107 protein-coding genes and 1 riboswitch (2 of these 108 only partly in view) are annotated in these 113138 nt (G+C 70.9%); of the genes, 64 read left to right on the forward strand and 43 right to left on the reverse strand.

Annotated elements, in window-relative coordinates:
* Both GNT64_RS05060 and GNT64_RS05065 read right to left on the reverse strand, forming a co-directional pair.
* A protein-coding gene (locus GNT64_RS05060) for an O-methyl transferase (RefSeq protein ID WP_231639278.1) crosses the window boundary here: on the reverse strand, nucleotides 1-641 show its 5' portion. Its footprint begins 265 nt before the window's first position; only the first 641 of its 906 coding nucleotides appear in the window; the start codon lies at nucleotides 639-641; its stop codon lies beyond the left edge, outside the window.
* Nucleotides 642-647: 6 nt separating this feature from the next.
* Nucleotides 648-5081 (reverse strand): glycosyltransferase family protein, encoded by a 4434-nt coding sequence (locus GNT64_RS05065; RefSeq protein ID WP_156678519.1) that lies wholly within the window; start codon nucleotides 5079-5081, stop codon nucleotides 648-650.
* A 526-nt stretch (nucleotides 5082-5607) separates the two neighbouring features.
* Between GNT64_RS05065 and GNT64_RS05070 the strand changes: the two genes are divergently transcribed.
* Entirely contained in the window at nucleotides 5608-6267 is a 660-nt protein-coding gene (locus GNT64_RS05070; protein WP_197277286.1) for a methyltransferase domain-containing protein, read from the forward strand.
* A gap of 262 nt (nucleotides 6268-6529) precedes the next feature.
* Here GNT64_RS05070 and GNT64_RS05075 read toward each other — a convergent pair whose 3' ends face one another.
* Both GNT64_RS05075 and sppA read right to left on the reverse strand, forming a co-directional pair.
* On the reverse strand, nucleotides 6530-7069 hold the full coding sequence (locus tag GNT64_RS05075; protein WP_231639280.1) for a GNAT family N-acetyltransferase: 540 nt from the start codon (nucleotides 7067-7069) through the stop codon (nucleotides 6530-6532).
* Nucleotides 7066-8946, reverse strand: a complete 1881-nt coding sequence (gene sppA / locus GNT64_RS05080; RefSeq protein ID WP_156678521.1) for a signal peptide peptidase SppA — start codon at nucleotides 8944-8946, stop codon at nucleotides 7066-7068. The genes GNT64_RS05075 and sppA overlap by 4 nt, the downstream gene beginning before the upstream one ends.
* Before the next feature lie 227 nt (nucleotides 8947-9173).
* On the opposite strand from sppA, the gene GNT64_RS05085 reads away from it, so the two are divergent.
* From GNT64_RS05085 to groL, 3 genes are all read left to right on the forward strand, one after another.
* Nucleotides 9174-9968: an aspartyl/asparaginyl beta-hydroxylase domain-containing protein gene (locus GNT64_RS05085; protein ID WP_156678522.1), complete on the forward strand. Its 795-nt coding sequence runs from the start codon at nucleotides 9174-9176 to the stop codon at nucleotides 9966-9968.
* Nucleotides 9969-10169: 201 nt separating this feature from the next.
* Complete coding sequence (gene groES / locus GNT64_RS05090; RefSeq protein ID WP_156678523.1) at nucleotides 10170-10457, forward strand: co-chaperone GroES; 288 nt, start codon at nucleotides 10170-10172, stop codon at nucleotides 10455-10457.
* A 36-nt stretch (nucleotides 10458-10493) separates the two neighbouring features.
* Complete coding sequence (gene groL, locus GNT64_RS05095) at nucleotides 10494-12149, forward strand: chaperonin GroEL (RefSeq protein ID WP_156678524.1); 1656 nt, start codon at nucleotides 10494-10496, stop codon at nucleotides 12147-12149.
* 162 nt (nucleotides 12150-12311) lie between these two features.
* Here groL and GNT64_RS05100 read toward each other — a convergent pair whose 3' ends face one another.
* From GNT64_RS05100 to GNT64_RS05110, 3 genes are all read right to left on the reverse strand, one after another.
* Complete coding sequence (locus GNT64_RS05100; protein WP_156678525.1) at nucleotides 12312-12536, reverse strand: hypothetical protein; 225 nt, start codon at nucleotides 12534-12536, stop codon at nucleotides 12312-12314.
* 128 nt (nucleotides 12537-12664) lie between these two features.
* Nucleotides 12665-12922: a hypothetical protein gene (locus GNT64_RS05105; RefSeq protein WP_156678526.1), complete on the reverse strand. Its 258-nt coding sequence runs from the start codon at nucleotides 12920-12922 to the stop codon at nucleotides 12665-12667.
* Nucleotides 12923-13060: 138 nt separating this feature from the next.
* Complete coding sequence (locus GNT64_RS05110; RefSeq protein WP_156678527.1) at nucleotides 13061-13984, reverse strand: MlaA family lipoprotein; 924 nt, start codon at nucleotides 13982-13984, stop codon at nucleotides 13061-13063.
* Between the two features lie 108 nt (nucleotides 13985-14092).
* On the opposite strand from GNT64_RS05110, the gene GNT64_RS05115 reads away from it, so the two are divergent.
* The 4 genes from GNT64_RS05115 (at nucleotide 14093) to metH (ending at nucleotide 20116) form a co-directional block, all read left to right on the forward strand.
* Nucleotides 14093-15070, forward strand: coding sequence for an ArsR/SmtB family transcription factor (locus GNT64_RS05115; protein ID WP_156678528.1), 978 nt, complete (start codon nucleotides 14093-14095; stop codon nucleotides 15068-15070).
* Nucleotides 15067-16020, forward strand: a complete 954-nt coding sequence (metF, locus tag GNT64_RS05120; RefSeq protein WP_156678529.1) for a methylenetetrahydrofolate reductase [NAD(P)H] — start codon at nucleotides 15067-15069, stop codon at nucleotides 16018-16020. Before GNT64_RS05115 ends, metF begins: the two co-directional genes overlap by 4 nt.
* A 166-nt stretch (nucleotides 16021-16186) precedes the next feature.
* Nucleotides 16187-17236 (forward strand): homocysteine S-methyltransferase family protein, encoded by a 1050-nt coding sequence (locus tag GNT64_RS05125; protein ID WP_156678530.1) that lies wholly within the window; start codon nucleotides 16187-16189, stop codon nucleotides 17234-17236.
* Between the two features lie 120 nt (nucleotides 17237-17356).
* Complete coding sequence (gene metH, locus GNT64_RS05130) at nucleotides 17357-20116, forward strand: methionine synthase (protein ID WP_156681439.1); 2760 nt, start codon at nucleotides 17357-17359, stop codon at nucleotides 20114-20116.
* Between the two features lie 39 nt (nucleotides 20117-20155).
* On the opposite strand, the gene hemW is transcribed toward metH, so the two are convergent.
* From hemW to rph, 3 genes are all read right to left on the reverse strand, one after another.
* Nucleotides 20156-21280, reverse strand: a complete 1125-nt coding sequence (gene hemW, locus GNT64_RS05135) for a radical SAM family heme chaperone HemW (RefSeq protein ID WP_156678531.1) — start codon at nucleotides 21278-21280, stop codon at nucleotides 20156-20158.
* Between the two features lie 214 nt (nucleotides 21281-21494).
* Complete coding sequence (gene rdgB / locus GNT64_RS05140) at nucleotides 21495-22163, reverse strand: RdgB/HAM1 family non-canonical purine NTP pyrophosphatase (RefSeq protein ID WP_156678532.1); 669 nt, start codon at nucleotides 22161-22163, stop codon at nucleotides 21495-21497.
* Nucleotides 22160-22876, reverse strand: coding sequence for a ribonuclease PH (gene rph / locus GNT64_RS05145; protein ID WP_156678533.1), 717 nt, complete (start codon nucleotides 22874-22876; stop codon nucleotides 22160-22162). The genes rdgB and rph overlap by 4 nt, the downstream gene beginning before the upstream one ends.
* A gap of 166 nt (nucleotides 22877-23042) precedes the next feature.
* Between rph and hrcA the strand changes: the two genes are divergently transcribed.
* Genes hrcA through GNT64_RS05165 form a run of 4 tightly spaced genes read left to right on the forward strand, consistent with a single transcriptional unit; the run spans nucleotide 23043 to nucleotide 26112 of the window.
* Nucleotides 23043-24098, forward strand: a complete 1056-nt coding sequence (hrcA, locus tag GNT64_RS05150; protein ID WP_156681440.1) for a heat-inducible transcriptional repressor HrcA — start codon at nucleotides 23043-23045, stop codon at nucleotides 24096-24098.
* The gene (gene grpE / locus GNT64_RS05155; RefSeq protein WP_156678534.1) at nucleotides 24095-24661 is read left to right on the forward strand and encodes a nucleotide exchange factor GrpE; all 567 of its coding nucleotides are present in this window, start codon (nucleotides 24095-24097) and stop codon (nucleotides 24659-24661) included. The genes hrcA and grpE overlap by 4 nt, the downstream gene beginning before the upstream one ends.
* A gap of 59 nt (nucleotides 24662-24720) precedes the next feature.
* Nucleotides 24721-25821 carry a DUF4258 domain-containing protein gene (locus GNT64_RS05160; RefSeq protein WP_231639282.1) on the forward strand — a complete coding sequence of 367 codons (1101 nt, stop codon included), beginning with the start codon at nucleotides 24721-24723 and terminating at the stop codon, nucleotides 25819-25821.
* Between the two features lie 9 nt (nucleotides 25822-25830).
* Nucleotides 25831-26112, forward strand: a complete 282-nt coding sequence (locus GNT64_RS05165; RefSeq protein WP_156678536.1) for a hypothetical protein — start codon at nucleotides 25831-25833, stop codon at nucleotides 26110-26112.
* A gap of 1 nt (nucleotide 26113) precedes the next feature.
* Here GNT64_RS05165 and GNT64_RS05170 read toward each other — a convergent pair whose 3' ends face one another.
* Nucleotides 26114-26566, reverse strand: a complete 453-nt coding sequence (locus GNT64_RS05170) for a copper chaperone PCu(A)C (RefSeq protein ID WP_156678537.1) — start codon at nucleotides 26564-26566, stop codon at nucleotides 26114-26116.
* Nucleotides 26567-26735: 169 nt separating this feature from the next.
* On the opposite strand from GNT64_RS05170, the gene dnaK reads away from it, so the two are divergent.
* Nucleotides 26736-28643 (forward strand): molecular chaperone DnaK, encoded by a 1908-nt coding sequence (gene dnaK, locus GNT64_RS05175; protein ID WP_156678538.1) that lies wholly within the window; start codon nucleotides 26736-26738, stop codon nucleotides 28641-28643.
* A 128-nt stretch (nucleotides 28644-28771) separates the two neighbouring features.
* Entirely contained in the window at nucleotides 28772-29896 is a 1125-nt protein-coding gene (gene dnaJ, locus GNT64_RS05180) for a molecular chaperone DnaJ (RefSeq protein ID WP_156678539.1), read from the forward strand.
* A 495-nt stretch (nucleotides 29897-30391) separates the two neighbouring features.
* Here dnaJ and purB read toward each other — a convergent pair whose 3' ends face one another.
* Nucleotides 30392-31705 carry an adenylosuccinate lyase gene (gene purB / locus GNT64_RS05185; RefSeq protein ID WP_156678540.1) on the reverse strand — a complete coding sequence of 438 codons (1314 nt, stop codon included), beginning with the start codon at nucleotides 31703-31705 and terminating at the stop codon, nucleotides 30392-30394.
* Nucleotides 31706-31856: 151 nt separating this feature from the next.
* Between purB and GNT64_RS05190 the strand changes: the two genes are divergently transcribed.
* From GNT64_RS05190 to GNT64_RS05200, 3 genes are all read left to right on the forward strand, one after another.
* Complete coding sequence (locus GNT64_RS05190) at nucleotides 31857-32423, forward strand: DUF484 family protein (protein WP_156678541.1); 567 nt, start codon at nucleotides 31857-31859, stop codon at nucleotides 32421-32423.
* Nucleotides 32402-33316: a tyrosine recombinase XerC gene (locus GNT64_RS05195; RefSeq protein ID WP_156678542.1), complete on the forward strand. Its 915-nt coding sequence runs from the start codon at nucleotides 32402-32404 to the stop codon at nucleotides 33314-33316. Before GNT64_RS05190 ends, GNT64_RS05195 begins: the two co-directional genes overlap by 22 nt.
* Nucleotides 33317-33394: 78 nt before the next feature.
* On the forward strand, nucleotides 33395-33814 hold the full coding sequence (locus GNT64_RS05200; protein ID WP_156678543.1) for a DUF2501 domain-containing protein: 420 nt from the start codon (nucleotides 33395-33397) through the stop codon (nucleotides 33812-33814).
* Nucleotides 33815-33907: 93 nt separating this feature from the next.
* On the opposite strand, the gene GNT64_RS05205 is transcribed toward GNT64_RS05200, so the two are convergent.
* From GNT64_RS05205 to rsmI, 6 genes are all read right to left on the reverse strand, one after another.
* Complete coding sequence (locus GNT64_RS05205; RefSeq protein ID WP_197277287.1) at nucleotides 33908-34957, reverse strand: aromatic ring-hydroxylating oxygenase subunit alpha; 1050 nt, start codon at nucleotides 34955-34957, stop codon at nucleotides 33908-33910.
* A 94-nt stretch (nucleotides 34958-35051) separates the two neighbouring features.
* Nucleotides 35052-35654, reverse strand: coding sequence for a DedA family protein (locus GNT64_RS05210; RefSeq protein ID WP_156678545.1), 603 nt, complete (start codon nucleotides 35652-35654; stop codon nucleotides 35052-35054).
* Entirely contained in the window at nucleotides 35647-36597 is a 951-nt protein-coding gene (gshB, locus tag GNT64_RS05215) for a glutathione synthase (protein WP_156678546.1), read from the reverse strand. The genes GNT64_RS05210 and gshB overlap by 8 nt, the downstream gene beginning before the upstream one ends.
* Before the next feature lie 118 nt (nucleotides 36598-36715).
* Nucleotides 36716-37366, reverse strand: a complete 651-nt coding sequence (locus GNT64_RS05220) for a hypothetical protein (protein WP_156678547.1) — start codon at nucleotides 37364-37366, stop codon at nucleotides 36716-36718.
* 84 nt (nucleotides 37367-37450) lie between these two features.
* Entirely contained in the window at nucleotides 37451-37819 is a 369-nt protein-coding gene (locus GNT64_RS05225) for a YraN family protein (protein ID WP_156678548.1), read from the reverse strand.
* Entirely contained in the window at nucleotides 37816-38676 is an 861-nt protein-coding gene (rsmI, locus tag GNT64_RS05230) for a 16S rRNA (cytidine(1402)-2'-O)-methyltransferase (RefSeq protein ID WP_156678549.1), read from the reverse strand. The genes GNT64_RS05225 and rsmI overlap by 4 nt, the downstream gene beginning before the upstream one ends.
* On the opposite strand from rsmI, the gene GNT64_RS05235 reads away from it, so the two are divergent.
* The 4 genes from GNT64_RS05235 to dinB all read left to right on the forward strand — a co-directional run bounded on the left by GNT64_RS05235 (nucleotide 38675) and on the right by dinB (nucleotide 43315).
* Complete coding sequence (locus tag GNT64_RS05235; protein WP_156678550.1) at nucleotides 38675-39850, forward strand: penicillin-binding protein activator; 1176 nt, start codon at nucleotides 38675-38677, stop codon at nucleotides 39848-39850. The genes rsmI and GNT64_RS05235 overlap by 2 nt on opposite strands.
* 16 nt (nucleotides 39851-39866) lie before the next feature.
* Entirely contained in the window at nucleotides 39867-41807 is a 1941-nt protein-coding gene (acs, locus tag GNT64_RS05240; protein ID WP_156678551.1) for an acetate--CoA ligase, read from the forward strand.
* 2 nt (nucleotides 41808-41809) lie between these two features.
* A complete protein-coding gene (locus tag GNT64_RS05245) occupies nucleotides 41810-42085 on the forward strand; it encodes an acylphosphatase (RefSeq protein ID WP_156678552.1) in 276 nt (91 codons plus the stop codon).
* Nucleotides 42086-42223: 138 nt separating this feature from the next.
* Nucleotides 42224-43315 (forward strand): DNA polymerase IV, encoded by a 1092-nt coding sequence (gene dinB / locus GNT64_RS05250; protein ID WP_156678553.1) that lies wholly within the window; start codon nucleotides 42224-42226, stop codon nucleotides 43313-43315.
* A gap of 23 nt (nucleotides 43316-43338) precedes the next feature.
* Here dinB and GNT64_RS05255 read toward each other — a convergent pair whose 3' ends face one another.
* From GNT64_RS05255 to GNT64_RS05265, 3 genes are all read right to left on the reverse strand, one after another.
* The gene (locus GNT64_RS05255) at nucleotides 43339-43638 is read right to left on the reverse strand and encodes a HigA family addiction module antitoxin (RefSeq protein ID WP_156678554.1); all 300 of its coding nucleotides are present in this window, start codon (nucleotides 43636-43638) and stop codon (nucleotides 43339-43341) included.
* Nucleotides 43638-43922, reverse strand: coding sequence for a type II toxin-antitoxin system RelE/ParE family toxin (locus tag GNT64_RS05260; RefSeq protein WP_156678555.1), 285 nt, complete (start codon nucleotides 43920-43922; stop codon nucleotides 43638-43640). Before GNT64_RS05260 ends, GNT64_RS05255 begins: the two co-directional genes overlap by 1 nt.
* An 81-nt stretch (nucleotides 43923-44003) precedes the next feature.
* Nucleotides 44004-45047, reverse strand: coding sequence for an alpha/beta hydrolase (locus GNT64_RS05265; RefSeq protein ID WP_197277288.1), 1044 nt, complete (start codon nucleotides 45045-45047; stop codon nucleotides 44004-44006).
* A gap of 80 nt (nucleotides 45048-45127) precedes the next feature.
* Here GNT64_RS05265 and GNT64_RS05270 point away from each other — a divergent pair, with 80 nt between their 5' ends.
* From GNT64_RS05270 to GNT64_RS05295, 6 genes are all read left to right on the forward strand, one after another.
* On the forward strand, nucleotides 45128-46135 hold the full coding sequence (locus tag GNT64_RS05270) for a LacI family DNA-binding transcriptional regulator (RefSeq protein WP_197277289.1): 1008 nt from the start codon (nucleotides 45128-45130) through the stop codon (nucleotides 46133-46135).
* 100 nt (nucleotides 46136-46235) lie between these two features.
* Nucleotides 46236-48464: a glycoside hydrolase family 65 protein gene (locus tag GNT64_RS05275; protein ID WP_156678557.1), complete on the forward strand. Its 2229-nt coding sequence runs from the start codon at nucleotides 46236-46238 to the stop codon at nucleotides 48462-48464.
* The gene (gene pgmB / locus GNT64_RS05280) at nucleotides 48461-49129 is read left to right on the forward strand and encodes a beta-phosphoglucomutase (RefSeq protein WP_156678558.1); all 669 of its coding nucleotides are present in this window, start codon (nucleotides 48461-48463) and stop codon (nucleotides 49127-49129) included. Before GNT64_RS05275 ends, pgmB begins: the two co-directional genes overlap by 4 nt.
* A complete protein-coding gene (locus tag GNT64_RS05285; RefSeq protein ID WP_156678559.1) occupies nucleotides 49119-50417 on the forward strand; it encodes an MFS transporter in 1299 nt (432 codons plus the stop codon). Before pgmB ends, GNT64_RS05285 begins: the two co-directional genes overlap by 11 nt.
* A 22-nt stretch (nucleotides 50418-50439) precedes the next feature.
* Complete coding sequence (locus GNT64_RS05290; RefSeq protein ID WP_156678560.1) at nucleotides 50440-52854, forward strand: TonB-dependent siderophore receptor; 2415 nt, start codon at nucleotides 50440-50442, stop codon at nucleotides 52852-52854.
* A 64-nt stretch (nucleotides 52855-52918) separates the two neighbouring features.
* Complete coding sequence (locus tag GNT64_RS05295; RefSeq protein ID WP_156678561.1) at nucleotides 52919-54349, forward strand: sulfatase family protein; 1431 nt, start codon at nucleotides 52919-52921, stop codon at nucleotides 54347-54349.
* A 21-nt stretch (nucleotides 54350-54370) separates the two neighbouring features.
* Here GNT64_RS05295 and GNT64_RS05300 read toward each other — a convergent pair whose 3' ends face one another.
* From GNT64_RS05300 to GNT64_RS05330, 7 genes are all read right to left on the reverse strand, one after another.
* Complete coding sequence (locus tag GNT64_RS05300; protein ID WP_156678562.1) at nucleotides 54371-56770, reverse strand: TonB-dependent receptor; 2400 nt, start codon at nucleotides 56768-56770, stop codon at nucleotides 54371-54373.
* Between the two features lie 91 nt (nucleotides 56771-56861).
* Complete coding sequence (locus tag GNT64_RS05305; RefSeq protein WP_156678563.1) at nucleotides 56862-58415, reverse strand: sulfatase family protein; 1554 nt, start codon at nucleotides 58413-58415, stop codon at nucleotides 56862-56864.
* 113 nt (nucleotides 58416-58528) lie between these two features.
* Complete coding sequence (locus tag GNT64_RS05310; RefSeq protein ID WP_156678564.1) at nucleotides 58529-59764, reverse strand: MFS transporter; 1236 nt, start codon at nucleotides 59762-59764, stop codon at nucleotides 58529-58531.
* Nucleotides 59761-60510 (reverse strand): phytanoyl-CoA dioxygenase family protein, encoded by a 750-nt coding sequence (locus GNT64_RS05315; protein WP_156678565.1) that lies wholly within the window; start codon nucleotides 60508-60510, stop codon nucleotides 59761-59763. The genes GNT64_RS05310 and GNT64_RS05315 overlap by 4 nt, the downstream gene beginning before the upstream one ends.
* 59 nt (nucleotides 60511-60569) lie before the next feature.
* Nucleotides 60570-61922, reverse strand: coding sequence for an FAD/NAD(P)-binding protein (locus tag GNT64_RS05320; RefSeq protein WP_156678566.1), 1353 nt, complete (start codon nucleotides 61920-61922; stop codon nucleotides 60570-60572).
* Complete coding sequence (locus GNT64_RS05325; RefSeq protein ID WP_156681442.1) at nucleotides 61919-63007, reverse strand: LLM class flavin-dependent oxidoreductase; 1089 nt, start codon at nucleotides 63005-63007, stop codon at nucleotides 61919-61921. Before GNT64_RS05325 ends, GNT64_RS05320 begins: the two co-directional genes overlap by 4 nt.
* Before the next feature lie 23 nt (nucleotides 63008-63030).
* Entirely contained in the window at nucleotides 63031-63951 is a 921-nt protein-coding gene (locus tag GNT64_RS05330) for an aldo/keto reductase (RefSeq protein WP_156678567.1), read from the reverse strand.
* 29 nt (nucleotides 63952-63980) lie between these two features.
* Here GNT64_RS05330 and GNT64_RS05335 point away from each other — a divergent pair, with 29 nt between their 5' ends.
* Nucleotides 63981-65069 carry a Gfo/Idh/MocA family protein gene (locus GNT64_RS05335; protein WP_197277290.1) on the forward strand — a complete coding sequence of 363 codons (1089 nt, stop codon included), beginning with the start codon at nucleotides 63981-63983 and terminating at the stop codon, nucleotides 65067-65069.
* Nucleotides 65070-65085: 16 nt separating this feature from the next.
* Here GNT64_RS05335 and GNT64_RS05340 read toward each other — a convergent pair whose 3' ends face one another.
* Nucleotides 65086-66009: a LysR family transcriptional regulator gene (locus tag GNT64_RS05340; RefSeq protein ID WP_197277291.1), complete on the reverse strand. Its 924-nt coding sequence runs from the start codon at nucleotides 66007-66009 to the stop codon at nucleotides 65086-65088.
* A 58-nt stretch (nucleotides 66010-66067) separates the two neighbouring features.
* On the opposite strand from GNT64_RS05340, the gene GNT64_RS05345 reads away from it, so the two are divergent.
* From GNT64_RS05345 to GNT64_RS05370, 6 genes are read left to right on the forward strand one after another with little or no spacing between them, the layout of a single operon-like run.
* Entirely contained in the window at nucleotides 66068-67561 is a 1494-nt protein-coding gene (locus GNT64_RS05345) for an FAD-linked oxidase C-terminal domain-containing protein (protein WP_156678568.1), read from the forward strand.
* Nucleotides 67561-68727: a glycolate oxidase subunit GlcE gene (glcE, locus tag GNT64_RS05350; protein ID WP_156678569.1), complete on the forward strand. Its 1167-nt coding sequence runs from the start codon at nucleotides 67561-67563 to the stop codon at nucleotides 68725-68727. The genes GNT64_RS05345 and glcE overlap by 1 nt, the downstream gene beginning before the upstream one ends.
* Nucleotides 68717-70027, forward strand: coding sequence for a glycolate oxidase subunit GlcF (gene glcF / locus GNT64_RS05355; RefSeq protein ID WP_156678570.1), 1311 nt, complete (start codon nucleotides 68717-68719; stop codon nucleotides 70025-70027). The genes glcE and glcF overlap by 11 nt, the downstream gene beginning before the upstream one ends.
* Nucleotides 70024-70449, forward strand: a complete 426-nt coding sequence (locus GNT64_RS05360; RefSeq protein WP_156678571.1) for a GlcG/HbpS family heme-binding protein — start codon at nucleotides 70024-70026, stop codon at nucleotides 70447-70449. Before glcF ends, GNT64_RS05360 begins: the two co-directional genes overlap by 4 nt.
* A gap of 11 nt (nucleotides 70450-70460) precedes the next feature.
* Complete coding sequence (locus GNT64_RS05365; protein ID WP_156678572.1) at nucleotides 70461-72578, forward strand: malate synthase G; 2118 nt, start codon at nucleotides 70461-70463, stop codon at nucleotides 72576-72578.
* On the forward strand, nucleotides 72578-73108 hold the full coding sequence (locus GNT64_RS05370; protein ID WP_156678573.1) for a gamma carbonic anhydrase family protein: 531 nt from the start codon (nucleotides 72578-72580) through the stop codon (nucleotides 73106-73108). The genes GNT64_RS05365 and GNT64_RS05370 overlap by 1 nt, the downstream gene beginning before the upstream one ends.
* 6 nt (nucleotides 73109-73114) lie before the next feature.
* On the opposite strand, the gene GNT64_RS05375 is transcribed toward GNT64_RS05370, so the two are convergent.
* The 4 genes from GNT64_RS05375 to GNT64_RS05390 form a co-directional block, all read right to left on the reverse strand.
* Nucleotides 73115-74500 (reverse strand): PepSY-associated TM helix domain-containing protein, encoded by a 1386-nt coding sequence (locus GNT64_RS05375; RefSeq protein WP_156678574.1) that lies wholly within the window; start codon nucleotides 74498-74500, stop codon nucleotides 73115-73117.
* Nucleotides 74501-74510: 10 nt separating this feature from the next.
* Nucleotides 74511-76862, reverse strand: coding sequence for a TonB-dependent receptor family protein (locus GNT64_RS05380; protein ID WP_156678575.1), 2352 nt, complete (start codon nucleotides 76860-76862; stop codon nucleotides 74511-74513).
* A gap of 130 nt (nucleotides 76863-76992) precedes the next feature.
* The gene (locus tag GNT64_RS05385; RefSeq protein WP_156678576.1) at nucleotides 76993-77406 is read right to left on the reverse strand and encodes a DUF2946 family protein; all 414 of its coding nucleotides are present in this window, start codon (nucleotides 77404-77406) and stop codon (nucleotides 76993-76995) included.
* 123 nt (nucleotides 77407-77529) lie between these two features.
* Complete coding sequence (locus tag GNT64_RS05390) at nucleotides 77530-77817, reverse strand: hypothetical protein (protein WP_156678577.1); 288 nt, start codon at nucleotides 77815-77817, stop codon at nucleotides 77530-77532.
* 139 nt (nucleotides 77818-77956) lie between these two features.
* Between GNT64_RS05390 and GNT64_RS05395 the strand changes: the two genes are divergently transcribed.
* From GNT64_RS05395 to GNT64_RS05465, 16 genes are all read left to right on the forward strand, one after another.
* Entirely contained in the window at nucleotides 77957-78481 is a 525-nt protein-coding gene (locus tag GNT64_RS05395) for an SH3 domain-containing protein (protein ID WP_231639284.1), read from the forward strand.
* Nucleotides 78482-78534: 53 nt separating this feature from the next.
* Nucleotides 78535-79245 carry a prepilin peptidase gene (locus GNT64_RS05400; protein WP_231639286.1) on the forward strand — a complete coding sequence of 237 codons (711 nt, stop codon included), beginning with the start codon at nucleotides 78535-78537 and terminating at the stop codon, nucleotides 79243-79245.
* 85 nt (nucleotides 79246-79330) lie between these two features.
* Nucleotides 79331-80188 carry a type II secretion system protein N gene (locus GNT64_RS05405; RefSeq protein ID WP_156678578.1) on the forward strand — a complete coding sequence of 286 codons (858 nt, stop codon included), beginning with the start codon at nucleotides 79331-79333 and terminating at the stop codon, nucleotides 80186-80188.
* Entirely contained in the window at nucleotides 80185-82431 is a 2247-nt protein-coding gene (gene gspD / locus GNT64_RS05410) for a type II secretion system secretin GspD (protein WP_156678579.1), read from the forward strand. Before GNT64_RS05405 ends, gspD begins: the two co-directional genes overlap by 4 nt.
* 151 nt (nucleotides 82432-82582) lie before the next feature.
* Nucleotides 82583-84148 carry a GspE/PulE family protein gene (locus GNT64_RS05415; RefSeq protein WP_156681447.1) on the forward strand — a complete coding sequence of 522 codons (1566 nt, stop codon included), beginning with the start codon at nucleotides 82583-82585 and terminating at the stop codon, nucleotides 84146-84148.
* Complete coding sequence (gene gspF, locus GNT64_RS05420; RefSeq protein ID WP_156678580.1) at nucleotides 84141-85367, forward strand: type II secretion system inner membrane protein GspF; 1227 nt, start codon at nucleotides 84141-84143, stop codon at nucleotides 85365-85367. Before GNT64_RS05415 ends, gspF begins: the two co-directional genes overlap by 8 nt.
* A gap of 3 nt (nucleotides 85368-85370) precedes the next feature.
* The gene (gene gspG, locus GNT64_RS05425; RefSeq protein ID WP_277873260.1) at nucleotides 85371-85901 is read left to right on the forward strand and encodes a type II secretion system major pseudopilin GspG; all 531 of its coding nucleotides are present in this window, start codon (nucleotides 85371-85373) and stop codon (nucleotides 85899-85901) included.
* Between the two features lie 355 nt (nucleotides 85902-86256).
* A complete protein-coding gene (locus GNT64_RS05430) occupies nucleotides 86257-86703 on the forward strand; it encodes a GspH/FimT family pseudopilin (RefSeq protein ID WP_231639288.1) in 447 nt (148 codons plus the stop codon).
* A 235-nt stretch (nucleotides 86704-86938) separates the two neighbouring features.
* Complete coding sequence (gene gspI / locus GNT64_RS21790; protein WP_338420411.1) at nucleotides 86939-87307, forward strand: type II secretion system minor pseudopilin GspI; 369 nt, start codon at nucleotides 86939-86941, stop codon at nucleotides 87305-87307.
* Between the two features lie 38 nt (nucleotides 87308-87345).
* Complete coding sequence (gene gspJ / locus GNT64_RS21795) at nucleotides 87346-88056, forward strand: type II secretion system minor pseudopilin GspJ (RefSeq protein ID WP_231639292.1); 711 nt, start codon at nucleotides 87346-87348, stop codon at nucleotides 88054-88056.
* A complete protein-coding gene (gene gspK, locus GNT64_RS21800) occupies nucleotides 88053-89036 on the forward strand; it encodes a type II secretion system minor pseudopilin GspK (RefSeq protein WP_231639293.1) in 984 nt (327 codons plus the stop codon). Before gspJ ends, gspK begins: the two co-directional genes overlap by 4 nt.
* 10 nt (nucleotides 89037-89046) lie before the next feature.
* Nucleotides 89047-90171 carry a type II secretion system protein GspL gene (gene gspL, locus GNT64_RS05445; protein WP_156678584.1) on the forward strand — a complete coding sequence of 375 codons (1125 nt, stop codon included), beginning with the start codon at nucleotides 89047-89049 and terminating at the stop codon, nucleotides 90169-90171.
* Nucleotides 90168-90647: a type II secretion system protein GspM gene (gspM, locus tag GNT64_RS05450; protein ID WP_156678585.1), complete on the forward strand. Its 480-nt coding sequence runs from the start codon at nucleotides 90168-90170 to the stop codon at nucleotides 90645-90647. Before gspL ends, gspM begins: the two co-directional genes overlap by 4 nt.
* Complete coding sequence (gspN, locus tag GNT64_RS05455) at nucleotides 90647-91369, forward strand: type II secretion system protein N (protein WP_156678586.1); 723 nt, start codon at nucleotides 90647-90649, stop codon at nucleotides 91367-91369. Before gspM ends, gspN begins: the two co-directional genes overlap by 1 nt.
* 13 nt (nucleotides 91370-91382) lie before the next feature.
* Nucleotides 91383-91853 (forward strand): hypothetical protein, encoded by a 471-nt coding sequence (locus tag GNT64_RS05460; protein ID WP_156678587.1) that lies wholly within the window; start codon nucleotides 91383-91385, stop codon nucleotides 91851-91853.
* Nucleotides 91854-91976: 123 nt separating this feature from the next.
* Nucleotides 91977-92942, forward strand: a complete 966-nt coding sequence (locus tag GNT64_RS05465; RefSeq protein ID WP_156678588.1) for a GlxA family transcriptional regulator — start codon at nucleotides 91977-91979, stop codon at nucleotides 92940-92942.
* A 7-nt stretch (nucleotides 92943-92949) separates the two neighbouring features.
* Here GNT64_RS05465 and GNT64_RS05470 read toward each other — a convergent pair whose 3' ends face one another.
* Nucleotides 92950-93477 carry a VOC family protein gene (locus GNT64_RS05470; protein WP_156678589.1) on the reverse strand — a complete coding sequence of 176 codons (528 nt, stop codon included), beginning with the start codon at nucleotides 93475-93477 and terminating at the stop codon, nucleotides 92950-92952.
* 217 nt (nucleotides 93478-93694) lie between these two features.
* Between GNT64_RS05470 and GNT64_RS05475 the strand changes: the two genes are divergently transcribed.
* From GNT64_RS05475 to GNT64_RS05505, 7 genes are all read left to right on the forward strand, one after another.
* Complete coding sequence (locus GNT64_RS05475) at nucleotides 93695-95098, forward strand: NAD(P)H-dependent flavin oxidoreductase (protein ID WP_156678590.1); 1404 nt, start codon at nucleotides 93695-93697, stop codon at nucleotides 95096-95098.
* Nucleotides 95099-95179: 81 nt separating this feature from the next.
* A complete protein-coding gene (locus GNT64_RS05480; protein ID WP_156678591.1) occupies nucleotides 95180-95881 on the forward strand; it encodes a glutamine amidotransferase in 702 nt (233 codons plus the stop codon).
* A gap of 72 nt (nucleotides 95882-95953) precedes the next feature.
* A complete protein-coding gene (radA, locus tag GNT64_RS05485; protein WP_156678592.1) occupies nucleotides 95954-97324 on the forward strand; it encodes a DNA repair protein RadA in 1371 nt (456 codons plus the stop codon).
* 179 nt (nucleotides 97325-97503) lie between these two features.
* On the forward strand, nucleotides 97504-98040 hold the full coding sequence (locus tag GNT64_RS05490; RefSeq protein WP_156678593.1) for a CvpA family protein: 537 nt from the start codon (nucleotides 97504-97506) through the stop codon (nucleotides 98038-98040).
* Between the two features lie 44 nt (nucleotides 98041-98084).
* Complete coding sequence (locus GNT64_RS05495; RefSeq protein ID WP_197277292.1) at nucleotides 98085-98540, forward strand: iron-sulfur cluster assembly scaffold protein; 456 nt, start codon at nucleotides 98085-98087, stop codon at nucleotides 98538-98540.
* Entirely contained in the window at nucleotides 98537-100312 is a 1776-nt protein-coding gene (locus GNT64_RS05500; protein WP_156678595.1) for a cation:proton antiporter domain-containing protein, read from the forward strand. Before GNT64_RS05495 ends, GNT64_RS05500 begins: the two co-directional genes overlap by 4 nt.
* Nucleotides 100309-100659: a DUF423 domain-containing protein gene (locus tag GNT64_RS05505; RefSeq protein WP_422396620.1), complete on the forward strand. Its 351-nt coding sequence runs from the start codon at nucleotides 100309-100311 to the stop codon at nucleotides 100657-100659. The genes GNT64_RS05500 and GNT64_RS05505 overlap by 4 nt, the downstream gene beginning before the upstream one ends.
* A 71-nt stretch (nucleotides 100660-100730) precedes the next feature.
* Here the strand turns inward: GNT64_RS05505 and GNT64_RS05510 are convergent, their stop codons facing one another.
* The 3 genes from GNT64_RS05510 to GNT64_RS05520 form a co-directional block, all read right to left on the reverse strand.
* Nucleotides 100731-101522, reverse strand: coding sequence for a DUF72 domain-containing protein (locus GNT64_RS05510; RefSeq protein ID WP_156678596.1), 792 nt, complete (start codon nucleotides 101520-101522; stop codon nucleotides 100731-100733).
* Nucleotides 101523-101532: 10 nt separating this feature from the next.
* Nucleotides 101533-101964: a hypothetical protein gene (locus GNT64_RS05515; RefSeq protein ID WP_156678597.1), complete on the reverse strand. Its 432-nt coding sequence runs from the start codon at nucleotides 101962-101964 to the stop codon at nucleotides 101533-101535.
* Between the two features lie 62 nt (nucleotides 101965-102026).
* A complete protein-coding gene (locus GNT64_RS05520; protein WP_156678598.1) occupies nucleotides 102027-102248 on the reverse strand; it encodes a hypothetical protein in 222 nt (73 codons plus the stop codon).
* A gap of 206 nt (nucleotides 102249-102454) precedes the next feature.
* Here GNT64_RS05520 and GNT64_RS05525 point away from each other — a divergent pair, with 206 nt between their 5' ends.
* Nucleotides 102455-102673, forward strand: coding sequence for a hypothetical protein (locus tag GNT64_RS05525; RefSeq protein WP_156678599.1), 219 nt, complete (start codon nucleotides 102455-102457; stop codon nucleotides 102671-102673).
* A gap of 126 nt (nucleotides 102674-102799) precedes the next feature.
* Here GNT64_RS05525 and GNT64_RS05530 read toward each other — a convergent pair whose 3' ends face one another.
* Both GNT64_RS05530 and GNT64_RS05535 read right to left on the reverse strand, forming a co-directional pair.
* Nucleotides 102800-103495, reverse strand: a complete 696-nt coding sequence (locus GNT64_RS05530; RefSeq protein WP_197277293.1) for an NnrU family protein — start codon at nucleotides 103493-103495, stop codon at nucleotides 102800-102802.
* Nucleotides 103495-103755, reverse strand: coding sequence for a hypothetical protein (locus tag GNT64_RS05535; RefSeq protein WP_156678600.1), 261 nt, complete (start codon nucleotides 103753-103755; stop codon nucleotides 103495-103497). Before GNT64_RS05535 ends, GNT64_RS05530 begins: the two co-directional genes overlap by 1 nt.
* Nucleotides 103756-103910: 155 nt before the next feature.
* On the opposite strand from GNT64_RS05535, the gene GNT64_RS05540 reads away from it, so the two are divergent.
* Entirely contained in the window at nucleotides 103911-104387 is a 477-nt protein-coding gene (locus tag GNT64_RS05540; RefSeq protein ID WP_156678601.1) for a PilZ domain-containing protein, read from the forward strand.
* A gap of 14 nt (nucleotides 104388-104401) precedes the next feature.
* Here the strand turns inward: GNT64_RS05540 and GNT64_RS05545 are convergent, their stop codons facing one another.
* Nucleotides 104402-104734 carry a hypothetical protein gene (locus tag GNT64_RS05545; RefSeq protein ID WP_156678602.1) on the reverse strand — a complete coding sequence of 111 codons (333 nt, stop codon included), beginning with the start codon at nucleotides 104732-104734 and terminating at the stop codon, nucleotides 104402-104404.
* A gap of 164 nt (nucleotides 104735-104898) precedes the next feature.
* Here GNT64_RS05545 and eno point away from each other — a divergent pair, with 164 nt between their 5' ends.
* The 4 genes from eno to GNT64_RS05565 all read left to right on the forward strand — a co-directional run bounded on the left by eno (nucleotide 104899) and on the right by GNT64_RS05565 (nucleotide 109127).
* The gene (gene eno / locus GNT64_RS05550) at nucleotides 104899-106176 is read left to right on the forward strand and encodes a phosphopyruvate hydratase (RefSeq protein ID WP_156678603.1); all 1278 of its coding nucleotides are present in this window, start codon (nucleotides 104899-104901) and stop codon (nucleotides 106174-106176) included.
* Nucleotides 106177-106220: 44 nt separating this feature from the next.
* Nucleotides 106221-106526, forward strand: coding sequence for a septum formation initiator (locus GNT64_RS05555; protein ID WP_231639295.1), 306 nt, complete (start codon nucleotides 106221-106223; stop codon nucleotides 106524-106526).
* A 103-nt stretch (nucleotides 106527-106629) separates the two neighbouring features.
* Nucleotides 106630-107691, forward strand: a complete 1062-nt coding sequence (pdhA, locus tag GNT64_RS05560) for a pyruvate dehydrogenase (acetyl-transferring) E1 component subunit alpha (RefSeq protein WP_231639297.1) — start codon at nucleotides 106630-106632, stop codon at nucleotides 107689-107691.
* Entirely contained in the window at nucleotides 107691-109127 is a 1437-nt protein-coding gene (locus GNT64_RS05565; RefSeq protein WP_156678604.1) for a pyruvate dehydrogenase complex E1 component subunit beta, read from the forward strand. Before pdhA ends, GNT64_RS05565 begins: the two co-directional genes overlap by 1 nt.
* Before the next feature lie 55 nt (nucleotides 109128-109182).
* Here the strand turns inward: GNT64_RS05565 and mobA are convergent, their stop codons facing one another.
* Nucleotides 109183-109725 (reverse strand): molybdenum cofactor guanylyltransferase, encoded by a 543-nt coding sequence (mobA, locus tag GNT64_RS05570; protein ID WP_156678605.1) that lies wholly within the window; start codon nucleotides 109723-109725, stop codon nucleotides 109183-109185.
* A gap of 66 nt (nucleotides 109726-109791) precedes the next feature.
* Nucleotides 109792-111690 (reverse strand): TonB-dependent receptor plug domain-containing protein, encoded by a 1899-nt coding sequence (locus GNT64_RS05575; RefSeq protein ID WP_156678606.1) that lies wholly within the window; start codon nucleotides 111688-111690, stop codon nucleotides 109792-109794.
* 93 nt (nucleotides 111691-111783) lie between these two features.
* A riboswitch (cobalamin riboswitch) is annotated at nucleotides 111784-111932 on the reverse strand.
* A 101-nt stretch (nucleotides 111933-112033) separates the two neighbouring features.
* Between GNT64_RS05575 and rpmE the strand changes: the two genes are divergently transcribed.
* A complete protein-coding gene (gene rpmE, locus GNT64_RS05580) occupies nucleotides 112034-112264 on the forward strand; it encodes a 50S ribosomal protein L31 (protein ID WP_156678607.1) in 231 nt (76 codons plus the stop codon).
* Between the two features lie 32 nt (nucleotides 112265-112296).
* Here rpmE and GNT64_RS05585 read toward each other — a convergent pair whose 3' ends face one another.
* Nucleotides 112297-113138, reverse strand: partial view of an XdhC family protein gene (locus GNT64_RS05585; protein WP_156678608.1) — the 3' portion only. Its footprint extends 79 nt past the window's final position; 842 of the gene's 921 nt are visible here — the last part of the coding sequence; its start codon lies off the right edge, out of view — the gene reads right to left on this strand; it ends in the stop codon at nucleotides 112297-112299.

The following is a 113138-nucleotide window of genomic DNA, read 5'->3' on the forward strand; positions in this document are numbered from 1 at the left end:
AGGATGTTGTGGCGGAAGCGGACTTCGTGGATCGCGTTTCGGAACGGCGGCGGCACCTCCCGCCCGGCGGGCAGCTCCGCCTCGTTGGCGTGGTCGAACAGCTCCCGCGCCAGGTTCGCCGTGGTCGGGGCGGTGGTGTCGAGCCCGCCGCCATAGGCGTGGAGATAGCTGGTCTGCGTGTCCTCGATCACGTAGCGGCCGTCTTCGTTCAGATAGGGGAACAGGCCGATCAGGGACGCGCGCACGTCCGCGTTGCGGTGGCTGCCATCGTCGATGATCACGTCGAACGGGCCGTAGGTCTCGCCGATGTGCCGGAGATGGTCCTCGTTCGTCTGGTCGGCGCGGACGAACATGGTGTCGGGCGGGAACTGGAAGGTCTTCGCCTCGATATCCATCAGCGTGATCGCCCAGCCGGGCAGCAGCCATCGCCACACCTGCGCCGATGCCCCGCCCGAACGCGGATCGCCATAGCCGCCGACGCCGATCTCCAGCAGGCGCGGGGCGGATGCCCGCACGCCGCAGAACAGCTCCGCGTAGAAGCCGGCATAATCGTGATCGATCACCTTGTCGCAATCCACCCGCAGCGCCTCGCGGGTGAAATCCTCGACGAAGCGGGCGATCCGATCGGCGCCGTCAGCCAAGGTCGATCATCCCGCCAGCCGGGCCAGCGCTTCCTGCTGCTGGTGCACGATCGTCGGCCGCACCCGCCCGCGCCGGCTGCCGGCCATGCGGTTCTCGTGCGCGGTCGTCAGCAGATCGAAGATGCGGTCGGCGCTGGTCTCGGCATCGAAGCGGCGGGCGACGTTCCGCCGCGCCACCGCGATCGCACGGCCGCGCGCCTCCGGATCGGCGCGGAAGCGGCGGAGCGCGGCCACGGCGCCGGCGGCCGATTTGAAGAACAGCTCCTCGGACACCAGAGCCGCGCCCTCGTCGTTCCAGTCGCTGATGACGAGCCCGCCGGACATCACGACATCGAGCACGCGGTTGGAGAGGATGTTCGCCTCCGCCATGTCCGCCCAGTGATCGTTCAACACCGCGAAGGCCTTGCCGTACAGGTGCGGCAGGGCGGCATTGTCGATATAGTCGCCCAGCACCATGTCCATCGGCACATACTGATCCCAGCCGGCACCGATCACCTTTATCGGCAGCGACTGCGCGATGTCGATGATGAACTTGCGTACCTTGCCGCGGGTGTTGCCGACGAACACGATATCCTCGGCGGAGACCTTCTCCAGCAGCGCGGCCGATGCGGGATCGATCCCGGCGGTCTCCGTCGCCTCGGCATCGAAGATCGAGAATTGCCGCGCCACGGTGGCGGCCGTGGCCGCGCCCCGGTGCCGATCGGCCAAGGCCTGCGAGGCGAAGGCGACACCGTCATAGAGCGACACCTCCTCGCCGGAGACGGCATCGGGGTGGCTGATGACCCAGCCGAGCGTCAGCTCGTCGCCGCGCGGGGTGTAGCGGCTGAGGCCGCGCATCACGAGCGCCGCGTCGAAATGCTCGGGCGGGTTCCACTCCTCGATGCACTGGACCTGCACGTAGAGGCCGCGGCGGCGCAGCGCGCCCGCCAGCGCCTCGGCCAGGTGCGTGTCGCCCCAGGCATGGGCTTCCGCCCGCAGCGGCGCGCCGATCTTGATCGCCACCGAGCGGACGGACTGGCTCGCCTCAAGCAAGGCCGTCGCGACCGTCTCGGCGCGGTGGCGGTACTGGTGGCCATCCTCGACCAGCGAAGCGAGGCGGGCGACCAGCGTGATGCGGTCCTCCTCCCGATCGAGGAAATGGCCGACGAGATCGCGCAAATCCTTCTCCGTCCGCCAGACCGGCAGCAGACCCTGAAAGTCCGTCTCCGAACTCTCGGACGAGTTTGTCAGCGGCAGGCAGCCGGCGGCGATCGCATCGAACACGCGGCTGTTGGTGCCGCCCCAGTGCGCGGCGGATTCGTGCGCCTGATCGATCACGATGCGCGCGTTGGCGTAGAGGTTCCGCATCTCGGCATAGGGGAAGAAGCCGCGCCACATCGGCCTGGCGGCGGGCACCTTGTCCCAGCCGTGGCCGTAGATCGCCACCTTGTCATGCCACGCCGGATCATCGAACGCGGCGAGGAAGGATCGCGCCACCCCGCTGTGGCTGCCGTTGAACATCACGTCCGTCGTCCGCTCGGCGGCCGGGTTGCCGGAGCGCATCTCTTCCAGGTTGGTCGCGATCGGCACGTGCAGCGCCTTGATGCCGTGCGTGCGCTCCAGCTCACGGCAGAAGGCCAGGGACGAGCACCAGACCATGTGATAGCAGGTCAATTCGCCCGTCTGCACCCACGCCTCGAAATTGTTGCGTAGCCAAGCGATCTTCATCAGGTTCGGGCGATCCGACTGCACCTGGCTGATGCGATATTCGTGCAGCATGTTGACGATGTGGGTCAGCCCGCGCGCATCGTGCCAGTTCACGTCCGGCTGGACGAACTCCACCTCCACGCCAAATTGCGCGGCCAGCGCGCCGCCGATCTCGGCCGCGGTGAAATATTCGCCGGTGCGCGCCACCGGGCCGGATTCGACGACAACGAAGCCGATCCGCGCCCGCTCGGACGCCCAGCGCCGATCCGGATCGATCAGGCCGCGGGCGTGCCGCTTGCGCATCTGGTAGCCCAGCCGATCGCGCAGCACCCGGCTGTTCTGGTGGACGCGCTTCATGCCCTCCGCCCCGCGAACCGACAGGCGCAGCCAGCCGCGGTGGTGCAGCGCCGCGACATTGTTCAGGCAGACGACCTTCTTGCCGAGATCGGCCAGCACCGCCTCGCCCAGTTCCACATCCTCGCCGCCGTAGAAATAGCTCTCCTCAAGCCCGCCGATGGCGAGATATTCCGCGCGCCGCATCATCGCGCAGGCGCCGGTGACGCTGTAGGTCGGCAGCTCCGCCACCTGATCGGCGATGTAGCCGGACTGGCTCGTCTCATAGGCATCGACGAAGCCGGCGGCGGAGAGGCCCAGCTGGATGCCGAGATGGTGGACGCTGGCCTTGGTCAGATCGCCGCGATCGCGCGCCTCCAGCAGCTTGCAGCCGACGAGGCCGACATCCTCATGCTCCTCCAGGTAGCGCAGCATCTTGCCGATCACATCCTCGATGAGGATGATGTCGTTGTTGAGCAGCAGGACGTATTCGCTGTCGCTGAAGCGATCGATCGCCCAGTTGTTGGCGAAGGAGAAGGAGTTGTTGCCCTCGACATAGTGGTAGTCGATCGTCAGCTTGGATTTCCAGCGCCGGATCATCGCCTCCGTGCCGTCGGTGGACTGGTGATCGACGATCACGATGTCGATCAGGCCGGCGGGCGTATACTTCCAGATCGAGGCGAGGCACTCGTCCAGCACCTGCCCGCCGTTGCGCGTGAGGATCACCACCGTCACCCGCTTGCGCACGGCGGCGGCGCCCGGCGCCAGGTTGACCCCGCGCGCCACGCTCAGCCGGTCGGCGACGCTGGGTGCGAGCATCGGGCGAACGATGCGGCTCTTGCGCAAGGTGAAGGCGAAGGGCGATTTCGGCACCGGCAAGCCGGTCAACTGATCGCGCAGCACGATCGTATGCTCGCAGCCGTCGCGATACTTCTCCGGCATGACGATGCGGAAGCCGTGGAAGCCCTTGCCGTGCAGGCCGGCAAGGTCGCTCCGCATCAGATCGGCGGAGAAGGTGCCGAGCGCGTCGCCGTCGACCGATACGTCCAGCGAGACGATATTGTCCGTCCGCCCCTGGAAGGCGCACCAGCCGTACACGGCATTGACGTTGGGATCGACGCCGTCGACGCAGCCGACCAGCGGCCCGGTGAGGGTCTCGGCGGCGAGCGGAACCGAGATCTCGGCCAGCAGCGCGGGCAGGGTGGCGGTGAGGGTCGATCCGATATGCGGCAGCAGCGTCGTCGCCGGGATGATGACGCCGCTGACGAGCCGGCGGCCGCCCACGGCCAGGCGGAACTCATATTCGCCGATCACCGCCATGCCGGCGGTGACGATGATCTTGGCCTGATCCGGCCGCAGATCCGCCGCGTGATCGCCGCTCAGGCGGATCATCAGGCCGTCCTGACGCCACTCGGCATCCAGCGCCGGGATGCCGATGGCGAAGCTGCTTTCGGCCGCCCTCAGCACCGCGCCATCGGCCTGGCGGCGCACGACCACGTCGTGGGTGCGGCCATCCTTGAAGCGTTTAGGCAGAGCGAACAGGAAGCGCGGCTCCTGATCGCCCGGGGGCGCCGGCACCCGACCGCTGCCGCTCGGCACGCCGTCGATCAGCACCTCATATTCGTCGCCGCGCGGGCCGGGCGCGAACTTCATCCAGCCGGAGATGAACAGCGGGCCGCAATGATCGACCTGGCCGATGCCGGGCAGGCGATCGAGCCCGCGCGTGGCGCTACCCTTCAGCGGAACCTGCGCGACGAGCAGGTCGCCATCGAGCTGGATGTCCGCCATCACGCGATCCGTCGCGCCGATGTAGCGCACCTCGATCCGGTGGCGACCATCCTCGCCGCTGTGGCTGATCCGCAGGTCGCTGATGCTGCGCTGTCTGCTCCCGTCGGAGAAGGTGGCGCTCACCTGCGGCACATAGTCCACCGGGGCGTTCTCCACCGGCACCACCATGAGCGTGACGGCGCCTTCGCCCAGCAGCACCTCCTCCACCTCCGCCAGCGGGATCGTGGCGATCTGGTGCAGCCGATCGATGAAGGCTTCGGGCAGGTCCACGCCGCAGCCGGCGAGCACCTCCGCCTCGAACACCGGATCGAGGAACACGGTCCTGAACGCGGCCGACCAGGTGCGCGCCGCCGGCAGCCGCTTGGCGCCCCTGGCCGATAGCGGCAGGAAGCCGGCGGCCCACTCCAGCAGCGCCGCCGGGGGGGCGAACTGGAACAACGGCGCGGTGAAGTTCCCCGCCTCCAGCAGGCCGGCCACCACCGAGGCCTCGAACTCCGCCGAGGTCATGAAGCTGGCGACGATCTCCGCCACCGAGCTCGTCGCGCGGGGGCCGGTGATGGCCTCCGCCTCCGCCTCGCGCCCCAGCAGGAACAGGTAGGACTGACGAATGTCATCCGGGCCGGGCTCGAACATCAACCAACACTCCTTGCATGGAGGGCGCGGCGGGGAAGGGGCGGCTGGGGCCTGCGGCTTTCCCTGATGGGGATCGATCCCGCCGCCGCGCCATTCCCGTCGTTCCTCATCGCAGCGCCTTTCCCCCGAACATGCGGCGCCAGACCGCACCAGCAAGCTGACCCGACAGATCTCGTCGCTTTCCGGGGGCGCCAGGCGCGGTTCATACCTACAAGCCGACGTGTCGGATTGTAAAGCGGTGATGAACGATAGGGAGGTAACGAGAGTGGGTAAGGAAAAACTTACCATATTGCCGCTAGGTTTCTGATCGACACCCGAAGTTGTTCTGGAAAACGCGTTCAGTAGACGGCTGTCCACGTAGTATAAGCCGCAAACAACCTGAGGCGCTGTGCATGTAATCGCGGTATCGATTACCCGTCCGTGCGTTAAGCAATATCCTGCCTGTCGCATCCGGCCGGTGCTTGGCGCGCGTGGCGAAGCGCGCCTATACCGATCGTCGCGCAACATGCCGGGGCCGGGGGCGACCATGATCGAGACGATTGAACGATTGCCGCCCGAGCATGCCCAAGGCCTCCGCAAGGTCCAGGTCGGCGTCGGTCCGAAGAATGCCCGGGCCGACTGGTGGAACGTGGACCTTCGCCCGTTCGACGGCGTGGACGAGGCGATGGACGCCGCGCAACCGTGGCGCTGGCACCGCATCCTCGAGTTCGTCTATGCCGAGCATTTCCTGGAGCATCTGCGCGTCGACGAGGCGGTCCATTTCCTCGTCCACGCCGGCAATGCGCTACGCCCCGGCGGCATCCTGCGCCTCTCAACCCCGGCCTTGGAATGGGTGCTGGCCAGCCACTTCACCTTCGCCGAACCGGGCGAGCGCGCCCGCGAGGAGACGTTCGCGATCAACCGCGCCTTCTACGGCTGGGGCCACCGCTTCCTGTTCTCGCGCGACATGCTGCGCTGGCTCATCAAGCAACTCGGCTTCGCGAGCTGCGACTTCCACGATTATGGCGAGAGCGGGACGGCGGAACTGCGCGACCTGGAACTGCACGGTGGCTGGACCCGGCACGGCGGCTTTCCCTCCGTCTGGATCGTCGAGGCGCGGTCCGGCAGCGAGCCCATCGCGATCCCGCCGGGGCTGATGGAGACGATCCAGACGCACTTCCTGCGCCACGTGCTGGGCGGCCATTAGCGGTCCGTCCCGAGATGAGAGACGTGGACGCCCAACTGCGCCGGAATAACGCAAGCGCGTAGGGGCAGCCTCCCGGCCCGCGCGCCGAATTCCAGGCCGGATCGAGATCGAGCGGACGAAGCCGGCATTATGCAGACCGCTGATCCTGAGGAGCCAGTGAGCGTGTCGAAATGGCGGCTCGAAGGGCATGGACGGTCCCTCGCCTCCGCTCAGCCCCTCCTCAGGATGCGCGGACATGCAGAAAGCTGGATGTCGGTCCGGTCTAGGCGGGCTCGCTCCGCAGTGTCGGCGGCGGGATGGTACGGGGGCCGAGCGCCAGTTGCCAGTAGCCCACGTTGCGCCACGCGCCATGCTTGAAGCCGACGCCCTCCATCACGCCGATAGGGGTGAAATCCAGCTTCTCGTGGAAGCGCGTGCTCTCCGGATTGGGCACGGTGATGGAGGCGATGGCGGTGACGAAGCCGCGATCGGTCAGCGCGTCCAGCAGCGCCTCGTAGAGCGGCCGGCCGACGCCGGTGCGGCGCTGGTCGTGCGCCAGGTAGATGGCCGTCTCCACCGTCCAGCGATAGGCGGCGCGGGCGTGATAGGTGCGGCCATAGGTGTAGCCGACGATGCGGCCGCCGCGCTCCGCGACGAGCCACGGATGCGCGGGCAGCACGGCGGCGATGCGGCCGGCCATCTCCGCCGCGTCGGGCGCGACCTCCTCGAAGCTGGCCACGCCGTGATCGACATAGTGCGCGTAGATCGCCGCGATCGCGGGTGCGTCGCCGGGCATGACCGGCCGGATCGTCGTCACGCTCACGGGCGGGCGAGCGCCTGCACCAGCGTGCGCGCCAGCGCGGCATCGCCGGTGCGCGGGGCGGCGGCCGCCGGGCAATCGAGGCAGACGACCTGAATGGCCGGGCCGCGCGCGATGAGGCTCATGTCGCCGAACGCGTGCAGCAGCATATCCGCCGGCCGCGTGGCGAGGCGGGAGAAGGCATCGGTCGCACGCGCCGAGTCACTGTCCTGGTTCTGGCTGGCGAGATCGGCGGCGAGTTGGCTGAGGCGCGAGGGCTGCTTCTCGATATAGCGCGGTCGCACCTTCGCCGGATCGAGCTTCGCCCGCCGCGCCGCCTCGGCGATCGCCGCGTCCAGCCCGCCATAGGCGTCGACGAGGCCGAGGCCGCGCGCCGCGTCGCCGGACCAGACGCGGCCCTGGCCGATCTGGTCGACGCGGGCGAGCGGCAGGTGGCGCGACTGGCCGACCAGCCCGGTGAAGCGGCGATAGATGTCGACGATGCCTGCCTGCATCAGCCGATCGAACTCGGGCGAGGTGCCGCGCAGCACGTCCGGCTCGCCGGAGAGCGGGGTGGTCTTCACCCCGTCCGCCGAGAGGCCGAGCTTGGCGAGCGCGCCCTTGAAGTTCGGCAGCAGGCCGAAGACGCCGATCGATCCGGTGATGGTCGAGGGTTCGGCGAAGATGCGGTCGGCCGGCGTGGAGACCCAGTAGCCTCCGGACGCGGCGACCGCGCCCATCGACACCACGATCGGCAGCCCGCGCGCCTTGGCCTGCAGGATGGCGGCGCGGATCCGTTCCGACGCCATCACCGATCCGCCCGGCGAATCGACGCGGACCACCAGCGCGCGGATGCGGTTCTTCGCCAGCTCGTCCAGCAGCAGGCTGGCGATCGTGTCGCCGCCGGCGGTGCCGGGTGGGGCGTTGCCGTCCACGATCATGCCGGCGATCGTCAGCACGCCGATCTGCGCGCCGGCGTCGCTCTCGCCATGCGCCGTCAGCCAGCGATCGAGCGGGATCGCGGCATAGCCGCCCGGATGCCGATCGATGCCGCGCCCGGCGAGTGCCGCCACCCGATCGCCGAAGGCGATACGATCGCCGATGCGATCGACGAGGCCGGCCGACGCCGCCGCCTGCGCCATGCGTCCGCCGGCCGCCGCGACGATCGGCTCCGGATCGGCGAGATAGGCGGCGAGCCGGGCTTTCGGCCGCGCCGCGCCGACGCCGCCCTGCCAGTCGCGCCACAGCGCATCGGCCAGCGCCTGATTGGCGGCGCGCGCCTCCGGCGACTGATCGGTGCGGGTGAAGGGTTCGACTGCCGACTTGAACTGGCCGACGCGATAGACCTTGGTCTCCACGCCGACCTTGTCGAGCAGGCCCTTATAGTAGAGGTGCGTGCCGCCCGGCCCCGTCAGCAGCACCGCGCCGAGCGGATCGAGCCACACCTCGCTCGCATGGGCGGCCAGCTGGTAGCTGTCGTCGGTATAGCCGGTGGCGAAGGCCAGCACCGGCTTGCCGCTGGCGCGCACCCGATCGACGGCGCGGGTGGCGGCGGCGATCGTCGCCTGGCCGCCGCCGGTGAAGCGATCGAGATCGAGCACCACCGCCTTGACGCTGCCGTCCGTGGCGGCGGCGTCGATCGCGCGGATCACGTCTCGCAGGCGATACTCCTTCACCACCGGCGTCTGCCCGGCGAGCGCGGTGAACGGCTCCACCTGCGAGGGCTGTTCGACGAGGCTGCCCTCCAGCGCCACCACCAGCGCGCCGCTGGCCGGCAGGCGCGGGTTGGGCGACAGCGAGAGGAGGGCGAACAGCACTCCGAAGAAGAGCAGCATGGCGAGCAGGACGAGCGCGTCCTTGATCCCCACCAGCAGCCGCCACACGCCCCGCACGATCCGCATCACGCAACCTTCATGTCCGCCGCCGGCCGGGGCGGGACCGCACCGCCGCCGCCGGAAGCCTTGTCCGCCAGAGCGTTGGATAGAGGCGGCGACGCCCCGCAGCAATCACGAACGCGGCTGGCACGAACGCGGTTGGCACGAACGCGGCTGGCCGTGCGCCGCGACGATGGCTATCGAGGCGGCGGACCGGAGTCGCCGCCGGTCGCGTTCACAAGGAGGGCTCGCCGATGGCGGAACAGATCGTCGAGCGGTTCACGCCGCCGCCGCGCCAGGCGGACGATCCGCCGCCGCCGAGTTCCGCGCTCATCCCGAAGCGGCCGCTGATCCTGCGCGTCGGGCGCAAGCTGCAGCCGTGGGTCAACGACTTCATCGTCCGCCAGTCCAAGATCGGCAACGATCCGTTCCCGGACCAGCGCCACTTCCCGTGGATCAAGATGCTGGAGGCGAATGCCGACGTGATCCGCGCCGAGGCGAAGGCGGTGCTGGAGGATCTGAACGCGGTGCCATCGCTGGCCGAGGTCTCGCCCGATCACCGGCGGATCGCGCCGGCGGGCAAGTGGCGCTCCTACTTCCTCGTCGGCTACGGCTATCGCCACGAGGCCAATTGCGCCGCCTGTCCGCGCACGGCGGCGCTGGTGTCGAAGGTGCCGGGGCTGAATTCGGCCTTCTTCTCCATCCTGGTGCCGGGCACGCACCTGCCGCCGCACACCGGCGTCACCAAGGCGTTCCTCACCTCGCACCTGGGCATCCAGGTGCCGCGCGAGCGCGAGAAGTGCCGGATGCGGGTGGTGAACCGGGTGGTGAGCTGGGAGGAGAACCGCATCCTGCTATTCGACGACTGCTTCGACCATGAGGTGCTGAACGAAACGGACGAGACGCGGATCGTGCTGCTGGTGCAGGTGAAGCGGCCGGTGCGGCTGCTGGGCCGCATCATCGGCGGGCTGTTCCTGTGGGGCGTCAAGCATTCGCGCTTCGTGCAGGATGCCCGCAAGGGCGTGCAGAACTGGACGCCTGATCCCTGACGACTGGTCCCGCCCACGCCACCGTTTGCGCGATATCGCGCGGCCTTCGCCTTGACAGTCGCCTCTTGCGAAAACATATCCGGCGCGTCGCTGGCACTCTCGATCGGAGAGTGCTAAGCGGCTGATGGTTCATCGCGGCCGGCGGCATGATCGTCCCATCAGGGGCGGCGGCGCCGGGCGCACCCAGCAGGAGGCACCTGAATGAGTTTCCGTCCGTTGCACGATCGCGTGCTCGTTCGTCGCGTCGAAGCCGAAGAGAAGACGGCTGGCGGCATCATCATCCCCGATACGGCCAAGGAAAAGCCGCAGGAGGGCGAGGTCGTCGCCGCCGGCACCGGGCTGAAGTCCGACGATGGCAAGATCACCCCGCTGGACGTGAAGGCCGGCGACAAGATCCTGTTCGGCAAGTGGTCCGGCACCGAAGTGAAGATCAACGGTGAAGATCTGCTCATCATGAAGGAAAGCGACATCCTCGGGATCGTCGGCTGAACCTCTCCCCTCAATATCAGGTAAGGAAAACACATCATGGCAGCGAAAGACGTACGCTTTTCGCGTGACGCCCGTGAGCGCATCCTGCGCGGCGTCGACATCCTCGCCGACGCGGTGAAGGTCACGCTCGGGCCGAAGGGCCGCAACGTGGTCATCGACAAGTCGTTCGGCGCCCCGCGCATCACCAAGGACGGCGTCACCGTCGCCAAGGAGATCGAGCTGAAGGACAAGTTCGAGAACATGGGCGCGCAGATGCTGCGCGAAGTGGCCTCGAAGACCAACGACGTCGCCGGTGACGGCACCACCACCGCGACCGTGCTCGCCCAGGCGATCGTGCGCGAGGGCATGAAGTCGGTGGCCGCCGGCGTGAACCCGATGGATCTGAAGCGCGGCATCGACCTGGCGGTCGAGAAGGTCGTGGCAGACCTGAAGGCGCGTTCCAAGCCGGTCGCCGGCTCCAACGAGGTGGCGCAGGTCGGCATCATCTCGGCCAATGGCGACACCGTGGTCGGCGAGAAGATCGCCGAGGCGATGGACAAGGTCGGCAAGGAAGGCGTCATCACCGTCGAGGAGGCCAAGGGCCTCGACTTCGAGCTGGACGTCGTCGAGGGCATGCAGTTCGATCGCGGCTACCTCTCGCCCTACTTCATCACCAACCCGGAGAAGATGACGGTCGAGCTCAACGATCCGTACATCCTGATCCACGAGAAGAAGCTCTCGAACCTGCAGGCGATGCTGCCGATCCTGGAAGCCGTGGTGCAGAGCGGTCGCCCGCTCCTTATCATCGCCGAGGACATCGAGGGCGAGGCGCTGGCCACGCTCGTCGTGAACAAGCTGCGCGGTGGCCTGAAGGTCGCGGCCGTCAAGGCGCCGGGCTTCGGCGATCGCCGCAAGGCGATGCTGGAGGACATCGCGATCCTGACCAAGGGCGAGATGATCTCCGAGGATCTCGGCATCAAGCTCGAGAGCGTCACGGTGGCCATGCTCGGCACCGCCAAGCGCGTGCAGATCGACAAGGACAACACCACCATCGTCGATGGCGCGGGTGACGGCGAGGCGATCAAGGGCCGCGTCGAGGCGATCCGTCGCCAGATCGAGAACACCACCAGCGACTATGACAAGGAGAAGCTCCAGGAGCGTCTCGCCAAGCTGGCCGGCGGCGTCGCGGTCATCAAGGTCGGCGGTTCGACCGAGGTCGAGGTCAAGGAGCGCAAGGATCGCGTCGACGACGCTCTCCACGCGACCCGCGCGGCCGTGGAAGAGGGCATCGTGCCCGGCGGCGGCACCGCGCTGCTCTACGCCACCAAGGCCCTGGAAGGCCTGAAGGGCGCCAATGACGACCAGACCCGCGGCATCGACATCGTCCGCAAGGCGCTTTACGCGCCGGTCCGCCAGATCGCGCAGAATGCGGGGCATGACGGTGCGGTGATCTCGGGCAAGCTGCTCGAGGGCAACGATCCGACGCAGGGCTTCAACGCCCAGACCGAGGTGTACGAGAACCTGGTCGCGGCCGGCGTGATCGATCCGACCAAGGTCGTGCGCACGGCGCTGCAGGATGCGGCCTCGGTCGCCGGTCTCCTCATCACGACCGAAGCGGCCGTGTCCGAGGCGCCGGAGGACAAGGCTCCGGCCGGCGGCGGCATGCCCGGCGGCATGGGTGGCATGGGCGGCATGGGCGGCATGGACTTCTGATCCGCTGCGGGATCCCGGGTGCGGCGCCGCCGCATCCGGAGACCCGCCGGAATGCAGTCCGGCCTTCGGCCAAAAGAAAAGGGCCGGGGAGCGATCCCCGGCCCTTTTCTCGTTCAGGTTCGCCGCGCGCAGAGCGTGCCCTCGCGGCGCGTGGCCGGCATATCACATCGCATTGCCGCCGCTGGCGCTGCCGACGCCGTTGCTCTCGCTGTCCAGCGGCATGTCGCTGGGTGCGGCCAGGCTGTCGGACGGCACGTCCTCGATCGACAGATTGTCGGCCATCGCCGCCTCGTTGTGCGCGCCGCCGCCCGCCGCCTCGTCGCGGGCGCCACATCCGGCCACGAGGATCAGGGCCGCCGCTGCGGCGAGGATGGTCGGTCGGGTCATCGGGCTCTCCTGCGATCGCGTGGCCGCAGAGTAACCGAACCTGTTCAAACGAAAAGGGGCCGCGTCTCGCGACGCGACCCCTGCCGATCGACGATCCGTCCGGCGCGGGCTGGCCCGCGCCGAGGCGATCACATCGCGTTGTTGCCCGCGGCAGCCATCTCGCCACCGGCAACGCCGTTGTCGGCCATCGCGGCGTTGTCCAGCGCGGCGCCGGCGACGTCAGCGGCGTTCTCGGCCGTGGCGTTGATGTCGGCGACGGCGGCGTCGGCGGTCATGTTCGTGTCCGTCGCGTTCATCTCGGTGGACTCGGCGGCCGGCTTCTCGCTGCAGGCGGCGAGGTTGAGCGAGGCGGCGGCGATCAGCGACAGAGCGAAAATCTTCTTCATGGGTGATACCTTCCTAGCAGGGAAAACGATGGAGTACGTGGTACGCCGTTCATGCGCGATCGGGCGTGTTCCCCCCGAAACCAGCGGGCCGCCCTTAGCCAACATCCGAGTCGAGCGCAATGTCTCTTGTTTGAGTAGTCATTGCGGCGGGACGGCGTTCTGCGGCGCCGTCGCGGGGGTCGAAGGGGCGGGCGCGGCCTCCGCCGGCGTGCCCTGCCGGGCCTGCTCGGCCTTGATCTCCGCCACCGCGGCATCCAGCGACGCATCGCCGCCAGTGCTGCCGGCAGTGTCGCCTGTCGCGCCGCCGCCCGCATCGCCGCCAGCGGCATCGCCCGGGCCGGCCGGCGGGATCGCCGCCGCGTCGCCGTCCTGGTCCAGGATCGCCGCGCGCCGCCGCTGGAGGAAGGCCGACTTCGCCGTGGCGTAGGAATCGAGGCTGCTGTCGAGCAGCCCGTCCGCGCCGGACTCCGTCAGGTCGGCGCGGATGCTGATGATCTCGGTCGCCTGCGCGGCGATCTGCTGCGTGTTCGTGAGGCCGCACTTGCGCAGGCAGAGGCGATAGGGATCGCCGAACTGCGCCACGGCCGAGCCGATCCCGTCGCGCAGGGTGGACGGGCCGAGGATCGGCAGCACCAGATAGGGGCCGCCGTTCACGCCCCACCGCGCCAGCGTCTGGCCGAAATCCTCCGGCGCCGGCTTCAGCCCCATGCCGGTCGCGTGATCGGCGAGGCCGCCGACGCCGATCGTGGTGTTCACGACGAAGCGGCCAAGATTGGTGAAGGCGCGGTCGGGCTTGCCCTGCAGCATGTTGTTGATGAACGACCACGGCTCCGACAGGTTGTCCAGCAGGCGGGAGAGGCCGCGCCGCGCCGGCCGCGGCGTGACGGTGCGGTAGACGGTGGAGGCCGGCTTCAGTACCACCTTGTCGACGCCCTGGTTGAAGCCCCACACGGCGCGGTTGAGGCCCTGCAGCGGATCCCGCTCGGCCAGCCGGTCGGTGCCCGGCGTCGTGGCGCAGCCGGCGAGCAGAGCGAGGGTCGCGAGGGGCACGAAAACGCGCATGTGCGGTCCTGTGGATCGGGCTGATGGAGAATCCGGCGCGTGCCATAGCGCCTGCGGACTCACAAGCCGCTTGACGGATATAAAGATATCTTTATGTCTCTATCGGGCATGGAACGCACCCTCGACATCTTCCGCGCGCTGGCGGATCCCACCCGGGTGCGGATCGTCGCGCTGCTGCGGGCGATGGACCTGTCGGTTGGCGAACTCGCACAGGTGCTCGGGCAGAGCCAGCCGCGCGTATCCCGCCACGTGAAGATCCTCGCCGATGCCGGGCTGGCCGATCGCCGCAAGGAAGGCAGCTGGGTGTTCCTGGGCCTCGGCGATCCGCGCCGGGTGGGGCCGCTGCTGGCGGCGGTGGACGCGTGGGCGGCGGAGGATGGCGCCGATCGCGTGACCGAGGCGGACATCGCCCGGCTCGCCGCCGTGCGGGCGGACCGGGCGCGCGCGGCGGAGGAGTATTTCGAGGCGCATGCCGGCCAGTGGGACGCGATCCGGTCGCTGCACGTGGCGGAGAGCGAGGTGGAGGCGGCGATCGCCCGGCGGCTGGCGGGCGAGCCGCTGGGCCGCCTGGTGGACGTGGGTACCGGCACCGGCCGCATGATCGAGCTGTTCGGGGCGGAGGCGGCGAGCGCGATCGGCATCGATCGCAGCCCGGCCATGCTGCGCATCGCGCGATCGAAGCTGGACGCGGCGGGCCAGGCGGATCCCCGCATCGCCCGCGCCGAGCTGCGCCAGGGCGACATGTACGCGCTGCCGCTGGGGCCGCGATCGGCCGATCTGGTGATCCTGCACCAGGTGCTGCACTATGCCCAGCAGCCGGGCGCCGCGATCGGCGAGAGTGCGCGGCTGCTGGCGGCGGGCGGGCGGCTGCTGATCGTCGATTTCGCGGCCCACGATCACGAGCTGCTGCGCAGCCGCGACGCCCACGCCCGGCTGGGCTTCGACGACGAGCAGATCGCCGGCTGGTTCGCGGCGGCGGGCCTCGATTGCGCGCCGGCGGAGCAGCTCGCGGGGGACGGCCTGACGGTGAAACTGTGGCTCGGGCGGCGATCGCCCGAGGCGGCTATCAAGGGACTCGCGGCATGACGCTCTCGCTCACCCAGCTGGAAGAGGCGCGGCGCGCGCTGGACGCGCCGCTGTTCGCCGACCTTGCCGGCGACGCCGAAATATCCTTCGAGTTCTTCCCGCCCAAGACGGCGAAGATGGAGGAGACGCTGTGGAACGCGATCGCCACGCTGGCGCCGCTGGCGCCGCGCTTCGTCTCCGTCACCTACGGCGCCGGCGGCTCGACGCGGGAGCGGACCCACGCCACCGTCGCCCGCATCGCGCGCGAGACGGACATTCCGGCCGCCGCCCACCTGACCTGCGTCGGCGCGGGCAAGGACGAGATATTGGAGGTGGCGCGCGCCTATTGGGAGGCGGGCGTGCGCCACATCGTGGCGCTGCGCGGCGATCCGGCGGAGGCGGGCACGCCGTTCGAGGCCCATCCGGAGGGCTTCGCCAACGCCGCTGCGCTGGTGGCCGGGCTGAAGGCGGTGGCGCCGTTCGAGATCTCCGTGGCGGCCTATCCCGAAGGCCATCCGGATTCGGCGGACGACCAGGCCGACATCGATAATCTGAAAGCCAAGATCGATGCCGGCGCGCACCGCGCGATCAGCCAGTTCTTCTTCTCGCCCGAGGCGTTCTTCCGCTTCCGCGACCGGGCGGCGGCGGCCGGCATCGCGGCGGAGATCGTGCCGGGCATCCTGCCCGTCTCCAACGTGGCGCAGACGCGCAAGTTCGCCGGGCTGTGCGGCGCCGCCATCCCGCCGTGGATGGACCGGCTGTTCGAGGGGCTGGACGATCACCCCGCCGCCCGCCAGCTGGTGGCGGCAACGGTGGCGGGCGAGATGTGCCGCCGGCTCTACGCGGGCGGCGTGCGCCACTTCCACTTTTACACCCTGAACCGGGCGGAACTGGCCTATGCGATCTGCCACCTGCTGGGCCGGCGGCCGGCAGCGGCCGTGACTGCGGCGCGCGAAGTGGTGGCGGCGTGACCATGCAGACCGTCCCCGTTCATCCTGAGGAGGGACTGAGCCCCGGCGAAGGCCCGTCTCGAAGGACCCAGGCCGTGGCTGTCCTTCGAGACGCCGCTTCGACAGGCTCAGCGGCTCCTCAGGATGAGCGGTTGTCGCACAGAGTTCGCGTTTCGGAGATTTCGCTATGACCTCAGTCGCCGATCGCTTCCGCGCGGAGGCCGCCAAGCGCATCCTGGTGACGGACGGGGCGTTCGGCACCATGATCCAGACCTACCGGCTGGGCGAGGCCGAGTATCGCGGGCACATCGACACCGGGTTCGACCAGAAGGGCAATAACGACCTGCTCGTCATCACCCGGCCGCATGTGATCGCCGAGATCACCGAGGCCTACCTGGCGGCGGGATCTGACATCGTTTCCACCAACACGTTCAACGCCAACCGGGTGAGCCAGGCCGATTACGGCGCGGAGCACCTGGTGCGCGACCTGAATTTGGCCGCCGCCCAGATCGCCCGCGACGCCGCCGACACGGCCGAGGCGGCGGACGGCCGCCCGCGCTTCGTGGCCGGCGCGATCGGGCCGACCAACAAGACGCTCTCGCTCTCCCCCGACGTCAACGATCCCGGCTATCGCGCGATCGACTTCGACGAGCTGAAGGACGTCTATCGCGAGCAGATCGACGCGCTGCTGGACGGCGGCGTGGACTTCATCCTGATCGAGACGATCTTCGACACGCTGAACGCCAAGGCCGGCATCATGGCGGTGCTGGAGGCCGGCGAGGCGCGCGGGGCGGAGGTGCCGATGATGATCTCGATGACCGTCACCGACATGTCCGGCCGCAACCTCTCCGGCCATTCGGTCGAGGCGTTCTGGGCGGCGGTGCGCCATGCCCGGCCGATCACGGTGGGGCTGAACTGCTCGTTCGGGGCGCCGCAGCTGCGGCCGCACGTCGTGTCGCTGGCGGCGCTCGCCGACACGCTCGTCATGGTCTATCCGAACGCCGGCCTGCCGAACGATCTGGGCGCCTATGACGAGGAGCCGGCGACGACGGCGGCCTTCATCCGCGAGTGGGTGGACACCGGCCTCATCAACGTGATCGGCGGCTGCTGCGGCACCACCCCCGCGCACATCGCCGCGATGGCGCGGACGGTGCGCGGCCACGCGCCGCGCGTGCCGGCCGCCGCCCCGACGCGGACGATGCTGGCGGGGCTGGAGCCGATGATCCTGGCGGCGTGAACCGCGCCGTGCCGATGCCGTCATGCTGAACTTGTTTCAGCATCCATCTCTCCACCCGTGCCGCCGCTCTCGTGACGCGGTGGATCCTGAAACGAGTTCAGGATGACGAAGAAGGTACTCATGGCCACCGCACCGATCCTTCCGACCGACGACGGCACATCCGCCGCCTCGCGCGCCTCCTTCGTCAATATCGGCGAGCGGACGAACGTGACCGGATCGGCCATGTTCAAGAAGCTCATCATGGCGGGGGACTACACCAAAGCGGTGGAGGTGGCGCGCCAGCAGGTGGAGAACGGCGCCCAGATCGTCGACGTGAACATGGACGAGGGGCTGCTCGACGCCGAGTTCGCCATGACCACCTTCCTGAAGCTGATCGCCGCCGAGCCGGATATCGCGCGGGTGCCGATCATGGTCGATTCGTCCAAATGGTCGGTGATCGAGGCGGGGCTGAAATGCGTCTCCGGCAAGCCGATCGTCAATTCGATCAGCATGAAGGAGGGTGAGGACGCCTTCCTCGCCGTCGCCCGCAAGGTGCGCGCCTATGGCGCCGCCGTGGTGGTGATGGCGTTCGACGAGGTGGGGCAGGCGGACACCCGCGCCCGCAAGGTGGAGATCTGCGCCCGCGCCTACGACCTGCTCGTCGCCGACGGGTTCGAGCCGCAGGACATCATCTTCGATCCGAACATCTTCGCCGTGGCCACCGGCATCGACGAGCATCGCCGCTACGCGATCGACTTCATCGAGGCGTGCCGCGACATCCGCGTCCGGTGCCCGCGGGCGCATATCTCCGGCGGCGTATCGAACCTGTCGTTCAGCTTCCGCGGCAACGAGCCGGTGCGCCGCGCCATGCACAGCGTGTTCCTGTACCACGCGATCCAGGCCGGGCTGGACATGGGCATCGTCAACGCCGGCCAGCTCGACGTGTACGACGCGATCGATCCGGAGCTGCGCGAGGCGTGCGAGGACGTGATCTGGGACCGGCGGGAGGACGCGACCGACCGCCTGATCGCGCTGGCCGAGCGGTTTCGCGGCACCGATGCGGTGGCCGAGAAGCAGGCCGAGGAATGGCGCGGCTGGCCGGTGGTGAAGCGGCTGGAACATGCGCTGGTGAAGGGGCTGGACGCCTTCGTCGTCGAGGATACGGAGGAAGCGAGGGCGGGCTTCGCGCGGCCGATCGAGGTGATCGAGGGGCCGCTGATGGACGGCATGAACGTGGTCGGCGACCTGTTCGGATCGGGCAAGATGTTCCTGCCGCAGGTGGTGAAGTCGGCACGCGTGATGAAGAAAGCGGTGGCCCACCTGCTGCCCTATATCGAGGCCGAGAAGGTGGCCGGCACCCGCGCCAAGGGCCGCATCATCATGGCGACCGTGAAGGGCGACGTGCACGATATCGGCAAGAACATCGTCGGCGTCGTGCTCCAGTGCAACGGCTATGAAGTGATCGACCTTGGCGTGATGGTGCCGTGGACGACGATATTGGAGCAGGCGGCGGCGAACGACGCCGACATGATCGGCCTCAGCGGCCTCATCACCCCCTCGCTCGACGAGATGGTGACGGTGGCGGCCGAGATGAAGCGGCAGGGCATGACGATGCCGCTGCTGATCGGCGGCGCGACGACCTCCAAGGTGCACACCGCGCTGCGCATCGAGCCGGCCTATGACGGGCCGGTGGTGCATGTGCTGGATGCCAGCCGCGCGGTGGGCGTCGCCTCCACCCTGATGAGCGACACGCAGCGCGACGCCTTCGTCGAGAAGACGGCGGCCGACTATGAGGCGGTGCGCGTGGCGCGGGCCAACAAGGGGCAGAGCGATCTGGCGCCGCTGGCGGAGGCGCGGGCCAACGCGTTCGTGATCGACGAGGCGCTGAAGCCCGCCGCGCCGAAGCGGCCGGGCCGCCACGTATTCGACGGCTGGGATCTTGCCGACCTGCGCGAGACGATCGACTGGACGCCGTTCTTCCGCGCGTGGGAGCTGGCCGGCAATTATCCCGCGATCCTGGACGACGCGATCGTCGGCGAGAGCGCGCGCAGCCTGTTCGCCGACGCGCAGGCGATGCTGGACCAGATCATCGCCGAGAAGTGGCTGACGGCGAAGGGCGTCACTGGCCTGTGGCCGTGCCGGCGCGAGGGCGACGACATAGTCGTAAATTCCTCCCCGGAACGGGGAGGGGGACCGGCGCAGCCGGTGGAGGGGGGTGTCGGCGCCGCGCAACCTCTCGTTCAGTCCCAGGCCGTACCCCCCCTCCACCATCCTGCGGATGGTCTCCCTCCCCGTGCCGGGGAGGAGCTTGTGCGTCTCCCCATGCTGCGCCAGCAGATCCGCAAGCGGGAGGGGCGGGCGAACATGTGCCTGGCCGACTTCATCTCGCCCGAGGGTGACTGGATCGGCGGCTTCGCGGTGGGCATCCACGGCATCGACGCGCATATCGCCCGCTTCAAGGCGGATCATGACGATTATCGCGACATCCTGCTGAAGGCGCTGGCGGACCGTCTGGCGGAAGCCTTCGCCGAGAAGCTGCACGCCCACGTCCGCACCACATTGTGGGGCTATGCCGAGGGCGAGCAGCTGACCAACGAGGCGCTGATCCGCGAGCAGTATCGCGGCATCCGCCCCGCGCCCGGCTACCCGGCCTGCCCGGACCACAGCCTGAAGCCGATCCTGTTCGATCTGCTGAACGCCACCGAGGCGACCGGCATCACTCTGACGGAGAGCTACGCGATGCTGCCGACCGCCGCCGTCTCCGGCTTCTATTTCGGCCATCCGCAGGCGGAATATTTCGGCGTCGCGCGGGTGGGGCGCGACCAGCTGGAGGATTATGCGGCCCGCCGCGACGCCGATCTCGACGTGGCCGAGCGCTGGCTGCGGCCCAACCTGGACTGAGGGCCATGTTGCCGCGCGGGCCGTCGCGATCGATCCGGGTCAGTCCCCCGCCGTCACCACCTGCGGCAGGATCGCGTCGAGCAGGAGCATGCCGGCGTCGGTGACGCGGAGACGGCTGAGGTCCCGCGCGACGAGGCCGAGGTCGGCCAGCCGCCCGATCGCCGCCGCGTCCACCATCCGCTCGATCGGCAGGCCGACGCGGGAGGCGAGGCGAGCGAGATCGACGCCTTCCGTCAGCCGCAGGCCCATCAGCAGGGCCTCGGTCGCGCGCGCCGCGGGGCTGAGCGCGTCCTCCGTCATCAGGCCGTCGCCGCGCGCGGCGACGGCGGCCAGCCAGTTCTCGGGCTTGCGGTGACGCACCGTCGCGACGCCCAGCCGGCGGCCGTGGGCGCCGGGGCCGATGCCCAGATAGTCGCCGTAGCGCCAGTAGGTGAGGTTGTGGCGGCTCTCCTCGCCGGGGCGGGCGTGGTTCGATATCTCGTAGGCGGGCAGGCCGGCCTCAGCGGTGAGGGCGCGGGTCGCCTCGAACAGGTCGGCGCCGTGATCGGGATCGACCGGCGGCAGCCGGCCCTGCGCGGCGAGCGTGGCGAAGCGCGTGCCCGGCTCGATCGTGAGCTGGTAGAGCGAGAGGTGGCCGGTGCCGAGCGCCAGCGCGCGGGCGAGCATCCCCTGCCACGCCGCGACCGACTGGCCGGGCAGCGCGTAGATCAGATCGAAGTTCACACGGGCGAAACGCGCCTGCGCCGTATCGAGCGCGGCCAGCCCCTCCGCCACGCCGTGCGCGCGGCCGAGGAAACGCAGCGCCGCATCGTCCAGCGATTGCAGGCCGAGCGAGACGCGGTTGACGCCGGCCGCCGCGAGATCGGCGAAGCGCGCGGCCTCCACCGAGGAGGGGTTCGCTTCCAGCGTGATCTCGATATCGGGCCAGACGCGCCAGTGCCGCCCGGCGGCCGCGATCAGCGCCGCCACAGTGGGGGGCGGCATCAGCGAGGGCGTGCCGCCGCCGAAGAAGATCGAGGAGAGCGGCCGGCCGGCGGTGCGCGCCGCCTCGTGCGCCATGTCGGCCAGCAGCGCGTTGCGCCAGCGATCCTCGTCCACTTCGGCGCGGACATGGCTGTTGAAATCGCAGTACGGGCATTTCGAGACGCAGAACGGCCAGTGGATGTAGAGGGCGAGTGGATTGACGGCATGCTGCGCGACGCTCTCCCCGAGACCAGCAGACCTTTTCCCGAGACCAGCAGACCTTCCCCGAGCGAAGTCGAGGGGCCTTCGCTTGCCGTGGGCGCCCCTCGACTGCGCTCGGGGTAAGGACTGCGATCGGGGTAAGGACTGCGCTCGGGGTAAGGGCTGCGATCGGGAAAAGGGGGCGGCATGGTGGTCAGAATATCGCCGTCACCAGCTTGGCGAAGGCGTCGGCGCGGTGGCTCATCGCGTGCTTGGCGGCGGGGTCCATCTGGCCGAACGTCTCGTCATGGCCGTTCGGGCGAAACATCGGATCGTAGCCGAAGCCGCTCTGCCCGCGCGGTGGCCAGACGAGGGTGCCGTCCACCCGGCCCTCGAACGTCTCGATATGCCCGTCCGGCCAGCAGAGCGAGAGCGCGCAGACGAAGTGCGCGTCGCGACCGGATTCCGGATCCGTCTCGCGCAGGCGATCCTCGACGCGCCGCATGGCGAGATCGAAGTCGCGCGCCTCGCCCGCCTCCTGCGGGCTTCCATCGGCGCCATGTGCCGCCGGAGCCTTGTCGCCCGGTATCGCCCAGCGGGCCGAGAAGATGCCGGGATCGCCGCCCAGCGCCTCCACGCACAGGCCGCTGTCGTCGGCGAGCGCGGGCAGGCCGGAGAGATCGGCGGCGGCGCGCGCCTTCAGCTCCGCATTGGCGGCGAAGGTGGTGCCCGTCTCCTCGGGCTCCGGCAGGTCGAGCGCGGCGGCGGACACCGGCTCGATCCCGTAGGGGGCGAGCAGGGCGCGGATCTCCCGCACCTTGCCCTCATTGTGGCTGGCGATCACCAGCCGCCCCGGCAGGAGCTTCCGGTGGATCGGCGTCACCGCCCGGTGGCCCGGCGCTGGGCGGCGAAGATCTCGGTACAGCCGATGCGGGCGAGGCGCAGCAGGCGGAGCAGCGCCTCCTCGTCATAGGTCGCGCCCTCGGCGGTGGCCTGCACCTCGGCGATCTTGCCATCGCCCATCAGCACGAAATTGCCGTCGGCATGGGCTGCCGAGTCCTCGATATAGTCGAGGTCGAGCACCGGCGTGCCCTCGTATATGCCGCAGGAGATAGCGGCCACCTGGGTGGTGATCGGATCGACCGACAGGGCGCCGCTGGCGAGCAGCCCGTCCACCGCCAGCCGCAGCGCCACCCAGCCGCCGGAGATGGCGGCGGTGCGGGTGCCCCCGTCCGCCTGCAGCACGTCGCAGTCGATCGTGATCTGGCGCTCGCCGAGCAGGGCCATGTCCATCACGCTGCGCAGGGAGCGGCCGATCAGCCGCTGGATCTCCTGCGTGCGGCCGGATTGCTTGCCCTTGGCCGCCTCCCGCGAGCCGCGCGTGTGGGTGGCGCGGGGCAGCATGCCATATTCCGCCGTCACCCAGCCCTTGCCCTTGCCGCGCAGGAACGGCGGCACCCGCTCCTCCAGGCTGGCGGTGACGAGCACGCGGGTATCGCCGAAGCCGACGAGGCACGATCCCTCGGCATGCCTGGTGAAGCCGGTTTCCATCGTGATCGCCCGCATCTGATCGGGGGCGCGGCCGGAGGGGCGCATGGCATTCCTTTCAATTGATCGCGGCGCTTTAGCCGCGCGGGCGCGACGGGGCCAGCCCGGCCTGACGCCATCCCGAACTTGATCCGGGATCCATCCGAAACATCGCGGCATGACGCCGCGTCGCGTCGAGGTTGAGGCAGAGCGCGGACGGGCCTACATCCAGCAGATGAGCCTGCCCCTCACCCCCGGCGCGCCGATCGTGGAACTGTCGTCCCGCGCGCGGGACGTGTTCCGACTGGTGGTGGAGAGCTATCTCGGTTCCGGCCAGCCGGTCGGCTCGCGCACGATCGCGCAGCTGGGGCTGAACCTGTCCTCCGCCTCGATCCGCAACGTGATGCAGGATCTGGAGGAGCGCGGCCTGCTCGCCAGCCCGCACACCTCCGCCGGGCGGCTGCCGACCGAGACGGGGCTGCGGCTGTTCGTCGACGGGATGATGCAGGCGGCCGCGCCTTCGGCCGAGGAGCGGGCGGCGATCGAGGCGCGGGTCTCCGCCGGCGGGCCGATTGAGGAGGCGCTGGCGGCGACCTCGGCCGCGCTCTCCGGCCTGTCGGCCTGCGCCGGCATCGTGCTGGTGCCGCGGCGGGAGCCGGTGCTGCGCCAGTTCGGCTTCGTGCCGCTGTCGCGCGGGCAGGCGCTGGCGGTGCTGGTGGGCAGCGACGGCACGGTGGAGAACCGGGTGGTGGATCTGCCTGCCGGCCTGCCCCCCTCGGCGCTGGTAGAGGCCGGCAACTACATCAGCGAGCGGCTCTCCGGCCTTACCCTGCGCGAGGCGGAGGCGCGGCTGCGCGCCGAGATCGGCGAGGGGCAGGCGGCTCTGGACATGGCCGCGCGGGAGCTGATCGCGCGCGGGCTGGCGGTATGGTCGCAGGATACCGACGCGCGGCCGGTGCTGATCGTGCGCGGCGCCGCCAACCTGATCGATCCGACCGCCGTGGCCGATCTGGAGCGCGTGCGCCTGCTGCTGGACGAGATAGAGGGCAAGCAGGAGATCGCCCGGCTGCTGGACAGCGCGCGGATGGGCGCCGGCATGAAGATCTTCATCGGTTCGGAGAACAAGCTGTTCTCGCTCTCCGGCTCGTCGGTGATCGCGGCGCCCTATCGCGGCGGCGACGGCCGCGTGGTCGGCGTGGTGGGGGTGATCGGGCCGACGCGGTTGAACTATGCGCGCGTCGTGCCCATGGTGGATTTCACCGCACAGGCACTATCGAGATTGATGGCATGAACGACGACAATATGACCAACGACAACCAGGCCGGCGAGGATGTTCGCGACGAGGCGACCGCCGAGGAGAACCCGTTCGCCCGGCTGGAGGGCGAGCTGGAGCGGCTGAAGAACGAGGTGCTCTACGCGCAGGCCGAGACGCAGAATGTGCGCCGCCGGCTGGAGAAGGAGAAGCAGGACGCGCAGGCCTATGCCGCCACCGGCTTCGCCCGCGACCTGCTCTCCGTCGCCGACAACATGGCGCGCGCGCTGGCGGCGATCCCGGCCGAGCTGCGCTCCGACGAGAAGCTGAAGCCGCTCGTCACCGGCATCGAGATGACCGGCAAGGAGCTGGACACCGTGCTCCAGCGCAACGGCGTGACCAAGATCGAGGCGATGGGCGCCAAGCTGGACCCCAACCGCCATCAGGCGATCATGGAGGTGGAGCATGAGAGTGCCGAGCCCGGCACCGTGGTGCACGAGATGCAGTCCGGCTACATGATCAAGGATCGGCTGCTGCGGCCGGCGATGGTGGGCGTGGCCAAGGCGGGCGCCGCGACGCCGAAGGTGGACGCGCAGGCCTGACCGTGGCACCGATGCGGCGTCGCCGCTGAGGCGGCGCCGGCGCACAGGAGATGCCGTCCGTGATGGGCGCAGTGGAGATCCGATCGGGCAGCGGCCACGTGCTCGTCGGCCCGCCCGGCCTGTTCCCCGGCGTGCTGCGCGCCCACCGCAGGCGCTATGCCGCGATGCAGGCGCTGTTCGCCGATCCCCGCGCTGTCACGAAGCTGCGCTGGTACTGGCCCCGGCTGGGCCTGGGCGGGGAGCCGCGCGTCGCCTCCGACACCGAACTGCGGCACGCGTTCGAGCAGGCGCTCGCCCACAACCGGCTCGTCGCGCTCTATGTGCCGCACGCGGCGACGGCGGCGCTGCCGGCGACGCTGACGACGGCGCGGGTGGCGCCGCGTCCGCCGGGCGCGGGCGCGCGCGGGCCGGTTTCCGGCTGGAGCCGGGCCGAGCGGATCGAGGAGGCGCTGCGCCGCTCCGCCGCGCATGTCGGGCCGGAGCTGCGGGCGCTGCTGGACCAGCTGCTCTCGGCGCGGACGGTGGCGCTGATGGTCGCCTTCTGCGTGGCCATCGTGCTGGCGCAGCTGGGCGGCGTATCGGCGGCGGCGATCGATGCCGCGCTGCTGGCGATCGCCTATGCGTGTGCCGGCTTCGCGGGCATCCAGGCGGTGTACGAGTTCATCGCCGCCGCGGTCGCCGCGGCCGAAGCGCGCGACGAGGCCGCGCTGGACGCGGCGGCGAAGCGCTTCGCCCATGCCTTCGTGAAGCTGGGTGAGGCCTTTCTCGCCTGGCTGCTCGCCCGCCTGCAGGCGAAGAAGATCGGCGGGCAGCGGACGGCGGATGGCGGCGGCTCCGGTGGACCGAGCGCGGCGGGCGAACGTCCGGCGAATGCGATGGTCGGCCGCCGCTCTCCCGGGCTGGAGAACAGCAGCCGCCAGCTGAAATTTCCCGAAGGCGTGCCGCGCAACGCGCGCGGTTATGTGAACGGCCGCGAGTTCAGCGGGCACGCGTTCGATCGGATGCAGGAGCGGGGATTGGTGCCGAGCGCAATAGAGGACGCCATCCGGCATGGCGTTCCGACGCCGTCAGGCCCGAACGCCACGGTCTATCACAGCGCCGCAAATGGCGTGACGGCGATCGTCGACAATGTCACCGGCCGGGTCATCACGGTCTATTAGGAGCAGCGTATGTCGCTCGATCGCCTTCGCCAGCTGTGCGCCGAACACTGGAACCCGATCGGCGTGCCGATGGCGGGATCGCCGGAGGCTGCCGGCCTGCCGTTTCCGCCGCTGCCCAGCGACGAATATGACACCTATCTGCGGCGTGTAGAGCAGATGCTGGACGTGAACTATTCGGCCGAGGAGATCAGCCGCTATCTGGCTAAGGTCGAGAGCGAGTATCTGGGCCTCAGCGCGCCGTGCGGCGATCGGGATGCCTTCGTCGCCGCCGCCATGGCGAACGGCGGATAATCTACTCCGCCGGCGCCGCATCCCCCGCGCCGATGGTCTTCGCCTCGGCCGCCGTCACCTTGCCGCTGGCGAAGCGGAAGCGCAGCGGCAGGGCGGCGCCGGGCTTCAGCGCCGGATCGACGCCGAACAGCATCGCATGCTTGCCGCCCGGCTGGAACAGCGCCGATCCGCCGACCGGCACGTCCACGCCGGCGAGCGGCCGCATCCCGCTCATGCCGTGCATGCCGCCGCCCATGCTCTCGTGCAGCTCGATGCGCTGCACCCTGGCGCTCTCGATCGCGACCAGCCGCTCCGGCGCGGCGGCGCCGGTGAGGGTGAAGTAGAGTGCGGCCGGCCGGCCCGGCACCGGCGAGAGGCGAGCCCAGGCATATTTCACCGCCACGACATCCGGCGCGGCCGGCTGGCAGGCGGCCGCGCCAAGGCACAGCAGGGCGGCGAGGATCGGCAGGCGCATCGGCGGTGTTCCATTGCGGAAAAGTGGCGCTGCCATAAGCCGCCGCCGTGTCTTGCGGCAAGCGAAAGCACCCCTATATCGCCCCCGTAACCGTCGCTTCGGCACCTTCGCTTCTCTGGCAAGGGGGGTGGCCGGCGGCATTGGACTTGGGGGATCGAGAGGTCAAATCATGGCAAAAGTAATCGGTATCGATCTGGGCACCACCAACAGCTGCGTCGCCGTGATGGAAGGCGGCAAGCCGAAGGTGATCGAGAATAGCGAAGGCGCGCGCACCACGCCCTCGATCGTCGCGTTCGCCAAGGATGGCGAGCGGCTGATCGGGCAGCCGGCCAAGCGCCAGGCGGTGACGAACCCGGACAGCACCATCTACGCGGTGAAGCGCCTGATCGGCCGCCGCTTCGACGACCCGGTGACGAAGAAGGACACCGAGCTGGTGTCGTACACCATCGTCAAGGGCGCCAACGGCGATGCGTGGGTGAAGGCCGGCGGCGAGGATTACTCGCCCTCGCAGATTTCCGCCTTCACCTTGCAGAAGATGAAGGAAACCGCCGAGTCGTATCTCGGCGAGACGGTGACGCAGGCGGTCATCACGGTGCCGGCCTATTTTAATGACGCCCAGCGGCAGGCGACCAAGGATGCCGGCCGCATCGCCGGGCTTGAGGTGCTGCGCATCATCAACGAGCCGACGGCGGCGGCGCTGGCCTACGGCCTGGAGAAGCAGGACGGCAAGACTATCGCCGTCTACGATCTGGGCGGCGGCACGTTCGACGTCTCCATCCTGGAGATCGGCGACGGCGTGTTCGAGGTGAAGGCGACCAACGGCGACACCTTCCTGGGCGGCGAGGATTTCGACGCCAAGGTGGTCGAGTATCTCGCGTCGGAGTTCCAGAAGGCCGAGGGCATCGACCTGAAGAAGGATCGCCTCGCCTTGCAGCGGCTGAAGGAAGCCGCCGAGAAGGCGAAGATCGAGCTTTCCTCCGCCCAGTCGACCGAGGTCAACCTGCCGTTCATCACGGCCGACGCGACCGGGCCGAAGCATCTCGTCAAGACGATCACCCGATCCGATCTGGAGCGGCTGGTGGACGACCTGATCAAGCGCACGCAGGAGCCGATGCGCAAGGCGCTGGCCGATGCCGGCGTGAAGGCGGCCGACATCTCTGAGGTGGTGCTGGTGGGCGGCATGACGCGCATGCCCAAGGTGCGCGAGGCGGTGAAGGCCTTCTTCGGCAAGGAGCCGCACACCGGCGTCAACCCGGACGAAGTGGTCGCGATGGGCGCCGCCATCCAGGCGGGCGTGCTGCAGGGCGACGTGAAGGACGTGCTGCTGCTGGACGTGACGCCGCTGTCGCTGGGCATCGAGACGCTGGGTGGCGTGTTCACCCGCATGATCGATCGCAACACGACGATCCCGACCAAGAAGTCGCAGACCTACTCCACGGCGGACGACAATCAGGGCGCCGTCACCATCCGCGTGTTCCAGGGCGAGCGCGAGATGGCGGCGGACAACAAGATGCTGGGCCAGTTCGATCTCGTCGGCATCCCGCCGGCGCCGCGCGGCGTGCCGCAGATCGAGGTGACGTTCGACATCGACGCGAACGGCATCGTCCACGTCACCGCCAAGGACAAGGGCACCGGCAAGGAGCAGCAGATCAAGATCCAGGCTTCGGGCGGTCTCAGCGACGCCGATGTCGACCAGATGGTCCGCGATGCCGAGAAGTTCGCCGAGGAGGACAAGAAGCGCCGTGCGGCGGCCGAGGCGAAGAACAATGCCGAGAGCCTGATCCACACGACCGAGCAGCAGCTGCGCGAGCATGGCGACAAGATCGACGCCGCGCTGAAGTCCGAGATCGAGGCGGCGGTGGCCGAGGCGCGGACGGCGGTCGAGGGTGGCGAGCCCGAGGCGATGACCGAGAAGGCGCAGGCGCTGGCGCAGGTGTCGATGAAGCTCGGCCAGGCGATCTACGAGAAGGAGCAGGCGGCGGCCGCTTCGCCGGGTGCGGAGACGGGTGCGGCGCAGGCCGACGACGGTGTGGTCGATGCCGAATTCTCGGAAGTCGACGAGGATCGGAAGGCGTAAAGGCTTGAAGCCCTCTCTCGTTTTCGGGAGAGGGCTGGGAGAGGGCGCGTCTCGTTCCCTCTCCCCCCATCGCTTGGCGACGGGCCCCTCCCTCTCCCGTGAAGGGAGAGGGGTAATGGGATGGAAAGATGGCTGACACCGAATATTACGAGCTGCTCGAAGTCGAGCGCACGGCGGACGACAAGACGATCAAGTCGTCCTATCGCCGTCTCGCGATGATCTGCCACCCGGATCGCAATCCGGGCTGCAAGGACAGCGAGGCGAAGTTCAAGGCGATCAGCGAGGCCTATGACTGCCTGAAGGATCCGCAGAAGCGCGCGGCCTATGATCGCTTCGGCAAGGCCGCCTTCCAGAATGGCGGCATGGGTGGTGGACGCGGCGGCCCGCAGGACATGGGCGGCTTCTCCGACATATTCGAGAATATCTTCGGCGAGTTCATGGGCGGCCAGCGGGGCGGCCGGGCAGGGCCGGCGCGCGGTGCCGACCTGCGCTACGACATGGAGATCACGCTGGAGGACGCCTTCCACGGCAAGGCGACGCAGATCACCGTCGACGTCGCGGCGCCGTGCGACACGTGCGACGGCACCGGATCGCGCGGCGGCACCGGCGCCAAGACCTGCAAGACGTGCGCCGGCCACGGCAAGGTGCGGGCGCAGCAGGGCTTCTTCGTCGTCGAGCGGACGTGCCCGACGTGCCACGGCGCGGGGCAGATGATCGTCGATCCGTGCCAGGCCTGCCACGGCGAGGGCCGGGTGGACAAGGCCAAGACGCTGTCGGTGAACATCCCCGCCGGCGTCGACGAGGGCACCCGCATCCGCCTGACCGGCGAGGGCGAGGCGGGTGCGCGCGGCGCGCCGGCCGGCGACCTCTACATCTTCATCCACGTGGTGCGGCACGCCCTGTTCGAGCGCGAGGGGACGACCCTGTTCGCGCGCTGCCCCGTCTCGTTCACCACGGCGGCGCTTGGCGGGATCATCGAGGTGCCGGGGCTGGACGGCCAGCGGCACGAGATCCGCATCCCGGCCGGCATCCAGTCCGGCAAGCAGCTGCGCCAGCGCGGGGCCGGCATGCCGGTGCTGAACACGCGCGGCGCCGGCGACATGGTGGTGCAGATCGACGTCGAGACGCCGACCCGCCTCTCGACCCGCCAGAAGGAGCTGCTGGAGGAGTTTCGCGCGACCGAGACGGGTGCCGAGTGCCCGCAATCGGAAGGCTTCTTCTCGCGCATCAAGGGCATGTTCGCGGCGGATTGAAGCGGGCGCCTGGGGCGTATCGACATTGAGCGAACCAGTTGATTTGCTCGCATTTACCCACACCGCTCATCCTGAGGAGCCATCGAGCCTGTCGAAATGGCGACTCGAAGGACATGGACGGTCCTTCGAGACGGGTCTTCGCCTCCGCTCAGCCCCTCCTCAGGAGGAGCGGACATGCAAAAAGCTGAATGTCGGTCCGGCCTAGCCTCGCCGCGACAATGAGAAAAGGCCCGCCGGCTTGTCTGCCGGCGGGCCTTTTTGCCCGCTTACAGTGCGAGCACCACGCCGACGGCAAGCGCCTGCGCGGCAACCGCCAGCAACAGGCTGGTGGCCGCTTCGAGAATGTTCATGTCGGTTCTCCGTCGGGGCCGCCCTTATCGGCTCGCCCCTGTTCCCCTGCATTGTGCAGTGCAGCAGAAATAGGCGGAGCAACGGTTCGTCGCAATTCGAAAACCGGCCGTCGCAGTTGCGGTATTTGCAACCGCGAAGTGGCGGTCAGTCGCCGAACACACGCGCGAAAATCGTGTCGACCTGCGCCAGATGGTAGCCGAGATCGAACCTCTCCTCGAGGTCTGCAGCGGAGAGTTTCGCGCTTATCTCCGGATCGGCTTTCAGCAGCTCCAGCAGCGAGAGGGCGCCGTCCGACTCCCACACCTTCATCGCATTCTGCTGGACGAGGCGGTAGCTGTCCTCGCGGCTGATGCCGGCCTGCGTCAGCGCCAGCAGCACGCGCTGCGAGTGGACGAGCCCGCCCATGCGATCCAGGTTGCGCTGCATCCGCTCCGGATAGACGAGCAGCTTGTCGATCACGCCGGTCAGCCGGGCCAGCGCGAAATCGAGCGTGATCGTGGCGTCCGGCCCGATATACCGCTCGACGGAGGAGTGGCTGATGTCCCGCTCATGCCACAGCGCCACATTCTCCAGCGCCGGCGTGACGTAGCCGCGCACCATGCGGGCGAGGCCGGTGAGGTTCTCGGTCAGGACCGGGTTGCGCTTGTGCGGCATGGCCGACGAGCCCTTCTGCCCGGGCGAGAAATACTCCTCCGCCTCCAGCACCTCGGTGCGCTGGAGGTGGCGGACCTCCGTCGCCAGCCGCTCGATGGAGGAGGCGATCACACCCAGGGTGGCGAAATACATCGCATGGCGATCGCGCGGGATGACCTGGGTGGAGACGGGCTCCACCGTGAGCCCCATCTTTGCCGCGACATGCGCCTCCACCCGCGGATCGATATTGGCGAAGGTGCCGACCGCGCCGGAGATCGCGCAGGTGGCGATGTCGGCGCGGGCGGCGATCAGGCGGGTGCGATTGCGATCGAACTCGGCATAGGCCTGGGCCAGCTTCAGGCCGAACGTCACCGGCTCGGCATGGATGCCGTGGCTGCGGCCGATCGTGGGGGTCAGCTTGTGCTCATGGGCGCGCCGCTTCAGCACGGCGAGCAGCCGGTCGAGATCGGCGAGCAGCAGATCGGTCGCCTGCGCGAGCTGGACCGACAGGCAGGTGTCGAGCACGTCGGACGAGGTCATGCCCTGGTGCATGAAGCGGGCTTCCTCGCCCACATTCTCCGCCACCCAGGTGAGGAAGGCGATCACGTCATGCTTGGTGACGGCCTCGATCGCGTCGATCGCGGCCACGTCGATCGCGGGCTTCGTCTCCCACCAGCGCCACAGCGCCGCCGCCGCCTCCCTGGGCACCACGCCGAGATCGGCCAGCGCATCGGTGGCGTGCGCCTCGATCTCGAACCAGATGCGGAACTTCGTCTCGGGCGCCCAGATGGCGACCATCTCGGGTCGCGAGTAGCGCGGGATCATCGGCGACATCCTGTCAGGAACGGAGAGGGAGCCGGCGGGTAGCAGAGCCGGGCGGGCGCTTCAATCGAACCGCACTGTCGACGCTGGGCGGACGGACGGCATGGTTAAGCCCGCCATTTCCTTTTAACCGATCGCGCGTAGGATCGCGCGGATGGGCCAGCTGATCGACTTCGAGACTTCGGGCGTCGCATCGCTGCGGCGGCGCGTGGCCGAGGTGGAGGAGGCCAATCAGGATCTGATCGCCTTTGCGCGCGGCCATTCCGGCGCGGTCTCCGCCATCCACGAGGCGGCGCTGGCGGCGGTGGACGCGGACGGGCTGGATCATCTGGTCCACGTCGTCACGCAGGCATGGCCGTACACGCTGGGCCTGGACGCCGTGGCGCTCGCCTTGTTCACCGACGATCAGGCCGTGCGCGCCGACATGACCGGGCTGCACCAGGTGGAGCGACGCATCGTCGAGCGGGCGATGGAAGGCGTCGGCACGGTGGTGCTGCGCGGGGTTGAGCGGGGCCATCCGCTGTTCGGCCCGGCATCCGATCTGATCCGGGCGGAGGCGCTGATCCGGCTGGACGGGCCGCCGCCGCTGCAGGTGGGCGTGCTGATGCTGGGCCAGCGCCGTCCGCAGGGTTTCGAGACGCGGCACGGTTCCGAACTGCTCGTCTTCCTCGGGCGCGTGGTATCGCGCATGATGGCGCGATGGCTGCCGCACCCCCGCTGACCCTAGACGACCATCCCGCCCGCGCGCTGGCGGCGGCGTGGGGCGAGCATCTGCGGCAGGACCGACGCCGATCCGATCATACCGTGCGGGCCTATGTGGCGACGGCGCACCGGCTGGTGGCGTTCCTGGGCGGGCATCGCGGAGCGGCGGTGGATGCGGCGCTGCTGGCGACGCTCGATCAGGCGGACCTGCGCGCCTTTCTGGCGGCCCGGCGGGACACGATCGGCAATGCCTCGGCCGCGCGGGAGCTGTCCGCCGTGCGCGGCTTCCTGGCCTTTGCCGGCACGGCCGCGCCCAAGCTGCGCGGCCCGCGCGTGAAGAAGGGCGTGCCGCGCCCGGTCTCCCCCGCCGATGCGATCGCCCTGGCCGAGGACGCCGCCGATGCGGCCGGCGCGCCGTGGATCGCCGCGCGCGATCTGGCGGTGCTGCTGCTGCTCTACGGCGCCGGGCTGCGCGTGGGGGAGGCGGTGGGCCTTACGGCGGCGGTGCTGCCGCTCGGCGCCACCATCCGCGTCACCGGCAAGCGCGCCAAGACGCGGGTGGTGCCGCTGCTGCCCAAGGTGCGCGTGGCGATCGAGGCATATCTGGCGCTGTGCCCCTATCCTGCAGCGCCGGACGCGGCGTTGTTCCGGGGGGCGAAGGGCGGGCCGCTCTCGGCCGATCTGGTGCGCAAGGCGGTGCGCGGCGCGCGCGGCCGGCTGGGGCTAAGCGAGCGGACGACGCCGCACGCGCTGCGCCACAGCTTCGCCACCCACCTGCTTGGGCGCGGCGCCGACCTGCGATCGCTGCAGGAACTGCTGGGCCATGCCAGCCTCTCCTCGACGCAGATCTACACGGCGGTGGATGCGGCGCACCTGCTGGACGTGTACCGCAACGCCCACCCCCGCGCCTGACGCGCGGAGCCGCTTCGCCAGCCCGGGCGTTCACCCGCCGGTACGCGCGATCCCCGCGCCTCGGCCAAGGAGCAGATCATGAGGCACATCCTGTTCGGCGCGGCGCTGGCCGCGGGCATCATGCTGGCGCCGGCGGCCGCCGTGGCGCAGCAGGCGGGCGCGCAGTCCGGCGGAGGTCTCGGCGGGCTGATGGGCGGGAGTGGCGGTCTGCTCGGCGGCGTGCTGCCCGACGTCGGCGGATCGACTATGAGCAACGCCACCGGCCTGCTGAGCTATTGCGTGAAGAACAATCTGCTGGGGGCCACCACCAACGCGAAGTCGGCGCTGGGCAAGCTGATGGGGCAGCAGGGCGTCACCGCCTCCGACGAGTTCGCCCAGGGGCAGAGCGGCGAGCTGGTGACGGAGAACGGGACCGGCCTGTCGCTGGACTCGATGAAGGGCAAGGTGAAGTCGAAGGTGTGCGGCATGGTGCTGCAACACGCCCGCTCGTTCCTGTAGACGGCGGGCGCTCGACTTTCACCTGTGCCGAGAGCCTGACCTACCCGCGCACCGTGGTCGCTTCGGCTGCGCTGGAGCGACGGGGATCTGCCCTCAGGCCGCCTGCTCGGCGGCGATCATCTTCTCCACCAGCCGGCGCACGTGGAGAGCGGGCGTGTCGGCGGCGACCGAGATTTCCGGAGCCAGGCGGCTCTCGTCGCTCAGGTGGCGCTCGATCGCGCCGAGCGCGACGACGTCCTGCATGCGCACCTCGATGTCCATCCGGTGCAGCTCCTCGCTGAACGCGGTGTCGCCGGTGCGGAAGTCGCGAGTGGTGGTGGAGAAATAATGAGTCGAGCGGGGCGTTTCCGGCGTGATCGCGTGGACGGCGAACATCGTGCCGAGATAGCGGCCATTGCACGCCTCGCCCGGCGTCTCGCCGACGATCGGCCCGCTATAGGTGACGCCGGGCGACTTGAAGACGGAGCGCAGCTCCTGATCCACGCGCGGCGCGGCATCGGGGAAGCACCAGGCGTTGAAGCCGGAGAGTGGCGTATCGTGCGAGATGCGGGCGGAGCGCATGCCGCCACCCTCGAACATCGTCTGCACCGGCGTCTCGGTCCACGCCGCATCCTCCACATAGGCGCCGTGCAGGTAGCTGATGTGGCTGAGATCCTGGAGGTTCTCGATCAGCAGCTGGTAGCGCGCGGGCACGGCATAATGTTCGGCCGGCGTCGCCTCCCAGCCGTCGCGCAGGCCCATCTCGCCATGGTCGGGTATCAGCGCGGGATCGGCGGCGGCGGGGTCGCCGGTCCAGATCCACACCCAGTTCCACCGTTCGACGACGGGATAGGTGCGCACCCGCATCCGGCTGCCCGGGGATGCCTGCGAGGGGACGCGCAGGCAGGAGCCGTCGGGGCCGAAGGTGATGCCGTGATAGGCGCACTGCACGGCATCGCCCACCCGCCGCCCCATGGCCAGCGGCAGCCGCCGGTGCGGGCAGAGGCCGGCCATCGCCACCGGATCGCCGGCTTCCGTGCGGTAGAGCAGGACGGGCTCGTCCAGGATGCGCCGCTCGATCATCCCGGCGTCGATCTCCGCGGAGAGAGCGGCGACATACCAAGTATCGCGAACGAAGACGTGGCCGGGCTTGAACGGATACATGGCGCCCCTCCTTGCTGAGCCGGGGCAGCTTCGGCGGCTCCGCGCCCGCCGCCAAGCTGCGCATTGGATCAGGTGGTGGGCCGGCGGCGGAGCTTCAGCCCTGTCGCGGCTTCCACGTGGCGACGCGGAACAGATACCAGGCCAGCAGCACCAGCATGATGCCGGTGGAGAGCGGGCCGAGCCAAGCATCCACATCGCGCCAGTTCCGCCCCAGCAGATAGCCGGCGGAGGCGAGCGCGCCCGTCCACCCGGTGGTGCCGAGGGTCGACCACAGCACGAACGGCACCGGCCTCATCCCGAACAGGCCGGCCGGCACCGACACCAGCGATCGGATCGTCGGCATCATCCGGCCCAGGCAGACGAACCACTTCTCCCATCGATCGAAGAAGTCGTCGGCGCGCTGCACCTCCCGCCAGTCGAGCGTCAGCAGGCGGCCGAACCGCTCCACCAGCGGGCGGAAGCGATCGATGCCGAGCCAGCGGGCGGCGACGTACCAGAGGATGTTGCCCAGCATCGCGCCGGCCGTGCCGGCGGCGATCACGCCCGCCAGGCTCATGGTGCCGCGCTGCGCCTGCAGGCCGGAGAGCGGCATGATGACCTCCGACGGGATCGGCGGGAACACCGTTTCCAGGAACATCAGCAGGGCGACGCCGAGATAGCCCGACTGCTCGATCCACTGACGGACGATGTCAGCCACGGCCGGCCTTCGCCTCGATCGCGTCCCAGATCAGCGCCGGCGTATCCGTGCCGTTGAACCGATCGATCGCGACGATGCCGGTGGGCGAGGTGACGTTGATCTCGGTCAGGTAGCCGGCGATCACGTCTATGCCGACGAACAGCAGGCCGCGCCGGGCGAGTTCCGGGCCGAGCGCCTCGCAGATCTCATGCTCGCGCGGGGTGAGATCGGCCTGCGCGCCCGACCCGCCGACGGCGAGGTTGGAGCGGATCTCGCCCGGCTTGGGCAGGCGGTTGACGGCGCCGGCGGCCGTGCCGTCCACCAGCACGATCCGCTTGTCGCCCTTTGAAACGTCGGGGAGGAAGGCCTGCACCATGAACGGCTCGCGCCACACCTGGCCGAACAACTCGGTGAGCGCGGCGAGGTTCGCATCCTTCCTGCCGACATGGAAGACGGCCGAGCCGGCATTGCCGTAGAGCGGCTTGACGACAACCTCGCCATGCTCGGCATGGAAGGCGCGCGCATCTTCCAGCCGCCGCGTGATGAGGGTGGGCGGCATGAACTGGGCATAATCCAGCACGAACAGCTTCTCGGGCGCGTTGCGCACCGATTCAGGATCGTTGACCACCAGCGTGCGGTGGCGGATCCGTTCCAGCAGGTGGGTGGCGGTGATGTAGGCGAGATCGAACGGCGGATCCTGCCGCATCAGCACGACATCCACGTCGTCCGCGAGGTCCAGCGTCTGCCACGCGCCATAGTCGTGATGCGCCCCGCCGACGCGCTGCACGGTTACGGGTCGCGCCGGCGCCGTGACCCGCCCGTCGCGATAGCTGAGATCGCCGGCGGCATAGTGAAACAGCCGGTGGCCGCGCGCCTGCGCGCCGAGCATGATCGCGAAGGTGGAATCGCCCGCGATGTTGATCGTTTCGAGCGGATCCATCTGGACCGCGACGGTGAGGGACATGTGCCGGCCTTCCTGCCTGTGTCGGCGGGGAGGTAGAGGGCGGGCCGGGGAATGTCACCCCGCAGGCCGCCCGATGCCGGCGCGTCGCGCGCCGGCCTCAGGCTGCCTGCGCCGCGGATCAGTTGCTGGTGGTGACGGTGGTCGTCGTCTTCTCGACGACGGCCGGCCGCGCGGCGGGGCGGGCACGCGTCGTCTTGCTCGCAACCTTGCGGACGGGGCGCTTCACGGTCGTCCTGGTGCGGGCGGCTGCGGGGGCCGTCTTCACCGTCTCGGTGGTGACGGTGGTGGTGGCGGGCGCGGGTGCGGGCGCCACGACGACCGGCGGGGCGTTGCGCGCGGCCTCCGCATCGGCGTTGGCGCTGGCGGCGGCCTGCTCGGCGGCATCGGCGCGGGCGTTGGCGGCGGCGGCCTGCTGCTGCGCGTCGGCGGCGGTCGCGGCATTGACCTGCGCGGCGGCGTCGGTGCGCTGCTGGACGCGGCCGATCGCGGTATCCGCCGCCTGCTGCGAGGCGATCGCGGCCTGGATGGCCTTCTGCTCGTGCCCGCTCTTCAGCTCCTCCTGCGCCAACCGCAGCGAAGCCTGGGCGCGGGCCACCGCGTCCGGCGTGACGTCGCCGGCCTTCACGCGCAGCGCGGCGTCGATCTTGCCCTGCGCCTCTGCGATGGCGGCGCGGGCGCGCTCCTCGTCGCCGGCCAGGGCCGGGGCGGCGACCAGCAGCAGCGCGGAGGCGGCGGCCATGCCGCGCAGGGTCAGTCGAAGGGTGCGCATCGTTCTTCCTTTCGAAACGGGTGCGCATCAAACCGGCCCGGACGGTTGCGGTTCCCGCAAGCGCGAGCGCGGCGATGGGCCGTCCTAGCCAATCCAGGCATTCTCTATGTGGCGCAACGGCTTGCCCGGCGCGACGAGGATCACGTCGATGCGGACATCCTCGCCGGCCGCCGCATAGGTGGGGATGAGGATCTCGGTCGCCGCCGCGACGCGGGCGAGGCGGCGCTCGTCGATCGCGAAATCGAGTTCGGCGGCGGTGGCGCGCGTCTTGACCTCGACGAAGGCGATCAGTCTGTCCCGCCTAGCGATCAGGTCCACCTCGCCGGCGGGCGTGCGGACGCGGGTGGCGAGGATCGTCCAGCCGTGGCGGCGCAGGTGGAGCGCGGCCTCGTCCTCGCCGGCGCGGCCGCGCCGCTCCGCGCGCTGGCGGGCGGGCGCAGGCGGCGGCTTCACTCCGCGTCCCGCAGCGCCATCGCGCGGGCGTAGAGATCGCGGCGGGGAAGGCCGGTGGCCCTCGCCACCTCGCCGGCGGCCCGGGCGGTAGGCAGGCGCGTCATCGCCTCGACCAGCGCGGCATCCACGTCCGCCGCCTCCGGCGCCGCCGCCTCGCCCGGCGGCCCGACGACGATCACGATCTCGCCGCGCGGGCCGCCTTCGGCATAGCGGGCGGCGAGGGCGGAGAGGGTGTCGGTGACGCACTCCTCGAACGCCTTGCTGATCTCCCGCGCGACGGCCGCCTCGCGATCGCCGAGGCCGGCGGCCAGCGCCGCGAGCGTGGCGGGCAGGCGCGGACCGCTCTCGTACAGGATCAGGGTGGCGCGGATCGCCGCCACCTCGGCGATGGCATCGGCGCGCGCCTTCTCCTTGGGCGGCAGGAAGCCGAGGAAGAAGAAGCGGTCGGTCGGCAGGCCGGCCAGCGTGAGCGCGGCGACGGCGGCGCACGGGCCGGGGATGGTCACGACGGGATGGCCGGCGGCGCGCGCATCGCGCACCAGCTTGAAGCCGGGATCGGAGATCAGCGGCGTGCCCGCATCGGAGACGAGCGCGATCGCCGCCGTTCCCAGCCGCGCGACCAGGCCGGGGCGAACCTGATCGGCATTGTGATCGTGATAGGGTGCCATCGGCCGCTTCACGCCGACGTGATGGAGCAGCCGCGCCGTCACCCGGCTGTCCTCCACCGCGATCAGATCGGCCCGCGCCAGGATCGAGGCGGCGCGCGGCGACAGGTCGGCGAGATTGCCGATCGGCGTGGCGACGATATAGAGGCCGGGTGAGAGCGGAGCGGAGAGGTCGTCCATAATGCACGTCATGGCAGAGCGTTCGCCCCTCCGGCAACTGCGGCGGATCGCGGGGATCGGCGCGGCGCTGATGCTGGGCGCCTGCCAGGTGGTGCCCAAGGCGCCACCGGCCAAGGCGCCGCCGCCGCCGGTCCCCGTCGCCCCGCGCGTCGACAGCGGATCGCTGCCGCAGGACGACGCGCGCAACCGCGTGGCGCTGCTGGTGCCGATCAGCGGGCCGAACGCGGCCGTGGGCCAGTCGATCGCCAACGCCGCCAACCTGGCGATCCTGGATACGGGCGGCGCGCGCGTGCGGATGACGATCTACGATACCGGGCCGGGCGCGGGCGCGGCGGCGGCCAAGGCGCTGGCGGACGGCAACCGCCTGTTCCTGGGCCCGCTGCTGGCCGAGGAGGTGCGCGCCGTATCCGCCGCCGCGCGGCCGGCGGGCGTGCCGGTGGTGGCCTTCTCCAACGATGTCAGCGTGGCGGGGGGCGGCACCTTCCTGATGGGCTTCTCGCCCAGCCAGTCGATCGATCGGGTGGTGCGCTATGCCCGGTCGCGCGGCATGAGCCGGTTCGCCGCGCTGATGCCCAGTGGCGCCTATGGCCGCAACGCCTCCAACGTGCTGCTGCGATCGGCCGAGGCGGCGGGCGGCACCGTCGTGTCGATGCAGACGTTCGATCGCAGCCCCAAGGCGCTGGCGGCGGCCGTCGCCAGGCTGAAGCCGGCCAGCGGCGAGAGCTACGAGGCGGTGCTGATCGCGGACAGCGGGCGCATCGCCGCGCAGGCCGCGCCGCTGCTGCGCCGGATGGGGCCGGTGCAGATCCTCGGCACCGAATTGTGGAATGCCGAGCCGTCGCTGGCGGCGACGCCGGCGATGGGCGGCGCGTGGTTCGCCAGCGTGCCCGATGCGATGTACCGCCAGCTGGGTACCAAATATCGCGCCCGCTTCGGCAAGGGGCCGTACCGCCTCGCCAGCCTGGGCTATGATGCGGTGCTGCTGACGGTGCGGATCGCGGCACAGTGGAAGGCGGGCTCGCCCTTCCCGACGCGGATGCTGACGGACAAGGGCGGCTTCTCCGGCGTGGACGGCGCCTTCCGCTTCGGCGCGGACGGCATCGCCGAGCGATCGCTGGCGATCCACCAGATCGGGCCGGGCGGGGCGACGGTGATCGCGCCGGCACCGCGCGGCTTCGGCAATTGAGGCGGAGAGAGACGCGATGAGCGACGCCATCTACCCCGTGCGGCCAGAGGATGCGGCCCGCGCCCACATCGACGCGGCCGCCTACGATCGGCTCTACGCCGCGGCGCGCGACGATACCGACGGCTTCTGGCGCGACCAGGCCGCGCGGCTGGACTGGATCGCCGCGCCGACGGCGATCGCCGACTGGTCGTTCGACGAGGCCGACTTCCACATACGCTGGTTCGCCGACGGCGTGCTGAACGTGAGCGCCAACTGCCTGGACCGGCATCTGGCGCATGGCGGAGACCGGATCGCCATCATCTGGGAGGGGGACGACCCCGCCGACGTCCGCCGCATCAGCTATGCCGAGCTGCACCGCGACGTGTGCCGGCTGGCGAACGCGTTGAAGGCGCGCGGCGTGCGCCGGGGCGATCGGGTGACGATCTACCTGCCGATGATCCCCGAGGCCGCCGTGGCGATGCTCGCCTGCACGCGGATCGGGGCGATCCACTCGGTGGTGTTCGGCGGCTTCTCGCCCGATGCGCTGGCCAACCGCATCCAGGATTGCGACAGCCGCCTGGTCGTCACCGCCGATGGCGGGCGGCGCGGCGGCAAAGCGGTGCCGCTGAAGGCGAACGTCGATGCGGCGCTGGCGCACTGCCCCGGCGTGGACACCGTGATCGTGGTGCGCCACGCCGGCACCGACGTGCCGATGCAGGACGGCCGCGACGTGGACTATGCCGCACTGGTGGCGGAGGCCGGCGACACCTGCGTGGCCGAGGCCATGGGCGCGGAGGATCCGCTGTTCATCCTCTACACCAGCGGCTCCACCGGCAAGCCCAAGGGCGTGCTGCACAGCACCGGCGGCTATCTGCTGTGGGCGGCGTTGACGCACGAGATCGTGTTCGATTACCGGCCCGGCGAGGTCTACTGGTGCACGGCGGACGTGGGCTGGGTGACGGGCCACAGCTACTCCGTCTACGGGCCGCTGGCGAACGGCGGCACCACCCTGATGTTCGAGGGCGTGCCCAACTGGCCGGATCATGGCCGCTTCTGGCAGGTGGTGGACCGGCATGCCGTGAACATCTTCTACACCGCCCCAACCGCCTTGCGCGCGCTGATGCGCGAAGGTGACGAGTGGGTGCGAAAATCTTCCCGCAACAGTTTGCGCCTGCTCGGTTCGGTCGGCGAGCCGATCAATCCCGAGGCGTGGGAATGGTATCACCGCGTGGTGGGCGAGGGGCGTTTGCCGATCGTCGACACATGGTGGCAGACGGAGACCGGCGGCATCATGATCTCGCCGCTGCCCGGCGCGACGGATCTGAAGCCCGGCTCCGCCACGAAGCCGCTGTTCGGCGTGCTGCCCGAGATCGTCGATGCCGAGGGAAAGGTGCTGGAGGGCGCGACCGAGGGCAATCTGGTGATCGCCGCATCCTGGCCCGCCCAGATGCGGACGGTGTGGAACGACCATGACCGCTTCTTCCAGACCTATTTCACGACGTACAAGGGCAAGTATTTCACCGGCGACGGCGCGCGCCGCGACGCCGACGGCTATTACTGGATCACCGGGCGGGTGGACGACGTGATCAACGTCTCCGGCCATCGCATGGGCACGGCCGAGGTGGAGAGCGCACTCGTGGCCCACGCCAAGGTGGCCGAGGCGGCGGTGGTGGGGATGCCGCACGACGTGAAGGGCCAGGGCATTTACGCCTATGTGACGCTGAACGCCGGCGAGGAGGGCGACGAGGCGCTGCGCCGCGAGCTGGTGCAGTGGGTGCGGCGCGAGATCGGGCCGATCGCCAGCCCCGATGCGATCCAGTTCGCCCCTGGCCTGCCGAAAACGCGCAGCGGCAAGATCATGCGCCGCATCCTTCGCAAGATCGCGGAAGGCGAGGTCGGCGCGCTCGGCGACACCTCCACCCTGGCCGATCCGGCGGTGGTCGAGAATCTCGTCGCCAACCGGCAGGGCGCCCGGTAGCGGTGGCGGCGATCCGGCTGGTCGTTCGCGGCCGCGTCCAGGGCGTGTTCTTCCGCGACTGGACGGTACGGGCGGCGCGATCGGCCGGCATCGCCGGCTGGGTGCGCAACCGATTCGATGGCGCGGTGGAGATCCACGCCGAGGGCGACGCCGCGGCGCTGGACGACTTCGCCGCCGCCTGCCGACATGGGCCTGAACGGGCGCGGGTGGACGCGCTGGAAGCGAATGACGCGACCGTTACCGGCGCTCAGATTTTCGAGCGGCGACCCGATGCCTGATCGCTTCGCGCCCGCCGCCTGATCGCACCGCGCTCACCGGCTGAGCGCCGCGACGATCCGGCGGCGTGCCGCGACAATCGCGATGGAAAGCGCCACGACCCGGCTGCCATCGATCGCGCTTTGTTCTATACTGCGGCCATGTCGGACGAGCCGATCAGCGACGAGGCGCCACGCACCCGCCGGATCATCCATGTCGACATGGATGCCTTCTACGCCTCGGTCGAGCAGCGCGACGATCCGGCCTTGCGGGGGAAGCCGGTAGCTGTCGGGGGCGGATCGGCGCGCGGCGTGGTGGCGGCGGCCAGCTACGAGGCGCGCGTGTTCGGCGTGCGATCGGCGATGGCGTCCGTCACCGCCCGGCGGCGCTGCCCGGACCTGCTGTTCGTGAAGCCGCGCTTCGACGTCTACAAGGCTGTCTCGAACGAAATCAGGGAGATATTCGCCGGCTTCACCGATCTGATCGAACCGCTGTCGCTGGACGAGGCGTATCTCGACGTGACCGACACCGTCGCCGCGCACGGCTCCGCCACCGCGATCGCGCAGGCGATCCGCGCCGCCATCCGCGCGCGGACCGGCCTCACCGCCTCGGCCGGCGTCTCGTACAACAAGTTCATCGCCAAGATCGCTTCGGACCAGAACAAGCCGGACGGGCTCTGCGTGATCCCGCCGCATCGCGGGCCGGATTTCGTTGCGGCGCTGCCGGTGAAGCGGTTCCACGGCATCGGCCCGGTGACGGCGGCGCGGATGGCGCGGCTGGGAATCGAGACCGGCGCCGACCTGCGGGCGCGGCCGCTCGCGTGGCTGCAGGCGGAGTTCGGCAAGGCGGCCGATTATTATCATCGCGCCGCCCGCGGCGAGGACGACCGCCCGGTGCGGCCCAACCGCATCAGCAAGTCGGTGGGCGCCGAACGTACCTTCGACACCGATCTGACCGCGCTGCCCGACCTGCTGGAGCGGCTGGATGTGGCGGTGGAGGCGGCTTGGGCGCGGGTGGAGCGCGCCGGCCTGCGCGGGCGGACGGTGACGCTGAAGGTTAAGTTCGCCGACTTCCGCCAGATCACCCGCGCCCGCAGCTTCGCCACCCCCATAGCCGGCCGCGCCGCCTTCGCCGAGGCGGGCGCCGCGCTGCTGGCGGCGCTGATGCCGCTGCCGCTGGGCGTGCGCCTGATCGGCCTGACACTCTCCGGCTTCGACGGCGAGGAGGAGCGGCAGTTGGGGCTGGGGCTGTGAACCCCGCGCCGCGTGATCCGGGTTCAGGCGGGCGTCAGTGCCTCTATGCGCGGTGCGCCGGCATGCGCGCGAGCGTCGGCGAGGTCATGGGCCGCCTGCATCCGCATCAGCGTATCGGCCTGCAGGCCGAACGCCTGCTCGAAACGCAACGCCATCTCGGCCGAGAGGCCGGCCCGTCCGTTGAGAAGCGCGCTCAGCGCCTGCCGGCTGACATGCAGATGATCGGCAAGCCGCGAGATCGAGAGGGCATTCGCCTCCACCACCTCGGTGCGGAGCCACTCGCCGGGATGAACCCGGAAGCTCGGATGAACCCGGACAGCCATCAGTGATAATCCTCCAGATCGAGGTCGACGATAGCGCCGGCGGCATCGAGCCGGAACGTCATCCGCCAGTTGCGCGTGACCGTGAGCGACCATGTGCCGGCACGATCGCCACCCAACTGATGCGCGCCGAAATTGGGTGGAACGTACAACTCTGCAATCTCTTCGATTGCCGCGATGTACGCGATCATGTTGCGGATGCGGGACACGTCACCTGGCAGGCCACGCGCATTGCCGGTTTCGACGAAGCGGCGCAGCGCCTTGTGCGTGATCGTCCCGATCTCCACGAGATCTAGGTACGTCGCGACACACCCGGTGTCAAGTGTAGCTTTACAGGCTTGGACCCGACGATTGCCTTTCGCCCCCTCTCAGCGCGCCAGCGTACGGTTGAAGAAGCGGGCGATCACGCGGTAGGCCTCGCGCGATTCGGGCAGTTCCGCGTCCGAGAAGAAGCTGTGCCACATGCCGTCCCACACGTGGAGTTCGGCGGGCACCGCCTGCGCCACCAGCGCGCGGTGGGAGCGCAGCACGGCGCTCAGCGCGAAATCGCGCGTGCCGCTGATCAGCAGGGTCGGCGGGAAGGCGGCGACCACCTTGGGGTCGACGGCCGGCAGCACCAGCGGATCATCCTGGCGCGCCCTGGCGAAATAGCCGCGCGCCGTGATCGGCGGCGCGGCCGTGGGCAGCGCGCCGTTGGACAAAGCGGGCGAGATGTAGGCGCCGTCCCCGTCGAAATCGGTGATGCCGGCGCAGAACAGGCCGATCGCGCCCGGGCGCGGCAGGCCCTGCGCGGCGATCGCGGCCACCGCCTCGCCGGTCAGGATCGATCCGGCGGAGCAGCCGTAGATGCCGATCGCGGCCGGCGCATGATCCGCCAGCAGCGCGCGATAGACCGCTACGACATCGTCGCTGCCGGCGGGGAACAGATGCTCCGGCGCCATGCGATAGTCGATCGCGATCACCCTAACGCCGGCCTCGGCCGCGATCGGGATGGCCTCCACCCGCCCGCCGCTGCCGGCGCCCCACAGAAAGGCGCCGCCGTGCACGTTCAGCAGCACGCGCCCGCGATTGGCGGCGGGAACCCCGCCTCGGGGCTCGATGATCTCGACGGGAACGCCGCCGATCCGCCCGGCACGGATCGTGACCGGGAAGATCGCGTGCATGCGGCGCGCCCGGGCGCCGTTGATCGCGTCATAATGCGCGCGGGCGGCGGCGATCGGCTCCTTCGTCCAGTCCTTGCCGGGCACCGCCACGTCTCGCGCGAACACGGCGCGCGCCTCGGCGGAGGCGTGGGCCGGGAAGGGTATCGTGCCGGCGGGCAGCGTCACGTCTCCCTCGGCGGCCGGCGCGGCGGATGCGGCGAGCGCCAGCAGGGGGATCAGGAAGCGGTGCATGGCGTGGTCCTCCGTCACGAAGGAGGGTGCGCATAGCGTCGCGCAGTTGTCGGCGCCACCGTGGGGTGGCATGCCGGTGTCGCGACGGCGGGGGCGAGATGGCGAGCGACGATGCGGGCCGGGCGGGTGGCGCCCGGCTGACGATGGCGGATCTCTCGCGCATCGCGGGGGTGTCGAAGATCACGGTCTCGCGCGCGTTGCGCGACAGCGATCTGGTGCGCCCGGAACTGCGCGCGCGTATCCGCGAGCTGGCCGAGAGCAAGGGCTACCGGCTGAACGTGGCCGCGCGCGACCTGCGCCTGCAGCGACGGCGGCGGGTGGCGGTGATCGTCGAGATGCAGCCTTCGGAGGAGCGGCCGATGTCCGATCCCTACCCGCTGGCGCTGCTGGGGGGCATCGTGCAGGAATGTTCGTCGGCCGGCTACGGCGTGCTGCTGACCACCGCCGAGCCGAAGATGCGGGCCGAGGTGGAGGATGCCAGCGGCATCATCCTGCTGGGCCAGGGATCGCACGACGATGCGGTGCGGCGGCTGGCCGGCCACCGCGTGCCGCTGGTGATCTGGGGGGCGGACGACGGCTTCGACGGCCAGGCGATCGTCGTCGGCAGCGACAATCGCCACGGCGGACAGCAGGCGGCGGGGCACCTGCTGCGCGCCGGACGGCGGCGGCTGGCCTTCGTCGGCGATACCAGCCACGCCGAGCTCGCCGATCGCCACGCCGGCTTCGGCGAGACGGCGGCGGCCGGCGGCGCGGCGATCGTGGCGACCTGCGCGGCGGGCTTCACCGTCGCATCGGCGCGGGCGGCGGTGGCGGATCTGATCGCCGGCGGCCCGGCCATCGACGGCCTGTTCGCCGCCAGCGACCTGATGGCGATCGGCGCGGTGGAGGCGATCCGCGCGGCGGGCCTGACCGTGCCGGGCGACATATCCGTGATCGGCTACGACGATTCGCCGGCCGCCGCGGCGCACGCGCCGCCGCTCTCCACGATCCGGCAGGATTGGGTCGCCGGCGGACGCCTGCTCGCCACCAAGCTGATCGCCTGCCTGAGCGGCGCACCCGCCGCGTCCGAGATGCTGGAGACGGAACTGGTCGCGCGCGGCACGTAGGGCGGCGCGTGCGCTCTCGTGCACATCGCCTATTGTTATCGATATCATACACCGCTACAAGGCTCGCAAGCGGCGATGAGACGCGCGGGCGGAGGGGCAGTTGGCCAGATTGGCAGAGCGGGACGAGCGACGGGTGCGGGGCGACGGCTGGACCGTCGTGATCGACGATCGCGCCCCCGATGCGTGGGCCGCCACCATCCTGGCGCTGTCGAACGGACAGGTCGGCATACGCGGCGTGGCCGAGCATGTCGCGCGCGGCGAAGGCGCCGCCTTCCTGGCCGGCATGTACGAGACGGTGCCGATCCACTATCATGAACGGCTTTCCGGCTTCGCCCGATCGACCGACACGCGCGTGCCGGTGGCCGACGGGCTCGCCATCGATATCGCGGTTGACGGCGTACCGCTCAGCGGCGCGCCCGGCGCGTCCGAGAGCAGCCTCGATCTCCGCCGTGGCCTCGTCACCCGCACCGCGCAATGGACCGTCGGCGGGCGCGCGGTGACGGTGACGGCCGAGCGGGTCGTGCCGTTCGATCGCGCCGCCACCGTGGCGCTGCGCCTCTCCGTCACCGCCGAGGGCGCGCGCGAGATCGCCTTCACCTCCCGCCTGGTGGTCGCGGCGCAGGCGCAGGGGCAGGGAGACGATCCGCGCATCGGTGTCGATTTGGGCGCTGGTGGTATCGATATCACCGACAGCGGGCCGCACCATCTGATCCAGCGGACGCGTGCCAGCGGTCGGCAGATCGCGATCGCGCAGGCGCATTCGCCCGCCGGAGAAGCGTCGGACTCGCGGCCGGTGGAGCGGATCGGCATCGCCGGGGCGCGTGCGACGCTCACCAAGGCGTTCGCCTATGCGGAGGATCCCGCGGCGGCCGAGGATGCCGCCCGTGCAGCCGTGGCGACCGGCTTCGATGCCCTGGTCGAAGGGCAGGAGCGGGCGCTCGCCGCCTTCTGGCGGGTGGTGGACCTGGAACTGCCCGATGTTCATGCGGAACAGGCGCTGCGGCTGAACCTGTTCCACCTGTTCCAGGCGGCCAGCCGTGACGGGGCCGGCAGCGTCGCCGCCAAGGGACTGACCGGCGAGGGCTATGAGGGCCATTATTTCTGGGACACGGAGGCGTTCGTCCTGCCCGTGCTCGCCTTCACCGCGCCGGCGCTGGCGCGGGAGATGCTGCGCTACCGCTTCAACACGCTCGACGCGGCCCGCGCCAATGCCCGCGCGCTGAACCATGAACATGGCGCGCTCTATGCGTGGCGCACGATCGGGGGCGGCGAATGTTCGGCCCACTATCCCAGCGGTTCGGCGCAGTACCACATCAACGCCGCGATCGCCTTCGCCATCGGCATCTACCATGCCGCGACCGGCGACGACGCCTTCATGGCCGAGATGGGCGCCGAGATGCTGGTGGAGACCGCGCGCATCTGGTTGCAGATCGGCCACCACGATGCGCGGCGCGGCGGCTTCTCGATCCAGGGCGTGACCGGGCCGGACGAATATACCGCGCTGATCGACAACAACTGGTACACCAACCGCATGGCGCAGAAGCATCTGCGCCTAGCTGTGCGCACCGCCGCCAGCCTGGCCGCGCGGGACGATGCGGGCTGGCGCGCGCTGTCGCAGCGGCTCGCCCTGTCCGTCGAGGAGATCGCCGGCTGGGCGCTCGCCGCCGACGCCATGCTGCTGCCCTATGACGAGGCTCTCGGCGTTGACGCGCAGGATGACAGCTTCCTCGCCAAGCCGCGGTGGGACGTCGCCGGCACGCCGGCGGATCGCCTGCCGCTGCTGCTGCACAACCATCCGCTGACGCTCTACCGCCACCAGGTCGCCAAGCAGGCCGATCTCGTGCTCGGCATGGTGCTGGGCGGTGAGGAGATCGACCGCGATCGCAAGCGGCGCAACTTCGATTATTATTCCGGCGTCACGATCCACGATTCGACGCTCTCGGCGGGCAGCTTCGCGATCCTGGCAGCGGAGGTGGGTGCCGGGGAGGATGCCTGGCGCTTCTTCCGCGAGACGCTGTTCGTCGATCTCGACGATCTGCACGGCAATACCGATCACGGCGCGCACATGGCGGCGATGGCGAACAGCTGGCTGGCGCTGGCCTGGGGCTATGGCGGGCTGCGGGTGAGCGACGGGCAGTTGCGGCTGGCCCCGACCCGCCCGGCGGCGTGGAACGGCTACCGCTTCGGCATCCTGTGGCGGGGCACGCGCCTGTCGGTCGCGGTGGATCGCGACGGCGTCACCTATCGCGCGGCCGGCGGCGGCATCGCCTTCGCGCATCGCGGCACGCCCGTGTCGCTGGACGCGGGCGGGGAGGCGAAGTTCGCATGAGCGCCACCCTGCCGCGCCGCCTGTCGGCCGTGATCTTCGATCTGGACGGCGTGCTCACCGATACCGCGACGGCGCATTATCGCGCGTGGAAGCGGCTGGCCGACGAGCTGGGCATCCCGTTCGACGAGGCGGACAATGCGGCGCTGAAGGGCATCGACCGCATGGGATCGCTGGCGCTGATCCTGGCGAAGGATCGCGGCCGCACGCATGACGAAGCCGCCCGCGCCGCCTACGCCGCGCGCAAGAACGGCTGGTATGTCGATGAGATCGCCCGCTTCGGCCCGGGCGACCTGTTCGCCGGCGCGGCCGAGAGCCTGCGGGCGATCCGCGCCGCCGGGCTTCGCACGGGGCTTGCCTCCGCCAGCCGCAACGCGCCCGCGCTGATCGATCGGCTCGGCATCGCCGGCCTGTTCGACGTCGTCGTCGATCCGGCGAGCCTCGCCGCCGGCAAGCCCGCGCCGGATATCTTCCTGGCCGCCGCCGCCGCCATCGGTGCCGACCCCGCCGACTGCCTTGGCGTGGAGGATGCCGCCGCCGGCATCGCCGCGATCCGCGCCGCCGGCATGACCGCGCTTGGCATCGGCACGCCGGCCGAGCTGCCGGGCGCGGATCGCGTGATCCCGCACATCGGCGCCTTCCGGCTGGACGACTACCATGCCCGCTGAGCAAACGCGCGGCGCGCGGCGGCGCGCGACGATCGCGCTGATCCTCACCTACGCCAATTTCGCGGTGCTGCTGAACAGCGTCGGCACGGTGATCCTGCAGTCGATCGCCAGCTTCGGCGTGGGCGCGCGCGACGCGGCGATCCTGGAGGCGTTCAAGGATCTGCCGATCGCGATCGTCTCGTTCGCGGTCGCGGCCTTCCTGCCCCGGCTGGGTTATCGGCGCGGCATGATGGTGGGCCTCGCCATCGTCACCGTCGCCTGCGCGGCGATGCCGCTGGCGCCGGGCTTCCTCACCGCCAAGATCCTGTTCCTGGCGGTCGGCGTCTCGTTCGCGCTGGTGAAGACGGCCACCTACGCGATGATCGGCCTGCTCACCCGCGACGATCGCGGCCACGCGGCGCTGACGAACCTGATCGAGGGGCTGTTTATGGTCGGCGTGCTCGCCGGCTACTGGCTGTTCAGCGCCTTCATCGATCCGGCCGATCCGGGCGCGCTCGGCTGGCTGGACGTCTACTGGGTGCTGGCGGCGGTCTCGGCGGCGAACCTGCTGCTGCTGCTGCTCAGCCCGATGGACGAGAGCGGCAGCCGCATCGCCGGCGTGCCGCCGATCGAGGAGGCGCGCGCCATGGTCGCGCTGCTGGCCCGCGCGGCGGTGGTGGCGTTCGTCGCGGCGGCCTTCCTCTACGTGCTGATCGAACAGAGCGTCGGATCCTGGCTGCCCACGTTCAACGCCACCGTGCTGCACCTGCCGCAGGCGATGAGCGTGCAGGCGGCGAGCCTCTACGCCGCCACGCTGGCGATCGGGCGGATGGCGGCGGGCGTGCTGATCCGCGGCGCCGGCTGGCTGCCGGTGCTGCTCGGCTGCGTGGCCGGCATGCTGGCCGTGATCCTGATCGTGGTGCCGCTGGCCGAGGGGTTGACGCCGCGACCGGGCATGACGTGGGCCGATGCGCCGCTCGCCACCTATGCGATGCCGCTGATCGGCCTGTTCCTGGCGCCGATCTATCCCACGATCAACTCGGTGATCCTCTCCTCCCTGCCGCGCACGCGCCATGCCGCGATGGCGGGGCTGATGATCATGTTCTCCGCGCTCGGCGGCACCACCGGCAGCTTCATCACGGGCCGCATGTTCGCGGCGTTCGGCGGCACCACCGCTTTCCGCCTGGTGATCGTGCCGGTGCTGCTGCTGGCCCTCGCGCTCGCGATGCTGCGCCGGCTGGCGCGCCCGGCGGCCGCGGCCACAGGGCCGGAGGATGGCCCGCACCCCATCACACCCTTGTCTGCCTAGAAGAAGAAACGGGAGGAAAACCATGACGATCAAGCACCTGCTCCTCGCATCCGCCGCGCTCGGCATCGCCGCGCCGGCGTTCGCCCAGGCCGATCCGGCCGCCTCGCCGCCGCTGCGCAGCGACGGCACCACCCCCACCGCCGAGAGCCAGACGGCGGCCGAGCCCGCCGGCGAGGACATCGTCGTCGTCGGCACGGCCGGCGGCGGCACCCGGCGGCAGGACGCCGCCTTCGCCGTCACCGCGCTCAGCAACGACGCGATCGAGCGGGCCGCGCCCACCAGCACGGCCGATCTGCTGCGCACGATCCCCGGCGTGTCGGCGGAGAGTTCCGGCGGCCAGAACGGCGCCAACATCTTCGTGCGCGGCTACCCCTCCGGCGGCGACGCGCAGTTCGTCACCTTCCAGGTGGCGGGCGTGCCGGTCTACCCGCCGCCCACGCTCTCCTTCCTCGAAAACTCGCAGCTGATCCGGCTGGACGAGACGGTCGAGCGGGTCGAGGCGGTGCGCGGCGGCACCGGCTCGCTCTTCTCGAGCGGGCAGCCCGGCCTGACCGTCAACGTGGTGCAGCGCGAAGGCGGCAACGAGCTCGCCGGCCTCGCCAAGATCTCCGCCACGGATTTCGGCGAGGTGCGCGGCGACGGCTGGATCTCCGGCCCGCTGGGCGAGAATACCAGCTTCATGGTCGGCGGCTTCTACGCCCGCTCGCACGGTATCCGCGATCCGCAGTTCACGGTGGACAAGGGCGGCCAGATCACCGCCAACATCCGCCACCGCTTCGCCGACGATCGCGGCTCGGTGATGGTCTACGGCCGCTACCTCAACGATTTCGGCCAGTGGCTGCTGCCGGTGCCGATCGTGCAGAACGGCAAGAAGATCTCCGGCTTCCCCGGCTTCGATCCCGGCACCGGCGCGCTGGCGAGCGACGACACCCGCCGCACGACGATCAACGACGGCCGCACCATCGATCTGGCCGACGGTCGCGGCGCGCGCCTGTTCAACGCCGGCGGCACCTTCGACTATGAACTGGTCGACGGCCTGCGCGTGCGCGAGCGCGCGACCTATCTGAAGGGCGATGCCGATACCACCGGCCTCGTGCCGCAGGGCCCGCCCGTCACGGCGGCCGCTTATGCGGCGAGCCTGGGCGGCACCGTCTCGTCGCTCACCTTCGTCAACGGTGGCGGCGCGGTGCCGCTGTCGCAGCAGGTGATCCGCGCCGGCGTGTGGCAGGTGCGCAAGGATATCAAGTCGTTCGTCAACGATCTCGCGCTGGAATATGAAGGCGGCGGCAACAAGCTGACCGGCGGCTTCTATTATGCCGACTATTCCAGCGACGATCGGTGGGTGCTGGGCAACGGCCTGCTGCTGACCGCCGAGGAGAATGCGCGCCGGCTGAACATGACGCTATCCGACGGCCGCATCGTGACGCGCGACGGCTTCGCGCAGGGCGCCACCTTCAACGTCAACGCGAACTATGACGGCAAGGACTATGCCTTCTACCTCGTCGACGAATATCAGGTGACGCCGGAGCTGCGCGTGGATGGCGGCATCCGCTACCAGAAGCACAAGGTGACGGGCCGGCTGGAGAATAACAGCAACGGCATCGATACCGACAACAACCCGCTCACGCTCTACAATAACGGCACGGCGGTGCTGAACGGCACCTTCAGCACGATCGACTATTCGCACGGCGACTGGTCGTGGACGGCGGGCGTGAACTATGACTTCTCGCGTCAGGTGGGCGCCTTCGCCCGCTACAGCGTGGGCCGCAGCTTCCCGCAATTCGACAATCTGCGCGAGGGGTTGAGGATCACGGCGCGGGTGGAAACCTATGAGGGCGGCCTCAAGCTCTCCTCGGGGATCGCGAACGCCTATCTCACCGTGTTCCACAACAAGTTCGACGGGCTTGCCACCACCCAGCTGATCAACGACGTGCCGAACGCCGCGGTCGGCGGCGCGAAGGCGACGGGCGTGGAGCTGGAGGGATCGGTGCGGCCGTTCGACGGCTTCAGCGTGACGGCGGCGGGCACCTATCTGGATGCCAAGTATCGCGGCTTCTTCACCAACAACGGCCTGATCGACAATACCGGCAACCGCGTGCAGCGTCAGCCGAAGTGGATGTGGCGGGTGACGCCGGCCTACGAGACCGAGTTCGGCAACCTGAAGCCATCGATCTTCGCGACCCTGCAATATACCGGCGATCGCTTCTCCGATCCGGAGAACAACCAGCTTCTGCCGAACTATCTGCAGCTGGACGCCGGCATCGCCGTGGAGATCAACCGCGCGATCCGCCTGCAGGTGACGGCGAACAACCTCACCGACGAGGTGGGGCTGACCGAGGGCAATCCGCGCATCATCGGATCGCAGGGCAGCGGCGTGATCCTGGCGCGGCCGATCCTGGGCCGGCAGTTCCGCTTCAGCGCCAGCTACAGCTTCTAGCCTTCCTTGGCCGGCCGCCGTCCCCTCCGGCGGCCGGCTCTTTTTTGTCTCGCGGGGTACAGCCATGGATCGCCGCACCCTGCTTGCCGCCACCGCCGGGCTCGCCATTGGCCGATCGCTGCCGGCGGTCGCACGACCGGCGGCGACGCGGCGCAACGTGCTGCTCGTCATCGCGGACGATCAGGGGCTGGATGCCGGCTGCTACGGCGTGGCGGTGAGAACGCCGCGGCTGGACGCCTTCGCCGCCCGCGCCACCCGCTTCGCCCGCGCCTTTGCCACCGTATCCTCGTGCAGCCCCAGTCGCGCCGTCATCAACACCGGGCTGCATACGCACGCCAACGGCATGTACGGCCTGGCCCACGACATCCACAATCAGGGCGTGCTGGACGGCATCCGCACCTTGCCGGCGCTGATGCGGGAGGGCGGCTACGCCACCGCGCTGGTCGGCAAGAAGCATCTGCGGCCGGACGCCGCCTTCCCCTACGAGGCCGAACTCGCGCCGGAGCGGGCCGGCATACGCGACGTGAAGCTGATCGCGGACGAGGCGCTGCGCTTCATCGGCCAGGCCGGCGATCGGCCCTTCTTCGTCACCGTCGCCTATTCCGATCCGCATCGCGCGGCGGCGGGTTTCGGCAACGAACGGGCGTGGCCGGGTGTCGAGCCGGTCCGCTACGATCCGGCGACGGTGCCGGTGCCGCGCCATCTGCCGGACCTGCCGGCCGTGCGGGCGGATCTGGCCGGCTACTATGAATCGATCAGCCGGCTGGATGCGGGCTTCGGCATGCTGCTGGATGGCCTGACCGCCGCCGGCCGCGCCGCGGACACGCTGATCCTGTTCCTGTCAGACAATGGCCGCCCGTTTCCCGGCGCCAAGACCAACCTCTACGATCCGGGGCTGCACCTGCCGCTGATCGTGCGGGCGCCTGGCACGGCGCCGGCGGTGTCCGACGCGATGGTCAGCTGGGTGGATATCGCCCCGACGATCCTGGGCTGGGCCGGCGTGGCGCCGCCCGCCTACCCGCTGCACGGGCGATCGCTGCTGCCGCTGCTGGGCCGTCGCGGAGAAGGCGGGGGCGGCGGCAAGGGCGAGGACGGCTGGGACGAGGTGTTCGCCAGCCACGACTTCCACGAGATCAACCAATATTATCCCATGCGGGCGGTGCGCACCCGCACTCACAGCTACATCCGCAATCTCGCCTGGCAGCTGCCCTATCCGATCGCCGGGGATGTCGCCGCCTCGCCAGGCTGGCGGGCGATCGCGGCCGATCCGGCGATCCGCCTCGGCCGGCGCACGCAGGCGGCCTACCTCCAGCGCCCGGCGGAGGAACTCTACGATCTCGCCGCCGATCCGGACGAGGTGCGCAACCTGGCCGGCGATCCGGCCGCCGCCGCCATCCTGGCCGATCTGCGCGCGCGCCTGCTGGCCATGCGCCGCGCGACGAAGGATCCGTGGCTGGGCGACCAGAGCGATCCCTACGGCCACCTCCACCGCTGAGGCGGGGCGGCCGGCGGTGGATCAGAAGTCGGTCGAGACGTTCACGCCGAAGTAGCGGGAGGCGTCGCGCGGCACGAAGCGGACCAGACCGCCCCCCGCGCCGCTCGCCAGCAGGTAGGAGGAATAATTCTTGTCGGCGATGTTCTTCACCACGCCGCGCACCTGCCACCCGCCCGCATCGCCCTTGCCGACGAGCGCGATCGAGGCGTTCCAGATGCCGTAGCCCGGCTGGATCGTGTCCGGCCGCTCGTCCAGCTGATACTGCGTCTTCGATTTCCAGGTATAATCGCTGTTCAGCTCCAGCCCGTAATCGCCGCCCAGCGGGATCGTGTAGGTGGCCTCGCCATGCAGCTTCCACTTCTGCGAGAAGGGCAGCGGCTGGCCATCGATGTTCACGCAGGTGGTGGAGGAGGCCGGGCAGGTGAACCGGTCCACCCGCGCCCTGGTGCGGGCGAAGGCGAAGCTGAGCGCCAGAGCGTCGATCGGCCGGGCTGAGATGTCGCCCTCCACGCCGCGGGTCGAGACCTTGCCGGCGTTGATCAGCTTGGTGATGGTCGCGCCGTTCAGCAGATCGCTGAAATTGGCCTGGAAATTGTCGAACTTCGTGATGTAGCCGGAGAGCGCGAAGTTCACCCGGCGATCGAGCGCGCTGCCTTTCAGGCCGATCTCGTAACTGTTCGACGTTTCCGGCTTCAGCGCCGGCTCGTCGAAGCTGCGCATGTTGAAGAACACGTTGTACGCCTGCCCCTTATAGCCGCGTGAGTAGGTGGCGTAGGCGTTCACGTCCGGCGTGATGTCATATTGCAGGCCGGCGCGGGCGCTGAAATCGGTCTTGCTGGTGCTGCCGGTGGAGCTGTGGTTCGGCTGGATCGCCGTCGTGTCCCCCGCCAGCGTGGCCGCCGACACCTGGACGGAGGTGGACACCCGATTATGGTAGCTCGACAGCCTGTCGTGGATCAGGCGGCCGCCGACGATCGCGCGGAAGGCGGGCGTGAAGTTGACGTTGGCCTCGCCGAACAGCGAGTAGTTCTTCGCGACGATGCCATAGTCCGCGACGCCGCAGTCATTGCGGACGAGCGGGCTGGGATCGGCCGGGCAGTAGGCCGGGTGGGCATAGCCGGGCAGGCGGGTGGCGGGCGCCGGGAAGGGTGCGACCTGCCGGATGTCGCGGCGATAGGTCTCGTCGGTCTTGGCGCGCAGGAAGTAGGCGCCGATCACGTAATCGAGGAAGCCGCCCTTGGGCGAGGTGAGCCGCACCTCCTGCGAGAACTGGTTGAAATCCACCCGGCCGCGATCCTCGCCCTGCGGGATGCCGGAGGGCGGCAGGCCCGCGGCGGTATCCGCGAAATTGTCCTGATCCTGGTGCTGGCGGTTCTTCCACTCGCGATAGGCCGTGATCGAGGTGACGGTGAAGTCGCCGAGGGACAGATCGGCCTGCACCGACCCGCCGTAATTCTTGTCCCGCACCTCGCTGACGAAGCTCGACCGGATCGTCCGGTTCGAGAGCGAGGCGGTGATGCCCTGCGTGGCGAGATAGTTCGCCAGGGTCGCCGAGTTGGTGAACGCACCCGAGGGGAAGGCGCGCCGCCCGGTGGAGGCGGCCACGCCGGTGGGCGCATCGTCCCGCTGGTACAGGTAATCGGCCGAGGCGACCACCGAGAGCGTCTCCGTGGGCGTCCACTTCAGCTTGCCGCGCCCGCCGCGCCGGCGATAGCCGTTGACGTGGCTGTCGGACGTCTGATCGTAGACGTTGCCCTTCCACCCGCCGATCAGGCCGGACAGTAGATAGTCGAGCTTGCCCGGCACGATCGGGCCGGAGACGGTGGCCTTGAAGCGATACTCGCCGCCCTCGTAATAGCCGGCCTCGGCATGGCCGTAGTCGCTGTCGGTCGGCGCCTTGGTGACGATGTTGATGACGCCGGCGGACGCGTTCTTGCCGAACAGTGTGCCCTGCGGCCCGCGCAGCACCTCCACCCGGTCGATCTCGCCCAGATCCAGCGTCTGCTGGCCGGGGCGGACCAGCACCACGCCGTCCACCACGGTGGAGACGGAGGATTCGACGCCGGGCGAGGTGGTGATCGTGCCGATGCCGCGGATGAAGATCGTGCGATCCTTGTTCGAGGCGCCGGCGCGGAAATCCACCGTGGGGACGATCGCGGAGATGTCCTGAAGGTTGTTCAGGTTCTTCTGCGCCAGCGTATCGCCGCGCAGGGCGGTAATCGCGATCGGCACGCTGTTCAGCGATTCGGTGCGGAAGCGCGCCGTGACGACGATCTCGCCGCTGTCGTCCGCGGCCGCCGCCGGCGGCGGGGTCTGCGCGGTCGTCGCGTCGGGCGCGTTCTGGGCGAAGGCCGCCTGCGGTGCGATCGTCGCGGCGCCGGTCAGCATGATCGCCAGCGCCCTTGCCTGTATCCTCGTCATCCCCGCTTCTTCCCTTTGGAGCCTGTCGCCGGCTCTATGTCTACTCAGCCGATAGGCAAGATAGTTTTCCTGTCCGCTCCACCGCAAGCGCCTATCGGGCGAGCAGCCGCAGCAGCGCATCGGGAAACGGGGCGAGCCCCGGCCCGGCGGCGTCGCGCAGTATGTTGCGCTCGCCGGCGTCGCGCGGCAACGGTATCTGCAATCCGCCGGTTGCCGCCAGCCGATCGAACAGGGCGGCGTTCAGCCGGCGCGCCACATCCTCGTGGCCGGGGCTGAAGATCAGGTTGCGCGACTCCAGCGGATCGTCCTGCAGGTCGTAGAGCTCGTCCACATCCCAGATGCCGTGGAAGTGGACATATTTGTAGCGGTCCTCGCGCAGCGCGTGGACGGTGGGGGTCTGCGGGAAATTGCGCTCCCAATAATATTCGTACAGCAGGGCGTCGCGCCACGGCACGGGCCTGCCCTGCATCAGCGGCAGCATGTCGCGCCCCTCCATCCACGCCGGCGGCGCCAGCCCGGCGATGCCGAGCAGGGTGGGCGCGACATCAAGGTTGGCGACCACCTGCTCCACCACGGTGCCGCCCGGGAACAGCGCCGGGCAGCGCGCCAGCATGGGCACGCGCATCGATTCCTCGTAGGCGCAGCGCTTGTCGATCAGGCCGTGCTCGCCGAACAGGAAGCCGTTGTCGCCCATGTAGAGGATCAGCGTGTCGTCCAGCTCGCCGCGCGCCGCCAGATGATCCATGATCCGGCCGATGCCCTCGTCCACGGCGAGGAACGTCTCCATGTAGCGCTTGTAGTAATCGCCCACGTCCAGATTGGCGTGATAGGCGAAGTCCACGCCGTGCCAGCTGTTGCGCTGGTTCTCCACCCACATCGGCCGCCCTTCCACGCCGGCCGCCATCGTCTCGGGGTAGCGGAAGGCGGCACCGGCGTAGCGGCCTTCGTGGCGGGGCGCGGGGTAGAATTCGGCGTGCACCGCCTTGTGCGCCAGGAACAGCATGAACGGCTTCTCGCGCGTGCGGCTCTCCAGCCAGTCCAGCGCGAAATCGTTGAGCACGTCGGTCAGATAGCCGTTTTGCGCGATCCGCTCGCCGTCCACGTTCAGGCCGTCGCCATTGGGCCAATAGTCGCCCTGGCCCTTGAAGCTCACCCAGCGATCGAAGCCGGGCTGCGGATCGTCCCCCTCCAGCCCCATGTGCCACTTGCCGATGAACGCCGTCTCGTAGCCGGCCGCCTGCAGATATTCGGGGAAGAAGACGAGGCCCGGTGCGATCGGGTGGTTGTTGTCCACCACGCGATGCTGGTGCGCGTAGAGGCCGGTGAAGATCGTCGCCCGGCTGGGGCTGCACAGGGCGGTCGTCACGAACGCGTTCTTCAGCCACGCGCCCTCGCGCGCCAGCCGGTCCAGCATCGGCGTTTCGACGAAATCCTGCGTGCCCATGAAGCCCATCGCGTCGTAGCGATGATCGTCGGTGAGGATCACGACGATGTTGCGCGGCTTCGCGGCCGTGCGCGGCAGTGCGAGATCGCCGGTGCGGGTGGCGAAGGCGGGTTCCTCCGCCCGCCAGCTGAGCGCCGCCAGCGGCTCGCCGGGGCCGGCGGCGGCCAGGAGGACGGATCGGGTTTCGTCTGGTTCGCTCATACGCGCTCTCGTATGATCCCCGTGTCCCCCTTGTGTCGAGCGAAGTCGAGACACGGCCTCGCCCCTCGCCCCTCGACTTCGCTCGGGGGGAGGCACCCGTTGGTCGCCGGCGGCTACGTCCTCGCCGCATCCTCCACCCGCTCAAGCCTTGGCAGCAGCAGCTGGATCCACGCGAGGCCGAGCAGGTACGAGACCGAGGCCACCAGGAACAGCGGCAGATAGCCATAGCCGTTCGCCAGCAGCACGCCGGCCACGAACAGGATGTTCATGCCGGCCAGATTGCCGATCAGCGCGCCGAAGCTGGTGACGGAGCCCACCTTCGCCTGCGGCACGATATCAGCGATCAGCGCGAACATGTTGGTGGAAAAGCCCTGATGCGCCGCCAGCGTGAGGCCCAGGAAGGCCACCGCGACCCAATAGTCGCTGGTGTAGAGGGCGAGCGGCACCGGCAGCACCAGCAGCCCGCACACCAGCATCGATCCCTTGCGCACCGCGTTCACGCCGTAGCCGCGATCCAGCAGCCGGGTGGAGATGGCGCCGGCGGCGAGCGACCCGGCGGCGGCGCAGGTGTAGACCACGGCGAGCGGCGGGCCGAGCTCGGCGACCGAGAGGCCGAAGGTGCGGTGGAAGAAGTCGGGCATCCAGAACAGCAGCAGCCACCATGTCTGATCGGAGAGCGCCTTGGCGATCGCGATCGCCCACGTCCGCCGCTCGCGGATCACCGCGCCGTAGGCGGGGGTGGGATCGGCGGGGGAGCAGGCCTCGGGCGGCGGCGGCGCCAGATCCAGCCCGCGCGTCACCAGCAGCCACGCCGCCGCCCACACGAAGCCCAGGATGCCGGCCGCGACGAAGGCGCCGCGCCAGCCCCACGCCGCCGCGACCAGCGGGATCATCAGCGGGGTGACGATCGCGCCCATGTTGCTGGCGGCGTTGCCCAGGCCGTAGCCGGTGGACCGCTGGTTCGGCGGGAAGATCGTGGCGATCGTCTTGATCTGGGTGGGCGTGCCCATCGCCTCCGTGGCCCCCAGGGCGACGCGGCAGAGCGCGAACTGGATCATCGATCGCGCCCAGCCGTGTGCCATGGCGGCGATGCTCCACGCGGCCACGCCGATCGGGTTCGCCCACTTCACCCCCAGCCGGTCCACGATCCAGCCGGTGAAGATGAACGCCACCGCCGCCGAGAACTGGAACAGCGAGGCGAGGGTGCCGTAGTCGCGGTCGCTCCAGCCCATGTCCACCTCGATCAGCGGCTTCAGCACGGCGATGATCTGGCGATCGACATAGTTGAGGATGCCCGCCGTCACGACCAACGCGAACAGCAGCCAGCGGCGGGTGGGCGAGGGGATCATGCGACCGTCACCTGCGCGCCATCGCGCAGGAAGGCGACCGCGTTGCGCCGCAGGTGCCGCGTGCCGGGATCGAGCATCGCCTCCGCCGTATACTGGGCCAGGTACACGCGGCGCGGCGCGGTCGATCGGTTGGCGCCCGTGGCGTGCAGTAGCAGGCTGGAGAAGGCGACGACGCTGCCGGCCCTTGCCGCCACGACCACGCCCTCGCCATCGGCCTCCGCCGCCAGATCGCCGGTGGCGGGATCGCGGCGGTGGCGGCGGATGCCGGCGCGATGGCTGCCGGGGATCACGCGGACGGTGCCGTTCTCCGCCGTCGCGTCGTCCAGCGGGCACCAGCAGGTGAGATAGGGCGCGTGATCCGGCGGGCCGCCATTGCCGGCGACATAGCCGCTATCCTGATGCCAGGCGAACGGCAGGCCGCCCTCCGGCCCCTTCACGACATATTGATCGAAGAAGAAATAGGCGTCGCCGCCCAGCGTGGCGCGGCAGATATCCGCCATCACCGGGCTGAACAGCATCGCCCGCAGCGCCGGCGTCTCGCGCTGGCATTCGCTGGCGAAATAGCGCCGGCCGCGATGGCTGAGGCCCAGCCGGTCGGTGCCGGCGGCGTCCATGCGGCCGTCCTCCCGCCGCACGAAGGCGTCGCACTCCGCGCGCAGCAGCGCGAGCGGGGCGCCGTCCAGCGCGCCCTCGAACACGGCATAGCCGTCGCGCGCGAACCCTTCGGCCTGTGCCTCGAACCTCATCCGCTTTCTCTCCGGCGGCCGGGCGCGCGCGCCCAGCCAGTTTTTCTATCGACGACCGCTCACAGGCCTTCGCCGCCGACCCACTGGGCGTTGGCCAGGCGCCGGGCGAGATCCCAGGTCTGCACGCGGATGTCGGGCACCGCCACGATCTCCCAGAAGGTGCCGCGGGTCAGCGGGCCGAGCGCGAACAGCCGCTCGTGCGGCGTGCTGTCTGCGCGGATCACGCGCGCCTGCGCGTCCACGTCCAGCCCGATGGCGTTGGCATCGGGGCGGATGGCGCCGCGCGCCGTCATCCGCCGCAGCATCGGCTCGGCCGTGCGGGCGAGATCGATCTGCGGGCCGCTGCAATTCACCACCCGGCGCACCCGGATCGTCTCCGCCGCATCGCTGCCGCGCGGCCGCCACGTCACCCGCACACCATCGCCGTCGGCCACGAAGCCGGTCGTCCGCCCGGCGGCAAAGGCGAGGCGGCCGGCGGCCTCCATCGCCGCTATGCGATCGGCCACCGCCGGCGCCAGGCGGTGGCGGTGCACATCCCACCACGGCCGCAGGTGGCGCAGGAAGCGGGCCTTCTGCTCGGCCGGCGCGGCCAGCCACATGCCGCGCGTATAGGGCCGCAGCTCGTCCACCGCCGCGTGCCAGCCGACCGCTTCCGCCCGCGCCCGCACCTCCGCCACCAGGGCGGAGGCGGCGATGCTCGGCCGCTCGGCGAGGGCGGTGGAGACCGGCGCGCCCGGCTGGTGCCCGCGCGGCCGCAGCCCCCGCCGGGATACCGCCAGAATGCGCCCGCCGAAGCCGCGCGCGTTTAGCAGCAGCGCCACGTCCACCATCGTCAGCCCGGTGCCGATCACCAGCACCACATCCTCGTCGGCCAGCCCGTCCGCCACGCCGGCGGCCCACGGATCGGCGGCGTAGAGATCGGGGCCGAGCGTCGCCGGATCCAGCCCCGCCGGCGGATGCGGCGGCAGGTTGCCGAGCGCGAGCACCACCGCGTCGGCCGCGATCCGCTCGCCATCGGCCAGCAGCACGCTGCCGCCGCTCGCATCGGCGGTTACGTCCACGGCGTCGCCGCGCACGATCCGCACCCGCTCCGGCGCGGCCGCCACGGCCTCGTCGAGCAGTTCGGCCAGGTAGGCGCCGTAGACGATGCGCGGCACGAAGCTGCCCGCGCCGCCATGGCCGCGCGCCTCCGCCCAGCGGACGAAGTGGCCGGGATCGTCCGGCAGCGCGCTCATGTTGCCGGCGCGCACGTTCAGCAGGTGGCTGGGATGCGCCGCCGCATAGGCGACGCCACGGCCGGCTTCCGGGCGACGCTCGATCAGGGTGGCGCGCGGGCCGCCGTGGCGCAGCAGGTTGATCGCCTGCAACGCGCCGGAAAAACCCGCGCCGACGATCGCGACGTCGCGGATCACGCCGCGTCCGGCGGCGCCAGCGGGGCGTGATCCAGCCGCGGCAGCACGTGGCGGGCGAACAGGTCCGCCTCCGCCGCGTGCGGGTAGCCGGAGAGGATGAACGCCTCGATCCCCTCGGCGCGGTACGCCTGCAGCTTGGCGAGCACCTGATCGGGATCGCCGACGATCGCCGCGCCGCAGCCCGATCGCGCGCGGCCGATGCCGGTCCACAGATTGTCCTCGGCATATTCGCCGCCCGCGCCCTCGCGCAGCTCCGCCTGCCGGCGCACGCCGGCCGAGCCGGAATCGAGCGACTGTGCGCGGATCGCCGCGCCGGTGCGATCGTCCAGGCGGGAGAGCAGCCGGTCCGCCGCCGCGCGCGCCGCCGCCTCCGTCTCGCGCACGATCACGTGGACGCGGTAGCCGAAGCGCAGCATCCGCCCGTGGCGCGCGGCGCGGGCGCGCATGTCGGCCACGATCGCGCGCACCGCCGGCATCGTATCCGGCCACATGAGGTAGACGTCGCACCCCTGCGCCGCCGCCTCCCGCGCATCGTCCGAGAGGCCGCCGAAGTAGAAGAGCGGGCTGCGGCCGCTGACGGTGGCGATGCGCGGCGGATCGAGCGCGAGCTGCCAGTGCGCGTCCTGATGATCGAGCCGCCGCCCGTCCAGCAGCGTGCGCAGGATCTGCATGCCTTCCAGGGTGCGGGCGTAGCGCGGGCCGCTCGCCAGCGTCTGCCCCGGCAGGTCGGAGGAGATGATGTTGATCGCCAGCCGCCCGTTGCCGGCCGCATCCGGCCCCAGCATGCGATCGATCGTGGCGATCTGACGGGCGAGCTGCGGCGGCCAGCTCTCGCCGATGCGCACCGCCATCAGCAACCGCATCCGCCGGAGCAGCGGCGCGATGGCGGCGGCGAAGGCGGTGGTGTCGATGCCCAGCGCGTAGCCGGAGGGCAGGAGGATGTTGTCGAAGCCGCCGCTCTCCGCCTGCAGCACGATATCGCGACAGTGCGCCCAGGAGGAGCGGAGCAGCGGATCGGGTACGCCGAGATACTCGTAATCGTCGTCGCACAGCGCCGAGAACCAGCTGACCTCGCACGGCGGCATCGGCGTGGCGGCAGGCGCTCCGCTCACGGCAGTTTCTCGCCGGTCGCCGCCTCCAGCACGGCATACCATTCGGCGCGCGTCCACGGCGCCCGGAAGGCATCGGCGGCCTCCACGATGCGGCCCGGGGTCTGCGTGCCGACGATCGGAATCGGCCGCGCCGGGTGCGACATCAGCCAGGCATAGGCGGCGGCCGTGCCCGAGACGCCGTGGCGGGCGCCGTGCGCGGCGAGCAGGGCCGCGACCGCGCCGTCGCCCGCGCGCCCACCCGCTTGCCCGGCCGCGCCGATGCGTCCGCCGCCCAGCGGAGACCAGGCGAGCACCGCCATGTCCCGCTCCATCGCCTGATCGGCGATGCCGTCGAACAGCGGCGCGGGCACCAGCGGCGAAAACTCCGGCTGGTGGCTGGCGAGCGGGAAGGGCAGCCACGCCTGCAGGGCCGCCGCCTGCGCGGGCGTGTAGTTGGAGACGCCGATCGCCCGCGCCTTGCCGCTCTCGACCATCTTCGCCAGCGCGGCGGCGGCCTCCTGCGGGTGGGTCAGCAGGTCCGGCCGGTGGATCTGGTAGAGATCGACCTGCTCCACGCCCAGCCGGGCGAGCGACGCGTCCAGCGCGGCGGCGAGATAGCCGGCGCTGGAATCATAGGGCGTGCCGATCACGATGCCGCCCTTGGTGGCCAGCACCATGCGATCGCGCAGCGCCTTGTCCTCGGCCAGCACGCGGCCGAGCAGCGCCTCCGCCGCGCCGAACGCCTCGCCATTGTCCGGCCCGTAGATGTCGGCGGTGTCGAACAGCGTGATGCCGATCGAGAGGGCGGCGTCGATCCGCGCGCGGGCGGCGGCGAGATCGGTGCCCGCGAACCGCCACATGCCCCAGGCGAGCGGCGAGACGGTGAGTCCGCTCTTGCCCAGGGCACGCGGTTCGGGAGAGAGGGGGAGGGTCATCATGGCCGACCAATGGCACAGCGGGGAACGGGATGGGAGAGTTGATCCGGTACGGGATCGTCGGAACCGGCATGATGGGCATCGAGCATCTGCGCAACATCGCGATCCTGCCCGATGCCGAGCTGGTCGCCATCGCCGATCCGACGCCCGCCTCGCTCGGCTGGGCGGCCGACGCGCTGGGCGCCGACGCGGCGCGGGTGCGGCGGTTCGACTCGGTCGAGGCGTTCGCCGCGGGCGCGCAGGTCGATGCGGTGGTGGTCGCCTCGCCCAACTTCACCCATCGCGCCGTGCTGGCGCCGCTGCTGGACACGGATGCGGCGATCCTGTGCGAGAAGCCGCTCGCCACCACGCTGGCGGATGCGCGCTGGATCGTGGAGCGCGCGCGCGGCCGGGCGGCGCCGTTCTGGACCGGCATGGAATATCGCTACATGCCGCCCGTCGCCGCCTTCATCGATCAGGTGCATGGCGGCCGCGTCGGCGCGCTCAGGATGCTGGCCATGCGCGAGCACCGCTTCCCGTTCCTCGCCAAGGTGGGGGACTGGAACCGCTTCGCCCGCAACACCGGCGGCACGATGGTGGAGAAATGCTGCCACTTCTTCGATCTGATGCGCCTGATCGTGCGGGCCGAGCCGGTGCGGGTCTACTGCTCCGGCGGCAACGACGTGAACCATCGCGGCGAACTCTATGGCGGCGAGGCGCCGGACATCATCGACAACAGCTATACGGTGGTGGATTTCGGCGATGGCGTGCGGGCGATGCTGGATCTCTGCATGTTCGCGGAAGGGGCCGAGACGCAGGAGGAGATCAGCGCCACCGGCGACGCCGCAAGGCTGGACGTGCTGATCCCGCCCGGCGACATCGTCTTCTCGCCACGGGTGGACTGGCGCGGACCGAAGGCGGTGGAGCGGCGCCATGTTGCGGTGGACGCCGCGGCGATGGCGGCGGGAACGCACCACGGCGCGACCTACTATCAGCACGCCGCCTTCGCGGCCGCCGTGCGCGGGCAGGCGCCGGTGGCCGTCACCGCCGAGGATGGCCTGCGCGCGGTGGCGATCGGCGTCGCCGCCGAGATCAGCGCGCGTGAGAAGAGGGTGGTCGAGATGGCGGAGCTGGGCGTCTGATGCCGCGCGCCGGCCGTCACACCGCCCAGGGCGGCGGCGGATCGTAGAGGCCGGCCAGATAGTCGATCATGGCGGCGACGTTGGGCGAGGGCAGCGGCGTGCGCTGGTGGACGGCGTAGATGCCGACATCGGCCGAGCCCTCATGATCCGGCAGCACCCGCGCCAGCCGGCCCGCGGCGAGATCGCGCGTGACGTCCCACAGCGAGCGGAGCGCGATGCCGGCGCCGGCGACCGCCAGCTCGCGCACCACCTCGCTCGAATTGGTGCGCACCGCCGGGATGCCGTCCACCAGGGTCGGCCCGTCCGGCCCGATCAGCCGCCACGGCAACTGCCCGGTGGCGGCGAGCAGCCGGTGGCGGGGGAGCGCCGCCACGTCCGCCGGCACGCCGTGGCGGGCGAGATAGGCGGGGGAGGCGCACAGGATGCGCCGGCTGGTGCCGAGCCGGCGCGCCGCCAGCTGCGGCGGCACCTGCGCCGTGATGCGCACCGCCAGATCGATCCGGTCGGCGATCAGGTCGCTGAACGCGTCGGAGAGGTCGAGGGTCAGCTCGATGTCAGGATAGCTCTCGACGAAGCGGCCGAGATGGGGGGCGACGTGGAGGCGGCCGAACGATGTCGGCGCGGACAGCCGCAGCGGGCCGCGCGGCCGCCCGGGCTGGCCGGAGGCGGTCCGCTCCGCCGCCGCCACCGCCGCCAGGATCGTCAGCACGTCCTGATGGAAGCGCCGGCCCGCCTCCGTCAGCGCCATGCGGCGGGTGGTGCGATGGATCAGCCGGGTGCCCAGCCGCCGCTCCAGCCGGGCCATGCGCTTCGACACCATCGGCGCGGAGATGCCGAGCGCCCGGCCGGCGGCGGCAAGGCTGCCATGCGCCACCACGGCGGCGAACAGATCGTAGTCGCCGGCGGCGATCCGTTCCTCCGGGGAAAGGCTGTCGTCCATCCCGATCGTCTACCGACGCCAGCGGAAAGCGTCTACACGGGCCGGCGGGAGTGATGCGATGTCGCTGAAGATGCCGGAGCCGGATCAGGCCGTCCTCGCGCGCAGGGCCGCGATCGTGCGCGCGCTGCGCGCGATCGTGCCAGGCGAGGGCGTGATCGACGATGCCGACGCGCTGCGCCCCTACGAATCGGACGGGCTGACCGCCTACCGCCAGCCGCCGATGGTGGTTGTGCTGCCGGAGACCACCGCGCAGGTCGCCCGCATCCTCGCCTGGTGCCATGGCGAGGGGGTGAAGGTGGTGCCGCGCGGCGCCGGCACCTCCCTCTCCGGCGGCGCGCTGCCGCTGGCGGACGGCGTGCTGCTAGGCCTCGCCAAGCTGAACCGGGTGCTGGAGATCGACTATGACGCGCGCATCGCCGTGGTGCAGCCCGGCGTCACCAACCTGGCCGTCACCCGCGCGGTGGAGGAGGAGGGCTTCTACTACGCGCCCGATCCCTCCAGCCAGATCGCCTGCTCGATCGGCGGCAACGTGGCGGAGAATTCGGGCGGGGTGCACTGCCTGAAATACGGCCTCACCACCAACAACGTGCTCGGCGTGGAGTTCGTGACCATGGCGGGCGAGGTGCTGCGCATCGGCGGGCGCACGCTGGACCCGGCCGGGCTCGACCTGCTGGGCGTGATCGTCGGATCGGAAGGGCTGCTCGGCGTCGTCACCGAGGTGACGGTGCGCATCCTGCCGGCGCCGCAGACGGCGCGCGCGGCGCTGATCGGCTTCGCCACGGTGGAGGGGGCGGGCCGGTGCGTGGCCGCGGTGATCGCCGCCGGCATCATCCCCGCCGGCATGGAGATGATGGACCGGCCGGCGATCCACGCCGCCGAGGCCTTCGTCCAGGTCGGTTATCCGCTGGACGTGGCGGCGCTGCTGATCGTGGAACTGGACGGGCCGGAGGCGGAGTGCGGCCACCTGCTGGCGGAGGTGGAGGCGATCGCGCTGGCGAACGGCGCGGTCTCGATCCGCCTCTCGCAGGACGAGGCGGAGCGGATCGCCTTCTGGGCCGGGCGCAAGGCGGCCTTCCCCGCCGTCGGCCGGATCGCGCCCGATTACTACTGCATGGACGGCACGATCCCGCGTCGCCGCCTGCCCGAGGTGCTGGAGCGGATGGCGGGGATGGCGGAGCGACACGGCCTGGGCGTCGCCAACGTGTTCCACGCGGGCGACGGCAACCTGCACCCGCTGATCCTCTACGATGCGAACCAGCCGGGCCAGCTGGAGCGCGCCGAGGCGTTCGGCAACGACATATTGCGCCTGTGCGTCGAGGTGGGCGGCGTGCTGACCGGCGAACACGGCGTGGGCGTGGAGAAGCGCGACCTGATGCCGGTGATGTTCGGCGAGGTGGACCTGGCGCACCAGCAGCGGCTGAAATGCGCGTTCGACGCCAAGCTGCTGCTGAACCCGGGCAAGGTCTTCCCCACGCTCAGCCGCTGCGCCGAACTCGGCCGGATGCACGTGCATCACGGGCAGACGCCGTTTCCGGATCTGCCGCGCTTCTGATGGCCGCGCTGCGCCCCGAGAGTGAGGAGGAGCTGGTCCGCATCGTCTCCGCCGCCGCTTCCGCCGGCGAAAGGCTGGCGCTGCGCGGCGGCGGCAGCAAGGCCGGCGTCGGCGCGCCGGAGGGCGACGCGACGATCCTGGACATGGGCGGCTTCGCCGGCGTGATCGACTATGATCCCGCCGAGCTGGTGCTCACCGTGGGCGCGGGCACGCCGCTGGCGCAGGTGCAGGCGCTGGTGGCGGGCGAGGATCAGATGCTGGCCTTCGATCCGTTCGATCACGGCCCCGTGTTCGGCGCCGCGGAGGGGGCCGCGACGATCGGCGGCGTGGTGGCGGCCGGCGTCGCCGGATCGCGCCGCGTCTCGGCCGGCGGCGCGCGCGATCACCTGCTGGGCTTCACCGCCGTTTCCGGGCGCGGCGAACGCTTCGTCGCGGGGGCGAAGGTGGTGAAGAACGTGACCGGCTACGATCTGCCCAAGCTGGTGTGCGGCAGCTGGGGGCGGCTGGTGGCGCTGACCGAGCTGACCCTGAAGGTGCTGCCCCGCCCGCGCGAGACGGTGACGCGGCTGTACCGCGGCCTGCCGGCGGAGCGTGGCCTTGCGACCATCACCGCGGCGATGCGATCGCAGGCGAGCGTGGCGGCCGCGGCGCACGTCCCGGGCGATCTCGCCGGCGGCAGCGCGATCACGGCCTTGCGGCTGGAGGGGTTCGGTCCCTCGATCGCGGCGCGCCTGGCGATGCTGGACGACCTGATCGGCCCCGGCGACGATGATGGCGGCGCGCACGACGCCGTCTGGCGCGACGTGCGCACGCTGGCGCCGCTGGACGACGGCCGGCCGCTGTGGCGCGTCAGCCTGCCCGCCGGCGGCTGCCCGCCGGTGATCGCCGCGCTGCGTCCGGACGGCGCGCGCTACCTGATCGACTGGGCGGGCAGCCTGCTGTGGCTGACCCATGACGGGCCGGCCGCGTCGGTGCGCGCGGCCGCCGCCGCCGCCGGCGGCCACGCGATGCTGGTGCGGGCCGATGCGGCGATGCGCGCCGCGACGCCCGCCTTTCACCCGCAGCCCGGCCCGCTGGCGGCGCTGGAGGCGCGGGTGCGGCGCGCGTTCGATCCGGCCGGCGTGTTCGAGACCGGCCGCTTCGGGGAGCGCAACGGTGCAGACTGACTTCTCGCCCGCCCAGCTGGCTGATCCTGCCACCGCCGCGTCGGAGGCGGTGATCCGCAAGTGCGTGCACTGCGGCTTCTGCACGGCGACGTGCCCCACCTACGTGCTGCTCGGCGACGAGCTGGATAGCCCGCGCGGCCGCATCTACCTGATCAAGGACATGCTGGAGCGGGAGCGCGCGCCCACGGCCGAGATCGTCAAGCATGTCGATCGCTGCCTCTCCTGCCTGTCCTGCATGACGACGTGCCCGTCCGGCGTGAACTACATGCATCTCGTCGATCATGCCCGCGCCTATATCGAGGAGCGGTATCGCCGGCCGCTGCGGGAACGACTGCTGCGCGGCATCCTGGCCCGCGTGCTGCCGCATCCGCGCCGCTTCCGCTGGGCGTTGCGGCTGGCGCGGCTGGGCCGGCTGGCCGCGCCGCTGCTGGCGCGATCGGCGGCGCTAAGGCCGATCGCCGCGATGCTGGCGCTGGCACCCGCCCGCGTGCCGCCGGCGGCGAGGCCCACGAACGCGCCGGTGCCGGCGGCGAAGGGCCGCGTCGCCCTGCTGCAGGGCTGCGCGGAGCCGGTGCTGCGGCCGGAGTTCCGCGCCGCCGCCGTCCGCCTGCTCAACCGCGCCGGCCACGACGTGGTCTTCGCCCCGGGCGAGGGGTGCTGCGGCGCGCTGGTGCACCATATGGGCCGCGATGCCGACAGCCTCGCCGCCGCACGCCGCAACGTGGACGCGTGGAGCCGCCTGATCGACGCGGGCGGCCTCTCCGCGATCCTCGTCACCGCATCCGGCTGCGGCACGACGATCAAGGATTACGGCTTCATGCTGCGGGATGATCCCGCTTATGCGGAGCGGGCTGCGGCGGTGTCCGCGCTGGCCAGGGACATTGCCGAGTTCCTCATCGGCTGCGATCTGCCGGCGGGCGAGGGGCGGGGGCTGACGGTGGCCTACCACGCCGCCTGCTCGCTGCAGCACGGCCAGAAGGTGACGGAGGCGCCCAAGCGCCTGCTCGTCCACGTCGGCTATGCGGTGCGCACGCCGATCGAGGCGCATCTGTGCTGCGGTTCCGCCGGCACTTACAACATCCTGCAGCCGGAGATCGCCGGCCGGCTGGGCGATCGCAAGGCCGCCAACATCGCGCGGCTGGGGGCGGACGTGATCGCCACCGGCAATATCGGCTGCGCGATGCAGATCGGCCAGCGCGCCGCCATCCCCGTCGTCCACACCGTGGAGCTGATCGACTGGGCCACCGGCGGCCCGCCGCCCGCCGCCTTCGCCACCTTTCCCGAACGGAGACCCGCATGACCCACATCTCGCTCGATCAGGCCAATGGCGTGATCGCCGCCGCTTTCGCCAAGGGCGCGGAACTGGGGCTGAAGCCGCTCAGCGTCGCCGTGCTCGACGGCGGCGGACATCCGATCGCCTTCCAGCGGCAGGACGCCGCGTCGTCGCTGCGTTTCGCCATCGCCGCCGGCAAGGCCGGGGGCGCGCTGGCGCTGGGCGTCTCCAGCCGCAAAATCGCCGAGATGGCGGCCGATCGACCGAGCTTCGTCGCCTCCCTGGGGCCGATCGCGCCGCAGGGCGTGATCCCGGCGGCGGGCGGCGTGATCGTGGTGGACGCGGGCGGACGCGCGATCGGCGCGGTGGGCGTCACCGGCGACACATCGGACAATGACGAGGCATGCGCGCTGGCGGGCATCGCCGCCGCCGGCCTGACGGCGCAGTGAGGAGCGGAGCGATGACGACGATCGACACCATGGTCGAGAAGGCCGGCCTGAAGGTCGCCGCGCCCCTCGCCAGCTTCATCGAGGAGCGGGCGCTGCCCGGCACCGGCATCGATGCCGCCGACTTCTGGCGCGGCACGGCCGCCATCTTCGAACGGTTCGCGCCGGAGAATGCGGCGCTGCTGGCGGTGCGCGAGACGATGCAGGCGCGGATCGACGCGTGGCATGCCGATCGCGCCGGCCAGCCGGTCGATCCCGCCGCCTACCAGGCGTTCCTGCGCGAGATCGGCTATCTGGTGGCGGAGCCCGCGCCCTTCGTCATCTCGCCCGGAGACGTGGACGACGAGGTGGCGCGGCTGGCCGGGCCGCAGCTGGTGGTGCCGGTGCTGAACGCCCGCTTCGTGCTGAACGCCGCCAATGCGCGCTGGGGCAGCCTGTACGATGCGCTCTACGGCACCGATGCGATTCCCGGCACGGCTGCGGGCAAGGGGTATGACGCGGCGCGCGGCGCCAAGGTGATCGCCCGGGCGAAGGATCTGCTGGACAAAGCGGTGCCGCTGGCGGCGGGCAGCTGGGCCGATTTCGCCGGGGGCGATCCGGTGCTGGCCGATCCGGCGCAGTTCGTCGGCCGCAGCGGCAACGGCCTGCTGTTCCGCCACAACGGCCTGCATATCGAGGTGGCGATCGATCGCGACCACCCGATCGGCCGGGACGACCCCGCCGGCATCGCCGACGTGGTGCTGGAATCCGCCTTGTCGACGATCGTCGACCTGGAGGATTCGATCGCCGCCGTCGATGCCGAGGACAAGGTGGCGGCCTATGCCAACTGGCTGGGGCTGATGAAGGGCGATCTGGAGGCGAGCTTCAAGAAAGGCGGGCAGACGATGACCCGCGCGCTGGAGGCCGATCGCGTGTTCGAGACGCCCGATGGCGGCACCTTGACGCTGCCGGGCCGCAGCCTGCTGTTCGTGCGCAACGTGGGCCACCTGATGACGACGCCGGCGGTGCTGCTGGCCGACGGCACGCAGGCGCCCGAGGGCATATTGGACGGCATCGTCACCAGCCTGATCGCGCTGCACGACCTGAAGGGGCTGGGCCGCCTGCGCAACAGCCGGGCGGGATCGATCTACATCGTGAAGCCCAAGATGCACGGGCCGGACGAGGCGGCCTTCGCCGATCGGCTGTTCGATGCGATCGAGGACATGCTGGGCCTCGCCCGCCACACGATCAAGCTGGGCCTGATGGACGAGGAGAGGCGCACGTCGGCCAACCTCGCCGCGTGCATCGCGGTGGTGCGCGGGCGCATCGTGTTCGTCAACACCGGCTTCCTCGATCGCACCGGCGACGAGATGCACACCTCGATGCAGGCCGGCGCGATGATGCGCAAGGGCGACATCAAGGGCAGCGACTGGATCGCCGCCTATGAGGATCGCAACGTGCAGATCGCCCTGGCCAGCGGCTTTTCCGGCCGGGCGCAGATCGGCAAGGGCATGTGGGCGGCGCCCGATCGCATGGCGGACATGCTGGCGCAGAAGATCGGCCATCCGCGCAGCGGCGCCAGCACGGCGTGGGTGCCGTCCCCCACCGCCGCCACCCTGCACGCCACCCACTATCATGCGGTGGACGTGTTCGCCCGCCAGGCCGAGCGGGCGGCCGAGCCGGTCTCCGCGCTGGAGCGGCTGCTGACGATCCCGCTGGCGCAGGGCCGCAACTGGTCCCCCGACGAGATACGCGACGAGCTGGAGAACAACGCCCAGGGCATACTCGGCTACGTCGTGCGGTGGATCGATCAGGGCGTCGGCTGCTCCAAGGTGCCGGACATCCACGACATCGGCCTGATGGAGGATCGCGCGACGCTGCGCATCTCCAGCCAGCACATGGCCAACTGGCTGCTGCACGGCGTGGCGACCGAGGCCGAGGCCGAGGGCGCGCTGGTGAAGATGGCGGCCAAGGTGGATGCGCAGAACGAAGGCGATCCGCTCTATCGGCCGATGGCCGGGCGGGAGGGCGAGAGCCTGGCCTTCCAGGCCGCGCGCGCGCTGGTATTCGAGGGCGTGACGCAGCCGAGCGGCTATACCGAGCCGCTGCTTCACGCCTATCGTGCGCGGGTGAAGCAGGGTGGGCCGGGCTGATGGCGATCTACGAATATGACGGGCAGCGGCCGAGCGTGCCGGCGGACGGATCGAGCTGGATCGCGCCTTCCGCCGACGTGATCGGCGACGCGCGGATCGGCCGCGAGGTGGGGATCTGGTTCGGCGCCGTGATCCGCGCGGACAACACGGCCATCACCGTGGGCGATCGCAGCAACGTGCAGGAGGGCGCGATGCTGCACTCGGACCCCGGCGCGCCCCTCGCCATCGGCGAGGATTGCACCGTGGGCCACCACGCCATCCTGCACGGCTGCACGATCGGCGACCGGGTGCTGATCGGCATGGGTGCGCGGGTGCTGAACCATGCGGTGATCGGCGACGATTGCCTGGTGGGCGCCGGCGCCTTGGTGAGCGAGGGCAAGGTGTTCCCGCCCGGCAGCCTGATCGTGGGCGTGCCGGCCAAGGTGATCCGCTCGCTCTCCCCCGAGGCCATCGCCGGGCTGAAGCAGTCGGCCGAGGGCTATGTGGCACGGCAGCGCGCCTTTGCCGCCGGGCTGAAGCGGATCGACTGAGGGGCATCAGGCGGCGGACGCGCGGGCGGCCGGCGGGCGCAGGCCCAGCCAGCGGCGCGCGGCCGGCATGCGGCGCAGCGCCAGCCGCTCCAGCGCGAGCACCGCCAGCATCGAGAGGCCGAGCAGCGGCAGCAGCACGCCGAGGGCGGCGAGCAGCAGCACGAAGCCGGCCGCCGCCGGCGCCCGCGCGGTTGCCGGCGGCGCGCCAAGCCGGTCCGCCGGCCGCCGCCGCCACCACAGCACCACGCTGCTGACCGAGAGCAGCACCAGGCCGATCGCGGTGAGCAGGCCGAGCAGCTGGTTGAGCCAGCCGAACAGCTGCCCCTCATGCGCCGCGACGCCGTAGCCGACGATCCGGTCGATCAGCCGCCGCTGCGCGAAATCCTTGCGCGTGAGCAGGCGGCCGGCGGCGTCGAGCGTGAGATCGGTGCGCAGCGGGCGATCGGCGGCGTCGGACTTCGCCGTCCAGGGCTGGCCCGGGCCGGTGGGCGGCGCCACCAGCACCGGCCCCGCCAGACCGAGCGGCCGCACCGTGCGCACCACGCGATCGAGCGGGGCGAGCGGGCCGGAGGGATGCGCCATCGCCATGCCGCCATGCTCCGCATGATCGTCGAGCATGGCGCGCGTGCCGGCATCGAGGGCGGCGCGCCGGCGGCCCTCGTCCGCTGCGCCGGTGGACCAGTCCGTCGGCGTGGCGGGGCCTGCCGCCAGCGATCGCGCCGCCTTCAGGTAGCCGCCCCAGCCGGCCGACCAGGGCAGGCCGGAGAGCAGCAGGAACAGCGCGAAGAAGGACACCCAGAAGCCGGTGACGCCGTGCAGATCGCGCCAGAAGGTCCGCCCGCCGGCGCGCAGCCGCGGGTAGAGCACGCCGCCCAGCCCGCCGTTGCGCGGCCACCAGAGGAACAGGCCGGAGAGGATCATCACTATCGCCCAGGATGCGGCGAGCTCCACCACGTAGGAGCCCGGATCGCCCATCAGCAGCTGACCGTGCAGGCGGAACACCACCCGCATCAGGCGATCATCCTCCCCCACCGTCTTCAGGATGGCGAGGCTGTGCGGGTGGACGTAGACCCGCGTCTCGCGCGCCGTGCGGCCGACGACGACTTGCACGGCATCGTCCGCCGCGTCCGGCAGCTGGTAGCGGTGCAGCACCGATCCCGGCACCGCGCGCACGGCCGCAGCCGCCTGCGCGGCGGCCGTGGCGGGCGGGCCGATCGTGGCGAGATGCGCGTAGGGGCGATCGATCAGCGCCTCGATCTGCGGGCGGAACAGGTAGATCGATCCGGTGCAGGCGAGCCACAGCACGAAGGGCACGCAGAACAGGCCGGCGTAGAAGTGCCAGCGCCAGATCGCGTTGTACGAAGGCCAGCGGCGGCGTGCGGCATGGATCATCTCCACCTCCTCAGAAACGCGATTTCACGCCGGCATAGACCGTGCGCGGCTGGCCGGCGTAGATCGATCCCGTGCTGTCCATCAGCACCGCCGCCGGGTTGGGCTGCCCGGCCGCGTTCACGCTGTCGGCGATGATCGAGGCGGAGCCGATATAGTCCTTGTCGAACAGGTTCTGGACCGACGCGAAGAAGGTGAGGCGCGACCACCAGCCACGCCCGCCCGGCGGATCGTAATGCAGGTTCAGGTTGGCGAGCGTGTAGCCCGGCACCCGCAGCAGATTGGCATTGTCGATGAAGTAGCGCTGGCGCCAGGTGAGTTCCACGAAGCCGCCCAGGCCGGCCAGCGCGCCATCCGGCCGATCGTAGCCCAGGCGGGCGTTGACGAAGCCGGGGATGACGCCCGGGATGCGATTGCCGGAGCGATCGAACGCAGCGGAGGCCGCGCCGGACGTCAGCCGCTCGACATAGCGGGTATAGCGCTGGTCGTTATAGCTGTAGTTCGCCTGCACGTAGGCGCCCGGCGCCACGACGGGCAGCGGCGTCCAGTTCAGCCCTATCTCGATGCCGCGATGCTCCGATCGCGGCACGTTGGTGGTGAAGGCGAGCAGGTTGACGCCGGCGGACTGGCTCACCTGCTCGTTGCGGAACCACTCGTAATAGCCGGTCAGCTCGGCGCGCAGCGTGTCGCTCAGGGTCAGCTCCACGCCCAAGTCGACGCCATCGTTCTTCTGCGTCTTCAGGTCGGCATTGTTGCCCGGCACGCCCGCCGGCGTGACGAACAGGTTGCCCGCCTGCGGGATGCCGTAGCCGGTGCCGAAGCGGGCGTGCAGGCGCACCGCCTCCGTCGCCTGCCACAGCAGCGAGGCTTCCGGCGCGACGTTGGCGAAGCGGCGCAGCGCGGGGATGAGGGTGAGGGTGGCGCCGCCGGTCAGCGGATAGGCGTAGGCCGTCTGGCGGACGTTGAGGATCGAACGCTCCGCCCCGATGCCGAGGACGAGGTGCAGATCGCGCGCAAGGCCCAGCTCCTCGCGCGCGCGGACGCCCATGTTGCGCACGTCGCCGAACACCGTCTGCAGCGGCGCGCCGAAGCCGTTGCGGCCGGCCCGCGTTCTGTTGAACGTGAAGCTCTGGTTATCGAGATAATTGTAGAACAGGCCGACGAAGCTCACCGCCTCCATGCCCAGGATGCGGCGGCGATCGGTGACGTCCGACGTCACGTTGTAGCTGTCCAGCGTGCCCTTGAACGGGTTGGCGCTGGTGGGCTGGTTGACGACGCGGCTGTCGAACGTGGCCTGCGTGCGCCAGACGGTGTCGGCGGCGAAATCATGCTCGTAGCGCGCGCCTGCGATGGTGCGGCGATCGTTGCGGGCGAGATCGCCTTCGGCCGCCGTCTGAAGTATGCGCGGGCCGTTGATGCCGTTCGCCAGCACCGCGATGGTGCCGCAGCCGGGCGCCTTCGTGGCGGCGGTGGCGCAGCCGTGCTGATAGGGGTTGGCGCGATACTGGTTGAACGAGAGCCGGGTCGAGAGGCGGAACTCGCCCTCATTGTAGATCAGCTTGGCGGCCAGCCGATCCCGATCGGAGAGCGAGACGGTGGCGAGCGCGTTGATCGTGCCGGTCTCGTACCCCGTATGCCCGGTCGCGCCGTCTGCCCGGGCGAAGCTGCCGAACAGGGCATATTCGTGGGACGCGCCGGCGCCGCCGATCGTGCCGTAGAGATTGGCGTAGCCATCGCCGCCGCCATCGAGGCCCAGCTCGATGCCATCCACGTCGCGCCCGCGCCGGGTGCGGAAGTTGATCGCGCCGCCGATCGCGTAATTGCCGTAGCGCGCCGAGGAGGGGCCGCGCACCACGTCGACCGCGCCATAGGCGTGCGGATCGGTGAGGTCGAAGCGGGCGAGGCCATCCGGCTGGGTGACGGGGAAATCATCCTCGAACACCTGGATGTTGCGGGCGCCGAAGCTGTTGCGCGCGTTGGAGCCGCGGATCGACACGCCCACGTCGCGCGGGCCGTTGCCAGCGATCACGGTGACGCCGGGCGACAGCTTCACGATGTCCGCGATGGTGGTGGCGGGCGTGGTGCGGAAGGCGCGATCGGTGATCGTGGTGTCCGTCTGCCCCGTCACCCCGGTGGTGAGGGTGAGCGCGCCGGCGGTGACGACGATGTCGTCCGGATCGCCGGTGGCCGACACTGGGATTGCTGCGGGCGCCGGAAGCACGTCCAGCGCGCGCAGTTCGGCGTCGATGGCGGCGCGTTGGCGGAGCAGTTCGGCGCGGCGCGCCTCGGGTGCAGTCTCGGCATGGGCCGCCGGGGCCGCGAGCGCCATCGCACACAGCGCGATGGCGAGATTATGGGTGGGCATGATCGTCCCCTGACAGGTGCGAGGGGCCGGCCGCGCGCGTGCGGGCCGGCAGGTGGGGCGTGCAGGCGGGGGCGCATCGTGCGGATGCGCACGCCTGGCCGGCGTGCGCGCGGAGGTGATGCCGCCCCGGTCAGCCGATCGCCGGCGGCCCTCGCAGCGGGGGACGGAGGTGGAGCGCCGGGGCCGGCGGCGCGGGCCGCACGGCGGCCCGGAACACCGTGAGCAGGATGAAGGCGATCGCGCCCGCCAGGATCAGCGGATCGGCGCCGCCCAGCGACGGCGCGGCGAGGGCGGAGAAGGCGCAGGGCATGTCCGGCCGGGCGTGATCGCCCTTGCCGGAATGGTGCGCCATCCCCGGCATGGTCATCCTGACGGGTGTCATCTTCATCGGGCCGGTGCCGCTGCACAGCTCGATCGTGATCGTGCCGGCCGAAACGCTGGTCATGTAGCCCGTGGGCACCAGCAGCTTCATCATCAGCGCCAGCGCGATCAGCCAGCCGGCCGACAGGCGGTGGCGCAGGAGATGGCGGCGAAGCGCGGTCACGCCGTGCCCCTAGAGCGGATCGGGCGGCCTGTCACCCGGCCAGGTGGCCGGCGGGCGGCCCATGCGAAAGGCCCGCCCCAAGCTGCCTTGGAGCGGGCCTTCGATGTCCGTAGGCGGAGCGCGTTACTTGTAGACGCGGTAGCCGCGCTTGTTGATGTAATATTTGCGACCGCGATTATCGCGATAATATTTCTTGTTCTTGGTGAGCGCGGTGACGGCCACGCCGGCGCCGGCGCCCAGCAGCGCACCCTCGCCAGTGGAGATGCCGGGGATGACCGCGCCGGCCACCGCGCCGCCTGCGCCGCCGATCGCGCCGCCCTTCAGCAGCTGGCCGGAGCTCTGCGCATAGGCCGGCGCGGCGAACGCCACCGAGAGTGCGACGACGCCGGAGATCAGACCGATATTCTTCATGGCTTCCATTCCCTGACTGCGAACCGATGCCGGGTGAACGGCGCGCCCGCAATGCGGTTCCACCGCCGGAACGATGCGGCCGGCCGGTTCGATCAGGTGGTTCACCGCTGGCGCGAACCGCTCTACAGGAGCCGGGGTGGTGACGGCGGACGGACGGGTGACGGGTATGCGTGGCGGATCGATCGGGGCTTGGGCCGCAGGCGGCTGGCTGGCGGCGGCGATGGCCGTTCCCGCACCGGCGGTGGCGCAGAAGGCGCGGGAGGTGCCCTACTGGGCCTCAATCTCCGCCCCCAAGGCGCGGATGCGGACGGGACCGGGCACCAACTATCCGGCGAACTGGGAATATGTCCGCGCCGAACTGCCGGTGAAGGTGATGCAGGTGCGCAACGAGTGGCGCCGGATCGTCGATCCGGACGGAGTGGAGGGCTGGATGCGCTCCTTCCTGCTCAGCGAGCAGCGCACCGCCATCATCCGCGGCGAGATCCGGCCGCTCCGCGCCGCGCCCGATCGCGGCGCCAAGGTGACGTGGCGGGCGGAGCCGGGCGTGGTCGGCAAGGTCTCCCACTGCGCGGCCGGCTGGTGCGAGTTCGACGTGCACGGCCGCGCCGGCTATGTCGAGATCGACCATATCTGGGGCGTGGCCGCTGGCGAGACGATCGACTGACGCCCGAACTCCCCCTCTGGCTGTGGCTCTCGCTCGGCGCCCTGCTCGGTGCCGTGGCGGGCAGCTACCTCGCGACGATCGTGGTGCGCTGGCCGCGCGGCGAGGCGGCGCGCGGGCGATCGCGCTGCGACGGCTGCGGCCGCACGCTGGGCGCGGGCGAACTGGTGCCGCTGCTCTCCTTCGCCATCGCGGGCGGTCGCTGCCGGGCCTGCGCCGCGCCTATCGACCGGCGTCACCTGGCAATCGAGGCGCTGGCGACCGGGATCGGCGCGGCGGCGCTGCTGGCGGCACCGGGGCCGGCGGGCCTGGCGGGCGCGCTGTTCGGCTGGCTGCTGCTGGCGCTGGCGGCGCTGGACCTGGAGCATTACTGGCTGCCGAACAGGCTGACGGCGCCGCTGGCGCTGCTGGGCCTGGCCGGCGGGATCGCCGGGCTGCATCCGGCGCTGCGCGATCGGCTGATCGGCGGCGTCGCCGGCTACGCGGCGCTGGCCGCCATCGCTCATGCCTATCGGGCGCTGCGCGGCCGGGAGGGGCTGGGGGCGGGGGACGCCAAATTGTTCGGTGCGATCGGCCTGTGGCTCGGCTGGCGGGCGCTGCCGCCGGTGCTGCTGGCCGCCAGCCTGATCGGCATCGCGGCGCTGATCGCCGCGCGCGCCGGCGGTCGATCGGTCGCGGCGACGACGCGGGTGCCGCTGGGCACGCTGCTGGCGATCGCCGCCTGGGGGCTGTGGCTGGGCGAGGCGTCGGGGCTGGGCGCGGGATAGCGTCGTTCACGCCCACGAAAGCAGTCGCGCGGGCACATGCGAATGTAATAAGGGTGGCGCCGGGCTTGCGGGGGTTGGTTGGCAGATGCGTCTTGTTCTCGATCGGCGGGCCCGGCGCCTGCTCGCGCGGCTGCCCCGCACGAACTGGTATTCCGTCGCCGAACTCGCCTTGCTCTCGGTGCTGGCGCTGCAATCGGCGCGGCTGCTGCTCACCCTGGTGACGCCGGTCGGCCCGGTGGGAGACTGGCGGCCGGATACCGGCGCGGCGATCGTCTCGCCGGCCATCTTCGGCGCGTTCGATCCGTTCTTCCGGCTGGCCGCGCCCGGCGGGCCGGCGGTGGTGACGGGGCTGGACATCAAGCTGTTCGGCATCCGCGCCGATCAGGCATCCGGCCGCGGCTCGGCGATACTGGGGCTGCCGAACGGCGTGCAGCAGAGCGTTTCCGTGGGTGAGGAGGTGATGCCGGGCGTGACGCTGAAGTCCGTCGCGTTCGATCACGTCACGATCCTGCGCGGCGGCGCGGACGAGCAGGTGTTCCTCGATCAGTCGCAGCCGGCGACCGTGGTCTCGCCGCCGCCTCCTCCTCCGGGCCAGCCCGCGGTGAGCGCCGCCGCGCCGCCGCCGCCCGCCGCCGGCAATCCGCTGCTGCCGCCGGTGCCGGCCGTCACCGCCTCCTCACTGCTGGGCGACGCGCGCTTCGCGCCGCGCACCGGCCGCAACGGCGTGGACGGCTTCACCGTGCAGGCGAACGGCACGGGCGACGCGCTGCGCGCCGCCGGCCTGCAGCCGGGCGACGTGGTGATATCGGTGAACGGCGCGCGCGTGAGCGGCGCGGAGGATGCGCGACGCATCCAGCAGCAGCTATCCGTAAGCGGCGAGGTGACGATGATCGTGGAGCGCGGCGGCAGCGAAGTGCCGCTGCGCGTGAGGGTGGTGCAGTGAAGGCGCCGGCACTCATCCCCGCGCTGCTGCTGGCGCTGGCGGCGCCGACATCGGCCCAGCAGGTGCTGAATCTGCGCGACGCCGACATCCGCGCCTTCATCCAGGATGCGTCGAAGGTGACGGGCCGCACCTTCATCATCGATCCGCGCGTGCAGGGAAAGGTATCGGTCGTCACCGACCGGCCACTCTCCCGCTCCGAGTATTTCGAGCTGTTCCTCTCCACCCTGCGCGCCAACGGGCTGGTCGCGGTGCCGGCGGCGGGCGGCGCCTTCCGCGTGCAGCCGGTGGATACCGCCGCCTCGCAGCCGGGGCGGGTGGGCAGCCGCGGCCAATCGAACAACAGCTTCGTGACGGAGGTCTTCCGCCTGCGATCCATCGACGCGCCCTCCGCCGTCGATACGATCCGCCCGCTGGTGAGCCGCGAGGGATCGGTGAGCGCCAACCGCGCCGGCAATTCGGTGATCGTGGCCGACTATGCCGACAATATCCGCCGCATCCGCGAGCTGATCTCCCGCATCGATCGCGATACCGCCGCCACGCGGGTGGTGGTGCTGAAGAACGCCGCCGCGCGCGAGATAGCGACATCGCTGCAGACCTTGGCGGGCGCGGGGCAGGGCGGCGCCGGCGGCACCGGCGGGCCGGCCGTATCGGTGGTCGCGGTGGAGAGCAGCAACGCGATCGCGCTGCGCGGAGACCCGACGACCGTCTCCCGCCTGGCCGAGATCGCCCGCGACCTCGATTCGCGGGCGGCCAGCGGCACCGAGATCCGCGTGATCTTCCTGGAACATGCCGATGCCGCCAAGCTGCTTCCGGTGCTGCAACAGCTCGTCGGCCAGCAGGTGACGGCGGCGGCTTCGGTGGCGCCGGCGGCCAACAGCTCCACCATCGTGCCGCCGGGCGCGCGCGCGGTGGGCGCCTCCGCCATATCGCCGGAGCCGGTTTCCACCCCCGCCGCGGCCGGCGGCACGGCCGCCACGAGCGGCAGCGGCGGTGGCGCTGGAAACGGCCGGGCGCAGCCGGTGATCGCCCGCTACGAGGGCGCGAACGCGATCATCATCTCGGCCCCCAGCGATCTTCAGCGCACGTTGGGCGCGGTGATCCGCCAGCTCGATTCGCGGCGCGAGCAGGTGCTGGTCGAGGCGATCATCGTCGAGATATCGGACAATGCGGCGCGCAACCTGGGCGTGCAGTTCCTGCTGGGCGGCCTGCCCGGATCCGGCATCCCGTTCGCCGCGACCAACTATTCGAACAGCGCGCCTAACATCCTGACCATCGCCGGCGCGATCGGCGCGCGCCAGCTGAACCAGACGACCACCACCGTCAACGGCACCACCACCGTCACCCAGACGAGCAACTCCGTGAGCGATTCGCTGGCGCAGGCGGCGGTCAGCTCCATCCTGGGTGCCGCCGGCGGCTTCGCCGGCTTCGCCAGCAAGATCGGCAATGACGGGCTGTTCGCCACGATCATCAACGCGGTGAAATCGGATACCCAGTCGAACATCCTCTCCACGCCCTCGGTGATGACGCTCGACAATCAGGAGGCCAAGATCCTGGTCGGGCAGGAGGTGCCGATCACTACCGGCCAGGCGCTGAGCAACAATTTCGACAACGCCTTCCGCACCGTGCAGCGCGAGAATGTGGGCATCCAGCTGGAGGTGAAGCCGCAGATCAACGCCGGCGGCGCGATCAAGCTGTTCCTGCGGCAGGAGGTGAGCTCGATCGCCGGGCCGGTCTCGTCCGACAATAGCGACCTCATCATCAACAAGCGCGAGATCGAGACGACGGTGACCGTCGACGACGGCGAGATCATCGCGCTGGGCGGGCTGCTGGACGACAATGAGCGGCGCACGATCGAGAAGATTCCGCTGCTGGGCGACATTCCGGGTCTTGGCGAGCTGTTCAAATCGCGTTCACGCTCGCGCGCCAAGACCAACCTGATGGTGTTCATCCGCCCGACGATCGTGCGATCGGCCGACGAGGCGCGCGCCGTGGCGGCCCAGCGCTACGGCTATATCCGCGACATGCAGGCCACCCAGCGACCCGAGCGCGAGCCGACGATCGACGAGATGGTGCGCGACTATATGGGCACGACGGCGCCGGGCGCCCCGCCGGCCAACGGCCCGGGCGAGGATGCCGCGCCGCCGCTCGCCCCGCCGGCCAAGCAGATCATCACGCCGCAGATGCGATCCTCCACCGAGGTGATCCGGCCGGTGCCGGTGCCGCCTTCGCAGGCGGGGCGGTGAGGGTGCGGCCGCCCTTCCGCTCCGCACCGTCATCTTGGCGAGGGCCGAGATCCATGGATACGGGCGCTTGCCGGGCAGGGCGATCGGCCGGAGGCGGGGGAACGGTCGTGCGGAGCGAGGCAGCGATCCGGCCATGATCGTGCAGCCGTCCATGGATCCCGGCATACGCCGGGATGACGAAGGGGGCGAGGAGACGCCGCCTGTTCCGCCTGCCTCGCTCCCACCGCTGGCCGCTATCCCCTATGGCTTCGCGCGGCGGTTCGGCATGGCGATCGTCGCCACCGATCCGCTGACGGTGGCGCTGCGGCAGGGCGCCGATCCGCGCCCGCTGCTGGAGGTGCGCCGCGTGCTGGCCCGCGCCTTTGCGGTCGAGCATGTCGCGCCCGAGCGGTTCGACCGCATCCTTTCCGAACGCTACGCGATGGACGGGCAGGCGGCGGCGGACGCGGCCGGCTCGCTGGGCCTCGGCGACGAGCTGATGATGCTGGCGAGCGACCTGCCCTCGGCGGACGACCTGCTCGACACGGCGGACGACGCGCCGGCCATCCGCCTCATCAACGGCATCATCGCCGATGCCGCGCGGCAGGGCGTGTCGGACATCCATATCGAGCCGTACGAGACCGGCCTCGTCGTGCGGATGCGGATCGACGGCGTGCTGCGCGAGACCCTGCGGATGCCGCCGCACGTCGCCCCCGTGGTCGTCAGCCGGGTGAAGGTGATGGCGCGGCTGGACATCGCCGAGCGGCGCGTGCCGCAGGACGGGCGCATCGGCCTGACCCTGGGCGGCAAGCTGCTGGACGTGCGCGTCTCCACTCTGCCCAGCCGGGCGGGCGAGCGGGTGGTGCTGCGCATCCTGGACAAGGAGAATGCCGGCATCGACCTGGAGATGCTGGGGATGCCGCCGGCGATCGACGCCGTGTTCCGCGCCGCCCTGGCCGAGCCGAACGGCGTGGTGCTGGTGACGGGGCCGACCGGATCGGGCAAAACGACCTCGCTCTACGCCGGCCTGCGCACCCTGAACGACGGCAGCCGCAACATCCTGACGGTGGAGGACCCGGTCGAATACGCCATCGACGGGGTCGGCCAGACGCAGGTGAACGCCAAGGTGGGGCTGAGCTTCGCCGCCGGCCTGCGCGCCATCCTGCGGCAGGATCCGGATGTGGTGATGATCGGCGAGATCCGCGATCGCGAGACGGCCGACATCGCCGTGCAGGCCTCGCTGACCGGCCATCTGGTGCTCTCCACCGTCCACACCAACGATGCGATCGGCGCGATCACGCGGATGCGCGACATGAAGGTGGAGCCGTTCCTGCTCGCCTCCACCCTGCGCGCGGTGATCGCCCAGCGGCTGGTGCGGCGGCTGTGCCCGCACTGCTCGGCGGCGGAACCCGCGAGCGCGGCCGTCGCCGCCCTGCTGGGGCTGGAGCCGGGCGAGACCGTGCACGAGGCGCGCGGCTGCGACGCGTGCGGCGGCAGCGGCTATCGCGGCCGCATCGGCGTGTTCGAGGCGGTGCGGATCGACGACCGGATCCGCCGCATGATCAACGAGGACGCGGACGAGGATGCCATCGCCGCCCACGCCTTCGCCCACGCGCCGACCCTGACCGCCGCCGCCCGCGCGCTGGTGCGCGAAGGCGTGACGACGCCCGAGGAGGCGGTGCGCATCTCCCGCCGGGAGAGCGTGCCGGATGCGCCGGCGGTGCCGATCGATGCCTGACTTCGACTATCTGGCGCTCGACGTGGCCGGGCGGGAGAAGCGCGGGCAGGTGAGCGCCGCGACGATCGAGGATGCGCGCGCCCGCCTTGCCACCCGCAAATTCTACGTCGTGCGGATCGAGGCGGGAAGGGGCGGCGCGCCGGCCTCGCCGGCCCTGCTCTCGCAGCGCATCACCCTGCGGCGCAAACTCTCCGCCAAGCAGCTGACGTTGTTCACCCGCCAGCTCGCCACCCTGGCGCAGGTGAGCCCGCTGGAGGAGGCGATCCGCACCATCGTGCGCCAGGCCGAGCAGGAGCAGGTGCGCCGCGTGTTGGGGCGGGTGCATGGCGGCGTGGTGGAGGGCCGGCGCCTGTCGGAGGCAATGACGCGCGAGGCGCCGAGCTTCCCGCCGCTCTACCGCGCGATGGTGGCGGCGGGCGAGGGATCGGGCACGCTGCCGACCATCCTGGAGCGTCTGGCCGACCTGCAGGAGCGGCAGGCGACGGTGCGCGGCAAGGTGATCACCGCGCTCGCCTACCCCACGGTGCTGGCCTTCGTGGCGATCGCCGTGGTGTTCGCGCTGATGGTGTTCGTGGTGCCGCAGGTGGTGGAACAGTTCGACACGGTGGGCCAGACCTTGCCGCTGCTCACGCGGATGGTGATCGGCCTCTCCGCCTTCCTCGTCGGCTGGTGGTGGGCGCTGGCGATCGGGCTGGCCGCTGCCGGCTTCCTGATCTGGCGGGGCTTGCGCGATCCGGCGATACGGATGTGGGTGGATCGCAGCATCCTGCGGCTGCCGCTGCTGGGCCGGCTGGTGCGCGATCTCCACGCCGCCCGCCTCTCCCGCACCCTGGCGACGATGGTGGCGAGCCGCCTGCCGCTGCTAGAGGGGCTGACCCTGACCGTATCGACCGTGCACAACCGCGCGCTGCGCGCCGCCTCCAGCGATATCGTCGAGGCGATACGCGGCGGCGGCAGCCTGTCGGCGGCGATGCGGCGGGCGGGCGTGTTCCCGCCGCTGCTGGTCTACATGGCGGCATCGGGCGAAGCGTCCGGCAAGCTCGACACCATGCTGGAGCGCGCGGCCGACTATATGGAGCGCGAGTTCGATTCGTTCACGGCGACGGCGCTCTCGCTGCTGGAGCCGCTGATCATCGTGCTGATGGGTGGCATCGTGGCGCTGATCGTCCTCTCGATCCTGCTGCCGATCCTGCAACTCGATACGCTCGCCGGAGCCTGAAGGATGACGATGACCAAGCGACGGACCGAAACTTCCCGTGCGCCGGCGAGGCGCTCCGCCGAGTGCGGCTTCAGGCCGGTAGCGCGCTCCGCCGAACACGGCTTCACGTCCTTTGTGCGTTCCGCCGAACACGGCTTCACGCTGGTCGAGCTGATGGTCGTGATCGTCATCATCGGGCTCTTGACCACGATCGTCGTCATCAACGTGCTGCCCAGCCAGGACAAGGCGCGGGTGGAGAAGGCGAAGACCGACATTGCCCTGCTGGAGCAGGCGGCCGAGATGTACCGGCTGGACAATCTCTCCTATCCCGGCGGCGGCGACGGCCTGAAGGCGCTGGTGAGCGCGCCGGCCGGCGTCGATACCGGGCGCTACCGGCCCGGCGGCTACATCCGCAAGCTGCCGGACGATCCGTGGGGCAACCCCTATCACTACGTTTCGCCGGGCAAGCATGGCGCCGTGGACATCTTCAGCTACGGCGCCGACGGCCGCGAGGGTGGCGAAGGGAACGATGCCGATATCGGCAACTGGAAGTAACGGCCCCGGCGGCCATCCGCCGGCGGCACGGATGCGGCGGCCGGAAGCGGCCGGGCGGCGGCCCCGCGTCATGCCGCACCCAGGCGCCAAGCATCACCCTCCCACTTCCCGTCACCCCGGACTTGTTCCGGGGCCTACCCCGCCGCGATCGGCGTCATCAGCGCCTCTCGCAGGGTCGTCGGCCGCGCGGTGGGCCGCGGAACAAGTCCGGGATGACGGGGAGGGAAAGCGTTTCGCCGAGCACGGCTTCATGTCCTTTGTGCGTTCCGCCGAGCACGGCTTCGTGTCCTTTGTGCGTTCCGCCGAGCACGGCTTCACGTGCGTGAGGCGTTCCGCCGAACACGGCTTCACGCTTGTGAGGCGTTCCGCCGAACACGGCTTCACGCTGGTCGAGCTGATGATCGTGATGGCGATCATCGGGCTGCTGACCGGCGCGGTGGTGCTGGCGATGCCCGATCCGCGCGGCGACCTGCGCAGCGATGCCGAGCGTTTCGCCGCCCGCGCCCACGCCGCGCAGGACAAGGCGGTGATCGAGGCGCGCGCCATCGCCCTGCTGGTGACGAGCGACGGCTACGGCTTCGAGCGGCGCGAGCGGGGCGCGTGGACCCTGCTGGGCGAGAAGCCGTTCGAGCAGCGGCGCTGGGCCAAGGGGGCGACGGCGCTGGTCGGCGACGTGGGCCAGGCGCGCGCCCTGTTCGACCCGACCGGCATCGTCGAGCCGCTCGACGTGACCCTGGTGCGCGATGCGACGCGCATGACGGTGCACATCGCCGCCGACGGCTCGGTGCGCGTCGATGGTTGAGCCGGCGCCCGGTGCGAGGCTTCGTCACCCCGGACCTGTTCCGGGGACTGCCTTCCGTCGAGCGGTGTCGTCTGCGCCTCCGGTGGCGGCGTCCGCCGCAAGGTGGGCCCCGGAACAGGTCCGGGGTGACGGGGGAGAGGCGCGTTCCGGCGGACACGGCTTCGCACGTTCGCGACGCTCCGCCGAGCACGGCTTCACGGCTTTGCGACGTTCCGCCGAGCACGGCTTCGCGGCTTTGCGACGTTCCGCCGAACACGGCTTCACGTTGATCGAGCTGATGGTCGCGCTGGCGATCTTCAGCCTGGCGGCGATCGCGCTGCTGCGGCTGGAGGGGGCGACCGTGTCGCAGACCGCGATCCTGCGCGATCGGACGATCGGCCAGATCGTCGCGCGCAACGTGGCGGTGGAGGCGCTGACCGATCGTGGCGCCCCGCCGCTCGGCCTGCTGAACGGCGAGGAGCGCAATGGCGGTCGGCTCTGGCACTGGGTGCGGCGGACGACCAAGACGCCCGATCCGCGCGTGCAGCGGATCGACGTCTCGGTGACGGACGATGACGGGCAGCGCGCCGGCGTGCTCACCGTGTTCCGGCTGTCTCTGGCGTGATCGTCGATGCCCGCCCTGCCGGCAGCCGGGAGGCGGGCGTGACGGTGCCAGTGCCGCCGCGACCGGCCGGGTGCGGCTTCGAAGGTTCGCCGCGCTCCACCGAACACGGCTTCGAGCCTTCGCAGCGTTCCGCCGAACACGGCTTCGAGCTTTCGCAGCGTTCCGCCGAACACGGCTTCACGCTGATCGAGCTGATGGTGGCGTTGTTCGTGTTTGGGCTGCTGGCGGCGGCGGGGGTGGCGCTGCTGGGATTCAGCGCCAGGGCGCAGGGTGCTGCGGGGGAGAAGCTGGCGGAGATCGCGGCGATCCGGCGGGTCTCGGCGATCCTGACGGCCGATCTCGCCCAGGCCGCGCCGCGCATCAGCCGCAGTGCCAGCGGGGCGGCGCAGGTCGCCTTCTTCGGCTCGGCCGGCGGCGATCGGCAGGTGGCGCTCGCCTTCGTCCGGCGCGGGTGGGAGAACCCCTATGGGGCGCCGCGCGCCTCGCTGCAGAAGGTGCAGTACCGGCTGGTCGGCGACCGGCTGGAGCGGAGCGCCGCGCCGATGCTGGACGGCGCCGAGCCGGGGCCGCCCGCCGTCATCATCCGTGGCGTGCGGTCAATGAGCCTGCGCTACCGCCTTGGCGGCGAGTGGCGCGAGCGGTGGGATGCCACGCGCGCCGACGCCGTGCCGCGCGCGGTGGAAATGGTGCTCGACATAGACGGGATCGGCCCGGTGCGGCAGGTGTTCCAGACGGGCACCGGCCTGTGACGGCGCCGGCGCGGGAGCGTGGCGCCGCCCTGTTGGCGGTGCTGCTGCTGGTGGCGGTGATGGCGGCGATCTCGGTCGTGGCGCTCGAGAAATTGCGGCTGGCCACCAGCCTCGCCACCAACGCCGCCGCGCTGGATCAGGCGCGCGCCTACGCGTTCGGCGCCGAGGCGCTGGCGATGACGAAGGTGGGCCTGCTCGACGGCCGCCAGACCGGCACCACCACCCTGGCGGGCGGCTGGAACGGGCGCGTCACGCGCCTGCCGATTCCGGGCGGCATCGCCGCCCTGCGCGTGCGCGACGGCGGCAACTGCTTCAACCTGAACAGCCTGGCGGAAGGGATCTCCGCCAGCCAGCTTACCGCGCGGCCGGCCGGCATCGCCCAGTTCCTGTCGCTGATGCGGCTGCTGGGCATCGCCGATCCGGATGCGCGGCGGGTGGCGGCGGGCCTGGCCGACTGGCTGGACACGGACTCGACGGCGATCCCCGACGGCGCGGAGGACAGCGACTATCTGCGCGCGCAGAAGCCCTATCGCGCCGGCAACACCCTGCTTTCCGAGGTGAGCGAACTGCGCGCCGTATCGGGCGTGACGAGCGACATCTACCGCATCCTGCGGCCGTGGGTGTGCGCCCTGCCGACCACCGACATGTCGCCGTTGAACGTGAACACGCTGCTGCCCGATCAGTCCGTCCTGCTGGCCATGCTGCTGCCGTACCGGATGGATGCGGCGCGGGCGGCGCAGGTGCTGGTGCAGCGGCCGCCGCTCGGCTGGAACAGCATCGCCGAGTTCTGGGATCAGCCGGGCCTAGCCGGCGTGCCGCCCGAGGCGGACGTGCGGAGCCAGCCGCAATTGCGCACCCGCTGGTTCGCGCTCGACCTTGACGTGGAACTGGGCGGCGCGCAGGTGACGGAGACGGCGCTGATCGATGGCGGGCTGACCCCCGCCAAGCTGGTGGTGCGGCGTTGGGGGATCGACGAATGACCGGCGGCGCATGAGCGGGGGCGACTTCCTGCTGCTGTTCCTCGACGACGGCCTGACGCCGCCGCGCGGCTGGATGCGCCTGCGCGACGGCGCGGTGATCGCCCGCGGCGGGGCGGGCGCGGTGCCGCCACCGGCGGACGAGGCCGGCGACCCCGATCGCGACGGCGACGAGCGCGTCGTGCTGATCGTGCCGGGCGAGGATGTGGTGATCCATTGGATCGAACTGCCCGCCCTTTCCCCCGCGCAGGCGATCGCCGCGGCGCGGCTGGCGGCGGGCGAGGTGAGCGCCGCGCCGGCCGAGCGGCTGCACGTGGCGCTGGGCGCCGCCGGCGGCGAGACGCGGGCGGTGGCGCTGGTGGCGCCGGAGCGGATGGCCGCGTGGCTCGCCCAGGCGCAGGCGCTGGGCCTCGATCCCGACGCGGTGCTGCCGGAGCCGCTGCTGCTGCTGCCGCCGGAGGAGGGCATTGTGCGCTGGGCGCAGGGCGGGCTGCACCTGCTGCGCGGCCCGGCGGTGGCGCTGGCGGCCGAGCCGGCGCTGGCCGCCCTGATGGCCGACGGGTCGATCGTGGCGGTGGACGATGCGGCGGTGGAGGCGGGGCTGGGTGCTGCGCTAGCGGCGGCGCCGCTGGACCTGCGGCAGGGGCCGTTCGCGCGGCGCCGGCGCTGGCGGATCGACTGGCCGCTGGTCAGGCGGCTGGCGCTGCTCGGCGGCTTCATCCTGCTCGCGATCCTGGCCGTGCAGATCGTGCTGATCCTGAAATACAGCTTCGCCGCCGACCGGCTGGAGCGCGAGGTGGCGGGCGTCGCGCGATCGGCGCTGCCGCGGGTGGCGACGATCGACGATGCGCCGTCCCAGCTTTCCGGCCGGCTGGCGGAGCTGCGCGGCGCCGGGCTGGGCTTCAGCGCCAGCGCCGCCGCCGTGTTCGCCGCCGTGCGCGACACGGCCAATGTGGAACTCTCCGCTCTGGCCTTCGACGAGGGCGGCGCGCTGCGGGTGACGGCGACGGCGGCGGACGCGGCGGACATCGCCGCGCTCGCCCGGCGGATCGAGGCGGCCGGCTTCGCGGTGGACAGCGGCGACGTGCGGCCCGGCGGCGGCCGCCAGATCGCCGAGATCACGGTGCGCGGCCGATGATGCGCCAGCTGCGCTTCTGGTGGGGCCTGCGCACCACGCGCGAGCAGCGGATGCTGCTGGCGATGGCGGCGGCGATCGCGATCGTGCTGGCCTGGCTGCTGATCGTCCGCCCGCTCGACGATGCGCTGGCCGACGCGCGGGAGCGGCACGGCCGCGCCGTGCTGGACATGGCGCAGGCGCGCGGCCAGGCGGACCGCATCGCCTTCCTGGAAAAGAGCGGCCCGCCGCCGCCGCAGGCGCCGCTCGCCACCCTCGTCGGCCAGAAGGCGGTGGAGGCTGGCTTCGCGAAGCTGCGGGTGACGCCGGACGGCAACCGCGTGGCGATCGCGCTGGAATCGGCCAAGGCGCAGGCCTTCTTCGGCTGGATCGCCGATCTGGAACGGCGCGACGGCATCATCGTCGAGCGGCTGTCCGCCCGCACGAACAGCGATGCGACGATCGCCGTCGACGCCAGCCTGCGGGCGAGGAGCCGCTGATGCGAAGGATCCGCCTGCCGCTCCGCCCGAGCCTGTTCTTCCTCTGCGCGCTGCTGGTCGGCCTCGTTTTGCTGATGCCGCTGCGGCTGGTGATCGGCTGGCTGGACCTGGGCGCCGGCGGCTTCGCCGCGCGGGAGGCGCGGGGCAGCGTGTGGCTGGGCACGCTGGCCGAGGCGCGCTTCGGCGATGCGCCGCTGGGCGATCTCTCTGCCCGGCTGGCGCCGCTGCCGCTGCTGGTGGGCCGGGCACGCCTGGATCTCGCCTCCGCCGGCGAGACCGCGGGCGGGTTCGCCGGCGCGCTGACGGTGTCGCGGCATCGCTTCGGGATCGACGACGTCACGGCGCGGGTGCCGCTGGGCCGGCGGCTGATGCCGCTGCCGGTGGCGGCGATCGACCTCTCCGACGTGAGCGTCACCTTTCGGGACGGGCTGTGCGACCGGGCCGACGGGCTGGTGAAGGCCGTGATCGAGGGCGCGCCGGCCGGGCTGAACCTGCCCGGCGGCCTGAGCGGCGCGGCGCGCTGCGACGGCGGCGCGCTGCTGCTGCCGCTTGTCGGCCAGAGCGGGATGGAGAGCCTGACCCTGCACGTCGCGACAGGCGGCGCCTATCGCGCGGACCTGAAGGTGCAGCCGACCACGCCCGCCACGCGCGACGCGCTGCTGGCCGCCGGCTTCTCGCCCGTGGCCGGCGGCTATGCGCTGGCGGTGACGGGCGCGCTGTGACGGGCGCCGTGGCGTGTTCGTGACGCGCCGCCGCGCCGCCGCGCTGCTGCTGTTCTCGCTGGCCGCCGGCTGCGGCGGGCGCCCGGCGGATCGGGCGGGTCCGGCGCCGTCCCAGCGGCCGGACGGCATACCGCTCGGCGCGCTGCCGCGGCAGGCGCTGGGCGCGGGCGAGTGCGGGCTGTTCCTGTGGAAGGCGGCGCCTTCCGCGCGGCTGGTGCTGATGGCGAAATCCGGCCCGCCCACCTTCGCCCGCATCCTGCTGGACGGCCGCCCGGTGGATCTGCCGCGCCTGGGCGGCGGCGATTTCGCCAGCGAGCCGACGGCGCGCTACGGCGACGGCCGCATCACCCTCTCGCTCGAACTCTCGATCGAGAACCGGCGGGGGCTGAGCGACGGCGCCGTGGTCGCCGGATCGCTGGGGCTGGAGCGGACCGACGGAGACGGTTTCGTGCTGCCGGTGACGGGCCTGCTCGCATGCGGTTAGTTTGCGTGCAACCGTACCGACGGCCGCTTGACTTTGGCCGTCGTTCGGGCGGAAGATAAGATCGCGGTATCCGGAGATCAGATTTTTATCAAAACTCCGGGCCGCTGTTTGCGAGGTGGGGCAATGCTTGTCACCGTCTACGCGCCGCCCGATGTCTACGCGCTCGAACTTGCCGCGATATTCGATGTTCTCGCCTGCGTGCGCCAGCATGCATCGCCGGCCGTGCCGAACTATGTCGTGCGGCTGGTGGCGAACACGCCGGCGCCGCTGGCCACCCGATCCGGCATGACGCTGCTGCCGGCGGCGGGCATCGCCGCGTCCGACGAGCCGGCGCAGCTGCTGATCGTCGCATCGAGCGGCAGCTGGAAGACGCCCCCGGCGGCCGAGGTGGTGGCGTGGCTGAAGCGGCACGCGGCGGCGGCGACGCGGTTCGGATCGATCGGCAACGGCGCCTTCCTGCTCGGCGCGGCCGGTCTGCTGGACGGGCGGCGGGTGACGACCCACTGGGAATGCTCGGCCGAGCTGCGCGCCGCCTTTCCACTCGCGCGGCTGGAGCCGGACCGCATCTTCGTGCGCGATGGGCCGCTGTTCAGCTCGGCCGGCGGGGCGGCGGCGGCGGACCTGATGCTGAGCCTGGTCGAGGAGGATCACGGCCGCGAGCTGGCGCTCGCCATCGCCCGGCGGCTGGTGCTGTTCATGAAGCGATCCGGCGCGCAGGCGCAGCTGAGCGTGCAGCTGGCGACGCAATCCGCCACCCGCGACCCCATCCAGCGGGTCCAGCAGCATGTGCGCGACCATATGGAGGCGGACCTCTCGGTGACGGCGCTGGCCGCGCTGGCGGCGATGAGCCCGCGCAACTTCGCCCGCGTGTTCCAGCAGGAGGCCGGCATGCGGCCGACCGACTTCGTCGAGCAGACGCGGGTGAACCAGGCCAAGCGGATGCTTGAGGAGAGCGCGCTGCCGCCGCAGCAGATCGCCCGGCTGGTCGGTTTCTCCAGCACGGAGGCGGCGAGGCGGGCGTTCCAGCGCCGGGCCGGCACCACCATGTCGCGCTATCGCGCGCGGCTGGCGGCCACGCGCGACGGGTGAGCGCGGCTTAGTCGAAGGCGATCTGGCGGATGGGATCGGTGCCGTCGAACCCCACCGACGCCGCCTTCACGAAATCGTAGAAGCCGGTGAGCGAGGGCACGCCCTCATACAGCTCGATCATGTGGCCGTAGCGGGCGACGCCGTCCATCATCAGGAACACGAAGCCGTCGTTCATCTCCGCTTCCAGCGCGGTGACGAGGCCGTCCGCCTCGAAATGCGCCTGTGCCGCCCGCACGTCCGCCACGATGATCGCGACATGGTGCATGCCCTGCTCGCCCTCGCCATACATGTCGCGGAAGACGGAGGGGCCGGGATTGTTCTGCTGGACGAACTCCACCATCACCTCGCCCCACTGGCCGTAGGCGGAGCTGTGATCGAGCTCCACCGGCGTGCCGCGGTGCCAGGCGGCGCGCAGCGGGATGTTGTCCGCGACGAAATAGGGGCCGGAGTTGAACAGGGCGGCGTGGCGGCGGGCGGCCTCGCGCACGTCGGGCACGAAGTAGGCGATCTGGCGAACGGGCAGGTCCAGCGGCACGGGCAATCCCCTTTTCGCCCAGCATAGCGCCCGCCGGAGCGGCGGCCGCTGGCATTTAGACCAGATCGGCCCCCGCGAATCTTTATGCCGGCGCGCGCGCAATGATCTTTCGCTTGTGGTATATCCGGTTTCACGCGGAGCGCGGCAGCCGGGCAATTCGCTCGCTTTGATCCGCGCCGCTGCTATAGCGGCGCCGGTACGTCCCATGGAGGCATGATTGTTCAAGGGTGTAAGACCGATTGTCTATGGCGGGCGAGAGGTCTGGCCGTTGATCGAGGGCGGCAAGGGCGTCGCCGTCTCCAACCATCTGAGTTCGGGGGCGTGGGCGGCGGCGGGTGGCATCGGCACCGTCTCCGCGGTGAATGCCGACAGCTACGATCCCGAAGGCAAGATCATCCCCCAGGTGTATCACGCGCTCACCCGGCGCGAGCGGCACGAGGAGCTGATCGAGTATGCGATCGAGGGCGCCGTGGAGCAGGTGCGCCGCGCGTTCGAGATCGCCGGCGGCAAGGGCGCGATCAACATCAACGTGCTGTGGGAGATGGGCGGCGCGCAGCGCGTGCTGCAGGGCGTGCTGGAACGCACCAAGGGCCTGGTGTCCGGCGTGACGTGCGGCGCGGGCATGCCCTATCGCCTGTCCGAGATCGCCGCCTCGCACCAGGTGAGCTACCTGCCGATCATCAGCTCCGCCCGCGCCTTCCGCGCGCTGTGGAAGCGGGCCTATTCCAAGGCGTCGGAGTGGCTGGCGGCGGTGGTGTACGAGGATCCGTGGCGCGCCGGCGGCCATAACGGCCTCTCCAATGCCGAGGATCCGCTGCGGCCGGAGGATCCCTATCCGCGCGTGAAGGCGCTGCGCGAGACGATGCGCGAGGGCGGCATATCGGACGACGTGCCGATCGTGATGGCCGGTGGCGTGTGGTTCCTGCGCGAGTGGGACAATTGGATCGACAATCCCGAGCTCGGCACGATCGCCTTCCAGTTCGGCACGCGCCCGCTGCTGACGCGCGAGAGCCCGATCCCGCATGATTGGAAGAACCACCTGACGACGTTGGAGGAGGGCGACATCCTGCTCCACCGCTTCTCGCCCACCGGCTTCTACTCCTCGGCGGTGCGCAACCCGTTCCTGCGTAATCTGGAGGCGCGCTCCGAACGGCAGATCGCCTTCTCCGGCGAGGCGGCGGGCGACCACCAGTATCAGCTGGACGTGGGCGTGAAGGGCAAGAGCTTCTGGGTGACGCGCGGCGACCTGCTGCGCGCGCGGGAGTGGCACGGCCTGGGCTTCACCAGCGCGCTGAAGACGCCGGACAACACGCTGGTGTTCGTGACGCCGGAGGAGATGAAGATCGTCCGCAAGGATCAGGCGGACTGCATGGGCTGCCTCAGCCAGTGCGGCTTCTCCTCATGGGCCGATACCGAGGGCAATTCCACCGGGCGGCTGGCGGACCCGCGCAGCTTCTGCATCCAGAAGACCTTGCAGGATATCGCGCATGGCGGCCCGATCGACGAGAATCTGATGTTCGCCGGCCACGCCGCCTATCGCTTCAAGCAGGATCCGTTCTACTCGAACGGTTTCGTGCCCAGCGTGAAGCAGCTGGTCGACCGCATCCTGACCGGCGACTGAGTGCGCTGCCGGGCGCCGGCTTGGGCCGCCCCAAGAATCGCTAGCTTTCAGGGGCCGGCCGGCTTGGCTAGCCCCGCGCGCATGAAAAGCGCACTCGTGATCCGCCACACGCCCTATGAGGGCATCGCCGGCTTCCGCCTGCCCGTGGAGGCCGCCGGCTTCGCGATCGACCGGGTCGACGTGACCGACCCCGCCTTTCCCGCGCTGGACCTGATCGCGCCGGACCTAGTGGTGATGATGGGCGGGCCGATGGGCGTCTACGAGACCGCCGCCCACCCTTGGATCGTGCACGAGGTGGAGCGGCTGGCCGAGCGGCTGGCGGCGGACCGGCCGACCCTGGGCGTGTGCCTTGGCGCGCAGATGATCGCGGCGGCGCTGGGCGCCCGCGTCTATCCCGGGCCGGTGAAGGAGGTGGGCTTCGCGCCGGTGCTGCTGAACGATGCCGGCGCGGGATCGCCGCTGCGCCACATCGCCGGCGTGCCGGTGCTGCACTGGCACGGCGACACGTTCGACCTGCCGGACGGGACCGAGCTGCTCGCCTCCACACCCGCCTACCGCCACCAGGCCTTCCGCCGCGGCGACACGCTGCTGGCGCTGCAATGCCACCCCGAGATGGGCCTCGATCCGCGCTTCGACGCGTGGCTGGACGGGGCCGACGCCTATGTGGCGGAGGCGGGCACCGATGCGGCCCGGCTGCGCGCCGAGCATGCCCGGCTGGGCGCGGACACGGTGGCCGCCGGGCGGCGAATGATCGCCGACTGGCTGGACGGCTTGCCCGGCTGAGCGCGCCATTTGCCCATTGAGGCGCGGCGCGCGATCGCGTAGGTTCCCGTTTCGTTCGATCGGGGAAGGTGCATGGCCAAGCTGCAGAAACGCTATGTCTGCCAGGCGTGCGGCAGTTCCACGACGAAGTGGCAGGGCCAGTGCGTCGACTGCGCCGAGTGGAACACGCTGGCTGAGGAGGCGACGAACGTGACGCCCTTCTCCGCCCGGCACGATCTGCGCGGCGGCGGCCAGCGCGTGGCGCTGGTGGGGCTGGACGCGGAGATCGCGCTGCCGCCGCGCATGGCGACCGGCATCGCCGAGTTCGATCGCGCGCTGGGCGGCGGGCTCGTCACCGGCTCCGCGACCTTGATCGGCGGCGATCCGGGCATCGGCAAGTCCACCCTGCTGCTGCAGGCGGCGGCGCGGATGGCGCTGGCCGGGCGATCGGTGGCCTATATCTCCGGCGAGGAGGCGACCGATCAGGTGCGCCTGCGCGCCCGCCGGCTGGGCCTCGGCCATGCGCCGGTGCTGCTCGCCTCCGCCACGTCGGTGCGCGACATATTGACGACGTTGTCGCAGGCGGCGCCGCCGGCCCTGCTGGTGATCGATTCGATCCAGACCATGCACTCCGACCTGATCGAGGGCGCGCCCGGCACCGTCAGCCAGGTCCGCGCCTCCGCGCAGGAGCTGATCCGGTTCGCCAAGGAGCGGGGGACGGCGCTGGTGCTGGTCGGCCACGTCACCAAGGACGGGTCGATCGCCGGCCCGCGCGTGCTGGAGCACATGGTCGACACGGTGCTGGCGTTCGAGGGCGAGCGCAGCCACCAGTATCGCATCCTGCGGGCGATCAAGAACCGCTTCGGCGGCACCGACGAGATCGGCGTCTTCGCCATGGCCGAGCAGGGGCTGGACGAGGTGGCGAACCCGAGCGCGCTGTTCCTTACACATCGTGGGGAGGGCATCGCCGGCGCCACCGTCTTCCCGGCGATGGAGGGCACCCGGCCGGTGCTGGTGGAGATACAGGCGCTGGTCGTGCGGCTGGCGAGCGGGGCGACGCCGCGCCGCGCCGTGGTGGGGTGGGACGGCGGCCGGCTGGCGATGATCCTGGCCGTGCTGGAGGCGCGCTGCGGCCTCAGCTTCTCCACCGCCGAAGTCTATCTGAACGTCGCCGGCGGCTATCGCATCGTCGATCCGGCGGCGGATCTGGCGGTGGCGGCGGCGCTCGTCTCGGCGCTGGCGGAGCGGCCGGTGGCGGCGGAATCGGTCGCGTTCGGCGAGGTGGCGCTCTCCGGCGAGCTGCGGCCGGTGGCGCATGGCGGGTTGCGGCTGAAGGAGTCGGCCAAGCTCGGCTTCACCCGCGCGATGGTGCCCGCCTCGATCAAGGAGGAGCGGGCGGGCATGGCGCTCTCCGGTCACGCGACCTTGGGCGGGCTCGTTGACCATATGCTGGGGCGCGGGTAGCGCTTCGCGGATGATGGTGCCGCCCAGCTACACATTCCTCCCCGGCAGGGGGAGGGGGACCGCGCATCGCGCGGTGGAGGGGCGGCGCGGCGGGCGTGCCCTCGCTGCTCCTTCGCTTCGCCGCTCGCCCCCTCCACCACGCTTCGCGCGGTCCTCCTCCCGTTTCGGGGAGGAACGGTGTGAATCTAACCACGCTCGACATCATCGTGCTGCTGCTGGTGGGCGGCGGGGCGCTGCTGGGCGCGGTGCGGGGCTTCGTCACCGAGGTGCTGTCGCTGTTCGCCTGGGTGGCGGCGATCATCGCGGTGAAGATGGTGCATTCGCCCGCCACCCTGCTGCTGGCGCCGCATGTCGGCACGACGATGGGCGCGTCGGTGCTGGCGCTGGTGCTGGTGTTCGGCGCCGTGTTCGTCGCCGGCAAGCTGGTGGCCGGATCGATCGGCGCGCGCACGCGGCAATCGGTGCTGGGTCCGCTCGATCGGCTGCTCGGCTTCGGTTTCGGCGTGCTGAAGGGGCTGATCGGCGCGACCCTGCTGTTCCTGCTCGCCAACCTCGCCAACGACACCTTCTACGGCGGTGGCGCCGCGCGGCCCGAGTGGATGACGACATCCCGCACCTTTCCGCTGCTGAACGCCAGCAGCCGCGCGATCGTGGATTTCGTCGCGATGCGGCAGGCGGCCGGGCGCGCGCCGGGCAAGCAGCGCGACACGCGCTGACGGCGCGTCTTCAAGGGGTAGTGGCGCGGACGTGTCCGGCCTACATGGGGGCCATGTCCGCCGCGCTCTACAACACCACCATCCTCCGCCTCGCCACCGCCATCCCGCATCAGGAGCGGCTGGCGGAGCCCGCCGCCAGCGTGGAGCGCCGCTCGCCTGTGTGCGGCAGCCGGGTGACGGTGGACGTGCGGCTGGACGCGGTCGGCCGCATCGCCGCGCTGGGGCAGGAGGTGCGCGCCTGCGCGCTGGGCCAGGCGTCCGCCGCGCTGATGGGCGAGCATGCGATCGGCCGCAGCGCCGACGAGCTGGCCGCCGCGCGCGACGCGCTGAGCGGCTTCCTGGCCGGCGAGCGGGACGATCCCGGCGACTGGCCGGGGCTGGAGATTTTCGCCCCCGCCCGCCCGCACAAGGCGCGCCACGCCTCGATCCGGCTGGCCTTCGAGGCGGTGGCGGAGGCCGCGGCCAGGGCGCGCACCGGCAGCCCGGCGACCCTCGCGTGAACGAGGGGGCGAGCACGGCGCTGCTGCTGCGCGACGGCGTGCTGCTGCTGGGTGCCGCCCTCGTCTTCGTCCTGATCTTCCGCCGCTTCGGCCTGGGCGCGGTGCTCGGCTACCTCGTCGCCGGGGCGCTGCTGGGGCCGCAGGGTCTGGCGCTGGTGGGCGGCGCGGAGAGCAAGCTGGGCATCGCCGAGCTGGGCATCGTGCTGCTGCTGTTCCTGGTCGGGCTGGAACTGAACCCAAGCCGCCTGTGGCGGCTGAAGCGCGACATCTTCGGTTTCGGCCTGGCGCAGGTGGTGGTGTGCGGCATCGCGCTGAGCGCCGTGATCTTCCTGTTCACCGGCTTCTCCGCCTCGGCCGCGCTGGCGCTGGGGCTGCCGCTGGCGCTCTCCTCCACCGCACAGGTGCTGCCGATGCTGCAATCGGCCGGGCGGCTGAACACGCCGATCGGCGAGCGCGCCTTCTCCATCCTGCTGTTCCAGGATCTGTCGATCGTGCCGCTGATCACGATCGTGGCGGCCCTTTCCCGCGCGCCGGCCGATCCGGCGGCGCCGCCGGGGTGGCTGCTGGGCGTCTACACCGTGGCGGCCGTCGTCGGGCTGGTGGTGGCCGGGCGGTACATCATGAACCCGCTGTTCCGCCTGATCGGCGGGCTGGGCGAGCGGGAGCTGTTCGTCGCCGCCGGCCTGTTCACCGTGCTGGCCTCGGCCGCGGTGATGGAGGCGCTGCACCTCTCCACCGCGCTCGGCGCATTCATCGCCGGCATGATGCTGGCGGACTCGCCCTACCGGCACGAGCTGGAGGCGGATGTGGAGCCGTTCCGCACGATCCTGATCGGCCTGTTCTTCATCGCCGTCGGCATGATGCTGGATCTGCACGTGGTGGCGGCGCGGCCGCTGTTCGTGATCGGCATGGCGGCGGCGGTGGTGGTGGTGAAGGCGGTGGTGATCTTCGCCATCGCCAAGGCGTTCCGCGTCGGCACCAAGCAGGCCTTCGCGCTGGGCCTGCTGCTGAGCCAGGGCGGCGAGTTCGGCTTCGTGCTGTTCGGCCAGGCGGAGGCGGCCCGGCTGATCGCGCCGGAGGCGTCGAGCCTGTTCGGCGCGGTGGTGACGCTCTCCATGGCGACGACGCCGTTCCTGATGAAGATCGCGCGGCGTTACTATGCGACCCCGTCCAGCACCGCCCGCGACGATCTCGAACGGCCGGAGGGCGGGCAGGCGCGGGCGATCGTGGTGGGCTATGGCCGCTTCGGCCAGACGGTGGCGCAGATGATGATGGCCAAGGCGGTCAGCGTCACGCTGATCGATCGTAATCCGGTGCAGATCGATCGCAGCAACGATTTCGGCACCAAGGTCTATTATGGCGACGGCCTGCGGCTGGACCTGCTGCGCCAGGCGGGCGCCGGCGACGCGCGGGCCATCATCCTGTGCGTCGACGAGGACCAGCTGACCGCCGATCTGCTGGAGCCGATCCTGAAGGCCTTCCCACAGGCGGCGGTGCTGGCGCGCGTGTACGACCGGCGATCGCTGATGCGGCTGGACGGGCTGGACCTGACCGGCACGACGCGGGAGGTGTTCGAATCGGCGGTGTGCATGGGCCGGCAGGCGCTGGCGGCGGTGGGTTTCGACGAGGCGGAGGTGGATCGCGTGGAGGCCGAGTATCGTGAGCGGGACCGGCGACGACTGGCGCTGCAGAGCGAATCCGGCGATCTGCGCACCGCGATGGAAATGATGTTCTCGCCCAGCCGCGCGCTGGGTGACACGGTGCAGCCGTGAGGCGGGCGAGCGGCGGCGGCGGCCTGCTGTTCGCGCTGGCGGCGCTCTCCGGCGCGTGCGCGGTGGCGGCGGGGGCGTTCGGCGCGCACGGCGCCGCCGGCAAGGCGGCCGAGTGGCTGCGGACCGGCGCGCTCTACCAGATGGTGCATGCGGTGGCGGCGCTGGTGGCGCTCGGCCGGCCGCGGGGGAGCATGGCGGCGCTGCTGTTCGTGGCGGGCGCGGCGGTGTTCGCGGGCACGCTCTACGCGATGGCGCTGGGCGCGCCGCGCTGGCTGGGCGCGGTGACGCCGCTGGGCGGCGCGGGGATGATCGCCGGGTGGCTGCTGCTGGCGGTGCGGGGGCGGTAGGCGCCCGTCGCGACGGGCAGGTGAGTGCGGCCGCTCGCCTTCTCCGCCCCGATGCTGAACCAGGGCGGGATCTACTTGCCGATACGCTCGATCAGCGCCATCGCCGCGGCCGGCGCGCGCACCTTCGCGCCGTTGATCATGAAGACGAACACGTCGCGCGCCTTGCCCTTCGCCCGCGGATCGGCGGCATAGGGCAGGCCCTTCGGCGCCTCGCCCGCCGCCCAGCGCCGCGCCGCCTGCGCCCAGCGATCGAGTTCGGCGGGGGCGTAGCCGGTCGGCTCCTCCTCCCGCGCATTCTCCAGCCGGGCGTAGATGAAATCGCCGGACGGGTCGGCCAGGGCCGGATAGTCGGCATGATCGGCGAAGACGATCGCCACCCCCGCCTTGCGGGCCAGCGCGACGAACGCCGGATCGACGAAGCTTTCGTGCCGCACCTGTACCGCGTGGCGCAGCGCCACGCCGTCCTTCTCGCGCGGCAGCAGGGCCAGGAAGGCGGCGAAATCGTCGGGATCGAAGCGTTTGGTCGGCAGGAACTGCCAGAGCAGCGGGCCGAGCCGGTCGCCGAGTTCGACGATGCCCTGATCGACGAACCGCCGCACCGATTCGCCTGCTTCCGCCAGCACCTTGCGGCCGGTGCAGTAGCGCGATCCCTTCAGCGCGAACACGAACCCCGCGGGCGCCGCCTTCCCCCATTTGGCGAAGGTGGCCGGCTTCTGCGAGCCGTAGTAGGTCGCATTGACCTCGATCGCCGTCATGTGCGCGATCGCATAGTCCATCTCGCGCGTTTTCGGCAGGTCGGTCGGGAAGAAGGTGCCGCGCCACGGCTCGTAGTTCCAGCCGCCTATGCCCACCCGGATCGCCATGCGTGCCTCCTCAGCCTTTCCGCTCCGCGCGATAGCCGGCGATCAGCCGGTCGCGCGCGGCGATGTCCGCCTCCAGCGCGGCGATCTGGCAGGCGTCCTCGTCGGCCGCCGCCTCGCGCCGCGATATCGTCGCCCGGAGAGCGGCGATCTCCGCTGCGCTCGCCGCCGCCGCCCGCGCGGCCTGGCGCAGCGCGGTCTCCTGCGCCTTCACCCGGCGGGTGAGGGCGGCGATCTCCGTCTCGCGGCGCCGCGCCTCGCGGCCGTCCTCCGCCCGATCGGCGGACGGGGCCAGCGCCGCGTCGCAGATGGCGATGTCGCTGGGATGGAGGCCGGCGCGGTCCATGATCCGGTTGAACGCCGCCAGCGCCATCAGCCGCTCATTGGGGCTGGACGACGGATGCAGCGCCGTCGTCAGCAGCGCGCGGGACTTGCTGTCGTTCATGACGGCGAGCTAGGGGCGGCGGCCATGCGCGGTCAAGCATGTGCGGCCCGCGGCGGGCCGCCTCAGCCGTCGGCCGCCGGCGCGATATCCTCTAGGATGCGGATCGCCGCTTCGCCGCTGGCCTTGGCCTCGCCCTCGGTTCCGCCGATCGCGTCCCGCAACGGGCCGAGCCCGATGTGGATCGCCTTGCGCGACGCATCGGAGAGCAGGCCCGCCGCTTCCAGATCGCGTGCCAGCGCCGCCGCGATCAGGAGCGGAAAGGCGGATGTCGTCGCTTCGGCCATGGTCTCTCTCCTCTGCCGCGCTCAACGTGCGAGCACGCGATCCGATGCGTAGCCGCTCCGCCACCGGGGCAGGCATGGGAAAAAGTGCAGCTTTGCCAAGGCGAAGTCCGGGAGTAACCAATACTGTCTGGATGCTGACAAGGTGATTAGCGATGCGTTCAAACAGGGACACGTAATTGGCGGCCTCTTTCAAGAGGAGGACCCGCATGGAGCCCACCGTCCACCGCGTTCGCCGTCATCGTCCCTGGACGACCGAGTCCGACGAGGAGCTGCGCAGGCTGATCGCGGCCGGCAAGTTCCTGCCCGAGATCGCCCGCCTCGTCGGCCGGACGCAGGAGGCGTGCCGCACGAGGGCCAATATCCTGAAGGTGCCGGTGCGCTCGTCGGAGCGTGCCCGTCGCGTCGGCATCCGTGGCGATCCATGACGTGGCTGATGTGGTTCGGCGCCGGCTATCTGGCGATCGCGCTCGGCAGCCTGTGCGTGATCCTGATGATCGCCAAATTCACCTCGCCGGAGGATCGGAAATGAGCGGCCGTCGACCGGTCGGCGTTCAGCCGATCCAGCGCCAGATGCCAGCCGGCCAGCCCGCCAGCGGGATGTGCGCCCATGTCGCGCCGAGCCAGACGACCAGACCGCCGAGCAGCGCGTGCGGGCCGAAGCCGCCCAGACGCGCGCGGCCCGCAGCGATGGCGGCGAACGGCAGGTAGCTCGTCTTCGCCTGCCACGCGCCCCAGGTGCGCGGATGGAGGCCGATCTTCTTGCGATCCTGCAGCGCCGCGCCCGCCAGCGACAGGATGATGACGGCGATTGCCACGACGATGTTCTTCGCGACCGGATAGACGAGGATGTGGCACAGCCCCCACAAGGCGAACGACCACAGCATCGGATGGCGCGTGACCGCGTAGACGCCGCGCGCCTCCTCCGGGATCGCGATCGCGCCGCCGGGGTTGGGCAGCGCCGGATTGCGCACCAGCGAGCCCATCAGCAGGATCGCCGCCACCAGCATCAGCACCGTGGCGAGCGCCCACAGGCCATCGCCGACCGGCCACAGGAAGGCGGTGGGCTCGGCCGCGCGATAGGCGAAGACCAGCCACCCGAGCGTGACGAAGGCGACGACCGAGTAGACGAGGGCGAACGGCCCCTCGCCGATCCGCCCGACGATCGGCCGTCGCAGCGGATGCGAGAGGATGAAGTGGGTGCCGACGAAGGCGACCGCCGCCGCCGCGACCATGCCCGTTCCGGCCATCATGCTCTCCCGCCGTCCCGCGCCGACTTGTCGCTAGGCCGGAGTGCCGTCGCCAGAGCGAGGCCGGCGGCGACCTGCAGCACGCCGTAGGCGCGCCGTCGCCCGGGCCGGCCGCCGAACGGACGGACGAGCGCGTCCAGCGCCGCCACGTCCGACCGCCACAGCGCGACATGGCGGCGCGGCTGGACGAGGCCGAGCAGCCCGTCGCCGATCATGAAGACGGCGGCCATCTCCACTGTCCTGCGCACGGCGATGGTCATGGCGGGTCTCCGGTCGTTCGATGCGTCAACGCGCGCCGGGGGCGATCGGTGCGGGCCGACGCCAGGCTTTTTGGCGGCTAACGGTTACGAAACCACGATGATCAGTCCGGTCGCAAGCACATGCTGCCATCCTCTCCGGCAACGGAGATGCCGCCATGTCGATGACCAAGCCTGCCATCCACCACGATCAGCGCGCCGCCACGCGCGTGCCGCTGGGCCGCGACGGCACCGCGCGCGATCCGCGCCAGCAGCCGATCGACATCATCATCGAGGATCTGTCGCGGGTCGGGTGCAAGCTGAACAGCCCGCTGCCGCTGCCGATCGACCGGGTGCTGAACATCGGCATACCCGGCGTCGGCCGGCGCGAGGGGCGGGTGATCTGGGAGGCGCTGCCGGCGCACGGCGTGGAGTTCCTCTGGCCGCTCAGCGACGAGGAGGTCGCGTGCAGCCGCACGGCCGAGAGCCTGGTTCTCGGCGCCTTCCCGCAGCGGCTTGACGCGATGCTTCAGCCGGACGTGCCGCCCGACGTGCCGGGCCGGCTGCCGCGCGCGCTGGGCATCGCGGTGATCGCGGGCGGCAGCGTGGCGCTGTGGATCGCCTGCGGCTGGGCGTGGCTCGCGCTGGCCGGCTGAGCGGCGCGCGCCAGCTAGCGGAGCGGCCGATCGGGCTCCAGGCACTTCATGTCGATCACCCGGCGCGCCAGATCGCTGGGGGCGCCGCCTTCGCGCTTCAGTTCCTGATCGACGCAGCGCCGGGAGAGCGTGCGCGCGTCCCGCGGGGTGCCCAGCGACCGCACAAGAGCGGCGATATCGGCGCGCTGCTGCGGGCTGAGCTGGCCCGGCGGCGTGCGGCCGCTGACGAGGGCCTCGTAAGTCTGCCGGGCGCGATCGGCGCGGGTCGGGCCGGCCGGGCCGGCCGCGCCGGCGCCGCCGGGCAGCATGGTGAGCAGGGCCGCCCCGATCGTCAGGTGAAGGCGCATCGTCCGCTCCTCTCCGCTTCCACGCCTGTGTGATCCGGATCGCGCGTGCGGGGAAGCGCCTCGTGGCGGATGCCCCTTAGGATTGCCTCCGGCCGGGCCTGCCGCTAGATCGCCGGCGATCCCCGGCCCGAACGGCCCGGCCCCAACGGAAGGCGCTCCCCCACATGACCGCGATCCTCGACGTCCACGCCCGCCAGATCATCGACAGCCGGGGCAACCCCACCGTCGAGGTGGACGTGACCCTGGAGGATGGCAGCTTCGGCCGCGCCGCCGTCCCCTCCGGAGCCTCCACCGGCGCGCACGAGGCGGTGGAACGCCGCGACGGCGACAAGGCGCGCTGGGGCGGCAAGGGCGTGACGAAGGCGGTGGAGGCGGTGAACGGCGAGATCGCCGACGCCCTGCGCGATCTGGACGCCGAGGACCAGAACGCCCTGGACGCGACGATGATCGCGCTGGACGGGACGCCCAACAAGGGCCGGCTGGGCGCCAACGCGATCCTGGGCGCCAGCCTGGCGGTGGCCAAGGCGGCGGCGGATGCGCGCGGGCTGCCGCTCTATCGCTATGTCGGCGGCGTCTCCGCCAACGTGCTGCCGGTGCCGATGATGAACATCATCAACGGCGGCGCCCATGCCGACAACCCGATCGACTTCCAGGAATTCATGATCATGCCGGTCGGCGCGCCGACCCTGTCGGAAGCGGTGCGCTGCGGCTCCGAGATCTTCCACACCCTGAAGAAGGCGCTGAGCGACAAGGGCCTGAACACGGCGGTGGGCGACGAGGGCGGCTTCGCGCCGAACCTGGCGAGCGCGCCCGACGCGCTGGACTTCATCATGAAGGCGATCGAGACGGCCGGCTACCGCCCCGGCGACGACGTGGTGCTGGCGCTGGACTGCGCGGCGACCGAGTTCTTCAAGGGCGGCAAGTACGATTTCGAGGGCGAGGGCGTGAAGCGCAGCCCGGACGAGATGGCCGACTATCTGGCCGATCTGTGCGCCCGCTACCCGATCCGATCGATCGAGGACGGCATGGGCGAGGACGATTTCGCCGGCTGGAAGACGCTGACGGAGAAGATCGGGGGCAAGGTGCAGCTGGTGGGCGACGATCTGTTCGTCACCAACCCGCAGCGCCTGCGCGAGGGGATCGCCGGCGGCCTCGCCAATTCGCTGCTGGTGAAAGTCAACCAGATCGGCACCCTCTCCGAGACGCTGGAGGCGGTGAGCCTGGCGCAGCGCGCCGGCTACACCGCGGTGATGTCGCACCGATCGGGCGAGACCGAGGATGCGACGATCGCCGACCTCGCCGTCGCCACCAACTGCGGCCAGATCAAGACGGGCAGCCTCGCCCGGTCGGACCGGCTCGCCAAGTACAACCAGCTGATCCGCATCGAGGAGGAGCTGGGGGCCATGGCCGTCTACGCCGGGCGCGGCATCTTCCGCGCCTGACGCGGGGCTTGCCAGCGATGGCGGGGCGGGGGCAGAACAGGATCATGAAGAGCCGTCGCCCCGTCCGCTCGCTGATCCTGTCGGCCGCCGCGCCGACGGTGGCGATCCTGGTGGTGGCCGTGTTCGCCGGGTTCGCCCTGCTGGGCACCAACGGCCTCCTCTCGCTGGGCGGCTATCGCAAGCAGCTGGAGGTGCGGAAGGTGGAGCTCACCCGCTACGAGGCGGAGCGGGCGCGGCTGCAGAACCAGAAACGGCTGATCGAGCGCGGCGACCCGGATTTCGCCGACGAGCTCGTGCGGCGCAACACCGACATGATCGATCGCAACGAATATATGGTGGTGCAGCCCTGAAGGCATGATGCCGTGGCGGCTGCGGCCGTTGCGTCGGCACCCCGGGGCCTTCTATAGTCCCGGCAACGCATTTTCGAACGGTTCTCGAACAAGGGGTGGACGCTTGGCCAGAGCAGCACAGCCGAAGGGCGCGAAGACCGCGCCCGCCAAATCGCCGCCATCGAACCGCGAGCGCCCGGCCGAGCCGGCGCGGTTCGAGGCGAGCAAGGAACAGCTGCTCGAATTCTACCGCCAGATGCTGCTGATCCGCCGCTTCGAGGAGAAGGCCGGCCAGCTGTACGGGCTGGGCCTGATTGGCGGCTTCTGCCACCTCTACATCGGGCAGGAGGCGGTCGCCGTCGGCATCCAGTCCGCGCTGGAGGTGGGCAAGGACAGCGTGATCACCGGCTATCGCGATCACGGCCACATGCTGGCCTACGGCATCGATCCGAAGGCGATCATGGCCGAGCTGACCGGCCGCGCCGCCGGCATCAGCCGCGGCAAGGGCGGATCGATGCACATGTTCTCGACCGAGCATAAATTCTACGGCGGGCACGGTATCGTCGGCGCGCAGGTGTCGCTGGGCACCGGCCTCGCCTTCGGCCACAAATATTCGAACGATGGCGGCATCGCGGTCGCCTATTTCGGCGACGGCGCGGCCAACCAGGGCCAGGTTTCCGAATCCATGAACATGGCGGAGCTGTGGAAGCTGCCGATCATCTTCGTGATCGAGAACAACCAATATGCGATGGGGACGAGCGTGAACCGCTCCTCGTCCGAGGATCAGCTGTTCCGCCGGGGCGAGAGCTTCCGCGTGCCGGGCCTGCAGGTGGACGGGATGGACGTGCTGGCCGTGCGTGGTGCCGCCAACGCGGCGGTGGAGTGGGTGCGCGCCGGCAAGGGGCCGGTGCTGCTGGAGCTGAAGACCTATCGCTACCGCGGCCACTCCATGTCCGATCCGGCCAAGTACCGCTCGCGCGACGAGGTGCAGGCGGTGCGCGAGAAATCCGACCCGATCGAGGCGGCCAAGCGCGAGCTTGAGACGCTGGGCGTGACCGAGGACGAGCTGAAGAAGCTGGACAAGGAGATCCGCGCGATCGTGCAGGACGCCGCCGACTTCGCCGAGGAATCGCCGGAGCCGGACCTCGACGATCTGTATACCGACGTTCTGGTGGGGCAATATTGATGGCCGTCGAACTGAAGATGCCGGCGCTCTCCCCGACGATGGAGGAGGGCACGCTCGCCAAGTGGCTGGTCAAGGAGGGGGACGCGGTGAAATCCGGCGACATCCTCGCCGAGATCGAGACCGACAAGGCGACGATGGAATATGAGGCCGTGGACGAGGGCACGATCAGCAAGATCGTGGTGGCCGAGGGCACGGACGGCGTGAAGGTGGGCACCGTGATCGCCCTGATCGCCGGCGAGGACGAGGAGGCCGGCGAGGCGGCCGAAGCGCCGACGGAGGAGCGCGCGGGCGAGGCCGCCAACGCCGCGCCGAAGGAGGCGCTGAAGGACGAGGCCGCGCCGCCGATCCCCGAATCCGCGACGCCGCACCAGATGGAGACGGGCGCCCGCGATCTGGTCGCCTCCGTGACGAGGACGACCGACGATCCGGAGGTTCCGGAGGGCACCGAACTCGTCAAGACGACGGTGCGCGAGGCGCTGCGCGACGCGATGGCCGAGGAGATGCGCGCCGACGACCGCGTGTTCGTGATGGGCGAGGAGGTCGCCGAATATCAGGGCGCCTACAAGGTGACGCAGGGGCTGCTCGACGAGTTCGGCCCGCGCCGCGTGATCGACACGCCGATCACCGAGATGGGTTTCGCCGGCGTCGGCGCCGGTGCCGCGATGGGCGGGCTGAAGCCGGTCATCGAGTTCATGACCTTCAACTTCGCCATGCAGGCGATCGATCACATCATCAACTCGGCCGCCAAGACCAACTACATGTCCGGCGGGCAGATGCGCTGCCCGATCGTGTTCCGCGGGCCGAACGGCGCCGCGGCACGGGTGGGTGCGCAGCACAGCCAGAATTACGGGCCGTGGTATGCCAGCGTGCCGGGCCTGATCGTGATCGCGCCCTACTCGGCGGCCGACGCCAAGGGCCTGCTGAAGGCGGCGATCCGCAGCGAAGATCCGGTCGTGTTCCTGGAGAACGAGCTGATCTACGGCCAGAGCTTCGAGGTGCCGAAGCTGGACGATTACGTGCTGCCGATCGGCAAGGCGCGCATCGTACGGCCGGGCAAGGACGTGACGATCGTCAGCTACTCGATCGGCGTGGGCGTATCGCTGGACGCGGCGGGCAAGCTGGCCGAGGAGGGGATCGACGCCGAGGTGATCGATCTGCGCACCCTGCGCCCGCTGGACAAGGCGGCGGTGCTGGAGAGCCTGGCCAAGACCAACCGCATGGTGGTGGTGGAGGAAGGCTGGCCGACCTGCTCGATCGCCTCCGAGATCGCGGCGATCGCGATGGAGGAGGGATTCGACGATCTCGACGCGCCGGTGCTGCGCGTGACCAACGTCGATGTGCCGCTGCCCTATGCCGCCAACCTGGAAAAAGCCGCGCTGCTGAAGGTGGACGACGTGATCGCGGCGGTGAAGAAGGTCTGCTACCGGCAGGGGTAGGCGGCGCGGAATGACTTGCTTGAGAGAGCGCGCCTTCGTGCGCCGCCGGCCGCCTTCAGGGTAGCGGATCGGCCCGGCCGGCGAGATAGGCGGCCAATTCGTCCTGCGTGTTGATGTTGGCGGGGGGTGCGGCGGGCGTCACGCGTCGTGCGCCGGCTTCCGCGATCCAGCCGCGCATCGCGCGATCGCCGCTCCGGTCCAGCCAGTCGAGCAGCGCGCCGGCCTGATCGGCGCGCCACAGGCCCAGCAGCGGCTGGCCCTGGATCACGGCCGGCGCGGGGGCGAGCAGGGTCGCGAGGTCAAGCGGCAGATCGGGCAGGTCGCAGCCGCTGGTGAGGACCAGATCGTGACCGTGGGCCTGCGCGTGGCAGAGCGCCCCGGCGAGGGCGCCGAGCGGGCCGAGGCCGGGGCGGGGTCGGTCCGCCACCTGCGTCAGCCCCGGCCAGGCGCGGCCGACCACCACCAGCGCGTCGCACTGCGGGCGGAGGCGGGCGGCGACGTGCGCGATCATCGCCCGGCCGTCGATCGGCGCGGCCGCCTTGTCGGCGCCGAAGCGGCGGGCGGCGCCCCCGGCGAAGATCGCGCCGAGGATGCTCACCGCCGCGCGATCCACCCGTCAGTCGCGACCCGGGCGCGGGCCGGCGATGCCGCCCGCCCGGCCGGTCTAGCCGCCGATCCTGACGCGCAGGCCGCCGAACACGGCGCGCCCCTGCGTCGCGTAGCCGACGACATCCTGGTAGTTGCTGTCGAACGCATTCTCGATCCGCCCGAACGCCTCGATATTAGGGGTGATGGCATAGGCCACGCGGGCGCCGCCGAGAACATAATCGTGCAGCCGGACGGTGGGTGCCGGAAACTGATCGAAGTCCACGTCGTTCCGGCGGCCGACATAAGCGAGCGAGGCGCCCAGGGTGAGCGGCCCGGCCGTCCAGTCGGCGGCGAGATTGCCGCTGTGCTTCGGCCGGCGGACTTCCTTCAGCGCGACGCCCGATGCGACCTGCTGGTCCTTCGCATCGAGATAGGTGTAGTTCGCGGTGAGCCGCAGCCCGGCGAGCGGCTGCGCCTGCACGTTCGCCTCGATGCCGCGCCGCCGGCTCCTGCCCGTGGCGTTGGCGGTGGAGGAGAGGAAGGTCGTGCTGTCGAACACCGAGACGATCTCGTCGCGCAGGCGGTTGCTGAACGCCGTTACCTCGGCCGAGAAAGCGGGGCGGACGAAGCGCACGCCGGCCTCGTAGCCGCGCGACGTCTCCGGCGTCAGGTTCGGGTTGCCGACGAAGCTGCCGGGGAAGAAGCCGTACAGATCGAAGAAGGTCGGCTGGGCGGTGCCCTCGCCGTAGGTGCCGACGAGCGACAGCCCGTCCGCCACCGTCAGGATGGCGCTGGCGCGCACCGTCGTCTGGTTGGCGAAGCGGTTATAGTCGTCGTGCCGCACGGCGACGTCGGTGGCGAGGAGCCGGCCCCAGGCGGCGCGCCACTCCCCGACATAGGCGGTGCGGCCGCGCGTGCGGCGCTGGTCGGTCGCGCCGAAATACTGGTCGTCGGAGGCGCGGAACGTTTCGTCCTCGCGCTCCACCGCGGCGATCAGCGTGTGGGCGGTGGTGCCGATGTCGAGCCGGTGGACGAGCTGGCCGCCGACGCGGAAGCGATCGCCGCGCGTGCGGTTCAGCGGCGTGTCGCCGTTGCGGTTGCGGTTCTCGCTGCTCAGGTACATGCCGTCCGCCGTGACGCTCCACGGCGCATCGGGGCCGAGGCCCAGCGTGGCCCAGCCGCGCACGGCGCCCGTCTCGGTGCGGGCGGCGTCGGCGGTGTCGGCGCGCTGGAAGGTGACGGGATCGGTCCCGTCGAACTGGTTGTCATGCTCGATATAGCGGCCGACGATGCCGATCTCGCCGTCGCCGCCGGCGGGGCGGGCGACCGCCTTGACGCTGGCCGTCTTCGTCTCGAACCCGTCGCGATCGCCCCGGCCGCCGCCGAGCGCGTCGATGCCGTCGCCCTTCAGCCACGATGCGGTGGCGGAGACCCCGGCGCTCTCGCCGCCGGTGACGAGGCTGGCGGCGCCGCGGCGGAAATCGCGGCTGCCATATTCGCCGGTGGCGGTGGCGCGCAGGGTGCCGAGCGGATCGGGCGTCTCCATCGCGATCACGCCGCCGAGCGCCTCCGAGCCCCACAGCGCCGACTGCGGGCCGCGCACCACCTCGATGCGGCCGAGGCCGTCGGCGGAGAAGGTCTCGAAGCGGGCCTCGTTGCCGGCGGCGGGATCGTTGAAGGCAATGCCGTCGATGAACACCAGCGTGTGGTTCGCCTCGGCGCCGCGGATGCGGACCTGCGTCTGCGCGCCGGGCGAGCCGGTGGTGGCGACCGACACGCCCGGCGCGAGGCGCAGCAGATCGAGCGCGTAGGGGCTGCCCAGCGCCTCGATCCGCGCCTGATCGATCACGGTGACGGTGGCCGGCGCCTCCGCCTGGGTGACGGGCACCAGCGCGGCGCTGACGACGATGTCGGGCGCAGTGGTTGACGCGGCGGGCGCGGCCGCGGCTGCGGCCAGGATGAAGGCGATGGTCATGAAATCCCCCTTGACGACTGCACCTGTCGTCTCGGAGGATCGGGGCGGATCCGGCCCGCACCTTTCCACGCGCTTGCGGCTGGACCCGGCCGGGCGCGGACGACGGCGAAGGCAGGTTCCAGACTCCCCGCCCCGATCGGGCGGATCACTGTTGCGGGCACAGCGCCGGATCTTCCCCGGCTTCCCTTTTCACCGCCCCCGGGCCTTGCTGGCCGGGCGGCACCTTCGCTGGCCGCGCCGCTAGAGGCTGGCGGGCCTGCTTGTCAAGCAGGCGGCTTGCCTGTAGAGGCGCGCCTTCGCATCCGGGCTGGTCGGAAACCAGCCCTCAGCCGGAGGCCTTTTCGTGAAGAAGAACATCCACCCCGACTATCACATGGTCAACATCCAGATGACCGACGGCACCGTGTTCCAGACCCGCACCGTGTGGGGCAAGGAAGGCGACACGCTGCAGCTGGACATCGACCCAACCGTGCATCCGGCGTGGACCGGCGGCAAGGGCACGATGCTGGACGCCGGCGGCCAGGTGGCCCGCTTCAACAAGCGTTTCGGCGGCCTCACGCTCGGCAAGAAGTAAGCGCGGCGGCGCCCCTTGCCGGGGCGCCACCCTCAGCGGCGCAGCGCCTGCACCATGCCGGCGGCGATCGAAAGCGCGATCTCGGCCGGGCCGAGCGCGCCGATGGCGATGCCGGCAGGCCCGTCTATGCGCCCCAAGGCCGCCTCGTCGAAGCCGGCGGCGGCCAGCCGCTCCAGCCGCTTGGCGTGGCTGCGCCTGGAGCCGAGCGCCGCGATGTAGCCGGCGGGCGATCGCAGCGCCGCGACCAGCGCCGGATCGTCTATCTTCGGATCGTGGCTGAGCGTGACCACCGCCGTCGCTGCGTCGGGGCGGAGGGCGGCGACCGCCTCGTCCGGCCAGCGCCCGTCAAGCGGGACGCCGGGGAAACGCTCCTCGGTGCGGAAGCGGTCGCGCGGATCGATGATGGTCGCGGCGACATCCAGCCCGCGGGCGAAGCCGGCGAGCGGCAGGGCGATCTGCACCGCCCCCACGATCAGCAGGCGGCGCGGCGGCAGATAGGCGTTGACGAAGCGGTCCGCGCCCGCCGCATCGCCCTCCCGGCTGGTGCCGCCGGCCAGATCGGTGGTGATGGCGAGCGGGGTGCCGGCCGCCCGCGCGGCGGCGATGCGATCGAACAGCGCCGGGGCGAAGCCCGCCTCGCTCACCGGCTGCACGATCACCGCGATCTCGCCGCCGCAGGGCAGGCTCACCGACCAGGCGGTCTCCTCGGCCACGTCGAAGGTCAGCCGGCGCAGCCGCCCGTCGGCGATCGTCTCGGCGGCGGCGGCCAGCACCTCGCCCTCCACGCAGCCGCCGGAGACCGACCCCTCGAAACGGCCGTCCGCCGCCACCAGCATGTGGCTGCCGCGCGGGCGCGGGGCCGAACCCCAGGTGG

Source organism: Sphingomonas profundi, from assembly GCF_009739515.1.
GTDB lineage: Bacteria > Pseudomonadota > Alphaproteobacteria > Sphingomonadales > Sphingomonadaceae > Alterirhizorhabdus > Alterirhizorhabdus profundi.

Excerpts from the sequence above, each read along its gene's own strand:
- GNT64_RS05555 (WP_231639295.1), top strand. The coding sequence starts at position 106,221 with ATGAAGAGCCGTCGCCCCGTCCGCTCGCTGATCCTGTCGGCCGCCGCG.
- GNT64_RS05310 (WP_156678564.1), bottom strand. The coding sequence starts at position 59,764 with ATGATCCCCTCGCCCACCCGCCGCTGGCTGCTGTTCGCGTTGGTCGTG.
- GNT64_RS05205 (WP_197277287.1), bottom strand. The coding sequence starts at position 34,957 with ATGTATCCGTTCAAGCCCGGCCACGTCTTCGTTCGCGATACTTGGTAT.
- eno (WP_156678603.1), top strand. The coding sequence starts at position 104,899 with ATGACCGCGATCCTCGACGTCCACGCCCGCCAGATCATCGACAGCCGG.
- GNT64_RS05405 (WP_156678578.1), top strand. The coding sequence starts at position 79,331 with ATGCGTCTTGTTCTCGATCGGCGGGCCCGGCGCCTGCTCGCGCGGCTG.
- GNT64_RS05360 (WP_156678571.1), top strand. The coding sequence starts at position 70,024 with ATGACCCACATCTCGCTCGATCAGGCCAATGGCGTGATCGCCGCCGCT.
- grpE (WP_156678534.1), top strand. The coding sequence starts at position 24,095 with ATGAACGACGACAATATGACCAACGACAACCAGGCCGGCGAGGATGTT.
- acs (WP_156678551.1), top strand. The coding sequence starts at position 39,867 with ATGAGCGACGCCATCTACCCCGTGCGGCCAGAGGATGCGGCCCGCGCC.
- GNT64_RS05200 (WP_156678543.1), top strand. The coding sequence starts at position 33,395 with ATGAGGCACATCCTGTTCGGCGCGGCGCTGGCCGCGGGCATCATGCTG.
- GNT64_RS05465 (WP_156678588.1), top strand. The coding sequence starts at position 91,977 with ATGCTTGTCACCGTCTACGCGCCGCCCGATGTCTACGCGCTCGAACTT.
- GNT64_RS05220 (WP_156678547.1), bottom strand. The coding sequence starts at position 37,366 with ATGCGCACCCTTCGACTGACCCTGCGCGGCATGGCCGCCGCCTCCGCG.
- GNT64_RS05125 (WP_156678530.1), top strand. The coding sequence starts at position 16,187 with ATGACCTCAGTCGCCGATCGCTTCCGCGCGGAGGCCGCCAAGCGCATC.
- gspF (WP_156678580.1), top strand. The coding sequence starts at position 84,141 with ATGCCTGACTTCGACTATCTGGCGCTCGACGTGGCCGGGCGGGAGAAG.
- GNT64_RS05290 (WP_156678560.1), top strand. The coding sequence starts at position 50,440 with ATGACGATCAAGCACCTGCTCCTCGCATCCGCCGCGCTCGGCATCGCC.
- rph (WP_156678533.1), bottom strand. The coding sequence starts at position 22,876 with ATGCGCCCCTCCGGCCGCGCCCCCGATCAGATGCGGGCGATCACGATG.
- GNT64_RS05515 (WP_156678597.1), bottom strand. The coding sequence starts at position 101,964 with ATGAACGACAGCAAGTCCCGCGCGCTGCTGACGACGGCGCTGCATCCG.
- metH (WP_156681439.1), top strand. The coding sequence starts at position 17,357 with ATGGCCACCGCACCGATCCTTCCGACCGACGACGGCACATCCGCCGCC.
- GNT64_RS05340 (WP_197277291.1), bottom strand. The coding sequence starts at position 66,009 with ATGGACGACAGCCTTTCCCCGGAGGAACGGATCGCCGCCGGCGACTAC.
- GNT64_RS05100 (WP_156678525.1), bottom strand. The coding sequence starts at position 12,536 with ATGACCCGACCGACCATCCTCGCCGCAGCGGCGGCCCTGATCCTCGTG.
- GNT64_RS05545 (WP_156678602.1), bottom strand. The coding sequence starts at position 104,734 with ATGCGCCTTCACCTGACGATCGGGGCGGCCCTGCTCACCATGCTGCCC.
- GNT64_RS05495 (WP_197277292.1), top strand. The coding sequence starts at position 98,085 with ATGGGGGCCATGTCCGCCGCGCTCTACAACACCACCATCCTCCGCCTC.
- GNT64_RS05415 (WP_156681447.1), top strand. The coding sequence starts at position 82,583 with ATGGATCCCGGCATACGCCGGGATGACGAAGGGGGCGAGGAGACGCCG.
- GNT64_RS05520 (WP_156678598.1), bottom strand. The coding sequence starts at position 102,248 with ATGGCCGAAGCGACGACATCCGCCTTTCCGCTCCTGATCGCGGCGGCG.
- gspN (WP_156678586.1), top strand. The coding sequence starts at position 90,647 with ATGCGAAGGATCCGCCTGCCGCTCCGCCCGAGCCTGTTCTTCCTCTGC.
- GNT64_RS05195 (WP_156678542.1), top strand. The coding sequence starts at position 32,402 with ATGGCTGCCGCACCCCCGCTGACCCTAGACGACCATCCCGCCCGCGCG.
- GNT64_RS05525 (WP_156678599.1), top strand. The coding sequence starts at position 102,455 with ATGGAGCCCACCGTCCACCGCGTTCGCCGTCATCGTCCCTGGACGACC.
- pgmB (WP_156678558.1), top strand. The coding sequence starts at position 48,461 with ATGAGCGCCACCCTGCCGCGCCGCCTGTCGGCCGTGATCTTCGATCTG.
- groES (WP_156678523.1), top strand. The coding sequence starts at position 10,170 with ATGAGTTTCCGTCCGTTGCACGATCGCGTGCTCGTTCGTCGCGTCGAA.
- GNT64_RS05365 (WP_156678572.1), top strand. The coding sequence starts at position 70,461 with ATGACGACGATCGACACCATGGTCGAGAAGGCCGGCCTGAAGGTCGCC.
- GNT64_RS05110 (WP_156678527.1), bottom strand. The coding sequence starts at position 13,984 with ATGCGCGTTTTCGTGCCCCTCGCGACCCTCGCTCTGCTCGCCGGCTGC.
- GNT64_RS05065 (WP_156678519.1), bottom strand. The coding sequence starts at position 5,081 with ATGTTCGAGCCCGGCCCGGATGACATTCGTCAGTCCTACCTGTTCCTG.
- GNT64_RS05565 (WP_156678604.1), top strand. The coding sequence starts at position 107,691 with ATGGCCGTCGAACTGAAGATGCCGGCGCTCTCCCCGACGATGGAGGAG.
- glcE (WP_156678569.1), top strand. The coding sequence starts at position 67,561 with ATGGCCGCGCTGCGCCCCGAGAGTGAGGAGGAGCTGGTCCGCATCGTC.
- radA (WP_156678592.1), top strand. The coding sequence starts at position 95,954 with ATGGCCAAGCTGCAGAAACGCTATGTCTGCCAGGCGTGCGGCAGTTCC.
- GNT64_RS05070 (WP_197277286.1), top strand. The coding sequence starts at position 5,608 with ATGATCGAGACGATTGAACGATTGCCGCCCGAGCATGCCCAAGGCCTC.
- GNT64_RS05330 (WP_156678567.1), bottom strand. The coding sequence starts at position 63,951 with ATGATGACCCTCCCCCTCTCTCCCGAACCGCGTGCCCTGGGCAAGAGC.
- GNT64_RS05510 (WP_156678596.1), bottom strand. The coding sequence starts at position 101,522 with ATGGCGATCCGGGTGGGCATAGGCGGCTGGAACTACGAGCCGTGGCGC.
- GNT64_RS05165 (WP_156678536.1), top strand. The coding sequence starts at position 25,831 with ATGTCGCTCGATCGCCTTCGCCAGCTGTGCGCCGAACACTGGAACCCG.
- GNT64_RS05190 (WP_156678541.1), top strand. The coding sequence starts at position 31,857 with ATGGGCCAGCTGATCGACTTCGAGACTTCGGGCGTCGCATCGCTGCGG.
- GNT64_RS05115 (WP_156678528.1), top strand. The coding sequence starts at position 14,093 with ATGGAACGCACCCTCGACATCTTCCGCGCGCTGGCGGATCCCACCCGG.
- GNT64_RS05530 (WP_197277293.1), bottom strand. The coding sequence starts at position 103,495 with ATGGCCGGAACGGGCATGGTCGCGGCGGCGGCGGTCGCCTTCGTCGGC.
- GNT64_RS05235 (WP_156678550.1), top strand. The coding sequence starts at position 38,675 with ATGGCAGAGCGTTCGCCCCTCCGGCAACTGCGGCGGATCGCGGGGATC.
- gspM (WP_156678585.1), top strand. The coding sequence starts at position 90,168 with ATGATGCGCCAGCTGCGCTTCTGGTGGGGCCTGCGCACCACGCGCGAG.
- GNT64_RS05285 (WP_156678559.1), top strand. The coding sequence starts at position 49,119 with ATGCCCGCTGAGCAAACGCGCGGCGCGCGGCGGCGCGCGACGATCGCG.
- groL (WP_156678524.1), top strand. The coding sequence starts at position 10,494 with ATGGCAGCGAAAGACGTACGCTTTTCGCGTGACGCCCGTGAGCGCATC.
- GNT64_RS05390 (WP_156678577.1), bottom strand. The coding sequence starts at position 77,817 with ATGAAGAATATCGGTCTGATCTCCGGCGTCGTCGCACTCTCGGTGGCG.
- GNT64_RS05325 (WP_156681442.1), bottom strand. The coding sequence starts at position 63,007 with ATGCCGCCGTGCGAGGTCAGCTGGTTCTCGGCGCTGTGCGACGACGAT.
- GNT64_RS05370 (WP_156678573.1), top strand. The coding sequence starts at position 72,578 with ATGGCGATCTACGAATATGACGGGCAGCGGCCGAGCGTGCCGGCGGAC.
- GNT64_RS05345 (WP_156678568.1), top strand. The coding sequence starts at position 66,068 with ATGTCGCTGAAGATGCCGGAGCCGGATCAGGCCGTCCTCGCGCGCAGG.
- GNT64_RS05540 (WP_156678601.1), top strand. The coding sequence starts at position 103,911 with ATGTCGATGACCAAGCCTGCCATCCACCACGATCAGCGCGCCGCCACG.
- gspL (WP_156678584.1), top strand. The coding sequence starts at position 89,047 with ATGAGCGGGGGCGACTTCCTGCTGCTGTTCCTCGACGACGGCCTGACG.
- rsmI (WP_156678549.1), bottom strand. The coding sequence starts at position 38,676 with ATGACGTGCATTATGGACGACCTCTCCGCTCCGCTCTCACCCGGCCTC.
- GNT64_RS05315 (WP_156678565.1), bottom strand. The coding sequence starts at position 60,510 with ATGAGGTTCGAGGCACAGGCCGAAGGGTTCGCGCGCGACGGCTATGCC.
- GNT64_RS05480 (WP_156678591.1), top strand. The coding sequence starts at position 95,180 with ATGAAAAGCGCACTCGTGATCCGCCACACGCCCTATGAGGGCATCGCC.
- gspG (WP_277873260.1), top strand. The coding sequence starts at position 85,371 with ATGACGATGACCAAGCGACGGACCGAAACTTCCCGTGCGCCGGCGAGG.
- hrcA (WP_156681440.1), top strand. The coding sequence starts at position 23,043 with ATGAGCCTGCCCCTCACCCCCGGCGCGCCGATCGTGGAACTGTCGTCC.
- GNT64_RS05085 (WP_156678522.1), top strand. The coding sequence starts at position 9,174 with ATGGCGGAACAGATCGTCGAGCGGTTCACGCCGCCGCCGCGCCAGGCG.
- sppA (WP_156678521.1), bottom strand. The coding sequence starts at position 8,946 with ATGCGGATCGTGCGGGGCGTGTGGCGGCTGCTGGTGGGGATCAAGGAC.
- GNT64_RS05535 (WP_156678600.1), bottom strand. The coding sequence starts at position 103,755 with ATGACCATCGCCGTGCGCAGGACAGTGGAGATGGCCGCCGTCTTCATG.
- GNT64_RS05105 (WP_156678526.1), bottom strand. The coding sequence starts at position 12,922 with ATGAAGAAGATTTTCGCTCTGTCGCTGATCGCCGCCGCCTCGCTCAAC.
- GNT64_RS05305 (WP_156678563.1), bottom strand. The coding sequence starts at position 58,415 with ATGAGCGAACCAGACGAAACCCGATCCGTCCTCCTGGCCGCCGCCGGC.
- GNT64_RS05300 (WP_156678562.1), bottom strand. The coding sequence starts at position 56,770 with ATGACGAGGATACAGGCAAGGGCGCTGGCGATCATGCTGACCGGCGCC.
- GNT64_RS05380 (WP_156678575.1), bottom strand. The coding sequence starts at position 76,862 with ATGCCCACCCATAATCTCGCCATCGCGCTGTGTGCGATGGCGCTCGCG.
- GNT64_RS05270 (WP_197277289.1), top strand. The coding sequence starts at position 45,128 with ATGGCGAGCGACGATGCGGGCCGGGCGGGTGGCGCCCGGCTGACGATG.
- dinB (WP_156678553.1), top strand. The coding sequence starts at position 42,224 with ATGTCGGACGAGCCGATCAGCGACGAGGCGCCACGCACCCGCCGGATC.
- GNT64_RS05335 (WP_197277290.1), top strand. The coding sequence starts at position 63,981 with ATGGGAGAGTTGATCCGGTACGGGATCGTCGGAACCGGCATGATGGGC.
- gshB (WP_156678546.1), bottom strand. The coding sequence starts at position 36,597 with ATGTCCCTCACCGTCGCGGTCCAGATGGATCCGCTCGAAACGATCAAC.
- purB (WP_156678540.1), bottom strand. The coding sequence starts at position 31,705 with ATGATCCCGCGCTACTCGCGACCCGAGATGGTCGCCATCTGGGCGCCC.
- GNT64_RS05170 (WP_156678537.1), bottom strand. The coding sequence starts at position 26,566 with ATGCGCCTGCCGATCCTCGCCGCCCTGCTGTGCCTTGGCGCGGCCGCC.
- GNT64_RS05255 (WP_156678554.1), bottom strand. The coding sequence starts at position 43,638 with ATGGCTGTCCGGGTTCATCCGAGCTTCCGGGTTCATCCCGGCGAGTGG.
- GNT64_RS05375 (WP_156678574.1), bottom strand. The coding sequence starts at position 74,500 with ATGATCCATGCCGCACGCCGCCGCTGGCCTTCGTACAACGCGATCTGG.
- dnaK (WP_156678538.1), top strand. The coding sequence starts at position 26,736 with ATGGCAAAAGTAATCGGTATCGATCTGGGCACCACCAACAGCTGCGTC.
- metF (WP_156678529.1), top strand. The coding sequence starts at position 15,067 with ATGACGCTCTCGCTCACCCAGCTGGAAGAGGCGCGGCGCGCGCTGGAC.
- dnaJ (WP_156678539.1), top strand. The coding sequence starts at position 28,772 with ATGGCTGACACCGAATATTACGAGCTGCTCGAAGTCGAGCGCACGGCG.
- GNT64_RS05575 (WP_156678606.1), bottom strand. The coding sequence starts at position 111,690 with ATGACCATCGCCTTCATCCTGGCCGCAGCCGCGGCCGCGCCCGCCGCG.
- GNT64_RS05295 (WP_156678561.1), top strand. The coding sequence starts at position 52,919 with ATGGATCGCCGCACCCTGCTTGCCGCCACCGCCGGGCTCGCCATTGGC.